This is a genomic window from Pseudomonas sp. ML2-2023-3 (assembly GCF_037055275.1).
Classification (GTDB): Bacteria; Pseudomonadota; Gammaproteobacteria; order Pseudomonadales; family Pseudomonadaceae; genus Aquipseudomonas.
Genome location: NZ_CP146343.1, coordinates 1,507,570 through 1,620,900, shown reverse-complemented (window position 1 = coordinate 1,620,900; position 113,331 = coordinate 1,507,570). Strand labels below are relative to the sequence as shown.

109 protein-coding genes, 4 tRNA genes, 1 other RNA gene and 1 riboswitch (2 of these 115 cut by a window edge) are annotated in these 113,331 nt (G+C 58.2%); of the genes, 47 read left to right on the top strand and 67 right to left on the bottom strand.

Features of this window, described 5'->3' with window-relative positions:
- The 8 genes from murF to rsmI all read right to left on the bottom strand — a co-directional run.
- Positions 1-316 carry the beginning of a UDP-N-acetylmuramoyl-tripeptide--D-alanyl-D-alanine ligase gene (gene murF, locus V6P94_RS07500; RefSeq protein WP_326398463.1) on the bottom strand. It extends 1,052 nt beyond the left edge of the window, so the window shows 316 of its 1,368 coding nt (coding positions 1-316); its start codon is at positions 314-316; its stop codon lies off the left edge, out of view.
- On the bottom strand, positions 309-1,772 hold the full coding sequence (locus tag V6P94_RS07495) for a UDP-N-acetylmuramoyl-L-alanyl-D-glutamate--2,6-diaminopimelate ligase (RefSeq protein ID WP_133078918.1): 1,464 nt from the start codon (positions 1,770-1,772) through the stop codon (positions 309-311). The genes murF and V6P94_RS07495 overlap by 8 nt, the downstream gene beginning before the upstream one ends.
- Positions 1,772-3,520: a penicillin-binding protein 2 gene (locus tag V6P94_RS07490; protein WP_133078917.1), complete on the bottom strand. Its 1,749-nt coding sequence runs from the start codon at positions 3,518-3,520 to the stop codon at positions 1,772-1,774. Before V6P94_RS07490 ends, V6P94_RS07495 begins: the two co-directional genes overlap by 1 nt.
- Entirely contained in the window at positions 3,517-3,810 is a 294-nt protein-coding gene (gene ftsL / locus V6P94_RS07485; protein WP_133078916.1) for a cell division protein FtsL, read from the bottom strand. Before ftsL ends, V6P94_RS07490 begins: the two co-directional genes overlap by 4 nt.
- Positions 3,807-4,754, bottom strand: coding sequence for a 16S rRNA (cytosine(1402)-N(4))-methyltransferase RsmH (rsmH, locus tag V6P94_RS07480; protein ID WP_019823810.1), 948 nt, complete (start codon positions 4,752-4,754; stop codon positions 3,807-3,809). Before rsmH ends, ftsL begins: the two co-directional genes overlap by 4 nt.
- Positions 4,751-5,206: a division/cell wall cluster transcriptional repressor MraZ gene (gene mraZ / locus V6P94_RS07475; protein WP_019408593.1), complete on the bottom strand. Its 456-nt coding sequence runs from the start codon at positions 5,204-5,206 to the stop codon at positions 4,751-4,753. The genes rsmH and mraZ overlap by 4 nt, the downstream gene beginning before the upstream one ends.
- A gap of 357 nt (positions 5,207-5,563) precedes the next feature.
- Positions 5,564-5,916, bottom strand: an RNA gene (gene rnpB / locus V6P94_RS07470) — RNase P RNA component class A.
- Positions 5,917-6,056: 140 nt separating this feature from the next.
- Entirely contained in the window at positions 6,057-6,938 is an 882-nt protein-coding gene (gene rsmI / locus V6P94_RS07465; protein ID WP_374105684.1) for a 16S rRNA (cytidine(1402)-2'-O)-methyltransferase, read from the bottom strand.
- 208 nt (positions 6,939-7,146) lie between these two features.
- On the opposite strand from rsmI, the gene V6P94_RS07460 reads away from it, so the two are divergent.
- The 4 genes from V6P94_RS07460 to V6P94_RS07445 all read left to right on the top strand — a co-directional run bounded on the left by V6P94_RS07460 (position 7,147) and on the right by V6P94_RS07445 (position 10,591).
- A complete protein-coding gene (locus tag V6P94_RS07460) occupies positions 7,147-8,919 on the top strand; it encodes a penicillin-binding protein activator (RefSeq protein ID WP_326398464.1) in 1,773 nt (590 codons plus the stop codon).
- On the top strand, positions 8,919-9,284 hold the full coding sequence (locus V6P94_RS07455; RefSeq protein ID WP_326398465.1) for a YraN family protein: 366 nt from the start codon (positions 8,919-8,921) through the stop codon (positions 9,282-9,284). Before V6P94_RS07460 ends, V6P94_RS07455 begins: the two co-directional genes overlap by 1 nt.
- Before the next feature lie 135 nt (positions 9,285-9,419).
- Positions 9,420-10,013, top strand: a complete 594-nt coding sequence (locus V6P94_RS07450; RefSeq protein WP_019408589.1) for a phosphoheptose isomerase — start codon at positions 9,420-9,422, stop codon at positions 10,011-10,013.
- Complete coding sequence (locus V6P94_RS07445) at positions 10,010-10,591, top strand: BON domain-containing protein (RefSeq protein WP_133078914.1); 582 nt, start codon at positions 10,010-10,012, stop codon at positions 10,589-10,591. Before V6P94_RS07450 ends, V6P94_RS07445 begins: the two co-directional genes overlap by 4 nt.
- Before the next feature lie 54 nt (positions 10,592-10,645).
- Here V6P94_RS07445 and V6P94_RS07440 read toward each other — a convergent pair whose 3' ends face one another.
- From V6P94_RS07440 to rplM, 7 genes are all read right to left on the bottom strand, one after another.
- The gene (locus V6P94_RS07440; RefSeq protein WP_133078913.1) at positions 10,646-11,059 is read right to left on the bottom strand and encodes a ClpXP protease specificity-enhancing factor; all 414 of its coding nucleotides are present in this window, start codon (positions 11,057-11,059) and stop codon (positions 10,646-10,648) included.
- 17 nt (positions 11,060-11,076) lie between these two features.
- A complete protein-coding gene (locus V6P94_RS07435; RefSeq protein ID WP_326398466.1) occupies positions 11,077-11,694 on the bottom strand; it encodes a glutathione S-transferase N-terminal domain-containing protein in 618 nt (205 codons plus the stop codon).
- A gap of 186 nt (positions 11,695-11,880) precedes the next feature.
- A complete protein-coding gene (locus tag V6P94_RS07430; RefSeq protein WP_019823826.1) occupies positions 11,881-12,660 on the bottom strand; it encodes a cytochrome c1 in 780 nt (259 codons plus the stop codon).
- A complete protein-coding gene (locus tag V6P94_RS07425; RefSeq protein WP_019823828.1) occupies positions 12,660-13,871 on the bottom strand; it encodes a cytochrome bc complex cytochrome b subunit in 1,212 nt (403 codons plus the stop codon). The genes V6P94_RS07430 and V6P94_RS07425 overlap by 1 nt, the downstream gene beginning before the upstream one ends.
- The gene (petA, locus tag V6P94_RS07420; RefSeq protein ID WP_019823829.1) at positions 13,871-14,464 is read right to left on the bottom strand and encodes a ubiquinol-cytochrome c reductase iron-sulfur subunit; all 594 of its coding nucleotides are present in this window, start codon (positions 14,462-14,464) and stop codon (positions 13,871-13,873) included. The genes V6P94_RS07425 and petA overlap by 1 nt, the downstream gene beginning before the upstream one ends.
- Positions 14,465-14,717: 253 nt before the next feature.
- The gene (rpsI, locus tag V6P94_RS07415) at positions 14,718-15,110 is read right to left on the bottom strand and encodes a 30S ribosomal protein S9 (protein WP_003216038.1); all 393 of its coding nucleotides are present in this window, start codon (positions 15,108-15,110) and stop codon (positions 14,718-14,720) included.
- Between the two features lie 14 nt (positions 15,111-15,124).
- Complete coding sequence (gene rplM, locus V6P94_RS07410) at positions 15,125-15,553, bottom strand: 50S ribosomal protein L13 (protein WP_007917032.1); 429 nt, start codon at positions 15,551-15,553, stop codon at positions 15,125-15,127.
- A gap of 246 nt (positions 15,554-15,799) precedes the next feature.
- Here rplM and V6P94_RS07405 point away from each other — a divergent pair, with 246 nt between their 5' ends.
- The 3 genes from V6P94_RS07405 (at position 15,800) to V6P94_RS07395 (ending at position 19,361) form a co-directional block, all read left to right on the top strand.
- On the top strand, positions 15,800-16,840 hold the full coding sequence (locus V6P94_RS07405; RefSeq protein WP_326398467.1) for an NADP(H)-dependent aldo-keto reductase: 1,041 nt from the start codon (positions 15,800-15,802) through the stop codon (positions 16,838-16,840).
- A 395-nt stretch (positions 16,841-17,235) separates the two neighbouring features.
- Entirely contained in the window at positions 17,236-18,231 is a 996-nt protein-coding gene (locus V6P94_RS07400) for an IS110 family transposase (protein ID WP_153400687.1), read from the top strand.
- A gap of 194 nt (positions 18,232-18,425) precedes the next feature.
- Complete coding sequence (locus V6P94_RS07395) at positions 18,426-19,361, top strand: GlxA family transcriptional regulator (RefSeq protein WP_219261008.1); 936 nt, start codon at positions 18,426-18,428, stop codon at positions 19,359-19,361.
- Between the two features lie 94 nt (positions 19,362-19,455).
- Here V6P94_RS07395 and zapE read toward each other — a convergent pair whose 3' ends face one another.
- From zapE to V6P94_RS07380, 3 genes are all read right to left on the bottom strand, one after another.
- Positions 19,456-20,550, bottom strand: coding sequence for a cell division protein ZapE (gene zapE, locus V6P94_RS07390; RefSeq protein WP_133078910.1), 1,095 nt, complete (start codon positions 20,548-20,550; stop codon positions 19,456-19,458).
- Between the two features lie 91 nt (positions 20,551-20,641).
- Positions 20,642-21,997 (bottom strand): tryptophan--tRNA ligase, encoded by a 1,356-nt coding sequence (locus V6P94_RS07385; protein ID WP_338649185.1) that lies wholly within the window; start codon positions 21,995-21,997, stop codon positions 20,642-20,644.
- Between the two features lie 24 nt (positions 21,998-22,021).
- Positions 22,022-22,657 carry an alpha/beta fold hydrolase gene (locus tag V6P94_RS07380; protein WP_326398469.1) on the bottom strand — a complete coding sequence of 212 codons (636 nt, stop codon included), beginning with the start codon at positions 22,655-22,657 and terminating at the stop codon, positions 22,022-22,024.
- Between the two features lie 139 nt (positions 22,658-22,796).
- Here V6P94_RS07380 and V6P94_RS07375 point away from each other — a divergent pair, with 139 nt between their 5' ends.
- A complete protein-coding gene (locus V6P94_RS07375) occupies positions 22,797-23,231 on the top strand; it encodes a ZapG family protein (protein WP_133078907.1) in 435 nt (144 codons plus the stop codon).
- Between the two features lie 102 nt (positions 23,232-23,333).
- Here the strand turns inward: V6P94_RS07375 and V6P94_RS07370 are convergent, their stop codons facing one another.
- From V6P94_RS07370 to V6P94_RS07330, 9 genes are all read right to left on the bottom strand, one after another.
- Complete coding sequence (locus V6P94_RS07370) at positions 23,334-24,056, bottom strand: OmpA family protein (RefSeq protein ID WP_133078906.1); 723 nt, start codon at positions 24,054-24,056, stop codon at positions 23,334-23,336.
- 171 nt (positions 24,057-24,227) lie between these two features.
- The gene (locus V6P94_RS07365; protein WP_133078905.1) at positions 24,228-25,136 is read right to left on the bottom strand and encodes a MurR/RpiR family transcriptional regulator; all 909 of its coding nucleotides are present in this window, start codon (positions 25,134-25,136) and stop codon (positions 24,228-24,230) included.
- A gap of 133 nt (positions 25,137-25,269) precedes the next feature.
- Positions 25,270-26,034, bottom strand: a complete 765-nt coding sequence (locus tag V6P94_RS07360) for an ATP-binding cassette domain-containing protein (RefSeq protein WP_326398470.1) — start codon at positions 26,032-26,034, stop codon at positions 25,270-25,272.
- 18 nt (positions 26,035-26,052) lie between these two features.
- Positions 26,053-27,165 (bottom strand): succinylglutamate desuccinylase/aspartoacylase family protein, encoded by a 1,113-nt coding sequence (locus tag V6P94_RS07355; protein ID WP_326398471.1) that lies wholly within the window; start codon positions 27,163-27,165, stop codon positions 26,053-26,055.
- A gap of 9 nt (positions 27,166-27,174) precedes the next feature.
- Complete coding sequence (locus V6P94_RS07350) at positions 27,175-27,873, bottom strand: ABC transporter permease (RefSeq protein WP_133078902.1); 699 nt, start codon at positions 27,871-27,873, stop codon at positions 27,175-27,177.
- A gap of 13 nt (positions 27,874-27,886) precedes the next feature.
- A complete protein-coding gene (locus tag V6P94_RS07345) occupies positions 27,887-28,576 on the bottom strand; it encodes an ABC transporter permease (RefSeq protein ID WP_133078901.1) in 690 nt (229 codons plus the stop codon).
- Positions 28,577-28,666: 90 nt separating this feature from the next.
- On the bottom strand, positions 28,667-29,446 hold the full coding sequence (locus V6P94_RS07340) for an ABC transporter substrate-binding protein (protein ID WP_133078900.1): 780 nt from the start codon (positions 29,444-29,446) through the stop codon (positions 28,667-28,669).
- A 244-nt stretch (positions 29,447-29,690) separates the two neighbouring features.
- Positions 29,691-31,448 carry a DUF1302 domain-containing protein gene (locus V6P94_RS07335; RefSeq protein WP_326398472.1) on the bottom strand — a complete coding sequence of 586 codons (1,758 nt, stop codon included), beginning with the start codon at positions 31,446-31,448 and terminating at the stop codon, positions 29,691-29,693.
- Between the two features lie 163 nt (positions 31,449-31,611).
- Positions 31,612-32,241 carry a LysE family translocator gene (locus V6P94_RS07330; protein ID WP_133078898.1) on the bottom strand — a complete coding sequence of 210 codons (630 nt, stop codon included), beginning with the start codon at positions 32,239-32,241 and terminating at the stop codon, positions 31,612-31,614.
- An 80-nt stretch (positions 32,242-32,321) separates the two neighbouring features.
- Between V6P94_RS07330 and V6P94_RS07325 the strand changes: the two genes are divergently transcribed.
- The 3 genes from V6P94_RS07325 to V6P94_RS07315 all read left to right on the top strand — a co-directional run bounded on the left by V6P94_RS07325 (position 32,322) and on the right by V6P94_RS07315 (position 35,162).
- Positions 32,322-33,287 carry a 2-hydroxyacid dehydrogenase gene (locus tag V6P94_RS07325; protein WP_326398474.1) on the top strand — a complete coding sequence of 322 codons (966 nt, stop codon included), beginning with the start codon at positions 32,322-32,324 and terminating at the stop codon, positions 33,285-33,287.
- Between the two features lie 30 nt (positions 33,288-33,317).
- Positions 33,318-34,316: a class I SAM-dependent methyltransferase gene (locus tag V6P94_RS07320; RefSeq protein WP_326398475.1), complete on the top strand. Its 999-nt coding sequence runs from the start codon at positions 33,318-33,320 to the stop codon at positions 34,314-34,316.
- A 50-nt stretch (positions 34,317-34,366) separates the two neighbouring features.
- Positions 34,367-34,486: riboswitch (yybP-ykoY riboswitch) on the top strand.
- 91 nt (positions 34,487-34,577) lie between these two features.
- A complete protein-coding gene (locus tag V6P94_RS07315) occupies positions 34,578-35,162 on the top strand; it encodes a TMEM165/GDT1 family protein (protein WP_133078943.1) in 585 nt (194 codons plus the stop codon).
- Between the two features lie 111 nt (positions 35,163-35,273).
- Here the strand turns inward: V6P94_RS07315 and V6P94_RS07310 are convergent, their stop codons facing one another.
- Genes V6P94_RS07310 through V6P94_RS07295 form a run of 4 tightly spaced genes read right to left on the bottom strand, consistent with a single transcriptional unit; the run spans position 35,274 to position 37,262 of the window.
- Complete coding sequence (locus V6P94_RS07310) at positions 35,274-36,095, bottom strand: M48 family metallopeptidase (protein WP_326398476.1); 822 nt, start codon at positions 36,093-36,095, stop codon at positions 35,274-35,276.
- A 34-nt stretch (positions 36,096-36,129) separates the two neighbouring features.
- Positions 36,130-36,756, bottom strand: coding sequence for an SOS response-associated peptidase (locus V6P94_RS07305; RefSeq protein WP_219260927.1), 627 nt, complete (start codon positions 36,754-36,756; stop codon positions 36,130-36,132).
- Positions 36,757-36,806: 50 nt separating this feature from the next.
- On the bottom strand, positions 36,807-37,067 hold the full coding sequence (locus tag V6P94_RS07300; protein WP_326398477.1) for a putative signal transducing protein: 261 nt from the start codon (positions 37,065-37,067) through the stop codon (positions 36,807-36,809).
- 12 nt (positions 37,068-37,079) lie between these two features.
- The gene (locus V6P94_RS07295; RefSeq protein WP_133078893.1) at positions 37,080-37,262 is read right to left on the bottom strand and encodes a CPXCG motif-containing cysteine-rich protein; all 183 of its coding nucleotides are present in this window, start codon (positions 37,260-37,262) and stop codon (positions 37,080-37,082) included.
- A gap of 104 nt (positions 37,263-37,366) precedes the next feature.
- Between V6P94_RS07295 and V6P94_RS07290 the strand changes: the two genes are divergently transcribed.
- Positions 37,367-38,533, top strand: a complete 1,167-nt coding sequence (locus V6P94_RS07290; protein WP_133078892.1) for a 1-acyl-sn-glycerol-3-phosphate acyltransferase — start codon at positions 37,367-37,369, stop codon at positions 38,531-38,533.
- Positions 38,534-38,729: 196 nt separating this feature from the next.
- Positions 38,730-38,936, top strand: coding sequence for a hypothetical protein (locus V6P94_RS07285; protein ID WP_019823869.1), 207 nt, complete (start codon positions 38,730-38,732; stop codon positions 38,934-38,936).
- Between the two features lie 59 nt (positions 38,937-38,995).
- Here V6P94_RS07285 and V6P94_RS07280 read toward each other — a convergent pair whose 3' ends face one another.
- Positions 38,996-39,580 (bottom strand): YajG family lipoprotein, encoded by a 585-nt coding sequence (locus V6P94_RS07280; protein WP_133078891.1) that lies wholly within the window; start codon positions 39,578-39,580, stop codon positions 38,996-38,998.
- 156 nt (positions 39,581-39,736) lie between these two features.
- Between V6P94_RS07280 and V6P94_RS07275 the strand changes: the two genes are divergently transcribed.
- Positions 39,737-39,970, top strand: a complete 234-nt coding sequence (locus V6P94_RS07275) for a hypothetical protein (protein ID WP_326398478.1) — start codon at positions 39,737-39,739, stop codon at positions 39,968-39,970.
- A 695-nt stretch (positions 39,971-40,665) separates the two neighbouring features.
- Positions 40,666-42,174, top strand: a complete 1,509-nt coding sequence (gene mqo / locus V6P94_RS07270; protein WP_133078889.1) for a malate dehydrogenase (quinone) — start codon at positions 40,666-40,668, stop codon at positions 42,172-42,174.
- A gap of 170 nt (positions 42,175-42,344) precedes the next feature.
- Here mqo and V6P94_RS07265 read toward each other — a convergent pair whose 3' ends face one another.
- The 5 genes from V6P94_RS07265 to V6P94_RS07245 all read right to left on the bottom strand — a co-directional run bounded on the left by V6P94_RS07265 (position 42,345) and on the right by V6P94_RS07245 (position 46,904).
- Positions 42,345-42,632, bottom strand: coding sequence for a PA4642 family protein (locus V6P94_RS07265; RefSeq protein ID WP_133078888.1), 288 nt, complete (start codon positions 42,630-42,632; stop codon positions 42,345-42,347).
- 50 nt (positions 42,633-42,682) lie between these two features.
- The gene (locus V6P94_RS07260) at positions 42,683-43,177 is read right to left on the bottom strand and encodes a hypothetical protein (RefSeq protein ID WP_133078887.1); all 495 of its coding nucleotides are present in this window, start codon (positions 43,175-43,177) and stop codon (positions 42,683-42,685) included.
- A gap of 55 nt (positions 43,178-43,232) precedes the next feature.
- Positions 43,233-44,948 (bottom strand): ABC transporter ATP-binding protein/permease, encoded by a 1,716-nt coding sequence (locus V6P94_RS07255; RefSeq protein WP_338649179.1) that lies wholly within the window; start codon positions 44,946-44,948, stop codon positions 43,233-43,235.
- 140 nt (positions 44,949-45,088) lie between these two features.
- Complete coding sequence (locus V6P94_RS07250; RefSeq protein WP_019823883.1) at positions 45,089-45,649, bottom strand: response regulator transcription factor; 561 nt, start codon at positions 45,647-45,649, stop codon at positions 45,089-45,091.
- Complete coding sequence (locus V6P94_RS07245; protein WP_133078885.1) at positions 45,642-46,904, bottom strand: ATP-binding protein; 1,263 nt, start codon at positions 46,902-46,904, stop codon at positions 45,642-45,644. Before V6P94_RS07245 ends, V6P94_RS07250 begins: the two co-directional genes overlap by 8 nt.
- Positions 46,905-47,232: 328 nt before the next feature.
- On the opposite strand from V6P94_RS07245, the gene V6P94_RS07240 reads away from it, so the two are divergent.
- From V6P94_RS07240 to V6P94_RS07200, 9 genes are all read left to right on the top strand, one after another.
- Positions 47,233-47,949 (top strand): SIMPL domain-containing protein, encoded by a 717-nt coding sequence (locus V6P94_RS07240; protein ID WP_219260932.1) that lies wholly within the window; start codon positions 47,233-47,235, stop codon positions 47,947-47,949.
- Between the two features lie 414 nt (positions 47,950-48,363).
- Positions 48,364-49,989 carry an ABC transporter substrate-binding protein gene (locus V6P94_RS07235; protein WP_338649178.1) on the top strand — a complete coding sequence of 542 codons (1,626 nt, stop codon included), beginning with the start codon at positions 48,364-48,366 and terminating at the stop codon, positions 49,987-49,989.
- A gap of 300 nt (positions 49,990-50,289) precedes the next feature.
- A complete protein-coding gene (locus V6P94_RS07230; protein ID WP_219260933.1) occupies positions 50,290-51,888 on the top strand; it encodes an ABC transporter substrate-binding protein in 1,599 nt (532 codons plus the stop codon).
- 312 nt (positions 51,889-52,200) lie between these two features.
- Entirely contained in the window at positions 52,201-53,565 is a 1,365-nt protein-coding gene (locus V6P94_RS07225) for an OprD family porin (RefSeq protein WP_338649177.1), read from the top strand.
- 87 nt (positions 53,566-53,652) lie between these two features.
- Complete coding sequence (locus V6P94_RS07220; protein WP_338649176.1) at positions 53,653-55,248, top strand: ABC transporter substrate-binding protein; 1,596 nt, start codon at positions 53,653-53,655, stop codon at positions 55,246-55,248.
- A gap of 75 nt (positions 55,249-55,323) precedes the next feature.
- A complete protein-coding gene (locus V6P94_RS07215; protein ID WP_133078879.1) occupies positions 55,324-56,334 on the top strand; it encodes an ABC transporter permease subunit in 1,011 nt (336 codons plus the stop codon).
- A 10-nt stretch (positions 56,335-56,344) separates the two neighbouring features.
- A complete protein-coding gene (locus V6P94_RS07210; RefSeq protein ID WP_133078878.1) occupies positions 56,345-57,256 on the top strand; it encodes an ABC transporter permease subunit in 912 nt (303 codons plus the stop codon).
- Positions 57,257-57,266: 10 nt separating this feature from the next.
- The gene (locus V6P94_RS07205) at positions 57,267-58,235 is read left to right on the top strand and encodes an ABC transporter ATP-binding protein (RefSeq protein ID WP_133078877.1); all 969 of its coding nucleotides are present in this window, start codon (positions 57,267-57,269) and stop codon (positions 58,233-58,235) included.
- On the top strand, positions 58,235-59,209 hold the full coding sequence (locus V6P94_RS07200; RefSeq protein WP_338649174.1) for a peptide ABC transporter ATP-binding protein: 975 nt from the start codon (positions 58,235-58,237) through the stop codon (positions 59,207-59,209). The genes V6P94_RS07205 and V6P94_RS07200 overlap by 1 nt, the downstream gene beginning before the upstream one ends.
- A 43-nt stretch (positions 59,210-59,252) precedes the next feature.
- Here V6P94_RS07200 and V6P94_RS07195 read toward each other — a convergent pair whose 3' ends face one another.
- Both V6P94_RS07195 and V6P94_RS07190 read right to left on the bottom strand, forming a co-directional pair.
- A complete protein-coding gene (locus V6P94_RS07195) occupies positions 59,253-59,540 on the bottom strand; it encodes a hypothetical protein (protein ID WP_133078875.1) in 288 nt (95 codons plus the stop codon).
- Positions 59,541-59,930: 390 nt separating this feature from the next.
- Positions 59,931-61,514: a peptide chain release factor 3 gene (locus V6P94_RS07190; RefSeq protein WP_019823908.1), complete on the bottom strand. Its 1,584-nt coding sequence runs from the start codon at positions 61,512-61,514 to the stop codon at positions 59,931-59,933.
- A gap of 338 nt (positions 61,515-61,852) precedes the next feature.
- Here V6P94_RS07190 and V6P94_RS07185 point away from each other — a divergent pair, with 338 nt between their 5' ends.
- The 5 genes from V6P94_RS07185 to V6P94_RS07165 all read left to right on the top strand — a co-directional run bounded on the left by V6P94_RS07185 (position 61,853) and on the right by V6P94_RS07165 (position 66,963).
- Entirely contained in the window at positions 61,853-62,569 is a 717-nt protein-coding gene (locus V6P94_RS07185; protein WP_338649171.1) for an ABC transporter permease, read from the top strand.
- A 25-nt stretch (positions 62,570-62,594) separates the two neighbouring features.
- Positions 62,595-63,488 (top strand): glycine betaine ABC transporter substrate-binding protein, encoded by an 894-nt coding sequence (locus V6P94_RS07180; RefSeq protein ID WP_338649170.1) that lies wholly within the window; start codon positions 62,595-62,597, stop codon positions 63,486-63,488.
- Positions 63,489-63,497: 9 nt separating this feature from the next.
- Positions 63,498-64,151 (top strand): ABC transporter permease, encoded by a 654-nt coding sequence (locus tag V6P94_RS07175; RefSeq protein ID WP_133079755.1) that lies wholly within the window; start codon positions 63,498-63,500, stop codon positions 64,149-64,151.
- Entirely contained in the window at positions 64,148-65,305 is a 1,158-nt protein-coding gene (locus V6P94_RS07170; protein ID WP_133079756.1) for a betaine/proline/choline family ABC transporter ATP-binding protein, read from the top strand. Before V6P94_RS07175 ends, V6P94_RS07170 begins: the two co-directional genes overlap by 4 nt.
- Before the next feature lie 494 nt (positions 65,306-65,799).
- Positions 65,800-66,963, top strand: coding sequence for a type III PLP-dependent enzyme (locus V6P94_RS07165; protein WP_133079757.1), 1,164 nt, complete (start codon positions 65,800-65,802; stop codon positions 66,961-66,963).
- A gap of 45 nt (positions 66,964-67,008) precedes the next feature.
- Here the strand turns inward: V6P94_RS07165 and V6P94_RS07160 are convergent, their stop codons facing one another.
- The 4 genes from V6P94_RS07160 to V6P94_RS07145 form a co-directional block, all read right to left on the bottom strand.
- A complete protein-coding gene (locus tag V6P94_RS07160; protein ID WP_338649169.1) occupies positions 67,009-68,022 on the bottom strand; it encodes an alpha-xenorhabdolysin family binary toxin subunit B in 1,014 nt (337 codons plus the stop codon).
- Between the two features lie 17 nt (positions 68,023-68,039).
- A complete protein-coding gene (locus V6P94_RS07155; protein WP_338649168.1) occupies positions 68,040-69,269 on the bottom strand; it encodes an alpha-xenorhabdolysin family binary toxin subunit A in 1,230 nt (409 codons plus the stop codon).
- 194 nt (positions 69,270-69,463) lie between these two features.
- Positions 69,464-70,225: a tetratricopeptide repeat protein gene (locus V6P94_RS07150; RefSeq protein ID WP_338649167.1), complete on the bottom strand. Its 762-nt coding sequence runs from the start codon at positions 70,223-70,225 to the stop codon at positions 69,464-69,466.
- 2 nt (positions 70,226-70,227) lie between these two features.
- A complete protein-coding gene (locus V6P94_RS07145) occupies positions 70,228-70,908 on the bottom strand; it encodes a Fe2+-dependent dioxygenase (RefSeq protein ID WP_133078554.1) in 681 nt (226 codons plus the stop codon).
- A 217-nt stretch (positions 70,909-71,125) separates the two neighbouring features.
- Here V6P94_RS07145 and V6P94_RS07140 point away from each other — a divergent pair, with 217 nt between their 5' ends.
- Together V6P94_RS07140 and V6P94_RS07135 are read left to right on the top strand one after the other, a co-directional pair.
- On the top strand, positions 71,126-73,435 hold the full coding sequence (locus tag V6P94_RS07140) for a TonB-dependent siderophore receptor (protein WP_338649166.1): 2,310 nt from the start codon (positions 71,126-71,128) through the stop codon (positions 73,433-73,435).
- Between the two features lie 192 nt (positions 73,436-73,627).
- Entirely contained in the window at positions 73,628-76,162 is a 2,535-nt protein-coding gene (locus V6P94_RS07135; protein ID WP_338649165.1) for a sulfite reductase flavoprotein subunit alpha, read from the top strand.
- 138 nt (positions 76,163-76,300) lie between these two features.
- On the opposite strand, the gene V6P94_RS07130 is transcribed toward V6P94_RS07135, so the two are convergent.
- From V6P94_RS07130 to ptsP, 3 genes are read right to left on the bottom strand one after another with little or no spacing between them, the layout of a single operon-like run.
- Positions 76,301-78,040 (bottom strand): PTS fructose-like transporter subunit IIB, encoded by a 1,740-nt coding sequence (locus V6P94_RS07130; RefSeq protein ID WP_326398505.1) that lies wholly within the window; start codon positions 78,038-78,040, stop codon positions 76,301-76,303.
- 11 nt (positions 78,041-78,051) lie between these two features.
- Positions 78,052-78,993, bottom strand: coding sequence for a 1-phosphofructokinase (gene pfkB / locus V6P94_RS07125; RefSeq protein WP_338649164.1), 942 nt, complete (start codon positions 78,991-78,993; stop codon positions 78,052-78,054).
- The gene (ptsP, locus tag V6P94_RS07120; RefSeq protein ID WP_338649163.1) at positions 78,993-81,854 is read right to left on the bottom strand and encodes a phosphoenolpyruvate--protein phosphotransferase; all 2,862 of its coding nucleotides are present in this window, start codon (positions 81,852-81,854) and stop codon (positions 78,993-78,995) included. Before ptsP ends, pfkB begins: the two co-directional genes overlap by 1 nt.
- A gap of 337 nt (positions 81,855-82,191) precedes the next feature.
- On the opposite strand from ptsP, the gene cra reads away from it, so the two are divergent.
- Both cra and V6P94_RS07110 read left to right on the top strand, forming a co-directional pair.
- The gene (cra, locus tag V6P94_RS07115; RefSeq protein ID WP_326398508.1) at positions 82,192-83,187 is read left to right on the top strand and encodes a catabolite repressor/activator; all 996 of its coding nucleotides are present in this window, start codon (positions 82,192-82,194) and stop codon (positions 83,185-83,187) included.
- A 2-nt stretch (positions 83,188-83,189) separates the two neighbouring features.
- Positions 83,190-83,972: a TatD family hydrolase gene (locus tag V6P94_RS07110; RefSeq protein WP_338649162.1), complete on the top strand. Its 783-nt coding sequence runs from the start codon at positions 83,190-83,192 to the stop codon at positions 83,970-83,972.
- Between the two features lie 124 nt (positions 83,973-84,096).
- Here the strand turns inward: V6P94_RS07110 and ampE are convergent, their stop codons facing one another.
- From ampE to V6P94_RS07095, 3 genes are all read right to left on the bottom strand, one after another.
- On the bottom strand, positions 84,097-84,933 hold the full coding sequence (ampE, locus tag V6P94_RS07105; RefSeq protein WP_338649161.1) for a regulatory signaling modulator protein AmpE: 837 nt from the start codon (positions 84,931-84,933) through the stop codon (positions 84,097-84,099).
- A complete protein-coding gene (ampD, locus tag V6P94_RS07100) occupies positions 84,930-85,493 on the bottom strand; it encodes a 1,6-anhydro-N-acetylmuramyl-L-alanine amidase AmpD (RefSeq protein ID WP_338649160.1) in 564 nt (187 codons plus the stop codon). The genes ampE and ampD overlap by 4 nt, the downstream gene beginning before the upstream one ends.
- 83 nt (positions 85,494-85,576) lie before the next feature.
- A complete protein-coding gene (locus V6P94_RS07095) occupies positions 85,577-87,016 on the bottom strand; it encodes a DUF1631 family protein (protein ID WP_405046738.1) in 1,440 nt (479 codons plus the stop codon).
- A 400-nt stretch (positions 87,017-87,416) separates the two neighbouring features.
- Between V6P94_RS07095 and nadC the strand changes: the two genes are divergently transcribed.
- Positions 87,417-88,265, top strand: coding sequence for a carboxylating nicotinate-nucleotide diphosphorylase (gene nadC, locus V6P94_RS07090; RefSeq protein ID WP_133078565.1), 849 nt, complete (start codon positions 87,417-87,419; stop codon positions 88,263-88,265).
- 33 nt (positions 88,266-88,298) lie between these two features.
- Here nadC and V6P94_RS07085 read toward each other — a convergent pair whose 3' ends face one another.
- The 3 genes from V6P94_RS07085 to V6P94_RS07075 form a co-directional block, all read right to left on the bottom strand.
- The gene (locus tag V6P94_RS07085) at positions 88,299-88,796 is read right to left on the bottom strand and encodes a methylated-DNA--[protein]-cysteine S-methyltransferase (protein WP_338649158.1); all 498 of its coding nucleotides are present in this window, start codon (positions 88,794-88,796) and stop codon (positions 88,299-88,301) included.
- A gap of 2 nt (positions 88,797-88,798) precedes the next feature.
- Entirely contained in the window at positions 88,799-90,289 is a 1,491-nt protein-coding gene (locus V6P94_RS07080) for an AlkA N-terminal domain-containing protein (protein WP_338649157.1), read from the bottom strand.
- 177 nt (positions 90,290-90,466) lie between these two features.
- Entirely contained in the window at positions 90,467-90,874 is a 408-nt protein-coding gene (locus V6P94_RS07075) for a prepilin-type N-terminal cleavage/methylation domain-containing protein (protein ID WP_133078568.1), read from the bottom strand.
- Between the two features lie 212 nt (positions 90,875-91,086).
- Here V6P94_RS07075 and V6P94_RS07070 point away from each other — a divergent pair, with 212 nt between their 5' ends.
- From V6P94_RS07070 to yacG, 4 genes are read left to right on the top strand one after another with little or no spacing between them, the layout of a single operon-like run.
- Entirely contained in the window at positions 91,087-92,304 is a 1,218-nt protein-coding gene (locus V6P94_RS07070) for a type II secretion system F family protein (RefSeq protein WP_338649155.1), read from the top strand.
- 2 nt (positions 92,305-92,306) lie between these two features.
- Complete coding sequence (locus tag V6P94_RS07065) at positions 92,307-93,167, top strand: A24 family peptidase (protein ID WP_338649153.1); 861 nt, start codon at positions 92,307-92,309, stop codon at positions 93,165-93,167.
- Positions 93,168-93,171: 4 nt separating this feature from the next.
- Entirely contained in the window at positions 93,172-93,792 is a 621-nt protein-coding gene (coaE, locus tag V6P94_RS07060) for a dephospho-CoA kinase (RefSeq protein ID WP_326398515.1), read from the top strand.
- The gene (gene yacG / locus V6P94_RS07055) at positions 93,789-93,992 is read left to right on the top strand and encodes a DNA gyrase inhibitor YacG (protein ID WP_016779444.1); all 204 of its coding nucleotides are present in this window, start codon (positions 93,789-93,791) and stop codon (positions 93,990-93,992) included. The genes coaE and yacG overlap by 4 nt, the downstream gene beginning before the upstream one ends.
- Positions 93,993-94,094: 102 nt before the next feature.
- On the opposite strand, the gene V6P94_RS07050 is transcribed toward yacG, so the two are convergent.
- Entirely contained in the window at positions 94,095-94,781 is a 687-nt protein-coding gene (locus V6P94_RS07050; protein WP_338649152.1) for an energy-coupling factor ABC transporter permease, read from the bottom strand.
- Between the two features lie 109 nt (positions 94,782-94,890).
- Between V6P94_RS07050 and V6P94_RS07045 the strand changes: the two genes are divergently transcribed.
- The 4 genes from V6P94_RS07045 (at position 94,891) to V6P94_RS07030 (ending at position 97,640) form a co-directional block, all read left to right on the top strand.
- Positions 94,891-95,520 (top strand): DUF1780 domain-containing protein, encoded by a 630-nt coding sequence (locus V6P94_RS07045; protein ID WP_133078573.1) that lies wholly within the window; start codon positions 94,891-94,893, stop codon positions 95,518-95,520.
- Complete coding sequence (locus tag V6P94_RS07040) at positions 95,517-96,044, top strand: MOSC domain-containing protein (RefSeq protein ID WP_338649151.1); 528 nt, start codon at positions 95,517-95,519, stop codon at positions 96,042-96,044. Before V6P94_RS07045 ends, V6P94_RS07040 begins: the two co-directional genes overlap by 4 nt.
- Before the next feature lie 54 nt (positions 96,045-96,098).
- Positions 96,099-96,272, top strand: a complete 174-nt coding sequence (locus tag V6P94_RS07035; protein WP_338649150.1) for a DUF3094 family protein — start codon at positions 96,099-96,101, stop codon at positions 96,270-96,272.
- A 66-nt stretch (positions 96,273-96,338) separates the two neighbouring features.
- A complete protein-coding gene (locus V6P94_RS07030) occupies positions 96,339-97,640 on the top strand; it encodes an NAD(P)/FAD-dependent oxidoreductase (protein WP_133078576.1) in 1,302 nt (433 codons plus the stop codon).
- Between the two features lie 111 nt (positions 97,641-97,751).
- Here the strand turns inward: V6P94_RS07030 and V6P94_RS07025 are convergent, their stop codons facing one another.
- Positions 97,752-99,149: a glutamate decarboxylase gene (locus V6P94_RS07025; protein ID WP_133078577.1), complete on the bottom strand. Its 1,398-nt coding sequence runs from the start codon at positions 99,147-99,149 to the stop codon at positions 97,752-97,754.
- A 171-nt stretch (positions 99,150-99,320) separates the two neighbouring features.
- On the opposite strand from V6P94_RS07025, the gene glsA reads away from it, so the two are divergent.
- Positions 99,321-100,265: a glutaminase A gene (gene glsA, locus V6P94_RS07020; RefSeq protein ID WP_133078578.1), complete on the top strand. Its 945-nt coding sequence runs from the start codon at positions 99,321-99,323 to the stop codon at positions 100,263-100,265.
- Between the two features lie 24 nt (positions 100,266-100,289).
- A complete protein-coding gene (locus V6P94_RS07015) occupies positions 100,290-101,864 on the top strand; it encodes an amino acid permease (RefSeq protein WP_133078579.1) in 1,575 nt (524 codons plus the stop codon).
- Between the two features lie 114 nt (positions 101,865-101,978).
- Here V6P94_RS07015 and V6P94_RS07010 read toward each other — a convergent pair.
- The 7 genes from V6P94_RS07010 to rluD form a co-directional block, all read right to left on the bottom strand.
- Positions 101,979-102,055 (bottom strand) — tRNA-Pro (locus tag V6P94_RS07010).
- A 93-nt stretch (positions 102,056-102,148) separates the two neighbouring features.
- Positions 102,149-102,224 (bottom strand) — tRNA-Lys (locus tag V6P94_RS07005).
- A 5-nt stretch (positions 102,225-102,229) separates the two neighbouring features.
- A tRNA-Pro gene (locus V6P94_RS07000) sits at positions 102,230-102,306 on the bottom strand.
- Positions 102,307-102,315: 9 nt separating this feature from the next.
- Positions 102,316-102,391 (bottom strand) — tRNA-Asn (locus V6P94_RS06995).
- A 307-nt stretch (positions 102,392-102,698) separates the two neighbouring features.
- The gene (clpB, locus tag V6P94_RS06990) at positions 102,699-105,266 is read right to left on the bottom strand and encodes an ATP-dependent chaperone ClpB (protein WP_133078580.1); all 2,568 of its coding nucleotides are present in this window, start codon (positions 105,264-105,266) and stop codon (positions 102,699-102,701) included.
- A gap of 124 nt (positions 105,267-105,390) precedes the next feature.
- Entirely contained in the window at positions 105,391-106,122 is a 732-nt protein-coding gene (gene pgeF, locus V6P94_RS06985) for a peptidoglycan editing factor PgeF (protein WP_338649148.1), read from the bottom strand.
- The gene (rluD, locus tag V6P94_RS06980; RefSeq protein WP_019823983.1) at positions 106,119-107,081 is read right to left on the bottom strand and encodes a 23S rRNA pseudouridine(1911/1915/1917) synthase RluD; all 963 of its coding nucleotides are present in this window, start codon (positions 107,079-107,081) and stop codon (positions 106,119-106,121) included. Before rluD ends, pgeF begins: the two co-directional genes overlap by 4 nt.
- A gap of 148 nt (positions 107,082-107,229) precedes the next feature.
- Between rluD and V6P94_RS06975 the strand changes: the two genes are divergently transcribed.
- Together V6P94_RS06975 and V6P94_RS06970 are read left to right on the top strand one after the other, a co-directional pair.
- Positions 107,230-108,243 carry an outer membrane protein assembly factor BamD gene (locus tag V6P94_RS06975; RefSeq protein WP_133078582.1) on the top strand — a complete coding sequence of 338 codons (1,014 nt, stop codon included), beginning with the start codon at positions 107,230-107,232 and terminating at the stop codon, positions 108,241-108,243.
- Positions 108,244-108,361: 118 nt separating this feature from the next.
- Complete coding sequence (locus V6P94_RS06970) at positions 108,362-108,592, top strand: PP0621 family protein (RefSeq protein ID WP_133078583.1); 231 nt, start codon at positions 108,362-108,364, stop codon at positions 108,590-108,592.
- A 156-nt stretch (positions 108,593-108,748) separates the two neighbouring features.
- Here V6P94_RS06970 and thiO read toward each other — a convergent pair whose 3' ends face one another.
- The 5 genes from thiO to pilV are packed head-to-tail and all read right to left on the bottom strand — an operon-like array spanning position 108,749 to position 111,801.
- A complete protein-coding gene (gene thiO / locus V6P94_RS06965) occupies positions 108,749-109,849 on the bottom strand; it encodes a glycine oxidase ThiO (protein WP_338649146.1) in 1,101 nt (366 codons plus the stop codon).
- Between the two features lie 33 nt (positions 109,850-109,882).
- Positions 109,883-110,284, bottom strand: a complete 402-nt coding sequence (locus V6P94_RS06960; RefSeq protein ID WP_338649145.1) for a type IV pilin protein — start codon at positions 110,282-110,284, stop codon at positions 109,883-109,885.
- Positions 110,285-110,294: 10 nt separating this feature from the next.
- Positions 110,295-110,813, bottom strand: coding sequence for a PilX N-terminal domain-containing pilus assembly protein (locus tag V6P94_RS06955; protein ID WP_338649144.1), 519 nt, complete (start codon positions 110,811-110,813; stop codon positions 110,295-110,297).
- The gene (locus V6P94_RS06950) at positions 110,810-111,532 is read right to left on the bottom strand and encodes a prepilin-type N-terminal cleavage/methylation domain-containing protein (protein ID WP_338649143.1); all 723 of its coding nucleotides are present in this window, start codon (positions 111,530-111,532) and stop codon (positions 110,810-110,812) included. The genes V6P94_RS06955 and V6P94_RS06950 overlap by 4 nt, the downstream gene beginning before the upstream one ends.
- Entirely contained in the window at positions 111,529-111,801 is a 273-nt protein-coding gene (gene pilV, locus V6P94_RS06945) for a type IV pilus modification protein PilV (RefSeq protein WP_405046737.1), read from the bottom strand. The genes V6P94_RS06950 and pilV overlap by 4 nt, the downstream gene beginning before the upstream one ends.
- Before the next feature lie 257 nt (positions 111,802-112,058).
- On the opposite strand from pilV, the gene V6P94_RS06940 reads away from it, so the two are divergent.
- Positions 112,059-112,661, top strand: a complete 603-nt coding sequence (locus V6P94_RS06940) for a GspH/FimT family protein (protein ID WP_338649429.1) — start codon at positions 112,059-112,061, stop codon at positions 112,659-112,661.
- Here the strand turns inward: V6P94_RS06940 and ispH are convergent.
- Positions 112,562-113,331, bottom strand: the 3' portion of a protein-coding gene (gene ispH, locus V6P94_RS06935) for a 4-hydroxy-3-methylbut-2-enyl diphosphate reductase (RefSeq protein ID WP_019824001.1). It continues 178 nt past the right edge of the window; only the last 770 of its 948 coding nucleotides appear in the window; its start codon lies beyond the right edge, outside the window; the stop codon is at positions 112,562-112,564. The two genes, V6P94_RS06940 and ispH, sit on opposite strands and share 100 nt — an antisense overlap.

Here is a 113,331-nt window from a genome sequence, read left to right as displayed (position 1 = left end):
CCGCAACCGGTTTGTCAAAGCCGGCACGATTGAGCGCGCCCAACTGACCCAGCGCTTCTCGCGTGTCTTTGACCACCAACTGAGGCAGTGCCGACTCAGGCACTTCGCGCTCGACCAGGGCGGCAACGGCGCCCTTGGCAGCCACTTCATTTAAATAATCGTGACCATCAAAGCGTGGACCGGTCAGGGCAATAAATAGCTGCCCCTTGGTAATTGCACGACTGTCGATGCTGACGCCATTGAAGCGGCAGTCCGCTTCAACCAGTCGCCCCTGCAGGGCAGCAGCCACTTCACTCAGCAACAGAGGCTTAAGCATGGGCAGCCTCCCAGGTATTCAGGGCTTTTTCGGCTTCTACCAGGTCAGAAAAATCATGGCGTTCGCCGTTGATTTCCTGATAGTCCTCATGGCCTTTACCGGCCAGCACGATCACGTCTTCGGCGCTGGCAGCGGCGATCAATTGAGCAATGGCATCACCGCGACCAGCGACAAAGGTGACGCTTTGTGGCGCGGTAAAACCAACACGAATGTCATCAAAGATCTGCGCGGGCGCTTCTGAGCGCGGGTTGTCGTCTGTGACCAACACACCGTCAGCCAGACGCTCAACCACTTGCGCCATCAATGGACGCTTGCCGCGATCGCGATCGCCGCCGCAGCCGAACAGGCACAGCAATTTGCCTTTGGCGTGTGGGCGCAGAGCCAGCAATACTTTTTCCAGAGCATCCGGGGTATGGGCGTAGTCGACCACCACCAGCGGTTTGGTACCGCCGCCCAGGCGCTGCATGCGCCCGACCGGACCTTCAAGTTTCGGCAGCACGGCCAGAATTTCATCCAGCGCGTAATCCAGACCCAGCAAGGCACCTACAGCGGCCAGTACGTTGCTCAGGTTGAAGCGCCCGAGCAAGGAACTGCGCAGAAGGTGCTCGCCTTGAGCCGTGACCACGGTGGCACGAACGCCGTCGTCATCGAAGGTCGCATCGCGGCAATACAGCGTGGCACTGCTGTCTTCAAGGCTATACGTGATCAGGCGCGAACCGTGCTTTTCAGCGGCCAGCTGGCGACCGAACTCATCATCCAGGTTCAGTACGCGGCAACGCAGGTCCGACCAGGCAAACAGCTTGGCCTTGGCAGCGGCATAAGCCTCCATCGTGCCGTGGTAATCCAGGTGATCACGGGACAGGTTGGTCAGCACGGCAACGTCGAACGCCAATGCGCTGACACGCCCCTGATCCAGGCCATGGGAGGAAACTTCCATCGCGACAGCCTTGGCACCGGCCTTTTTCAGGTCGGCCAACATGGCCTGTACGGCAATAGGGTCTGGCGTGGTGTGGCGACCGCTTTGCAGCGCGCCATAAAAGCCCGTGCCCAGCGTACCGACGATGCCGCAGTGCTGGCCCAGCAGGTCCAGTGCTTGCGCGACCAACTGGGTGACGCTGGTTTTACCGTTGGTGCCGGTCACGCCAACCAGATTGAGGTGACGGCTCGGCTCACCATAAAAGCGCCCGGCGATATCAGATAGCTGAGCCGCCAGACCTTTGACCGGAATCAGTGGAACCGAAGTGATTGGCAGTACATCTGCCCCCTCTACTTCATAGGCAACGGCAGCTGCGCCGCGCTTCAACGCGTCAGCGATATGTTCACGACCATCGAGCTTGCCGCCGGGTACCGCAAGGAACAGATCACCTGCGCGCACATTGCGACTGTCGAGAGTCAATTCACGAATCAGCAGATCGTGGCCGGCGTGAGGAAAAATCTTGTTCAGGCTCAGGGACATTAGCCGCGCCCTCCTTTGGCTGCTGCCGCAGCAGCGGCTGCTTGTTGCTCCGCTGCCGTCGGCAGGTTATCCGGGGTCACGTTCATCAGACGCAGCGTGCCGGACATGACTTTGCTGAATACCGGAGCGGAAACCAGACCACCGAAGTAGCCCGCCTTGCTCGGTTCATCAATCACTACAACGATCGCGTAACGCGGGTCGCTCATGGGGCCGAAGCCGGCGAACAGGGAACGATAAGAGTTCACTGCGTAGCCTTTGACGCCGCCGGAAGATGTTTTACGCGCTGTACCCGACTTGCCGCCAACGTGATACGCCGGCACCTTGGCACGCCATACACCGCGAGGGTTTTCGATCACTTCCTGGAGCATGCCCTGCACCGTTTTGGCGACTTGTTCGGGCATGACTTGAGTCGCATCTACAGGCTTGTCCTTGTCAGTCTTGAGCAGGGTCAGCGGGGCAAGCTTGCCGTTGTTGGCCAGTGCCGAAAACGCGTGAACAAGCTGGATAGCGGTGACGGACACGCCGTAGCCGTAAGACAGGGTCGCGGTTTCAGCCTTGCGCCACTCGCGGTAGTTGGGCAGGTTGCCGACACGCTCACCCGGGAAACCCAGGCCGGTGTCTTGCCCCAGGCCCATCTTGGCCATCTGGCGGAAGATCGCTTCACCACCGATATCGAAGGCAACCTTGCTCATGCCCACGTTACTGGAGTTGATCAGGATGCCGGTCAGGTCGAGGACCGGACCTTCGGAACGGGATACGTCACGAATGGTGTACTTGCCCAACTGCAGGGTGCCCGGATAAACCTCTACCTTGTCGGTAGGCTTCCAGCGCCCGGTTTCCAGCGCAGCACTCATGGAGATCGGCTTGACCGTCGAGCCCGGTTCGAACACGTCGATCATGGCGCGGTTACGCATCATCGCCGGTTGCAGGTTGCGACGGTTGTTGGGGTTGTAGGTGGGCTGGTTGACCATGGCCAGAATCTCGCCGGTCTTCACATCCATGATCACCAGGCTGCCAGCCTTGGCACCGTTCTCGACCAGCGCATTGCGTAGTTCGCGGTTGGCCAGATACTGCAGGCGCAGGTCAATCGACAACGCCAAGGTCTTACCTGCCTTGGCGTTTTTAGTCACTTGCACGTCTTTGATCAGACGCCCGCGCCTGTCCTTGATCACTTGCCGCTTGCCCGGAACCCCGGCCAGCCACTCGTCATAGGCCAGTTCGACGCCTTCACGACCTTTATCGTCGATATCGGTAAAGCCGACCATGTGCGCCGTCACTTCACCGGCAGGGTAAAAGCGGCGGAACTCTTCAATGCCATAAACACCCGGCACCTTGAGGTCGAGCACAACCTGGCCCTGCTCTGGGGTCAGGCCCCGAACCAGATAGATAAATTCTTTATTGGCTTGCTGCTCCAGGCGGGCCGTCAGCACTTTGGGGTCTTGCCCAAGCGCGTGCGCCAAGGCTGGCCAACGGTCTTTGGCAACCTGCATTTCCTTGGCGTTGGCCCACAGGGTCGTCACCGGCGTACTCACGGCCAGCGGCTCACCATTGCGGTCGGTAATCAGGCCACGGTGTGCAGGAATCGGGATATGCCGCAGGCTGCGTGCATCGCCCTGCCCCTTGAGGAAGTCATGGTCGATCACTTGCAGGTACACGATCTGGCACGCGATCGCGCCTACCAGCAGTGCCAGCAATGCCAGCACCACACGAAAACGCCACGGGTAGAGCGCGCCTTCGAGTTTGATCATGGCGCCACCATTCGAACTTCTGCTGCGCCTGGAATGCGCATTTTCAGTTGTTCGCTGGCCAATGACTCGATACGGCTATGGGCGGTCCAGGTGCTTTGTTCGAGAATCAAACGCCCCCATTCTGCCTGCGCCTTGTCCCGCACACTCAGCTCCCCGTACAGGGTGTTGAGCAACTGACGGTTCCAGTGGGCACTGTAAGAAACGCCCACAGCCGAAACCAGCACGCCAAGAAATAGCAGCAACATGAAAAAACTTCCGCCGGGAAGTGGTTTGGCGAAGAGCTTGTTCAACGAAGCTTCTCCGCGACGCGCATTACAGCGCTGCGCGAACGTGGATTAGCTTTGAGTTCGGCATCGGACGCGGTCTGGGCCTTGCCGTGAATTTTGATTTTCGGAACAAAAGCGACGTGCTGAACGGGCAAGCCGCGCGGCAGGTTGTCAGGCTCGCCCTTGACCAGTTTGCGCATGAACAATTTGACGATACGGTCTTCCAGGGAGTGAAAGCTGATCACCACCAGACGGCCGCCGATTGCCAGGGACTCCAATGCAGCCTCAAGGCCAGCCTCAAGGTCACCCAGTTCGTTGTTCACGTGAATACGCAAACCCTGGAAGGTACGGGTTGCAGGGTGCTTGCCCTTTTCCCAGGCCGGATTGGCCACTTTCAAGACTTCAGCCAGATCACCGGTGCGCTCAAACGGCTTGATGTCTCGACGCTCTACCACCGCGCGAGCCATACGACCGGAAAAGCGCTCTTCGCCATATTCCTTGAATACGCGGGCAATTTCTTCCTGGGATGCCGTGTTGACGAACTCGGCAGCGCTGATGCCGCGGTCCGGGTCCATACGCATGTCCAGCGGGCCGTCATTCATGAAGCTGAAACCGCGCTCCGGATCATCAAGCTGAGGCGAAGACACGCCCAGGTCGAGCAGTACACCGTCGACCTTGCCGGCCAGACCACGATCGGCAATTTCGGATCCCATTTCAGCAAAACTACGCTGCACAATAACAAAGCGGCCGTCTTCGGCCGCTAGCGCTTGCCCTGTGGCAATCGCCTGTGGATCTTTATCGAACCCGAGCAATTGCCCCTCGGGGCCCAGCTTCTGGAGTATCAGGCGGCTATGTCCGCCGCGACCGAAGGTGCCATCCAGATAGCATCCATCAGGACGTACGGCGAGAGCCTCTACGGCTTCGTCAAGCAGTACGGTGATGTGGTTGAAGCCGCTATCTATAGTCACAGGATTAAATCACGCAGTTCGTCAGGCATCGCGCCCGGTTGTTGAATGGCTGCAAGGTCAGCGGCAGAAACAGCTTCCCAAGCATCCTCGTCCCACAGTTGAAACTTGTTTAGCTGGCCTACCAACATCGCGCGCTTATCCAACTTGGCATATTCACGCAAACGTGGCGGCACCAGAAAACGACCACTGCCATCGAGCTCAAGATCGACGGCGTTACCAATCAACAGACGTTGCAAACGGCGGTTTTCTTCACGCAACGAAGGCAGCGCCCGAAGCTTGGTTTCAATCAATTCCCACTCATCCAGCGGGTACACACATAAGCAGGGATCTACCGCATCAATGGTCACGATCAGCTGCCCGGAACTTCGCGAAATCAGCTCGTCACGGTACCGGCTCGGCATTGCGAGACGGCCCTTTGCATCGAGACTGATTGCGTTGGCTCCGCGAAACACTGATCGCATCTCCAAATATTAGCGTTTTACGTCTAGAAAACCCACTTTATGCCACTTTCCACCACTTATGCACACTATAGGAATGCGCCCACCACACCGTCAAGGAGCGGCCCACAGGAAAAGCCTTACATAACTGAGATTTAGGAGGGTAAATAGACGTAGAACAGTAAGCGGAGAGGTATTTTGACTAGCGACGCGCTGCAAATTCAAAGCCCTGGACTTCAAACTTAAAGTAGTTTGTTAAGAGCAAGAACTTTTCTGCATTACGTCGGAAAATTGTCTTACGAAAAATAGCGGGGGATAAACCGATTGCGAGTGTAGCAATCTGCTTGCAGGGCAAGCAGAAGAGAAAAAAAGGTGGAGAGTCGATCTGTAAGCCGGGTTCTGTCGTGAACAGTCATTCGTCTACGATGGCCATCACTGGACATCTTTAGCAACCTACCCGGTCCCAGCGCGGGCCACGCCTTGGGACCCTATTTGGTCTTGCTCCAAGTGGGGTTTACCTAGCCACGAACTGTTGCCAGTCGTGCGGTGCGCTCTTACCGCACCTTTTCACCCTTACCGGCGCCGAAGCGCTTAGGCGGTTATTTTCTGTGGCACTTTCCGTAGGCTCACGCCTCCCAGGCATTACCTGGCACTTCGCCCTATGGAGCCCGGACTTTCCTCCCCCCCTAATTCTCATAGAGGGCAGCGACTGTCCAATCGACTCTCCGGCGCGAAGATTAACTGTACAGAGCGTATAGAACAAGCGTTAAACGCCGCAAGGCAGGTTGAATTGCCTGAGTTGCGGCCTTTAGTCACGGGGCAATACATACAAAGACATCAAAACGCCATCATTCGATATCAATTGTTACTCCGCCTTCTGCTTTTCAAGTGCAACTTGGTACAAGACGTTTTTGCGTTCACCGGTTATTTCAGCGGCAAGTGCAGCCGCACGCTTGAGTGGCATTTCTTTAAGCAGCAAGTCGAGAATACGCATCGCCTCGCTACTGACCACTTCATCTGTTTCTGGCGCAGTCCAGCCGGCAACCAGAACTACGCACTCGCCGCGCTGCTGATTAGTGTCGCCTTCAACAAATGCACGCAACTCGGACAGGGGCAAACCCTTGAGTGTTTCGAACGTTTTAGTCAACTCGCGCGCCAGCAATGCCGGGCGCTCTGGCCCGAATACCAGCTCAAGATCTTGCAGGCACTCAAGAATGCGGTGCGGCGCTTCGTAAAAGATCAGCGTGCGAGGTTCTTCCTTCAGCAACTCCAGACGCGAACGACGTCCAACAGCCTTGGCAGGCAGGAACCCTTCGAAAATAAAGCGATCAGAAGGCAGCCCTGCCGCAGACAGGGCCGCGATCAAGGCGCAGGCACCCGGTACAGGCACAACCTTGACCCCCGCCGCTCGCGCCTGACGCACCAGGTGATAGCCCGGGTCGGAGATCAGCGGCGTACCCGCATCAGAAATCAGTGCAACATCTTCACCGGCCAGCAAACGCTGGATAAAGCGGCTGCCCTCATCACGTTCGTTGTGCTCGTGACAGGCGCCCAGCGGCGTTGAAATACCAAAATGCTGCAGCAGGCGCAGGGAGTGGCGCGTGTCTTCGGCCGCAATCAGTGACACGTCACGCAATACCTTGAGCGCACGCGCACTGATGTCGTCCAGGTTACCGATGGGCGTGGCCACCACATAAAGTGAGCCAAGAACGGAATTCAAATCACCTGGAGCAGTCAAAACGCACACCTCATAAGAGTTAAAGGCGCCATTGTAGCGCGTAGAGCCCTCTTGAACGCACCCACCCTGCAGGCCGCAGAACGCCATGCAGGCAAACTTTCACCTGCACAACGTACAGATCACATCTAAATTCAGGCTTTATTGCCTCTAACATCGCGCCCCGGCCAGTGCTTGGGTACACTTCCCCACTCATTTGATCGAGTATCAGGAACACTACATGATCGCTTGCCTGCGGCTGTTCACTGCCCTCTGCCTCGCTGCCCTGTTGGCGGCTTGCGCCAGCTCGCCCTCGTCCAGCCTTGGCGAACTTCCACGGACCCCGGACGCCAGTCTCGAGCAGTTGCTCCAGCAGGCATCCGAAACCACCAATCCGGAAAAGGCCGCCCTGTTGCGCCTTTCGGCAGCCGACCTCGCCCAGCGCCAGCAGAATACTGCGCGTGCAGCACAAATTTTGGCTCTGGTGCCAATGGATCAACTCAAGCCTGCCCAGCAAGTGTTTGCCAGCACGCTGGCAGCCGAGCTGGCGATGAGCCGCAATGACCACAAGTCCGCGCTGGCCGCCTTGAACCACCCAAGCCTGTCGATCCTGGGCCAGCTGCCAGCCGACCTGCAGGTGCGCACGCATACCGTCCATGCCCTTGCCCTCGAAGCTGACGGCCAAACGCTAGCGGCCGCACGCGAACGTACAGCAATGAGCCCGAACCTGACCGGCGACGCTGCCAATAGCAACAATGAAGCTATTTGGGCACTAGTGGCCGCCTTGCCGGTCGATCAGTTGCACGCGCAAAACAACGACGTGCTGGGCGGCTGGATGTCCCTGGCCCTGGCCGTCAAGAGCGCGGGCACCCTGCAGGATCAGCAGAACGCCATTGATCAGTGGCGCGCGCAGAACCCAGCTCACCCTGCCGCCATCCAGTTGCCAGCACCCCTGATCAAGCTCAAGGAACTGGCCAGCCAACCCCTGACCAAAATTGCCTTGCTACTGCCGCAGGACGGCCAGTTGGCCTCCGTGAGCAAAGCACTGCGCGACGGCTTTATGGCTGCGCACTATCAGGCCCAGCAAGCAGGGCAAAACCCGCCAAGCATTCAGTTCTACAACAGCTCGCGCCTGACGTCCCTGGACGAGTTCTATCGCCAGGCACAAGCCGACGGCGTGCAACTGGTCGTTGGACCACTGGAAAAAAACCTGGTCAAACAACTCAGTGCTCGCCCGCAATTACCGATCACGACGCTGGCCCTGAACTATAACGAGGGCGCTCAAGGCCCGGCGCAACTGTTCCAGTTTGGTCTGGCAGCGGAAGATGAAGCCCGCGAAGTGGCACGACGCGCACGCGCCGACGGCCTGACCCGTGCTGGCGCCATGGTGCCAGTCGGCGAATGGGGCGACCGGGTGCTCAAGGCATTCCGCCAGGAGTGGGAAGCACACGGCGGCACCATTGTCGGCACGGAACACATCGACAAGCCCGTAGCACTGGCCCAGCAAGTCGCAGACCTGGTGCAATTGCGCAAAGGCGGCGGTTCTGCACAACCGACGCGCCGCCAGGACATGGAGTTCATCTTCCTGGCCGCGACCCCTCAGCAGGCACAGCAGATCAAACCGACCCTGAACTACCAGTACGCCGGCGACCTCCCGGTTTACGCGACCTCCCATGTATTCAGCGCCAGTGGCGACCAGAACCAGTACAACGACATGAACGGCATCCGTTTTTGTGAAACACCCTGGTTGCTCGATACAACCAACCCGCTGCGCCAACAAGTCACCGCACAATGGCCACAAGCGGGTGGCAGCCTGGGGCGCCTGTACGCGATGGGCATCGACGCCTATCGCCTGGCACCGAGCCTGGGTCAGTTGAAAGCACTGCCCGACACCCGGATTGACGGCTTGTCCGGCAGCCTGAGCATGAGCCCGGCACAGCGTGTCGAGCGTCAGCTGCCGTGGGCCGAGTTCGTCAATGGCCAGCCTCAACGCCTGCCTGCTACCCCAAACTGATGCCCGAGCGCTCAAGCCAAGACATTGGCAAGGATGCCGAGCGCATGGCGCTACGGCATCTTGAGCAACAGGGTTTGCGCCTGCTGGCGCAAAACTGGTCATGCAAGCGCGGCGAGCTGGATCTGGTCATGCTTGACGGCGATACAGTAGTATTCGTCGAAGTTCGTTACCGACAACACGCGCAATGGGGTGGCGCACTGGCCAGCATTGACGCACGCAAGCGTCAAAAGCTGATACTTGCCGCCCAGCATTGTTTGCAGCGCCAGGCACGCTGGGCCGATCACCCGTGCCGGTTTGACGTGGTGACAATGGACAGCGCAACACCCCAATTGAACTGGCTACGGAATGCCTTTGACAGCCAATAACGCTGCCAGACCGATTCCAGCACCCTTTTTTAAACGATTTTGCTTTGCTTTGCTGGCTGCACATTCTTGTGCCGGGAAGTCACTCAGGAACACCTGGATCACGCCCGACCAGCCGCCCTACTTAAGGTCACATAGATGGACATGCAATCCCGTATTCGCCAGCTTTTCCAAGCCAGCATCGACACCAAGCAGCAGGCGATGGAAGTGCTTGCCCCTCACATCGAGCAAGCCAGCCAGGTCATGGTCAATGCCCTGCTCAATGAGGGCAAAATGCTTTCGTGCGGCAATGGCGGGTCGGCAGGTGACGCCCAGCACTTTTCGTCCGAACTGCTCAACCGCTTCGAGCGAGAGCGCCCGAGCCTACCGGCCATTGCACTGACCACCGACTCGTCGACGATCACCTCGATCGCCAACGATTACAGCTTCAACGAGATTTTCTCCAAGCAGATCCGCGCACTCGGCCAACCTGGCGATGTGCTGCTGGCCATTTCCACCAGCGGCAACTCGGCCAATATCATCCAGGCCATTCAAGCCGCCCATGATCGCGAGATGATCGTCGTCGCAATGACTGGCCGTGATGGCGGCGGCATGGCCTCACTGCTGCTGCCCGAGGACGTGGAAATTCGCGTACCTTCCAATGTCACAGCACGAATTCAAGAAGTCCACCTGCTGGCGATCCACTGCTTGTGCGATCTGATCGACAGCCAACTGTTCGGGAGTGAAGAATGACTTTTAATCGCCTTGGCCTGATAGCCCTGACCCTGTGTCTTGGTCTGACTGCCGGTTGCAGTTCGGTACTGACCGCCACCCGCGACAAGCCCATTGAGGATGATCGCGGCACCCGCACCTTTGGCAGCAAAATCGATGACTCCCTGATTGAAACCAAAGTCGCCGTGAACGTGGCCAAGGCCAACCCGGACCTGGATACCGGCTCGCATATCGTTGTCACCAGCTACAACGGCATCGTGCTGCTGGCCGGCCAGACCCCGCGCGCAGACCTCAAGGCCCAGGCCGAACAAGCTGCCGCCGCCGTTCAACGCGTGAAGAAGGTCAACAACGAACTGCAAGTCATGGCACCGTCATCGATCCTTGCGCGCAACAACGACGCCTGGCTGACCACCAAGATCAAGACCCAGATGCTGACCGACAACGCGATTCCTGGCTCACGGATCAAAATCGTCACGGAAAACGGCATCGTCTACATGCTCGGCCTCGTGACCAAGCAGGAAGCCGCCCGCGCCACCAGCCTGGTGCAAGGGGTTTCCGGGGTGCAGAAAATCGTCAAACTGTTCGAGTACATCGACTGACAGCTCCCAACTGCCAGACACAAAAAAGGCGACCTTCTCAGGTCGCCTTTTTTATCACTTCACCACTTTCAGGCTTGGCCGGCCCGTAGGACGCGGCGGCTCGGTGCCTGGCGGCGGCCCATCGTCATCCGGCTCAACCTCGTCATCAGCCTCAAGAGACTCTTCCAGGTCGAACACCATGCCCTGGCCGTTCTCGCGGGCGTAAACGCCCAGGATTGCTGCAATAGGCACGTACAACGTGTGAGGTACACCACCAAAACGCCCTTCAAAGCTTACTGCTTCGTTGTCCATGTGCAATTGACGCACGGCGGTTGGCGAAACATTCAGGACAATCTGCCCGTCACTGGCAAAACCCGCAGGCACTTGCACCTTCGGGTAGTCAGAGTTAACCAGCATGTGCGGAGTGCAGTCGTTATCAACGATCCACTCATAGAGCGCACGCACCAGATAAGGTCGACTTGAATTCATCGAGGGCTCCTAAAGCCTTAGCGCATGTCGCGTTCGACACCAGACAAACTCGCCTGGAAAGCCTCACGCGCAAATTGGCGCTCCATATAGTCGAGCAGCGGCTTGGCTGGCCGCGGCAATTCAATACCCAAAACAGGCAAGCGCCAGAGTATCGGCAATAGGCAGCAGTCGACCAGACTTTGCTCATCACTGAGGAAAAAAGGTTTGTCGGCAAACAATGCAGAAACACCCGTCAAGCTCTCGCGCAATTCCTTGCGGGCCTGTACACGCGCAGGCTCCTTGGTCCGTGAATCAAGGATCAAATCAACCAACGCACACCAGTCACGCTGAATACGATGAATCAGCAGACGGCTATTGGCCCGCGCCACCGGATAAACCGGCAACAGCGGCGGATGCGGGTAACGCTCATCCAGATATTCCATCACCACAGTCGACTCCCACACCGCCAGATCACGATCGACCAGGGTTGGCAGGCTGCCGTAAGGGTTCACTTCGATCAGCTTCGGCGGCTGACGGCCCGCCTCCACACTGATGATCTCGGCGCTGACACCTTTCTCTGCGAGCACAATGCGTACTCGATGGGAATAGTGGTCGGCGGGGTCGGAGTAACAGGCCAACCGATTGGTCACGCCCATGGCGGTCCTCCTCGCTTGTTGAAATTATCGGGAGCGGAAAAACGAACGCGCCCAAGGAACGCCTCTGATAACCGCAGAACCTGGGCAAGCCGGGTCGTTGGACCCCGCTTGCCACCCGTCCTGCACTGTTACCTTTTCAGAGACACCCTCGGGCGCGCACGATTAACAGCATTGCGTGTAACTATATCAGTGCACATCCTTCCAGTATTCGCGCTTGAGCAGATAAGCGAATACAAAGAGGAAGGCCAGGTAGATCAGCACGTAAGTACCGATGCGCTGATGCTCCAGCTTCACCGGGTTGGCCGAGTAGGCCAGGAAGGTCACAAGGTTCTTGATCTTCTCATCGAACTGCTCTTCAGTCAGTGCGCCGGTTTTTGGCAGCACTGTCAGTTGGTCGCACGCTTCATGCGTCAAAGGCGTGCCGGTGAGCGGATCATACTGCTTCTTGCCGTCTTCGACGATCTGTACTTGCTTGCAACCCACAACCTGACGGCCTTGCAGCGGCGCCAGAACGTTAGGCATACCCACGTTCGGGAAGACCTTGTTGTTCACACCCCAAGGGCGAGACGGGTCTTCGTAGAAGGCGCGCAGGTAGCTGTACAGCCAGTCAGTACCACGGACACGGGCTACCAGCGTCAGGTCTGGCGGTGCAGCACCGAACCAGGCCTTGGCATCAGCAGGCTGCATGCCGATGTTCATGTGGTCGCCAATCTTGGCACCGGTGAACACCAGATTGTCGAGCATGACGTCATGGGGAATCCCCAGGTCGTCCGCCACGCGCTCGTAACGCTGGAACTTGGCACTGTGACAGCCCATGCAGTAGTTGGCGAACGTGCGCGCGCCATCCTGCATGGCAGCCTTGTCAGAAACATCGATGTCGACCTTGTCGAGCTGCACACCTTGTTCAGCCGCAAAGGAGAACACAGGCATAACTGCGAGCATCAATACAGCAAATAGCTTTTTCATCAGCCAGTCACCCTTTCCGGAACCGGTTTGGTCTTCTCAAGCCTGGTGTAGAACGGCATCAGAATGAAGTAGGCGAAGTACAGGAACGTACACACCTGCGACAGCAGCGTGCGGCCCGGGGTCGGAGCCAATACACCCAGCACACCCAGAATCACGAAGGAGATGCAGAACACCCACAGCCACACCTTGCTCATCCAGCCCTTGTAGCGCATGGATTTAACAGGGCTGCGGTCAAGCCACGGCAACACGAACAGCATTGCAATCGCGGCACCCATGGCAATCACGCCAAGCAGCTTGTCCGGAATTGCACGCAAGATCGCGTAGAACGGTGTGAAGTACCAGACAGGGGCAATGTGCTCCGGCGTTTTAAAGGCGTTAGCCTGTTCAAAGTTCGGTTTTTCCAGGAAGTAACCACCCATTTCCGGGAAGAAGAACACAATCGAGCAGAAGATGAACAGGAACACCACGACGCCGACGATATCTTTCACGGTGTAGTACGGATGGAAGGGAATGCCGTCCAGCGGTATGCCGTTTTCGTCTTTGTGCTTCTTGATGTCCACACCGTCCGGGTTGTTGGACCCGACTTCGTGCAACGCCAGAATGTGCAGCACCACCAGACCCAGAATCACGATCGGCAAGGCCACTACGTGCAAGGCGAAGAAGCGGTTCAGGGTAATCCCGGAGATCAGGTAGTCACCACGAATCCACTGGGTCAGGTCGTTACCGATAACCGGAATCGCACCAAACAGCGAAATGATCACCTGGGCGCCCCAATAGGACATTTGACCCCAAGGCAACAAATAACCCATGAAGGCTTCTGCCATCAGGGCCAGGTAAATCATCATGCCGAACAGCCACACCAGCTCACGGGGCTTCTGATACGAGCCGTAGAGCAAGCCGCGGAACATGTGCAGATAGACGACAACAAAGAACGCCGATGCACCTGTTGAGTGCAAATAACGCAAGATGGAGCCGTATTCGACGTCACGCATGATGTATTCGACAGAAGCAAAGGCTTCTTCTGCCGACGGCGTGTAACTCATGGTCAGCCACACGCCGGTCACGATCTGGTTAACCAGAACGAGCAATGCGAGGGAGCCAAAGAAATAGAAGAAGTTGAAGTTCTTCGGGGCGTAATACTTGCTGAGGTGGTCTTCCCACATCTTGGTGGCAGGGAAGCGGGCATCTACCCAATCCATGAACTTGCTCATTACGCGTTCTCCCCATCGAGGCCAACGACAACAATGTTGTCCGACTCATAATAGTAGGGCGGTACTGGCAGGTTCAGCGGGGCTGGCTGCGACTTGTAAACGCGGCCGGCCAGATCATAGTGCGAACCATGACAAGGGCAGAAATATCCACCTACCCAATCCTTGCCAAGATCAACAGGCGCGACCTCAGGACGGAACGTAGGCGAGCAACCCAAGTGGGTGCAAATACCGATCAACAACAGAATTTCTGGTTTGATCGACCGCAACTCCGGATTCACATAAGCAGGCTGATCAGATTGCTTGGAATCAGGGTCAGCAAGCTGCCCTTCAATCTTCTTCAGATTTGCCAGGATTTCCTCGGTGCGACGTACGATGAATACTGGCTGACCACGCCATTCAGCAATCATTTGCTGACCTGGCTCGACCTTTGCAATATTCACTTTCACCGGTGCGCCAGCGGCTTTCGCCTTGGCACTGGGAAACCACGACCCCACGAACGGGACCGCCGCCCCCACCGCTCCTGCAGCACCCACCACGGATGTGGCTGCTACGAGGAAGCGACGCCGGCCGACATTTACGCCGTCATTGCTCATTCAGTCCTCTCCCATCAGCTTTGTGGCCTGTTAAATCAGGCATCTACTAAATTTGCATCTGAACTTATAAAAATTTTGCAGAATGGTAATGAAAAGCCCCTACTCTGACAAGGTAATTACCGCTCTCGGGCGGCTACAAGCCTTGTAGTATAGGCGTTTGCTGGATGTGGCAAGTTGTCACACCAATAATTCATCACCCATAAAAAAAGCCCAGCTCCGAAGGAGACTGGGCTTTTTTGAACGAAGCTGCGAATTAACGCTTCGAGTACTGCGGACGCTTACGCGCTTTACGCAGACCGACTTTCTTACGTTCAACTTCACGAGCATCGCGAGTTACGAAGCCAGCTTTGCGCAGAGCGCCACGCAGGGTTTCGTCGTACTGCATCAGTGCGCGAGTGATACCGTGGCGGATTGCGCCAGCTTGACCACTTACACCACCACCGATCACGGTGACGTAGATGTCGAATTTCTCGACAGTCTCAGTCAGTTCCAACGGCTGACGAACTACCATGCGGGCAGTTTCGCGACCGAAGAAATTCTCCAGAGTGCGGTTGTTGATCGAGATGTTACCGGTACCTGGACGCAGGAAAACGCGTGCAGTTGCGGTTTTACGACGGCCAGTGCCGTAGTTTTGAGTCGCCGACATAATGAACTATTCCGTTAAAACTTCAGTTCTTGGGGCTGCTGAGCAGTATGAGGGTGAGCAGCGCCCGCATAGACTTTCAGCTTACGGTACATGTCGCGACCCAGTGGGTTTTTAGGCAGCATGCCTTTAACCGCGGTCTCGATCACGCGCTCAGGAGCTTTGGCGATCAGCTTTTCGAAGTTGATCGACTTAATCCCGCCCGGGAAACCGGAGTGAGAGTAGTACATTTTGTCAGTGGTTTTAGCACCAGTGACACGGATCTGCTCAGCATTGATAACAACGATGTAGTCACCGGTGTCAACGTGCGGAGTGTATTCCGGCTTGTGCTTGCCACGCAGACGGCTCGCGATCTCGGTGGCCAGACGACCCAGGGTCTGACCAGCAGCGTCGACGACAAACCAGTCGCGCTTTACTGTTTCTGGTTTAGCAGTAAAAGTTTTCATTCTTTATAGCCTCAGGGGCCGCCCTGTAAATTAGACGGCAGATCTTACTGAATAGTGCGTACTTTGACAAGTCAAAGGCAGCCGGATACAGACGCTATCGGGGGCTCGGGTCAGCGCGTCCGTTCAACGGCAAGATTCTTCGGCAGGCGGCGCATCACTTCCACTGCAGAAAGAGGTCGGCAATTATCCAGATTGCGCAAAAAATTACAACCTGCTTTTATGTTTGTTTACCCGAAGGAGCACCCGATGGACTACCGCAAGCTAGGCCGAACCGATCTGAAAGTAAGCGAAATCGCCCTCGGAACCATGACCTGGGGCGAGCAGAACACCCAGGCTGAAGCCTTCGAGCAAATCGAATACGCAAAAAATGCCGGCATCAATTTCATCGACACCGCCGAGATGTATCCGGTGCCGCCAAAGGCCGAAACCTACGCCAGCACCGAGCGCTACATCGGCAACTGGTTCAAGGAACGCGGGGATCGCGCCGACTGGGTGCTGGCGAGCAAGATCGCCGGTCCCGGCAACGGTATCGACTACATCCGCGACGGCAACCTCAAACACAACCGCACCCACATCGTGCAAGCCTTGGACGCCAGCCTCAAACGCCTGCAAACAGACTGGATCGACCTCTACCAGTTGCACTGGCCCGAGCGCAGCACTAACTTTTTCGGCCAGCTTGGCTACAAGCACAACGCCGACGAGGATTTCACGCCACTGGAGGACACCCTCCAGGCGCTGGACGAGCAGGTCAAGGCCGGCAAGATCCGCCACATAGGCCTGTCCAACGAAACGCCGTGGGCCACCATGAAGTTCCTGCAACTGGCCGAGAGCCGTGGCTGGCCACGTGCGGTATCGATCCAGAACCCCTACAACCTGCTCAACCGCAGCTTTGAAGTGGGCCTGGCGGAAATTGCCATTCGCGAACAGTGCGGCCTGCTTGCCTACTCGCCCCTGGCGTTCGGCATGCTGTCGGGCAAGTACAGTGGCGGCGCCCAACCGCCAAAAGGTCGCCTGAGCCTCTACAGCCGCTTCTCGCGCTATTCAAACCCGCAAGCGGTGGCTGCCAGTGAGCGCTACGTGGCTCTGGCCCGCGAACACGGCCTGGATCCGGCACAAATGGCACTGGCCTATGTCACCCAACAACCGTTCGTTACCAGCAACATCATTGGGGCGACGACGCTGGAGCAGTTGCGAAGCAATATCGCCAGCCACGACCTGAAATTGTCGGATGACGTGCTGGCGGGCATCGAAGCGATTCACAAGGACCAGCCAAACCCGGCGCCTTGATCCTGCTGTAAACCGTTTTCGTAGCAGTTGCCGAAGGCGACGTCCGATTGCGAAGCAATCGTAAACCTGAGAGCGCCGACTAACTGTCAGTGCGCAACCTCCGACCTTACGACGGCTACGCTGCCGGACGCAGCCTGCGGCAGCTGCTTGTATGTTTTCCCGGTGCCCAAGAAAATGCCGGGGCGTGTACAAAAAGCGTTTCGGGGAGGCCGATAGCTGCTTAAGGCAGGATTTGCTCCTGACCTTGTCTGTAGAGAGGCCCCCCGCCTCATTGCCTACCACGAAGAGTAACCAGAAGCCGACAAGTCGGACTTCGTATTACAAGGTTGTGATGGCATGAAGTGCGAGGTCGGGGAACCGGAAGCATTCTACTTTTTTTCGTTGAGGTGGAACACATGGCTCTCGTCGTTGGTGTAGATATTGGCTCTCGAACTGCGCCTATGGCGTGGCGTAAAGATGGAAACGTCGTTGGAAACTGGACCATCGAACAGAGCGCCAAAGGCCACTCATTGGCGGTGAAAAAGTTGCTCAGCCTGAAGCCGGAGCTGATCGTCATGGAGGCCACCGGCGTCTATTACTTGGACTTGGCCGTCAAGCTGACCAACGCCGGCTTACCCGTGGCGGTGATCAACCCGAAAAGTGCACATAACTTTGCCAAGATCATGCTGGCTAACAGCAAAACCGACAAAATCGATGCTCAATTGCTGGCCGAGTATGCCGAGCGTATGACGCCGCGGGTATGGACTGCGCCAACCGCGCAAATGCTGGAACTGCGTGCCTTGGGACGACATTTGAACCGCCTGACCGGCCGCCGCACGCAGGCCAAAAATGAGTTGCACGCACTCAAGGCAACCGAAAGTACGTCGTCGATGCTGATCGAGGACGAAGAGGATGCCATCGACGCCTTGGACAAGCGCATTGAGCGCTTCCGCAAGGCCGCACTTGAACTGATTCTCGAAAGCCCGAACCTGAGCAGAAGCTACAAATGCATGATTGCAGGGCCTGGCATCGGAGAGGCTTCGGCTATTGCGATGCTGGCCGAGTTGGTGACCTTGCCGTCGACGTTGAAATCGAACCAGGTGAGCCGCTATGCAGGATTGGACGTGCGTCTGACGCAGTCAGGAACGAGTTTGAACAAGCCTGGCCGGATGAGTAAGGCCGGGAATGCCTACTTGCGCGCGGCGACGTTCATGCCCGCATTGAGCGCGCTGCGTTGTGACCCCATTGTTAAGGCGTTCTATGAAGGACTGGTCGGCCGAGGTAAGAAGAAGATGCAGGCAATTGGGGCAATCATGCGCAAATATCTGACAGGTATTTGGGCATGCATCCGCAGCGGTGAGCCTTTTGATACGGCCAAGCTTTTCGATGAAAAACACCTATCGAAAGCTTGACCTGCAACAGAGTATCTACAGGGGCGGCGTAACCTCCCCCTAGACACACAGGAAAAAAAATAAGACGATCCAGCCGTAAGTTGACCAATTTCACCTATAAGAATAATCAAAATATGTCTATGTCTAATCAACTCTCAACGCCCTTGCGGCGCGTCAGCATCCTGGCCATCGATCGGGTATTCGCCTCGACCCTGATGCATGCCAAGGACTTTTTTCATCTCGCCAGCCTGCGTCATGGCAAGCAATTGGGCCGCGGTCTTACCCCCACCTTCGAGACGCGGCTGGTGAGCCCCGACGGCAAACCCGCAGTCAGCTTCAGCAATGTAGTGCTCCCCGTCGATGGCGGCCTGGAGGACTCCGACATCATCATCCTCCCGGCTTTCGGGGAAGACTTCGACACAATCTGCCAGCGTTACCCGCAAGTCCTGCCGTGGCTGCGCGAGCAGCATGCTCGCGGCGCAGTCCTGTGCGCGGAAGCCACCGGGGTATTCTGGCTCGCAGAAGCCGGGCTGCTGGATGGCAAGGAAGCAACCACGTACTGGCGTTTTTTCGACACGTTTGCCCAGCGCTATCCTGAGGTTCACCTCAATCAGGACAAGCACCTCACTGACGCAGACAATCTCTACTGCGCCGGCGGGCCGACCTCTGCCTGCGACCTCTACATCTACATGATCGAACGTTTCTGCGGCGCCAACATTGCCCAGGCCGTGGCCCGCGACATTCTTTACGAGGTGCAGCGCAACTACACCCCCGGGCGCATTGGCTTTGGCGGCCAGAAGCTGCACCAGGACGTGATCATTCTGCAAATCCAGCAATGGCTCGAAGACCACTTTGCCGACAAGTTTCGCTTTGAAGACGTCGCTCGCGATCATGGCATGAGCATCCGCAACTTCATGCGCCGCTTTCAGCTAGCCACGGGTGACAAACCCCTGCACTACCTGCAACGCCTGCGCATAGAAACGGCCAAGGGACTGCTTTCGGCCTCGCGCAAAAGCATCAAGACCATCAGCTACGACGTGGGCTATGACGACGCGAGTTTCTTTGCCCGACTGTTTCGCCAGCACACTGAGTTGTCACCGAACCAATATCGGCAGCAGTTCTTGCAGGCGGGCGTAAAACAGGTGGCTTGAATTCCAGGTGACGGGCTTGATAGCCCGATGCTGAAGACGCCTTCCGGGTTCTGAAGAGCAAAAAAAAGGCCTGCAATGCAGGCCTTTTTTTCGACTAGGGTTTGTGCGCCCTGGTCAGGTATTCGTGAGACTGCATTTCCAGCAGACGGCTGAGGGTGCGCTGGAACTCGAAGTTCAGGCGCCCGCCGGTGTACAAGTCCTTGAGTTCGACTTCAGCCGAGATGATCAGCTTGACGTTGCGGTCATAGAACTCGTCGACCATGTTGATAAAGCGTCGGGCGATGTCGTCGGTTTTAACGTCCATCTGCTCCACACCGCTGATGATCACAGCGTTGAAGATTTTACCCAGCTCGATGTAGTCATTCTGGCTACGCGGGCCGTCGCACAATTCGCGAAAATCGAACCAGGCCACGTCATCGCAAGTGCGAAGGGCGCGAATGGTACGGTTTTCGATGATCAGGTCATCGCCTTCAATCGCCCGGGTAGAGTTGTGCGTCAGCGCCTTGAAGCTCTCGCGCAAACTTTTCTCTGAAGCCTCGTCCAGCGGGAAGTGGAACAGTTCGGCCTGCTCCAGATGACGCAGACGGTAGTCGACGCCGCTGTCGACGTTGACGATCTCGGTGTTTTGCTTGATCAGTGCAATGGCAGGCAAAAAGCGCGCGCGCTGCAAGCCGTCCTTGTACAAACCGTCCGGCACGATGTTCGACGTCGCAACCAGGGTAACGCCGTTTTTGAACAGCTCTTCCATCAAGGTGCCCAGAATCATTGCATCGGTAATGTCCGACACAAAGAATTCGTCAAAGCAGATCACCCGTGCTTCATCCGAGAAGCGCTTGGCAATGATGGTCAACGGGTTCTTTTCGCCATTGAGGGTACGCATCTCTTCGTGCACGCGCTTCATGAAGCGGTGGAAGTGAGTACGCATCTTCTGCTTGAACGGCAACGCGTCGAAGAACGTGTCGACCAGATACGTCTTGCCCCGGCCTACGCCACCCCAGAAGTAGATGCCCTTGACCGGCGTCAGCTCTTTTTTGCCGAACAGCTTGCCGAACAGGCCCGGCTTGCTTTGGGAAGCCGCCACCAGGTCGTCGTACAGGCGCTGCAGATGGCGCACGGCATTTTCCTGTGCGGCATCGTGAAAGAAGTCCGGGCGTTTCAGATCAACTTGATATCGTTCTAGAGGCGTCATAATTCGTTAGCAAGGCAACAAAAACGGGCCGACACTGTAGCGACGGCCCTTGGGAATGGCAATCAAACCTGAGACGAAACGTCGCACTTTCTCAGTCTTGCGCGGGCAGCAGTGCCACTCGCAGTGCTTCGATTGCCCCATCACGTGACGAACTGTCGGCAAACGCCGGGCTGTCGGCCACACAGGCGTCGTCCAGCCAGACGCTGAAGCTCAGCTCATCAGTGCGCACATCCAGCGGCTCACCGGATTGCAACTGCTTGGTCACCTGACCTGCGGCTTTACCATCGGCAAAACTGCGTGACAGCAACAATTGCTCGCCATCTGCGGCCAGCAAGCGGAAACGGAAACTGCCGTCTTCGTCGCGAAAGCTGACAAAGCGCGGGCCCTTGATGGCTTTCTTTTTGCTGGCGGTGGCGGTCTGAGCCACGCTGACAAATGAACGCAGACCCACCGCCTCACGCAGTTGCTCAAGGAATGGACTCGCGGTTTTACGGGCTTTTTGCGCGCCAGCCAGAAGAATGTCTTCCATATCGGCAGGTCGCGACATCAAGTCATGATAACGCTCGCGCGACTCACCCAGTTCGGCGTCCAGCTGCTTGAACAGGCGCTCTTTCGCCTCGCCCCATCCCAGGCCCTGCAACAGCTCGCTGCGCAACTCTGCCGCCTGCTCAGGCGTGGAGAATGCCTGGTACAGGGTGAACAGGTGCGAGTTGTCCGGATCTTTCGCCTCGCCCGGCGCACGGGAGTCGGTAACGATGCGCGAAATAGCGCTTTTCATGTCTTTGGCGCTGCTGAACAACGGAATGGTGTTGTCGTAGCTTTTGGACATCTTGCGACCATCAAGGCCCGGCAAGGTGGCCACGCTTTCTTCGATCAGCGCTTCAGGCATGGCGAAAAACTCTTTGCCATTGCCGAACAGATGGTTAAAGCGCTGGCCAATGTCACGGGCCATTTCAACGTGCTGGATCTGATCACGACCGACCGGCACCTTGTTGGCGTTGAACATCAGGATGTCCGCCGCCATCAACACCGGATAGCTGTACAGCCCCATGGTGATGCCCGCATCCGGGTCTTCGCCATTTTCCAGGTTCTTGTCGACCGAAGCCTTGTAGGCATGGGCACGGTTGAGCAGGCCTTTGGCAGCGACGCAGGTCAGCAGCCAGGTCAGTTCCGGGATTTCCGGGATATCTGACTGGCGATAGAACGTCACACGTTCAACATCAAGACCGGCGGCCAGCCAGGTCGCAGCGATTTCCTGACGCGAGCGCTGAATGCGCAGCGGGTCATCACATTTGATCAGGGCGTGATAGTCGGCCAGAAAGTAGAACGAGTCGGCATTGAGGTCGCGGCTGGCCACGATCGCAGGGCGAATGGCCCCGGCGTAGTTGCCCAGGTGCGGCGTACCGGTGGTGGTGATACCGGTGAGGATACGAGTACGAGAGGTCATGGGTAATCGCTTATCAGGCTGCAATCAATTCGAAAGGCGTGGCGCTACCAACTCTTTGAGCTCGGGCAGCTTGCCGTGAAAAAAGTGTCCGCATTCTGCCACTTTCAGCAGCTCATGGGGGCGCGACAGGTGGTTTGACCAGTTATAGACCAACTGCGGATCAATCACTTCGTCAGCTTCAGGCTGGATAACCGTCAAGGGGCACCCTTGCGGCAAGGGGTAGTCGTCACGCAAACGCGAGACCGCTGTAGCGATCATGAACAGATGCGACAGCTTTTCGCCCTCGGCCTCAAGTTGCCCGCCCAGGCTGGCCGCGACAAAGCCGCCAAACGAAAAACCGATCAGGGTGATGGGCAATTCAGGGTGTTTGGCGCGCAACCAATGAGCCGCAGCCAGTGCGTCGTCGATTTCGCCAGTGCCCATATCGTGACTGCCAGCGCTCGCGCCGACACCACGGTAATTAAATCGCAAGGTAATCAGGCCAGCATCACGGGCAGTGCGTTGCAGGGTCGAAACCACTTTATTCATCATTGTTCCGCCCTGCACCGGATTAGGGTGGCACAGCAGCGCAAGGCCCCGTGGCTCAGCAGAATCAAGGTACAAGGCTTCCAGTTGGCCGACCGGGCCATCAATTACTACGGGGGTTTCGCGGGTAAGCAAGAAGGAACTCCGTGACCTCAAATTGGGTCGACTCGTCTAGCTGATAGATTCTGTCTGACATATTTGCGAGTGCATCGCGGTATACAGCGCAGGTCCGAGCCGTTAACGTAAAGCAAAGCCGTTTATAGAGGAAGGACTCGTGGAACACTCGCTCTTGATTTGGTTGTTGCCGACTCTAGCCCTGGTTGCCGGTGTCGCCATTGGTTTTCTGGTTGCCCGTCTGTTGCCAAATGCCGTGCCTAACCGCACGCAGCGTCAGCTGGACGACATCCAGGAACGTTTTGACAGTTACCAAAGCGAAGTGGTTACCCACTTCAACACCACCGCCAATCTGGTGAAAAAGCTCACCCAGAGCTATCAGGAAGTGCAAGAACACCTCGCCGAGGGCGCCAACCGTCTGGCCCTGGACGAGCAAACTCGCCAACGCCTGCTGGCTGCCTTGCACTCCGATGTGCCACAACCGCATCGCGAGCGCATCACCCCGCCGCACAGCACCGAGCCGCCATTGGATTACGCCCCAAAAAGCCCCAACGGCCCGGGCATGCTCGATGAGCATTACGGTCTGAAAAAGTAAACAGTGCGCTCAATAAAAAGCCCCGCGATCTGCAAGGATCACGGGGCTTTTTTTGTACGGCTTGCGACTAACCCGTAGCAGCTGCTACGAAGTGCCTTGCCTTTACGGGTACTGCTGCACCTGGCCTGGCTGCTGGTATTGCATGCCCGGGATCGGCGCCAGGGTGACTTGAACACGGCGGTTTTGCGCACGGCCGTCAGCCGTTGCGTTGCTGGCAATCGGGTCGGCAGGGCCTGCGCCACGTACCGACAGGTACTGGCCGCTGACACCCTGGGACGTCAGGTAGCTCGCCACGCTTTGCGCACGCTGCTGCGAAAGCTGCATGTTGTAGTTGTAGTTACCGGTGCTGTCGGTATAGCCCACGATCTGAATCTGGTTCTGGTTGTTGAACTGCTTCAACGAGTTCGCCAGGTTGTTCAGCGGCTGATAGAAACTTGGGGCGATGTTGGCGGAGTTGGTGGCGAAGGTAATGTTGCCCGGCATCACCAGTGTGATGTTGTCACCCTGACGCTGAACTTCTACGCCCGTATTGGCCATGCTTGCACGCAGTGCCGCTTCTTGCTTGTCAGCGTAATAGCCATAACCCGCAGCACCCAGACCCGCCACGGCGGCGCCGATCAGCGCACCCTTGCCACGGTTGTTGTGGTCGATGGCAGCACCGGCCACAGCACCGGCCAAGGCCCCCAGGCCGCCGTAGGTGGCCGTTTTGCTCAAGCCCGTCCCCGAAGAGGCCTGGCCCTGATTGTCATACGGGTTAGGCGTAGCGCAGCCGGCCAGCAAGGCAACAGCGCTTGCTGCAACAATCAAACGACGCGAGATGAACATGGTGACGCTCCTGATCAAACTTTCTGAGGGGGCAAAGGCCATTGGCGTTAGACCTTTATAAGCCTTGGAACACGACCAACGGTAAAAATTCCTTTGGCCGCAAACATTCGCACTCAACGAACAATAGCCGCCCCAACGCCACCTCACAAATCCATGTACCCGCACTTGCAGTTACTTTTTCGACGCTTTGCTGCTCACCGGAATATGCAGGTAAGACATCACGCTTTCGGTCAGTTCGGTTGCCAGTTTGACGGCTTCTTTATTACGCGCCATCACCCCTGCAACCAGCCCTTCGATCAAAGCGAGCACCGCAATGCTGGAGCTGGTCATCACCGGATGATCGGCAGGCGCAAACAGTACGTGCTCGGCAATACTGGCCAACGGCGAGGCCGGTGAGTCGGTGATCGCCAGCACACAGGCGCCCCGCTCCCTGGCAAAGCGTGAAAGCTGCAGGGTGTCGATGGAGTAGCGCGGCAGGGAAATAGCCAGCATGACGTCCTGATCGGTGATCGCAGCCAGGCGATACGCGGCGTTTTCATTACCGCCCTCCATGCTGATGGCCGTCGCATCGGCACAGAACGGCATCAGGGTCGAAGCTGCCAGGCCCGCGAAGTAGACGCTATTGCCAAATCCCAGGATGTAGATCTTGCGCGCCTTGATCAGGCTCGTGACAAAGGCTTCAAACGTATCCGGATGATTGTTGGTCGCCGCGGTGGCGAGGTTGCTGCTGGCGCTCTGGATTTGCTCATGCAGGCCAAATGCGCCGTCAGGACGATGGGCCAGCTCGTTGCGAAGCTTGTCTACCGGCGACACCACTTGCTGCAACGTCGCTACCAGCTCGGCCTTCATGCCGGTGTACCCCCCCAGGTTCATGGCCTTGGCCAACCGGTTGACCGCGGCCGGGGATGTGGCCGTTTCCTGGGCCATTTCCTCAATCGTCAGCGTTGCGGCCCGCAGCGGGTGACGCAGGATAAAGTCCGCGACCTTGCGCAATGAAGGCTGCAAGTGGGGCGCGACCTCTGCCAGCTTGCGCATGACCGGAGCCGCATAAATAGTGGTGTTTTTGGATGGGCTTGGCATGTCCGGCTCAACATTTCCTGTGGATAAAAGAAGGGGCTGTGCCCAATCAATGGTGCGAGCGGGCTTGCGTGGGCCGACCGAGTGTATCCCAAGCCCACCCCGGGTGCGCAGCCCGCAAGCCGGGGCCTGAAACCTATTTCAGACTGCCCGAAAGAAACTGCTGCAGCCGCAGGGACTGAGGGTCAAGCAGCACTTTTCGCGGGTCGCCACGCTCCTCAACAACACCCTGGTGCAAGAACACCAGTTGGTTCGAAACTTCGCGGGCAAACCCCATTTCATGGGTGACAACCACCATGGTGCGCCCCTCCAGTGCCAGGTCCTGCATGACCTTGAGCACGTCGCCCACCAACTCGGGGTCGAGCGCGGAAGTCGGCTCATCAAACAGCATCACTTCCGGCTCCATTGCCAGCGCCCGGGCAATGGCCACACGCTGTTGTTCGCCGCCGGACATGTGCGCCGGCCAGGCGCTCATGCGGTGCGCCACCCCGACTTTGTTCAAGTAGTGCTCGGCCTTTTCCCGCGCCTCACGCTTGCCCATGCCCAGCACATGCACCGGAGCCTCCATCACATTTTCAAGGGCCGTCATGTGCGACCACAGGTTGAAATGCTGAAACACCATCGACAGCCTTGAACGCAAACGCTGCAACTGCTTGGGATCGGCAGCCTTCAGCCCTGCGCTCTTGCTGGCCACCAGTTTCAGCGCTTCGCCATTGAGCACGATGCTGCCCGAGTCGGGTTGTTCCAGCAGGTTGATGCAGCGCAAAAAAGTACTCTTGCCCGAGCCGCTGGAGCCGATGATGCTGATCACATCCCCCGCCTTTGCCTCCAGAGACACGCCCTTGAGCACTTCATGGGAACCGTAGCTTTTGTGCAAATCGCGCACTTCAAGTTTGTACATGATGTCCACTCTCCAGGATCAGTCGCTCAGCAGGCGGCCTTGGCGAATTAGGGTGCTGCCAGCAACTTTGGCCAGCCACAACCCGGGCTGGGCAAAGCGCAGGCGCTCGCGGGCATAGAGGATGCCGTCAGTGTCGGCACGCACCACGCTATGACGGTCAGTGATCGGGTCGATCACTTCAAACAGTGGATCGCCCACCGTGACCCGAGCCCCCAGTGGCTGAATAAAACTCACCACCCCGGGATGGGGTGCATAGGCGTACTGCGCGCCTGCAAACGGCGTCGCCTCGCAACAGTCGGTCGGTGCCGTCGACCAATCGCCATTGATCAAACCCTGATCGGCGAGATACCCCAAAATTGCCTCGGCGCTCTGTGCACACGGCTCGGCCTCGGTATCCGCCATGCCGCGCAACTCAATGGTTGCAGCCACACACGCCAACGGAATATCCGCCTCGGGAAAGCGCCCGGCGAGCTGCAGCCAGGGGATCGCACACGCCTCATCAAACGCGCTGCCGCCTGCATCCTCCGCCAGCAATGCGGCACCGGCCTGCAGCCGGGCAGCCAGTGACTGCAGGCGCGGCCAGTTTTGCGGCATGGCGTACAGCAGCATGATCGACTCGAAGTCACAGTGCAGGTCCAGCACCACATCAGCGTCACAGGCATGGCGCATCAGCAGGCAACGCAAGGCATCCAGCTCAGAAGCCGGAGCCGGCAACTCATCCAGAACAGCGAGCATGGCGCTGCGCACCCGCGCGATATTGGTGTCAGCATCCGCACCTAACTGCCCCTCCAGCCTGTCTGCCACGGCGTCGGCCAGGGCCGGAAAGTCACGATTGAAATTCTTGCCGCTGGAAAACTCGAAACGCCCCTGATGGGTGGCCTGGAACATCTGGCCAATACCGATGGGATTGGCCATGGGCACCAATTCGACCACCCCATTCAGACGGCCCTGCTCTTCAAGCTCGAGCAGACGGCGCTTGAGCTCAACGGCAACCCGCATCCCCGGCAACTCGTCGGCATGCAAAGAGGCCTGGATATAAGCCTTGCGCTGCCCCTGACCAAAACGAAACAGGGACAAATGGCGTTCTGTGCCCGAAGCAGTCCACGGCAAAAGGTACTTGATGTGTTCCATGAATATTCCTTAGTGCTTGCGCGGTGCCAGATACGCCAACCAGCGGCGCTCGGCGAGCTTGAACAGACGAACCAGAATGAAGGTCAGGACCAGATAAAAAATGGCCGCGGTCACAAAGGCCTCAAACGGCAGGTAGTAGCGCGCACTGACCGTACGCGCGGCACCAGTGATGTCGACCAGGGTGACAATCGACGCCAGGCTGGTGGTCTGCAGCATCATCAGCACTTCGTTGCTGTACTGCGGCAACACGCGGCGCAGGGCCGACGGCAGGAGAATCCTGCGAAACAGGGTCGCCCGTGACATGCCCATGGCTTTACCGGCCTCGATCTCGCCGTGGGGGGTGGATTTCAAGCTGCCCGCCAACAGTTCAGCGCTGTAGGCACTGGTATTGATTGCAAAGGCCAGACACGCGCAAAAGGTGGCACTGGAAAGGTAGGGCCACAGCACGCTTTGGCGTACCGCCTCAAACTGCGCCAGACCGAAATAGATCAAAAACAACTGCACCAGCATCGGCGTGCCACGGATAACGTAGGTGTAAACCCAGGCCGGAAAGTTGATCAGGGGCGAGCGCGAAACCCGCATCAAGGCCAGCGGAATGGCCAGCATCAGCCCGAAGAACAGTGAAATCAGCAGAACTTTGAGAGTCACCAGGGCGCCACTGAAATACAGCGGCAGGCTTTCCCAGATCAGGTTGTAGTCGAGCATCATGAGGGGCTCCCAATCACAGTTCGGCGGCTTTTATGCCGACCGAAAAGTGTCTTTCCAGATAACGCAGCACCAGCAAGGACACGCTGGTCAGCATCAGATACAACACCGCCACGGCGAGGAAAAACGTAAACGGTTCGTGGGTCGCATCCGCTGCGTTCTTGGCTTTGAACATCATGTCCTGCAAGCCGATAACCGAAATCAACGCCGTGGACTTGGTCAGCACCAGCCAGTTGTTGGTGAACCCCGGCAGGGCGAAGCGGATCATCTGCGGCACCAGAATTCGCCAGAACACCTGTGAACGGCTCATGCCATACGCCTGTCCCGCCTCGGCCTGACCTGCGGGGATGGCCATGAAGGCACCCCGAAAGGTTTCCGACAGATAGGCGCCGAAAATGAAGCCCATCGTGCAGACACCGGCGATAAAGGGATTGATATCGATGTAGCCGGTGTAGCCCAGCGCCAGCGCGATGCGGTTGATCAGGTCCTGGCCGCCATAAAAGATCAGCAGGATCAGTACCAGATCAGGGATACCCCGAATCACCGTGGTATAGCCCTCCCCCAGCCGCGCCAGCCATTTGACCGGAGACAAGCGAAAGGCCGCACCCACCAGACCCAGGGCAATCGCCAGGGCCATGGACGTCAGGGCAAGGTTCACGGTCAGCCAGGCACCATCGAGAATGCTCGATCCGTAGCCGTGGAGCATGATGAAATTCCTCAGGCGAGCGCCAAAAAAAGCGCGAGACCAACCCCTGCCGCCCCCTGAAAGGAGGCGACTTGAGGGTTGCGGGGTTACTTAGCGTTGGCCGTAGATGTCGTACGTAAAGTACTTGGCCATGACCTGGTCGTATTTACCGTTGGCGCGTATCGCATCAATGGCTGCGCTCAGGCGTGCAGCGTTGGCGGTGTCGCCTTTGCGCACCGCAATACCGGCACCACGCCCGAAGTATTTCGGGTCGTTGATATCAGGACCAACCAGGGCGTAATCCTTGCCAGCCGGGGTTTTGATAAAACTCTCGTCGGTGTAGACGATGTCCGCCAGGGTGGCGTCCAGACGGCCCGAGGCCAGGTCGAGGAAGGCTTCATTCTGGGTGGAGTAGCGCACGACCACGACGCCCGCCGGCTCCAGCTGTTCGGTTGCAAAGCGGTCATACGTCGAAGAACGCTGCACGCCGAGACGCTTGCCCTTGAGGTCGACCTTGGGGTCGGTGAGCACATTGCCCGCCTTCATCGCGAACTTGCCGGGGGTGTGGTAGTACTTTTTGCTGAAATCCACCGACTTGAGGCGGTCTTCGGTAATCGACATCGAAGACAGCACCGCATCAACCTTGCGCACTTTAAGTGAAGGGATCATGCCGTCGAACTCCTGGACGACCCAGGTGCACTTGGCCTTCATTTCTTCACACAGCGCATTGCCGATGTCGTAGTCAAAACCACTGACTTCACCCTCAGGGGTTCTGAAGGAGAATGGCGGATAGGCCGCCTCGATGCCGATGCGCAGCGGCGCTTCATCGGCGTGAGCCATAAGGCTCGCAGCGCAAAGTGCCAATACACCTAGAAGTTCTGTCTTTTTCAAATTATTGACTCCTGAAGGGGCGCCATCCGGGCTGGCTCGGTGGTTAAAACCCATGAGGGTGTGCGCCTATAAGTGACACGTATTATTTCAGAAATCAATATCGTGAAAATAAATATATCACTCGCAGACAACATCTCTCCTTGTGGGAGCGGGCTGCTCGCGATGGCATTACGCAGTCATGCAGGCAGACCGCGTCGTCTGAATCACGAGCAAGCCCGCTCACACACAAAAGAGAGAGGGGGTGTCAGAACTTTACGCCCAGCGTCAACGCTACAAAATCCCGGTCACTGAGGGTGTTGTAGCGCCCGCCAAAGAAATTGGTGTACGACAGGCTGCTGGTGTAAGTGCTTTGGTATTCGCCGTCCAGACCGAAGGTGATGGCTTTGCGACCCTCTTCGAAGTTGGCATTGGGGCCAGGGGAATAGCCGCTGATGTCATGGGACCAGCCCAGATTGGGCTTGAGGTTCACACCGGGCAGGACGCTGTTGTATTCCCACACCGCCCGGCCACGGTAGCCCCAGGAAGTGGCAGTGGTGAAGCCGTCGTTGCCGCCTGAACCGAACACCGGGTCCCGGCCATAACGCAGGTCTGAGGGGCTATCCAGTCCGCCCACATACGTCACACCCACTTCACCGGTCACGGTCAGGCGATTGGCCCCCATGGCGTTGTCGAAAACATGGCTGAGCGAGGTCTGGAACCGGGTAATTTCCTTGCGCCGATAACCCTGCACATCCGCGCCGGGAGTCACGGTCAATGGCGATGCGTCTGCAAGCCCGGGCAGCAGCGTGACATTGGCATACAGCAGGTCATTGCTGTTGAGTTGCACCGGCGCATTGGGGCGATAGCTCAACTCGCCTTTCCAGCGCGTGCCTGTGGATAACGTCGTGGCGAAGCTCAAACCATACAGACGGATATCTTCGGGGTATTCGACGTAGTAGCTGGAGTGACCGGCGACGATCATCGGCGCCAGCGCCCCTGCACCTGATGCCGCGTTGTAGGCCGACTGCGGCGCAGCGCCCGCGCTGAGGATCGGGTCGCGGCTGTGGTAATTCATGAAGTAGGCACCAAACTCGGTGTCCAGCGGCTCAAACACATAGTGCATGGCCACGCCAAACTGGCCGCTGTTGCGCGCATTGCGATCGGCTCCGCGACGCACCAGCACGCCCTCGCCGTTCACGTCGACACCCGCGCCGGTGAGGGCCGCGAGGTCCGCCACATCGAGCGCCGAGCGCTTGCTCATCACGCGATAGTTACCGCTGCAACCGTCAGCCATCACGTCGGACCGGGAGAAAAACGTCCCGCAGTTATCCGCTTCCGATTGCTCCCAATCCAGTTGATAAAAAGCGTCGGCCGACAGGTTGTCGGTCAGGTTTTGCGAGATATAGAACAGGTTGACCGGCACCAGGCCGTCTTTGTATTCAGTACCTGGACGCCGATAGGCAGACGCGTCAGTGGGGTTGATCCCATTGATCCCGCCACCGATAAATTCGCTTTCGCCCCAACTGACCACCTGCTTGCCCAGACGCACCGCGCCAGGCTGATCGGCAATTGCGTAGTTGTGATACACGAAGGCATCCAGCAGTTGTGTACCGGCAGATTGGGCACTGGCTTTTCGTCCGCGGTCACTGATGGCTTTGAAGGGGCGACTGTCGTCTTGCAGTTCGAAGTCATACCAATACTTGCCGCGCACGTACAGGCCACTGTCACCGTACTTCAGCTCCAGCGCGTGCATGCCGGTAAAAATCTTTGAGAAGGTTTCGCCGCGCTTGAAGTTGAGGCGGCCATCATCCGAGATTTCGGATTGCCCCTTGCCGCCATTGTTGGCGCCAATCAAGTTACGGTCGGCCTTGGCGGTGGACCAACTGGCCCCGATGGACAACTCGGAATCGATCTGGCCCTCGACCGGGCCGATATTGAAGCTTACGCCCCAGGCGGACGTCGACGCGAGGCTGACTGCCAGCGCCAGCTTGGCGCGGCGCCAGGACCGGTTGACTGAGGACATCGATACTTCTCCGTGGGCACACTGCAATAAGCCCGCAAGGATGAAGCAAATCCAGATTTTGACAAGAACACTCACACCCCCGTAGTCGCTGCCGCAGGCTGCGAGCTTTTAATCGCTATCAGATCAAAAGCTCGCAGCCTCCGGCAGCGACTACGCATAGCGATCAGTGCATCTCGGTAAACGCCAGCTTCACGCCCAGCGCCACCAGCACCGCGCCCATGGTGCGATCAAACCAATGGCCCATGCGGGCAAAGCCGGTGCGTACGCGCTGATGGCTGAACAGCATGGCGACCATGCAAAACCACAGCCCGGTGGCAACCGCGAGGTACACGCCATAGCCCGCCTGGATCGACAGCGGCGTATGCGGGTTGATCACCACGGTGAACAACGACAGGAAAAACAGTGTCGCCTTGGGGTTCAGGCCATTGGTCACAAAACCCGAAGTGAACGCACCGCGAGCCGTACGCTCGCCCACCGGCAAGGCGGCGGCCAGTGCTGCCGGATCGGCCGGCTTGGCCCTCAGCGCCTTGAAGCCGATGTACAGCAGGTAAGCCGCTGCCAGCCACTTCAGGGCGTTAAACAGCACAATGGATTGCGACACAATGATCCCGATGCCCAATAGCGAATAACCGACATGGACGAAAATCGCCGTGCCAACACCAAAGGCGGTAAAGATGCCGGCGCGGCGACCGTGGGTCACGCTCTCGCGAACCACCACGGCAAAATCCGGCCCGGGGCTGGCCACAGCCAACAGGTGAATCAGGGCAACGGTCAAAAATTCTGTCCAGTACATGCACGGCTCCATTACAAATTGTTTCTTCTGTTAGGCTCGCCACATTACGCCTTCATTTCACAGCACAAAAGGTACAGTTGATGACTAACACTCAGCGCGCCGTATTCCTTGATTACACCTCACTGGATCTGGGCGACCTCGACCTTGACCCGCTGCGTCGAAGCTTCGGCGATCTGCAGGTGTGGTCGGACACCACCTCCGGGAATGTGATCGAGCGTCTGCAAGGCGCTAGTGTAGCCATCAGCAACAAAGTCCAGCTCAACGCCCACACCCTCGCCGCGTGCCCGGAGCTGAAGCTGATTCTGGTAGCCGCCACCGGCACCAACAACGTCGACCTTGAAGCAGCCCGCGCACAGGGGATTACCGTCGCCAACTGCCAGGGATACGGCACGCCCTCGGTGGCACAGCACACCCTGGGCATGCTGCTGGCACTGGCGACACGCCTGGTCGACTACAACAAGGCCGTGGCCGACGGCCAGTGGCAGCAAGCCAAACAGTTCTGCCTGCTGGACTTCCCGATTGTGGAGCTGGAAGGCAAGACCCTGGGCCTGTTCGGCCATGGCGAGCTGGGCAGTGCGGTGGCCAGGCTGGCCGAAGCCTTCGGCATGCGCGTATTGATCGGCCAGATCCCGGGCCGCCCGGCCCATGCCGACCGCCTGCCGCTGGACGAACTGCTGCCCCAGGTCGACGCCCTGACCTTCCACTGCCCGCTCACTGAACACACGCGCAACTTTATCGGTGCCCGCGAGCTGGCACTGCTCAAGCCCGGAGCCTTTGTGGTCAACACCGCACGCGGCGGCATCATCGACGAACAGGCACTGGCCGACGCCCTGCGCAGCGGCCATCTGGGTGGTGCGGCGACCGACGTGCTGAGCGTCGAACCTCCCCGCGACGGCAACGTGCTGCTGTCAGCCGACATCCCGCGCCTGATCATTACCCCGCACAGCGCGTGGGGCAGCCGCGAGGCGCGCCAGCGCATCGTCGGCCAACTGGCACAAAACGCCGAAGCGTTCTTCAACGGTACAGCGCTGCGGGTCGTCAGTTGATAGACTGCGCCCCTTTTTGAGGAGCAGATTATGGATCCGCGCAGTGAAGTACTGCTTCGTCAGCCTGAATACTTTCAAGGTTCGGTGCTGTTGGTCGGCTTGCCGGCAGACGAACTAATCGGCGAATTGCCCGATGCCCACGGCTGGTGCTGGCATGCCGGTGACCAGGCCGTGCTCGACGCCCGTTTTGAAGGCCGTGTGCAGTTTGGTGTCGAAATCCCTGAACGGGCATTCGACACCGCCGTGGTCTTTCTGCCCAAGTCCAAGGAACTGAGCGACTACGTGCTCAAGGCCGTGGCCGCTCGCTTGCCCAATGCCGATGTGTTTCTGGTTGGCGAAAAAAAGGGCGGCATTGAAGGCGCCTCCAAACAACTGATCCCGTTCGGCAAGCCGCGCAAACTCGACAGCGCACGGCACTGCCAGCTGTGGCAAGTGACGGTGGACAACGCTCCGCCAGTGCCCGTGCTGCAAGAGCTGGCGCAACATTACGAACTGCCCCTGGCCGAAGGCCCGCTGAAAGTCGTCAGCCTGCCGGGCGTGTTCAGCCACGGGCGCCTGGATCGCGGCAGCGCCTTGCTGCTTGAGCATCTGGACAAACTGCCCAGCGGCCACGTGCTGGACTTCGGCTGCGGCGCGGGCGTGCTCGGCGCTGCAGTCAAGCGGCGTTACCCGCACAACACCGTCACCTTGCTCGACGTGGATGCCTTCGCCACTGCCAGCAGCCGCCTGACCCTTGCGGCCAACGGCCTGGAAGGCGACGTGATTACAGGTAACGGTATCGACGCAGCGCCCATGGGCTTGAACTCGATCCTGAGCAACCCGCCGTTCCATGTCGGGGTGCACACCGATTACCACGCCACCGAAAACCTGCTGCAAAAAGCAGTCAAACATCTGAAAACAGGTGGCGAACTTCGGATTGTGGCCAACAGCTTCCTGCGATATCAACCGCTGATCGAAGAGCATTTCGGTGCCTGTGCGGTCAAGGCTGAAGGTCAGGGTTTCCGGATTTACAGCGCCAAGCGCCGTTAAACACATTGTGAAATAAGGGCTTGCCGGATCGGATTTGCCTAGGCAGAATCCGCTCCGTCCTAGGGGAGTAGTCTCCCACGAGCGCCACGCTCGTCCGGCATACGTCAACATACTTGGTCAACAGACCATGGCGTATGCGACCCAGGTGTCCGCACAGACGGACCGGGGTTTGACAAGACCTATGACACGAACACCTTACCCGGGGCGGGAAGGCTGTACGTGTCATAGCCGTGTCGACCCGCCCCTGGAAGCCACCTGATGATGCTCGATTCCTTACTCGTTCCTACCGCAATTGTTGCCTTGGCCGAAATCGGCGACAAGACGCAGCTGCTCGCCCTCATTCTTGCCGCTCGCTTTCGCAAACCCTGGCCGATTATCGCCGGCATCGTGGTCGCGACCCTGGCCAACCATGCCGCGGCCGGTGCCGTAGGCGCCTGGTTCAGCACCTTCTTCAGTGACGCCATGCTGCACTGGATCCTCGCGGCAAGCTTTACCGCTACTGCGTTGTGGACCCTGGTGCCCGACAAGATGGACGACGACGAAGCCAGCACCGCGCGCAAGTACGGGCCTTTCGTTACCACCCTGATTACATTTTTCATTGCCGAAATTGGCGACAAGACGCAAGTGGCGACCGTGATGCTCGCGGCCCAATACCCGGACTTGTGGCTGGTCATTATCGGCACCACCCTGGGCATGCTGATTGCCAACGTGCCGGTGGTTCTGGCGGGTAACTTTGCCGCTGACAAACTGCCGCTGACCCTGATCCGCCGCCTGGCAGCCACCGCGTTTGTCGTACTGGCCATCGTGGCGGTGTACAAGGCGATGCAGATCAGCGGCTGGGTTTAATGACTTGTAGTCGCTGCCGCAGGCGGCGATGGGGTGCGAAGCGACCCTGAAGGTCCTTCGGCCCTTATCGCAGCCTGCGGCAGCGACTACAGGAGTGCGCAACGCCCGAAGTTACTGGGTTTTCGGGGCTTGCTGATAAAGCGGCATCACCTTCGGAATCGCCCCTTGCAGCGCTGCAATCCGGCTGCTGGAGGCCGGGTGAGTGCTCATGAACTCAGGCGGTGCATCCTGTGATTGCTGAGCCATTTTCTGCCACAGGGTGATCGCCGCATTCGGGTTGTAACCCGCACGCGCTGCCAGCTCCAGGCCGATCAGGTCTGCTTCGTTTTCATTGCTGCGACTGTTTGGCAGGGTCAGGCTGTAGTTCACCACCGTGTCGGCCAGCCCCAGGCTGTCCTGCCCCAACCCCAGCAATGCGCCAGCACCTTGCTTGGCTATCTCGATGCCATAAGCCTTGGACATGGATTCACGCCCGTGCTCACGCAAGGCGTGGGCAATTTCATGGCCCATGATCGCGGCGATTTCATCATCACTGAGTTTGAGCTGATCGATGATCCCGCTGTAAAAGATGATCTTGCCGCCAGGGCCACAGTTGGCATTGAGCTCGTCACTCTTGATCAGATTGACTTCCCAGTTCCATTGCGCGGAATCCGGACGAAAGGCCGGGGCCTGGGCAATCAGTCGGTTGGCGATTGCCTGCAAACGCTTGGCGTTGGCGCTGGTCTTGTCCAGGGCGCCCTTGGTGCTCGCCTCGCTGACTGTCTGCTGATAAGACTGCGCGTACATCTGGTCAACCTGCTGGCTCGACAGCATGCTGAACATGTACTGCTTGCGTTCGACACCGACCGCACCGCCATTGGTGGTATTCACCGCCTGGCAACCGCCGAGCAATAACCCGGCCCCCATCGCGCACACTACCGCTAACTTACCCATCGAAGATCTCCATAAAGAGGGTGCGCATCGTATCTCAACCCGGCGTCAGGCACTCGGGCGCATTGAGCTTTGGATCATTGACCAGATTGGCCAATGGTCGTTCGCGCAGCGGCGTCTGCGGGCTGGCCAGCAGCGCCTGCAGCACATGAAGAGGGGTTTGAGGGTCAAGCCAGGCCTGCTGGCCCGCCTCATCCAGAATCAATGGACGGCGCTGGCTGGCCGCGGCCTGGGTAATCACCGCCGTACTCAGCCACACATGCCCCTCTACCGGGTAAGCCTCCCAGATACCGGCAAAAAACAGCGAAGCACCCTCTCCCGGAGTCAGCCAGTAAGGACGTTTGCGAGTGGTGCCGCGCCATTCGTAAAAACCGTTGGCCGGGATCAGGCAGCGCCGCTGGCGCAAGGCGTCGCGAAACATCGGCTGCTCGGCCACGGTTTCAGCCCGGGCATGGGCAGGAGTTCGCGACAGGTCGGTCAGCCAGGCCGGGGTCAGCCCCCAGCGGGCCCGTGCCAGTTCGCGCTGGCCAGGCTCTGCACCTGCACGCAGGATCAATACCGAATCATTGGGCGAAATATTCCACTGGGCCTGCTGATCAGCCGGAAAACCGGGCAAGGCTGCAAACGCAGGGTTCCAACGAAACAGGGCAAAACGTCCACACATGGGGCAGCACAACTCTTCATCTATAGATCAGTGAAATAACGTCGCCAGCTTCAGCAGTCCAGCACATCGGGGAAACTCTCGGGCTCATCGCCCGCCACCGGTGACGCGGTATTGTACGCATCGATCAACTCCCGCGCGTATTGCGCGCGATCATTGGCAACCGCCAAACCGAGCAGGCCGAACACGGGCAGCTCGCCGGTGGCACCGATCAGGTCGCGTCCCTCAAGCCGCGCCTCCACCCCTTCACTGGCAAGCATGCCCAGCAACAGCTCGGCTTCCATCAGGTTTTCGGGCTCGTAGATGCGCTGCATGATCGTCACTCGCTACTCATTCTCGGTGTGCACATCGAGCATCCACTCATGGCCATCGGTCTGAAGATGGAAAAGGATCGGCCGACAGCACACCGGGCAATCTTCAATGTAGCTCTGATCGCCACCGGAAAGGTCGAGCACAGCTTCTGCCTGCTCGCCACAATAGGGGCATTCATAGTGCTCAGTTTCAAGCATCGCGGTCTCCTGAGTGACTTGTGCGTATAATCGCCTGTCTATTAGCAGGGCTATTTTTGTGCCCTGCCCTGCGTACCAACCCTAGCCGTTTCCAACAAGAGAGCATGATGGGCGAATTCGATACCATCCGACCTTACGACGACGCCGAAGTCCCAGCAGTGCTGGCCCGGCTGCTCAGCGACAAGGCGTTTCTAGATATCCTGACCCACTTTCGCTTCCCGCGCCTGGCAGGCGCTTTCGGCTGGCTGTTAAAACCACTTATAGCTCATCGCCTGCGCAAAGAGTTCGCCAGCGTGACTTCGGTCGCCACTTTGCAGGACAAGGTCGAGGTTTACGTCGACCGCACCATCGAACATGCCACTGACGGCGTGACCTATACCGGCGTCGAGCAGTTGAAGGCTGGCAGCGCCTATCTGTTTTTGGCCAACCACCGCGATATCGTGATGGACCCGGCGTTCGTCAACTACGCGGTTTACCACGCGGGCCTGCCAACGCCGCGGATCGCCATTGGTGACAACCTGCTGCAAAAGCCTTTTGTCAGCGATTTGATGCGCCTGAACAAGAGCTTCATCGTTCACCGCTCGATCACCGGACGCCGTGAAAAGCTGGCGGCTTATCAGCTGTTGTCGGCCTACATCAACCACTCGATCCGCAACGACTGCCAGTCGATCTGGATCGCCCAGGCTGAAGGCCGGGCCAAGGACGGTGATGACCGTACCGACTCGGCGATCCTGAAGATGTTCCACATGAGCCGTAAAAACGAGCCGTTTGCCGAGGTCATTCAGTCACTGAACCTGACCCCGGTATCGATCAGCTACGAATACGACCCCTGTGATCAGGCCAAGGCTCGCGAGCTGTATATCCGCGCCACCACGGGCACTTACAGCAAGGCCCCGGGCGAAGACGACACCAGTATCGCCAACGGCATTACGGGCTACAAAGGACGCGTACACGTGAACTTTGCCGCCCCCATTACCGAGTTGTTCGAGGACAGCAAACTGCTAGCCGCAGAAATGGATCGCCATATCCTCAGCGGTTACCGCCTGTTCCCGGCGCACTACCTGGCGTATGCGCAGTGGGCTGATGCCGAGCCCGAGTTGCAAGTGCCGACGGCTGCCGAGGTCTTCGGTGCCGAAGAGCTGGCCAAGGCCCAGCAGGAGTGGCAGCGCCGCCTGGAGGCCTGCCCGGCCGAGCATCGCCCGTACCTGGTGCTGCAATATGCGATGCCGGTGCGCAATCAGTATCGGATCAAGGCGGGGCTGGCGTTATAAAAAACTCTGTAGTCGCTGACGAGGCACGAGGCTGCGATAAGGCCCGCAGGGCCTTCAGATTGCCAGGACTGCTGCGCAACCCATCGCAGCCTCGTCCCTCGTCAGCGACTACAAAGGGCCGTTAAATTCTGCTGTCACCGTATCGTCATGAAGAGAGGCCACTCTGTGGCCCCTCGACACCGACACGGAGCTTGTCATGCTGCACGCAGAAAACCAGGACCGCCTTTACCTGATCGCCCCCAGCGACGAACAGCAGGCACTGATCGAGGGCTTGGCCTTTAATGTTCAGGATCGCCACTGGCTGGTCTATTGCGCCCTGAGCGGCCATACCCATGCCGATTTGCCTGAACTGGACCTGCTCACCGGCGTCAGCCGCCTTGAGCTGTATGCCGAAGCCGCCTGAAGTCTTCAAACACAAAAAAGCCCGAACTCACCGAGTTCGGGCTTTTTGGATTACAGCGCTTACTCGCCGAGCAAACGACCGATGGTCGGGTCCTTGAACACGCGGGTCAGTGCGTCACTGAGCACATCGCTCACCAGCTTGGTGTTGGTTTCCTGATTCGGCGCCATACCGAAGCGCTGATCAAGGGACGCGCCATAACGACCGCTGTAAGAACGGCCACCGTTCTTCACGTCAGAGCGGAAGGTCGCGCCAATGGTCGCTTCGGTCACGTACATGGTGTCCTTGGGCGACTGATACTTCAGTTCGGCCAGGGTCACGGTCAATGTCGGGGCATTCATTGCGTTGGATGTCGGCGTGTAGCCCAGCAAACGCACGGCGGCTTCAGCCTGGGCTTGCAGCTTGGGAATCACGTCGGCACTGCTGACGCTGATCGCGCTGGTCTCAGGGTACATGCCACCACGGGTGCCCAGGGTTGGCGAAGGACGACCGTCCACTACACGTACCACTACCGGCTGGCCACGACCCACTGGCGCAAGCTGGGTGGTCAGTTTGGGTTGCGGGCTGAGTTGTTGCGGGCTGTGGGCGCAGCCGACCAGAGTCAAACTGGTCACAGTAATCAAACCGAACAACAGGCGTTGCAACATGCTCATCTCTCCAGGACTGGGTAACACAGGCCGTCAGTATAGGGTGCTGTGCGCCTGCTAACTAGCCGCTTGCTGTCACCACCCTGTCATCGCCATTACATCGTGATGTCACGTCAACAGGGCATTGTCTGAATGACTGACTCAACAGGAGCTGCCATGAACATGTTCTTATCGTTGCTCGGCCTCAATCGCCCTCACCGCTGCTTCGCCCGCCTCGACCCGACGGGTCGCTGCCAGGCTTTCAAGCAATGCAATCAACCGCCGGTCGGCGACAGCTGGGTCGAAATCGAAGAAATCCGCCTCAACTGGTTGCACCAGGTACTACCCGCTACCGCCCGTATTGCCTCGCCCGCACCACGTTCGGCAGTGCAACCCCTGCTGGGACTTTGACCAACGCACCAATAAAAGTCATTTAACAGGATCAATTGCCCGCGTTTCTTCGCTACAATCTCCCCCCGATTATAAGGACGTCTCCTGATCGGGCCTCGCAGCATCGCTAATGCGCTTGTATTAGCTCCCCCGCACCGCCCACAGAGAGCCGCCCACACAGATCATGTGAAGCTGGCGCGCTTGAATTTCTTTGCGTAATCCCCACTTTTTACATGGTCTGCCAGAGCTGCCATAACGCTCGGCCACCGGGTTCGGTGCCAGGCTTGCGGCAGCCCTTTTTTGAGGTTCACGTCTTCAAGAGAGCGTGAAAAAAAACGGGTTTCACAACTTCACAAGAGTGTGGCGAGCAAATGAAAAGTTTTGCGTCTGAACATGCACCATTAGCGTCTGATATTGCCCCACCAAGCAGGACCGAAGTCGGCTCCACAGCACAAGACTGAAGCCTGTCCGCTTACGGATTTGGTTGCACAAACGGACGCTCTAGACCTTAAGTCGAATTGCCTCCCGAGTACTGAAATGCGTTCATATGAACCTCGAAGGCCCGGTCGGAGCGTGCGCTCAAGTTGCAAGAAATTGCGAAGAATCGGACATGGCGATCCTGGCCATGAGTGACCCGGGGCCAATCAGAACCACGCCCCCGGAACACCTGGCAGCTATGCCGTCAATTTGGTGCCGTAGATTTTGGAGACGCGTTAATGGCGCATAACGAAGCAGTCGACGTAGTACTGGTTGGAGCGGGCATCATGAGTGCCACCCTCGCCGTACTGCTCAAAGAGCTCGACCCCGGCCTCAAGCTGGAAGTTGTTGAGCAGATGGACTCAGGTGCTGCGGAAAGTTCCAACCCGTGGAACAACGCAGGCACCGGTCACGCTGGCCTTTGTGAGCTGAACTACACGCCGCAAGCGGCTGATGGTTCGATCGACATCAAAAAAGCTGTGCATATCAATGCCCAGTTCGAAGTGTCGAAGCAGTTCTGGGCCTATCTGGCACAGAAAGGGACTTTCGGTTCGTGCAAATCCTTCATCAGCCCGGTGCCTCACCTGAGCTACGTTGAAGGCGAAAAAGGCGTGTCCTTCCTGAAAAAACGCTTTGAAGTGCTGAGCAAGCACCATGCGTTTGCAGACATGGAATACACCGAAGACAAAGCCAAAATGACCGAGTGGATGCCCCTGATGATGCCGGGCCGCCCTGCGGACCAGCACATCTCGGCCACCCGTGTACTGCACGGCACTGACGTGAACTTCGGCGCCCTGACCAAGCAACTGCTCAAGCATTTGGCCAGCGCGGCAGACACCCAGATCAAGTACAGCAAGAAGGTCACTGGCCTCAAGCGCAATGGCAGCGGCTGGACGGTGAGCATCAAGGACACCAACAGCGGCAACACCCGCCACGTTGATGCCAAGTTCGTGTTCCTGGGCGCTGGTGGCGCGGCCTTGCCGCTGCTGCAAGCTTCGGGCATTGAAGAAAGCAAAGGCTATGGCGGCTTCCCGGTCAGTGGCCAGTGGTTGCGTTGCGACAACCCGGAAGTGGTCAAACTGCACCAGGCCAAGGTTTACAGCCAGGCCGCAGTGGGTTCGCCGCCGATGTCGGTCCCCCATCTGGACACCCGTGTGGTGGATGGCAAGAAGTCGCTGCTGTTCGGACCTTATGCCGGTTTCACCACCAAGTTCCTCAAGCACGGTTCGTTCCTTGACCTGCCGATGTCGATCCGTCTGGGCAATATCGGGCCAATGCTGGCCGTTGCTCGCGACAACATGGACCTGACCAAGTACCTGGTCAGCGAAGTGCGCCAATCGATGGAGCAACGCCTGGACTCCCTGCGTCGTTTCTATCCACAGGCCAAAGCCGAAGACTGGCGTCTTGAGATTGCCGGGCAACGGGTTCAGATCATCAAGAAAGACCCGAAAAAAGGCGGCGTGTTGCAGTTCGGTACCGAACTGGTTGCGGCCAAGGACGGCTCGCTGGCCGCTCTGCTGGGTGCCTCACCGGGCGCTTCGGTAACCGTTTCGATCATGCTGGACCTGATCGAGCGTTGCTTCGCGCAAAAAGCCACTGGCGAGTGGGCGACCAAGCTCAAGGAAATCTTCCCGGCACGGGAAAACGTCCTTGAAACCGACGCCGAGCTGTACCGCGAAATCAGCACCCGCAACTCCGAGTTGCTGGAACTGGTTGAGCCACAGAGCGCCAACACCAGCATCGCGTAACGCAACACCGGCGTAGTGATACGTCAAAAAAAGCCCCTCGTCCTGTTACAGGCCGAGGGGCTTTTTTGTTGTTCTGTGTGGGAGCGGGCTTGCTCGCGATGGGATCGACACGGTCCAGGTTAAAGACCGAGTCGCCAGGATCGCGAGCAAGCCCGCTCCCACAGAGTTGATCAGCCGCGGGCCTGGTTGATCAGTTCAATGTATTCGTCGGCGTTGCGCTGATCCTTGATGATGTCCACGAACGTCTGGCCGTGCTCGTCTTTGCCATCCAGGTCAAAACCGGCTTCCTTGAAGAATGTCAGGAAACGCCCAAAGTCATCGATACGCAGGCCACGATAGGCTTTGATCAGTTTGTGCAGCGAAGGCGAAGTAGCATCCACAGGCTCAAAATCCAGGAACAACTTGATCTGCTCGTCGCCGATCTCATCACCAATCAACTGCTTCTTGTCTTTACGCATGTCCGGCTCCAGCCTGCTGATACTTCACGGGCCCGCAGTTTACCCAAGGCTCAACGTGCGCGCACGCTACCGGTGTGCAAGTCGGCCCAAATGTGGCCATTGGCATAGGTCAGAAACTGTACATAGAGCGTGTCGTTGCGCAGCAAATCAATCACGACGCGGTATTGGGACAGCGGATAAGAAAGGCTCAGGGTTCGCGTTTTGCTGTCAAACGCGGGCTTTTTCAGGCTTTTGCTTTCGCCATCAAACGAAATCAGTACCTGACGCACCGTCGCGCCCTGGCTCATGGGCTTGCCTTTGAGGCGCACCAATAAAGGCGAGGTCACCGGGATCGGCTGCTGATTGGATTGACGCTGGCTCCCCACCACCACCGAATAGGAGGTGACCAGCATCAATTGCTGTTGCTCCGGTACTTCGCTGCGTAACTGCAAGTCATCGGCAGGCAGAAACTGCCCGTGCAACAGCGGTGTTGCAACCGGTGCCGCCGCCAGAGGCAGGCTGGCCAGCAGCAGGCTCAATGCTGCGCTGCGAAATAGAAGGCTCATGTCAGGTTCCAGAAAGCGGGAAGCCGCACTCTAGCATGATGCCCGCCCGCCTCACTTACTGCGCCATCAACTGCCCCTCGACAATGCGCACATGACGCGGATGAAACCGCGCAAGACTGCTGCGATGGCCCACGCTGAGAATGCTCAAGCCCGGCAACTGGTCAATCAGGGCCTGGTACAACATGGCCTCATCTTCCTCGTCCATTGCCGAGGTCGATTCATCCATATAAAGCCACTGTGGTCGAAACAGCAGCACACGGGCAAAGGCCAGCCGTTGTTGTTCACCACCCGACAACACACGTTGCCAGTGATCGACCTCATCAAGCCTGGGAATCAGTTGCTCCAGACGGCAGGTACGCAGGACCTGTTCATAACGTTCGGGGGCGTAGGCATCGCCGGTCTGTGGATAACTCAATGCGTCACGCAAAGTGCCTATGGGCAAGTACGGTTTTTGCGGCAAAAAAAGCGACCGTTCACGGGGCAAACGAATGCCCCCGCCCCCTTGCGGCCAAAGCTCGCCCATGGCGCGCAGCAACGTACTTTTGCCGCTGCCGGAACGACCGCTGAGCATCAGTCGCTCGCCCGGCTGCACCTGCAAATTGGCGTTGTGCAGCAGCGGGCGACCATCGGCCAGTTCCAGGCTCAGGTCATTGATCTTCAAGTCCTCGCCCACGTGTTGCACATCGATCGCTGGCAGACGCTGTTCGTTTTCGGTCATGGCCTGACGAAAGCTCAGCAGACGATCACAGGTGGCGCGCCACGACGCCAGGGTGACGTAGGCATCGATAAACCAGCTGAAGTTCTCTTGAACATTGCTGAATGCCGAGTTGATTTGCATCAGCCCACCCAACTCGATCTTGCCCGCAAAGTAACGCGGGGCCGCGACGACAAACGGAAAGATGATGGCGATTTGCGAGTAGCCCGCCGTGAAGAACGTCAGGCGTTTTTGCACCTTCATTTGCGTCCAGAAATTCTTCCAGACCTTATTGAAGCGCGCGCTCAACCGCTCGTGCTCATTGGGCTCGCCGTTGTACAGCGCAATGCTCTCGGCATTTTCGCGCACCCGCACCATCGAAAAGCGCAGGTCTGCTTCGAAGCGTTGCTGCTGGTTGCTCAAGCCAATCAGGCGTCGGCCAATCAAGTGGGCCAGCCAACTGCCGACCGCGGCGTACAACAGCGCACACCAGAACATGTAGCCGGGAATGGTGATGCCAAAGACTTCAATGCTGCCCGATACGCCCCACAGGATGATCGAGAACGACACCAGGCTGACCAGGTTTCTAATCAAGCCCAGGCCCAGGGTCAGGGTATTGTCGGTGAACGAATTGAGGTCTTCACTGATGCGCTGGTCAGGGTTGTCGGTGTAACCGCCCTGCTCCAGCTGGTAATAGTTTTTATGGGCCAGCCAGCGCGCGAAATGCTGCTCGGTCAGCCAGCGTCGCCAGCGAATGGTCAGCATCTGGGTCAGGTAAAGCCGGTACACCGCGCCCACAATGCCTGCCGCCGCAATGATCCCGAAGTAGCCGATCAGGCTCCAGAATGCCGTGGCGTCCTTGTTTTCCAGGGCGTTGTAGAAGTCCTTGTACCAATGGTTGATCCACACGGAGATGCCCACGCTCACCAGCGACAAGGCAATCACTGCGATCAACAGCAACCACGCCCGGAGGCGTTCTTCACTGCGCCAGTAGGGCGTTATGAGCCCCCAGACCCGAGGTATGAAATCCCCACGCACAGCATCATTCACTACAGAAGGCTCAGCGTTCTGATTCATGGTTCAGGCTCGTTGGGAGTAAAGAGCAACCTGTAAGCCGGTCAGGACGACCGGCCCACGACGCAAGGACGCGTCTTGATACAGGTTAGAAGCTGTTGGCGCTTACGTGCAAGGCGCACTGCAAACGCTACAGCTCCCGTTCAGCGTCGCACCGGACGCTTCTGCAATTTACGCTGCAAGGTACGGCGATGCATGCCCAAGGCACGGGCTGTGGCCGAGATATTGCCTTCATGCTCACCCAGCACGCGCTGGATGTGTTCCCACTGCAGGCGGTCAACCGACATCGGGTTGTCCGGCACCAGCGTTTCGAGGTCGGCATGCTGGGACAGCAAGGCGGCGAGCACGTCATCGGCATCGGCAGGTTTGCACAGGTAGTTGCAGGCGCCGCGCTTGATCGCCTCGACGGCGGTGGCGATGCTGGAATAACCGGTGAGGATCACAACCCGCATCTCCGGGTCGAGTTCCAGCAGCTTGGGCAGCAGGACCAGGCCCGAATCGCCGTCCATTTTCAGATCCAGCGCCGCATAATCGGGCAGATCCTGTTGAGCCAGGATCAGCCCTTCTTCGGCAGAACCCGCCGTGCTGACGCGAAAACCGCGACGGCTCATGGCGCGAGCCATGACACGGGTAAAGGTGGCGTCGTCATCTACCAACAACAAATGCGGCAGTTCTTCGCCTTCGACCTGAATTTCTTCACTCATTTTCATTTCCTCGGGCGACACGTGGCAGGCGCAGCTCAGTGAGCGTTCCGCCATCCTCATGACTGTAGAGTTTTACCGAGCCGCCAGCGCGGGTCACGCTGGCTTTACTCAAGAATAGGCCCAGACCGAAGCCTTTGCCCTTGGTGGTAAAAAAGGGTTTGCCGATTTGCTCGGCGATGGCCAACGGTACACCCGGACCGTGGTCACGAATACTGATCGTCAGGTCCACTGCATCCCAGTCGACAGTCACTTCCAGCCCTTCAGGGCAGGCATCGGCTGCATTGTTGAGCAGATTGAGCAGCGCCTGAGTCAAATCCGGAGCCGGCGCCAGGCGCGGAACCGGTGCATGGCCCAGACACTGGAAGCGGTAAGTGGCTTCAGGGCGCATCAAGTGCCAGCGGTTCAAGGCCTCATCCAGCCACTGGGTGACATCCTGGACCTCAATCGCCAGGCGACGATTGGCCTCGGCGGCACGCACCAATTGCTGCAGGGTTTCCTTGCACAGCTTGACCTGATCCTGAAGCACGCTCAGATCATCCTGCAACTCAGGGTCCTGGTGATCGCGGCGCATCTCTTTAAGCAGCACACTCATGGTCGACAACGGCGTACCCAGCTCATGAGCCGCCCCGGCAGCCTGGGTTGCCACCGCCAGCAACTGCTGGTCACGCAGGCCTTCCTCACGACGCAAGGCGCGCAGTTCTTCCTGACGGCGCAGCTCTTCGCCCATCTTGGCCGCGAAGAAGGTAATCACTGCCGCAGACAGCGCAAAACTCAGCCACATCCCGTAAATCTGCAGTTTTTCGCGGAAAAACGGCACGGTGTCTATGGGGTAGAACTGCATCAACAACAGCGTGTAGAGCGCCAGCGCAATGCCGGTCAATACCAGCGAATAGCGCCAGGGCAGCGTGACCGCAGCGATGGTCAGCGGTACCAGATAGTACGAAACAAAAGGGTTGGCCGAGCCACCGGAGAAGTACAGTAAGGCGCTGTGGATAAACAGGTCGCAGGCCAGTTGCAGCGCGTACTCAAGCTCTGTCACCGGCCAGGTTGTGCGCAACCGGATCGCGGTAAAAGCACACAACAGCATGGAAAATCCAAGGGTGATGCTCAACTGAAACCAGGGCAGCGGCAGCAAATTGAACAGATAGGCAAAGCCCACTGAACCCGCTTGCGCGGCCAGCACCAACATGCGGATAAACGTAAGACGCCACAGGTTCTGGCGAGTGGCGGACAGTAACTGAACGGGGGCGAGCATGAGCTCTCCTGATGAGCGCTCCAGGCGGATCGCCGAGAGTATAACCAAGCGGGCAGCCCCACAGGCAAAAGTGCGGCAAAGAGCCACAGTGTTTTTTGTGAAAAAGCGGCTAATGGCCTGCATCTGGGCAAACTGTGTGGGAGCGGGCTTGCTCGCGATGACTTGGACGCGGTCTGGCTGACCGACACTGGTGCCTGCTTCGCGAGCAAGCCCGCTCCCACAGTGGACAAAGAAGTAGCCGCCAAATGTATCGAAAATGTAATCGGGCGAACTGATGGCCACTGATTAGAGTCATATAGCCATTATTGTCCTCATTCAAGGAGCTTCCATGTCCAACTTTCAACGCACCGCGGCCCTTTTGACCCTGAGCATCGGTGCACTGGCCAGCCTGCCAGCCCTGGCCGACGACATTCATTACAACCAGATTTCCCTGCGTGCCGAGGCCAGCCAGGAAGTAGCCCGCGACTTGATGATCGTGACGCTCTACACCGAGGCGCAAAATACCGATGCCGCCAAGCTGGCCGCAGAAATCACCACCTCGATGAACAAGGCCATCGGCCAGGCCAAGTCCGTCAAGGAAGTCACCCTGCGCCAGGGCAACCGCAACAGCTACCCGATTTACGACAACAAAACCCAGAAGATCACCGGCTGGCGCGAGCGCGCCGAATTGCGACTGGAAAGCACCGATTTCGCCGCCCTGTCCAAACTTACCGGGGATCTGATGCAAACCCTGAAAATGGGCAGCATGCAATTCACCGTCGCCAGTGCCACCCGTAAAACCAGCGAAGACGCGCTGCTCAAGGATGCCGTCAACGCATTCAAGGCCCGCGCTCAACTGGCCACCGACGCACTGGGCGGCAAGGGCTACAAAATCGTTAACCTGAACCTCAACACCAATGGCTACCCGCAGCCTTACATGCGCAGCGAAATGATGATGAAAGCCGCCGCGCCGGCAATGGACTCTGCACCGACGCCGGAAGTCGAGGCCGGCACCAGCGAAGTCAGCATGAGCGCCGATGGCGTGATTGAAGTTCAGATGCAGTAAGCCTTTACGTCCTACAAACCCCTGAAGCCTTGAAGCTTCAGGGGTTTTTTTTGCCCTCAGGAAAATACCTACAGACCGTCCTAGTATTAAAAAGCAAAAGCCTACAGACGCTGTCAGCACCGACTTACATCTTTCCAACGCGAGAGTCTAGATAAGTAACAACGCCGTACCAAAACAGTGCGTGCAGGTCCTTTAACTTTCCAAAACACGTAAGCAAATGAGTCAAAAATCCCGACGCAAACGATCAAATGCGTCATAACTTATAGATAAGCGACATTCTTGTACGATCGTTCCACATTTTCAGTCTTCAGCCGCTTACACATATTGCAATGGGTATGGGCTGTGCATAAGTATCGCCGGGTCGACTCATAAGGTCGCCCTCAAACCAAAAATGACAAAAATCATGAGGCCACCATGTTCAAACACGCGGTCATTCCGTTTTTAGTAGGCGCGAGCCTGCTGGCAAGCGCACCTTTCGCCCACGCAGCGACCAACCTGGTGTTCTGTTCTGAAGGCAGCCCGGCGGGTTTTGACGCGGGCCAGTACACCACCGGTACTGACTTCGATGCGTCGGCCGAAACCATGTTCAACCGCCTGAGCCAGTTTGAACGTGGCGGCACCAAGGTTGAGCCCGGCCTGGCAACCAGCTGGGATGTCTCGCCCGACAACCTGACATGGACCTTCCATCTGCGTGATGGCGTCAAGTTCCACACCACGCCGTACTTCAAGCCAACCCGCGACTTCAATGCCGACGACGTGCTCTTCACCTTCAACCGCATGCTCGACATCAACCAGCCGTTCCGTAAGGCCTACCCCACCGAATTCCCTTATTTCACCGACATGGGCATGGATAAAAACATCGCCAAGGTGGAAAAGATCGATGACAAGACCGTTCGCTTCACTCTGAATACGGTCGATGCCGCGTTTATCCAGAACCTGGCCATGAGCTTCGCTTCCATCCAGTCCGCCGAGTACGCCGACAAGCTGCTCAAGGAAGGCAAGCCTGCCGATATCAACCAGAAGCCGATCGGCACCGGACCGTTTGTATTCAAGAGCTACCAGAAAGACTCGAACATCCGTTACACCGGCAACAAGGACTACTGGAAGCCTGAAGACGTCAAGATCGACAACCTGATCTTCGCCATCACCACCGACCCGTCGGTGCGCATCCAGAAGCTCAAGAAGAACGAGTGCCAGGTCACCCTCTTCCCGCGCCCGGCTGACCTCAAGGCCCTTGGCGAAGATCCGAACCTGAAGATGCCCCACCAGGCAGGCTTCAACCTGGGTTACATCGCCTACAACGTGATGGACAAGATCAAGGGCAGCAACGAACCCAACCCGATGGCCCAGCTCAAGGTCCGTCAGGCAATGGACATGTCGGTCAACAAGCAGCAAATCATCGACTCTGTGTATCAGGGCGCAGGCCAGCTGGCCGTTGGCGCCATGCCGCCGACCCAATGGTCCTATGACACCAGCATCAAGGACGCACCGTTCGACCCGGTAAAAGCCAAGGAACTGCTCAAGGAAGCAGGGATCAAGGAGGGCACCGAAGTCACCCTGTGGGCCATGCCGGTTCAACGCCCGTACAACCCCAATGCCAAGCTGATGGCTGAAATGCTCCAGTCGGACTGGAGCAAGATCGGCCTCAAGGCCAAGATCATGAGCTACGAATGGGGCGAGTACATCAAGCGTTCCAAAGGCGGTGAGAACGGCGCGATGCTGATTGGCTGGAGCGGCGACAACGGCGACCCGGACAACTGGCTCGGCACCCTGTTTGGCTGCGACTCACTGGAAGGCAACAACTTCTCCAAGTGGTGTGACCCCGAGTTCGACAAGCTGGTGAAGGCCGCCAAGGCCACCACCGATGTTGCTGAGCGCACAAAACTGTATCAACAGGCGCAGCAACGACTCAAAAGCCAGGTTCCGATGACACCCATCGCACACTCGACGGTGTATCAACCCATGCGCAAGAACGTAGAGGACTTCAAGATCAGCCCGTTTGGCCTGAACTCCTTCTACGGGGTCAGCGTCGGCAAATAAAAGGACCGGTGAATGCGGCTACACGGCCGCATTCACTTATCTACCAGGACGGTGGAAATCACCTACAGCCTAAAGCCACTTCTGACTACATCAGAGGCTATAGGACGCTAAGACAATTCCTACAAGGTTGTCAGGCCTGACGCATTTACTGCGGGGGTATCGACGTCATAACGTCGACACACCGCCAGTCTATTGCGCCGGGTGAAGCACCGTAGCTGATGAAATCGACGCCCTGAACCGCACGCCTTTATCCAGGGCCGCGCTCAGGACTCAAAAACAAGAAAAAGGATAGGGAACGCCATGGGCAACCCTCTGGTTTTATCTGTATTACTCAGTGCTGGCGTACTTGCCGGCAGCCCGATCGCAAGCGCCGCCAACAGCCTGGTGTTTTGTTCCGAAGGCAGCCCGGCCGGCTTTGATACCGCGCAGTACACCACGGCTACCGATAACGACGCGGCCGAACCCATCTACAACCGCCTCGCCGAATTCGAAAAAGGCGGCACCGCCGCAGGCCCGGCCCTGGCAAAAAGCTGGGATGTGTCTGAAGACGGTCTGACCTGGACGTTCCACCTGCGCGACGATGTGAAGTTCCACACCACCAAGTGGTTCACCCCGACCCGCAACTTCAACGCCGATGACGTGCTCTTCACCTTCAACCGCATGCTCAACCCCGACCACCCGTTCCGTAAGGCCTACCCGACCGAATTCCCGTATTTCACCGGGATGAGCCTGGACAAGAACATCGCCAGCGTCGAAAAAACCGACCCGCAGACCGTGGTCATGAAACTCAACTCGGTCGACGCCGCCTTTATTCAAAACCTGGCCATGAGCTTCGCCGCCATCCTGTCGGCCGAGTACGCCGACCAGTTGCTCAAGACCGGCAAGCCCAGCGATATCAACCAGAAACCCGTCGGCACCGGTCCGTACGTGTTCCAGCGCTATCAAAAAGACTCCAACATCCGTTACGCCGCCAACAAGGACTACTGGAACCCAAGCCAGGTCAAGCTCGACAACCTGATCTTCTCGATCAGCGTCGACGCCTCGGCGCGCATGCAAAAGCTGCGTAAAAACGAGTGCCAGGTCTCACTGAACCCGCGTCCTGCCGACGTTGCCGGCCTCAAGGCCGACCCGAAATTGCAGGTCATCGAAAAGCCCGGTTTCAACCTTGGCTACATTGCCTACAACGTCCAGCACAAACCGTTCGATCAGCTAGAGGTGCGTCAGGCACTGGACATGGCCGTCAACAAGGACGAGATCCTCAAGGCCGTCTACCAGGGCGCTGGCCAGAAAGCGGTCAACGCCATGCCGCCAACGCAGTGGTCCTACGATGAGACCATCACCGACGCCCCCTACAATCCCGAAAAAGCCAAAGAACTGCTCAAGGCAGCCGGGGTCAAGGACGGCACTGAAATCACCCTGTGGGCCATGCCCGTACAGCGCCCTTACAACCCGAACGCCAAGCTCATGGCCGAAATGCTCCAGTCGGACTGGGCCAAAATCGGGCTCAAGGTCAAGATCGTCAGCTATGAGTGGGGCGAGTACATCAAGCGCACCAAGAACGGCGAGCATGACATCAGCCTGATTGGCTGGACGGGCGACAACGGTGACCCGGACAACTGGCTCGGCACGCTGTACAGCTGCGACGCGATCGGCGGCAACAACTACTCCATGTGGTGCAACAAGGAGTACGACACGCTGGTCAAGAACGCCAAGGTCATCACCGATCGCGACCAGCGTACGGTGCTCTACAAACAGGCCCAGCAGTTGCTCAAGCAACAGGTGCCGATCACTCCCATTGCGCACTCCACGGTCAACCAGCCGCTGAGTGTCAAGGTCGAAGGTTTCCAGGTCAGTCCCTTTGGGCGTAACGCGTTCTCAGGCGTCAGCCTCAAGGACTAACTCCCCCGACAGCAGTAACGCTGCTCAAAGGTGGGATCGGGATTGCTCGCGATGGTCTTCAGAGCGCCGCATTTACTCAGTAAATACGCGTCATCGTAACGACCATCGCGAGCAAGCCCGCTCCCACAGAGGCAGAAGTCGCTTCAGCGAACAACAGTGCGGTATCAGCAGGCCACTTTTCAGGTGGTCCGCTGAAACTTCGCCTATCGGGTAGCAGGCAAACGTTTGCAACGCTTTAAAACGTTTCACAACAGCCGAGTCAGAACAAATAAAGACCGGCAATAAAAAAGAAACCAAAGAGGAGCCTCAACCATGAAACTTACCAGCAGCGCGTTGTTAGCCTTGTCCATCAGCAGCCTCACCGCGATGGTCAATGCCGATGAATTCATGCCCACCGAATTGAAAGCCACCAGTGCTCAAAGCGAGACCAAGGGCTTTCTCGAAGATCAGACTCTGGGCGGCACCACCCGCAACTGGTACGCCAATGAGCTCAAGCGTCGCGATGATCGCTTCAGCTACAACAACCACGGCACCCGTGAATCCACCCCGCGCCGGATCAACTGGGTACAGGGCACGATCCTCAACTACACCTCGGGTTTCACAGAAGGCACCGTCGGTTTCAGCACCCAAGTGGCGGCTTACAACGCGGTAGCACTGGACCGCGACGCCAAGGACATTGCCGGGCCAAACAACCGGACCCTGACCCACAGCGATGGCGATGCCGTTGGCCAGTGGAGCAAGTTGGGCCTGGCCAATCTCAGCGCCCGCATCTCCAACACCACGCTGACCGTAGGCCGACAGAACTTCAGCAGCCCGACCATCGATGTGATCGGCAACCGTGCACTGCCCTCAAGCTTTCAAGGGGTGGGTTTGCACAGCGAAGAGTTCAACAACCTGTCCTTCGATGCCGGTTCCTTTGACCGCGTGTCCCCGCGTACCGAAGCCAGCCTGAGCAAGTTTCGCAGCGAATACGGCGCAACCGGGGCGGAGACTGACCGCGCCAGCGTTGCCGGCCTCAACTACCAGCCGCTCAAAAACCTGAAGACCACGCTGTACGCCACCCACGTTGAAGACTTCTGGAACCAGTACTACTTCGGTGCAGTACACGACATGGGCGACAACGCCACCCTGGGCCTGAACACCAACTTCAACTACTACAAGACCCTCGACACCGGCAGCAAGGCCCTGGGCAATATCAACAACGACACCTTCAGCCTGGCCTTCGGCCTGAGCCACCTGGCTCACACCCTGACACTGTCGTATCAGCAAGTCAGCGGCGACGAGTACTTCGACTACCTGCACGAAACCAACGGCATTTACCTGGCCAACTCCCTGCTCTCGGACTTCAACGGCCCGAACGAGAAGTCCCTGCAACTGGCCTACAGCATCAACATGGCGCAGTACGGGATTCCGGGCCTGAAGTTCAACGCCTACCACGCTCGCGGTTGGGACATTGACGGCACCAAGTACACGGGCACCGCCTACGACGTGAAGAACATGGACGGCGAAACCCATTACGAGTACAGCGTTGGCACGTCCTATGCAATCCAGAGTGGCCCACTCAAAGCCACTGCGATTCGCGCCACGTACACCACGCACCGCGCCAGCAAAAATCAGTCTGACGGCAACATCAACGAGTTCCGCGTGGTCACCACCATTCCGTTCAACATTCTGTAAACACACCTTTTACACATCACGACTACGGCTGATTCCATGAATCAGCCGTAGTCGTTACGCAGGTACAACCCATTGGAGATGATTGCCATGAAAAGACTCCCGCTACGCACCGCCATCGCTGTGGCACTGCTGAGTACAGCAGTCAGTGTTTCGGCCAAAAATCTGGTGGTCTGCACCGAAGCCAGCCCTGAAGGGTTCGACATCGTCCAATTCACCACCGCCGTTTCCGCCGATGCGTCGGCTGAAACCATCCTCAACCGCCTGGCCGACTTTGCACCCGGCACCACGGATGTGGAACCTGCCCTGGCCGAACGCTGGGACATCAGCCCGGACGGGCTTGAATACACGTTTCACCTGCGCCCCGGCGTCAAGTTTCACACCACCGACTATTTCAAACCGACCCGAACCCTCAACGCCGACGACGTGGTCTGGAGTTTCCAGCGCCAGCTGGACCCGAACCACCCGTGGCACAAACTCTCGTTGGTCGGTTACCCCTACTTTGAAAGCATGGGCTTCAAGGACCTGCTCAAAAGCGTCGAGAAAATTGACGACCTGACGGTAAAAGTTACCCTCAACCACCCTGAAGCACCGTTCCTGCGCGACGTGGCAATGCCCTTTATGTCCATCTATTCCGCTGAGTACGCCGACCAGTTGCTCAAGTCCGGCAAAACCGCCGACCTGAACACCAAGCCCATCGGCACCGGCCCGTTTATTTTCGTGCGCTACAACAAAGATGCCCAGGTACGCTTCAAGGCCAATCCGGAGTACTTTCGCGGCAAGCCACCGAGTGATGCCCTGATCTTCGCCATCACCACCGACAACAACGTGCGCCTGCAAAAACTCAAGGCCAACGAATGCCAGATCGCGTTGTACCCCAAGCCCGATGACGTCAAAAACATCCGCAAAGACCCTAACCTCAAGGTCGATGAACTGGCAGCCCTGATGACCAGCTACATCGCCATGAACTCCAGCCACAAGTACCTGAACGATGTGCGCGTGCGCAAAGCCATCGACATGGCCTTCGACAAGCAAACGTACCTCAACACCGTGCACGGCGAAGGCAATGCACTGATTGCGATCAACCCGTACCCGCCCACCATGCTGGGCTACAACACCACTATTCAAAGCCCGCCCCGGGACCTGGACAAGGCTCGCGCACTGCTCAAGGAAGCGGGCGTGCCCGAGGGCACGGTGCTGACCCTGTTCACCCGTAACGGCGGCGGACCGACCAATCCCAACCCGATGCTGGGCGCGCAGTTGTTACAGTCCGACCTGGCAAAGATCGGTCTGAAACTGGATATCCGGGTCATGGAGTGGGGCGAAATGCTCAAGCGCGCCAAAAATGGCGAACATGATCTGGTCTCGACCGGCTGGGGCGGCGACAACGGCGACCCGGACAATTTCCTGACCCCGTTGCTCAGCTGCGAGGCCGCCAAAAACGGCGAGAACTACTCACGCTGGTGCAACGAGGATTTCGAAGCCCTGATCACCAAGGCCCGCAGCATCACTGAACCCTCGCAACGCGCAGAACTCTATCAACAGGCACAGGTGATTTTTAATCAGGATCAACCCTGGATAAACGTAACCCATCCTATGCTGTTTACTGCGATGCGCAAAAATGTCGAGGGCTATACCCTGAGCCCCCTGACCAACAACAACTTCGCCACCACCCAGGTGAAGTAGAACAATAAAAAACCCGCCAGGATCTACCTGAACCCTGGCGGACCTGCCTAACCGGCTGATAAGGAACACCACACGATGTTTAGTTTTATTGCCCGCCGAATAGGGTTGTTGATACCCACCTTCTTCGGCATCACCCTGCTGACCTTTGCCCTCATTCGCATGATCCCGGGTGATCCGGTCGAAGTCATGATGGGTGAGCGTCGGGTAGACCCTGAAATGCACGCCCAGGCCATGGAGCGTCTGGGTCTGAACAAACCACTGCATGAGCAGTACATCGACTACGTCACCAAGCTCGCCCATGGTGATCTTGGCGAGTCATTGCGCACCCGCGAAAGCGTGTGGACCGAGTTTTCCGCGCTGTTCCCCGCCACCCTGGAACTGGCCACCGCCGCGTTGTTGTTCGCGGGTGTCCTTGGGTTGCTGGCCGGGGTTATCGCGGCACTCAAGCGAGGGTCATTGTTTGACCACGGGGTGATGGGGATCTCCCTGGCGGGTTACTCGATGCCGATCTTCTGGTGGGGCCTGATCCTGATCATGTTCTTCTCCGTAGGCCTGGGCTGGACCCCGGTGTCCGGGCGTATCGATCTTTTGTACGACATCGAGCCAAAAACCGGTTTCATGCTGATCGACACCCTGCTCAGCGACCAGCCCGAAGCCTTCTGGGACGCGCTGCACCACTTGATTCTGCCGGCCATTGTGCTGGGCACCATCCCGCTGGCCGTGATCGCGCGGATGACCCGTTCATCGATGCTCGAAGTGCTGCGCGAAGACTACATCCGCACCGCCCGCGCCAAAGGCCTGTCCCCGGCTCGCGTGGTGTTCGTGCACGGCCTGCGCAACGCCCTGATCCCGGTATTGACCGTGGTGGGCCTGCAAGTCGGCACCCTGCTGGCCGGTGCCGTACTGACCGAAACCATCTTCTCGTGGCCCGGTATCGGTAAATGGCTGATCGAAGCCATCGGTGCCCGGGACTATCCCGTGGTGCAAAACGGCATCCTGCTAATCGCCTGCCTGGTGATTCTGGTCAACTTCGTAGTCGACATCCTCTACGGCTTTGCCAACCCACGCATCCGTCACCAGCGCTGAGATCCTGACCATGAGCACTACTCCAAGCACCACCGAACTGGATCAAAGCCTGCTTTATCCATCGCCCTACAAAGAATTCTGGCATGCCTTCTCCAGAAACAAGGGCGCCGTTGCGGGCCTGATCTTCATGATCATCATCGTGTTCTGCGCGATCTTTGCCCCGTGGGTTGCCCCCCACAATCCGAGCGAGCAATACCGTGACTTCCTGCTGACCCCGCCGGTCTGGCTTGAAGGCGGCCAGTGGCAGTTCCTGCTCGGTACCGACGAGCTGGGCCGTGACTTGCTGTCACGCCTGATCGAAGGTTCGCGCCTGTCGCTGCTGATCGGTTTGTCGTCCGTGGTCATCTCCCTGATTCCGGGCGTGATCCTGGGCCTGTTTGCCGGGTTTTTCCCGCGCCTGCTCGGCCCGGGCATCATGCGTCTGATGGACATCATGCTGGCCCTGCCGTCCCTGCTGCTGGCGGTGGCGATTGTTGCCATCCTCGGCCCTGGCCTGATCAACACCGTCATCGCCATTGCTGTGGTTTCGTTGCCGTCCTATGTGCGACTGACCCGTGCCGCCGTCATGGGCGAACTGAACCGCGACTACGTGACCGCTGCCCGCCTGGCGGGCGCCAGCTTGCCGCGCCTGATGTTCATCACCGTGCTGCCCAACTGCATGGCACCACTGATCGTTCAGGCCACCTTGAGCTTTTCCTCGGCGATTCTCGACGCCGCTGCACTGGGCTTCCTGGGCCTTGGCGTACAACCGCCAACCCCTGAGTGGGGCACCATGCTGGCTTCGGCCCGTGACTACATCGAACGTGCCTGGTGGGTCGTGAGCCTGCCCGGCCTGACCATTTTGCTCAGCGTGCTGGCAATCAACCTGATGGGCGACGGCCTGCGCGATGCGCTGGACCCGAAACTCAAGAACGCCGCCTGAGGAGATTCCAATGTCACTGTTAGAAATCAAGAATCTCAACGTCCGCTTTGGCGACGCGACGGCCGTGCCGGTCGTCGATGGCCTGAGTCTGTCTGTGGATAAAGGCGAAGTCCTGGCCATTGTTGGCGAATCGGGGTCCGGTAAATCGGTCACCATGATGGCGCTGATGGGCCTGATCGAGCATCCCGGTATCGTGACCGCCGATGCGCTGAACTTCGACGGCAAGAACATGCTGACCCTCAGCGCCCGTCAACGCCGCCAGATCGTCGGCAAAGACATGGCGATGGTCTTCCAGGACCCGATGACCGCGCTGAACCCCAGCTACACCGTGGGTTTCCAGATTGAGGAAGTGCTGCGTCTGCACCTGAAGATGTCGAAAAAAGAAGCACGCAAACGGGCCATCGAACTGCTGGAAAAAGTCGAAATCCCTGGCGCCGCCAGCCGCATGGACGCCTATCCGCACCAATTGTCAGGAGGCATGAGCCAACGCGTGGCCATTGCCATGGCGATTGCCGGCGAACCCAAACTGCTGATCGCTGACGAACCGACCACTGCACTGGATGTGACCATCCAGGCCCAGATCATGGACCTGCTGCTCAACCTGCAGCGCGAACAAAACATGGGACTGGTACTGATCACTCACGACCTGGCCGTGGTCGCCGAAACGGCCCAGCGCGTATGCGTCATGTACGCCGGCCAAGCGGTAGAGGTCGGCAACGTGCCAGGGCTGTTTGACGTGCCGGCGCACCCCTACAGCGAAGCCCTGCTGGCCGCGATCCCTGAACACAGCATGGGCGCCGCCCGCCTGGCCACCTTGCCCGGCATCGTGCCGGGGCGTTACGACCGCCCGAAAGGCTGCCTGTTGTCGCCACGCTGCCCCTACGTACAAGAACAATGCCGTCAACAACGTCCTGAGCTGGAGCAAAAGGCTCACAGTCAGGTGCGCTGCTTCTTCCCCTTGAATCAGGAGGTGGCGTAATGACTGTTGTTCTGACCGCCCGTGACCTAACCCGTCACTACGAAGTATCCCGTGGCCTGTTCAAAGGCCATGCGCTGGTGCGCGCACTCAACGGCGTATCGTTTGAGCTTGAAGCGGGAAAAACCCTGGCCGTGGTGGGCGAATCAGGTTGTGGCAAGTCCACCCTGGCCCGCGCCCTGACCCTGATCGAAGAGCCATCCTCCGGCTCATTGAAAATTGCCGGCCAAGAAGTCACGGGGGCCAACAAGGCCGAGCGCAAGCAACTGCGCAAAGACGTGCAGATGGTGTTCCAGAGCCCTTACGCCTCGCTCAACCCGCGGCAGAAAGTGGGTGATCAACTGGCTGAGCCGCTGCTGATCAACACCACACTGAGCGCCAGCGAACGCCGCGAAAAAGTCCAGGCCATGATGAAACAGGTGGGTCTGCGACCTGAGCATTACCATCGCTACCCGCACATGTTCTCGGGCGGCCAGCGCCAGCGAATTGCCCTGGCACGGGCCATGATGCTGCAACCCAAAGTGCTGGTGGCGGACGAACCGACTTCCGCGCTGGACGTATCGATTCAGGCGCAGGTACTCAACCTGTTCATGGATCTGCAGCAGGAATTCAACACCGCCTACGTGTTTATTTCCCACAACTTGGCGGTGGTGCGGCATGTGGCCGACACGGTATTGGTGATGTACCTGGGCCGCCCGGTAGAAATGGGCCCCAAGGAAGAGATCTATACCCGACCGCTGCACCCCTACACCCAGGCGTTGCTGTCGGCGACACCCACCATCCACCCGGACCCGCTCAAGCCTAAAATCAAGATCGTGGGCGAGTTGCCCAACCCGCTGAACCCGCCATCAGGCTGCGCCTTCCACAAGCGCTGCCCGTATGCCACTGACGTGTGCAGAACTGACGAACCCATCTTGCGTCTGCTCGACAACCGCCAGGTTGCCTGCCATCACGCGGAGCAGTTTCTAACTGACTGACGCTTATGTGGGAGCGGGCTTGCTCGCTCCCACCGTTCAGAAACTACGTCTGGCTATCGCCTTCGTCGCCCTCTTCACCGTCATCGCCGTTATCACCGCTGCCACCGCCATCCGCGCCGCCGTCACCATCCGTCTGGTCGTCATCCCCCGAACTGCCGCCCTGCCCCTGATCACCCGGCTCCGAGTCCGATTTGTAGATGGCATGAACCGTCGGTCCCGGCACGCCAGTCGCCGAATACCCGGCTGGATGACTGGCCCAAGCTGCAGAAGCACTCATCGACAACAACACCAGCACTTTGAGCAACAACACAATGCGTTGAAAAAGCTTCATGGCGATTTCCATCCTGTTGTGGGAAAAACACCCTTTAAACCTAGTTCGCCCCCTTCAGCTTTTCCAGAAACACACAGGCTGCGATATACCCATTCGGAGTTACGCAGCCGCGTTTATCGATACTTTGTGGCGGGGCTTCTCCCCCTTGTAGCCGTTGACGAGCAGCGCGAGGCTACGTCCGGCTGCGTAGCAGTCGTAAAACCAATCAGCAGTGATGTATCAGGTGCACCGTACTTACCGGATTTATGACAATTGCATCGTCGGACGTAGCCTCGCACTGCTCGTCAACTGCTACAGACACTTTTCTGGCCGTGTATTCACTACCTGACGCAGGCCAAAAAAAAGCGAAGCCCAACGGCTTCGCTTTTTTTCAACCAGACGCCTGAGCCCTTAGTGGTGCTCACGGGTCGCACGGAACTTCACATCCGGCCAGCGCTCTTCCATCAACGCCAGGTTTACGCGCGTCGGCGCCAGGTAGGTCAGGTGACCACCGCCATCAATGGCCAGGTTTTCCACAGCCTTGATCTTGAACTCTTCGAGCTTTTTCTTATCGCTGCAATCGATCCAGCGTGCCGACCAAACGGTGATCGGCTCGTAGGAGCATTCCACTTTGTATTCGCCTTTCAAGCGGCTCGCGACCACATCGAACTGCAACACACCCACAGCGCCCAGGATGATGTCGTTGCTGCGCTCCGGGAAGAACACCTGAGTGGCGCCCTCTTCGGCCAGTTGCTGCAGACCCTGACGCAGTTGCTTGGACTTGAGCGGATCGCGCAGACGAACGCGACGGAACAATTCCGGGGCGAAGTGCGGGATACCGGTAAAGCTCAGGCTCTCGCCTTCGGTGAAGGTGTCGCCGATCTGGATCGTGCCGTGGTTGTGCAAACCGATGATGTCGCCCGCAAACGCCTCTTCGAGCTGTTCACGCTCCGAAGAGAAGAAAGTCAGCGCGTCGCCGATTCGTACGTCCTTGCCGGTACGCACGTGACGCATTTTCATGCCCTTTTCGTACTTGCCCGAGCAAATGCGCATAAAGGCGATACGGTCACGGTGTTTTGGGTCCATGTTTGCCTGGATCTTGAACACGAAGCCGGTGAATTTCTCTTCAACAGGCTCAACGGTGCGCTCGTTGGCAACACGGGCCAATGGCTTGGGCGCCCAGTTCACAACGGCATCAAGCACGTGGTCGACACCAAAATTGCCCAATGCCGTACCGAAGAACACCGGGGTCAACTGGCCATCGAGGAACTCCTGCTGGTTGAATTCATGGCAGGCGCCCTGAACCAGTTCCAGTTGATCGACGAAGCGCTGGTACTCGTCACCCAGGTGGGCGCGGGCTTCATCGGAATCGAGTTTTTCGATGATTTTGGTTTCGGTGCGCTCATGACCGTGACCGGCGGTGTAGACGATGATGTAGTCGTCTGCCAGGTGGTAAACACCCTTGAAGTCACGGTAGCAACCAATCGGCCAGGTGATCGGCGCCGCCTTGATTTTCAGGACCGCCTCGATCTCGTCCAGCAACTCGATCGGGTCGCGGATATCGCGGTCGAGTTTGTTGATAAAGCTGACGATGGGCGTGTCACGCAGACGACAGACGTCCATCAGGGCGATGGTCCGTGGCTCTACGCCCTTACCGCCATCGAGCACCATCAGGGCCGAGTCGACCGCGGTCAGGGTGCGATAGGTGTCTTCGGAGAAGTCTTCGTGGCCCGGGGTGTCGAGCAGGTTGATCATGTGGTCGCGATACGGGAACTGCATGACCGACGTGGTAATCGAAATACCCCGTTGCTTCTCCATTTCCATCCAGTCGGAGGTGGCATGGCGGTCGGACTTTCGCGATTTCACCGTACCGGCGACAGCAATCGCCTTACCCATCAGCAAGAGCTTTTCGGTGATGGTGGTCTTACCCGCATCGGGGTGGGAAATAATAGCGAAAGTGCGGCGTTTCGCGACTTCGGCGGCCTGGTTGGTCATGGGAAATCGCCTGACGATTGATTCAAAAAAGGGCGCGGATTATAGCCTAAAACCGGGCACTACAGCCACCGTTGGTACCCTTGCCCGTCGGACAAGGGTGGCAATGTGCCGTAAATAATGTGAACCTTTTAAACAGTGGAGGCGTCCACTCTCCTGATACGACAAACCGTCAGGGGCTGAAATATCAGCAAGTTAGCCTGACGAGGCTGCGCTAATGACAGGTGATGAGGGCGCTTTTCGCACTCCCCTGTTGCTCTTCGCGAACATGATTGTCGGCAGCCAGAAATGGTAATGCCACGAGACGATGTGTTCGCCGACTGAAAAAAAGGAGTCCGTCTGTGGCAAATCGCTATGGAAAAGGGCTTATTGGAGGTGCGGTTGTGATCGCGCTCCTGGCCCTGTTGGTCCACTGGATCGGCATCAGCACTATCGAACACTATCAAGATGATTTGTTGTTCTACCTGCAAGCCCACCTGTACCTGGTACTCGCTTCAATGCTCGCCGCCCTCCTTGTAGGGATACCCGCCGGCATTTTCCTCAGCCGACCGAACATGGCCGGACGTGCGGAACGCTTCATGCAAGTCTTCAACATCGGCAACACCGTCCCTCCGCTGGCCGTACTGGCCATTGCCCTGGGTTTTCTGGGGATCGGTAGCGGTCCTGCCATCTTCGCCCTGTTTCTGGCCTCGTTGCTGCCCATCGTGCGCAACACCTATGAAGGCTTGAAAAACGTACAGGGTTCGCTCAAGGAAGCCGCCGTCGGCATCGGCATGACCCCACGCCAGGTGCTGTGGCGAGTCGAATTGCCCAACGCCGTGCCCATCATCATGGGCGGTGTACGGGTCGCACTGGCGATCAACGTCGGTACGGCACCCCTGGCGTTCCTGATCGGCGCCAATAGCCTGGGCAGCCTGATTTTCCCCGGCATCGCCCTCAACAATCAGCCGCAACTGATCCTCGGCGCAGCCTGTACCGCGCTGCTGGCATTGCTGCTCGATGGCCTGGTGATACTCATCAGCCGCCGATGGTTGGAACGCGGTCTGCGACCTGTTTAAGGTCCGGCTGAGCAAAGGAATACCCATGAAAAAAATAAGCTTCTTACTAGGCTGCATCCTGCTGTGCGCAGGAATTGTCCAGGCCGCAGAAAAACCCCTGATTCGTATCGGGGCGCGAGTGTTTACCGAGCAAACCCTGCTCGCTGAAATCACGTCCCAATACCTCAACAGCAAAGGTTACAACGCCAAGGTGACTGGCGGGCTTGGCAGCAGCCTGGCGCGCTCGGCCCAAGAGTCGGGGCAACTGGACATGGTGTGGGAATACACCGGCGTATCGCTGGTGGCTTACAACCACATCACCGACAAACTCGACAGCCAGCAATCCTACGACCGGGTTAAAGAGGTCGATGCAAAAAAAGGACTGATCTGGCTGCACCCGTCCAAGTTCAGCAACACCTACGCGCTGGCCCTGCCACAGAAAGTGGCCGAGGCGTTTCCGGACATCAACAGCATCAGTGACCTGAACAAGGCACTGCGTGACCCGGAAAACAAAAACGCACTGGTGGCACTGGACACCGAGTTCGCCAACCGCTCCGATGGTTTGCTGGGCATGGTCAAGCTCTACGACATGGACCTGACCCGCCGCAATATTCGTCAGATGGACGCAGGCCTGGTCTACACCGCACTGAAAAACGGCCAGGTATTTGCCGGGCTGGTGTACACCACGGACGGCCGCTTGAGTGCCTTCAACCTCAAGTTGCTGGACGACGACCTGCATTACTTCCCGGACTACACCGCCGCGCCGGTCGTGAGCAAAGCCTATCTCGATGCCCACCCGGACCTGGAAGCGCTGCTCAAACCCCTGGCCGATCTGTTTGACGACGAAACCATGCGCCAGCTCAACGCGCGGGTCGACGTGAACCACGAAAGCCCCTCCACGGTGGCCGCAGATTTCCTGCGCCAGCATCCACTCAACTAAGGAAAAGACATGGAATTTTTGAACGCCTTTTCCCATATGGACTGGTCGCTAGTCTTACAACTGACCCTTCAGCACATCAGCCTGGTCGGCATCGCCGTGATTCTGGCGATTCTGATCGGCGTGCCGCTGGGTGTGTTGATGACACGCTTCCCGACACTGGCCGGCCCTCTGCAAGCCAGCGCCACCGTGCTGCTGACCATTCCGTCCATTGCCCTGTTCGGCCTGCTGCTGCCGTTCTACTCCAAGTTCGGCCAGGGCCTGGGCCCGATGCCGGCCATCACGGCGGTGTTTCTTTATTCACTGCTGCCCATCATGCGCAACACCTTCCTGGCCCTCACCGGCGTGGAACCGGGCATTCGCGAAGCCGCCCGCGGCATCGGCATGACCTTTGGCCAGCGCCTGCGCATGGTTGAACTGCCCATCGCGGTACCCGTGATTCTCGCCGGCGTACGCACCGCCGTGGTGATGAACATCGGCGTCATGACCATCGCCGCCACCATCGGTGCTGGCGGTCTGGGTGTACTTATTCTTGCTGCAATCAGCCGTAGCGACATGTCGATGCTGATCGTCGGCGCCGTGCTGGTCAGTGTTCTGGCCATCATCGCCGACCTGCTTCTGCAATGGCTGCAACGCTCGCTGACTCCAAAAGGACTGCTCAAATGATCGAACTTCAAAACCTCAGCAAAACATTCCAAAGCAACGGCAAAGACGTAAAAGCCGTGGACTCGGTAAGCCTGACCGTCAACGAAGGCGAGATCTGTGTGTTCCTCGGGCCTTCGGGTTGCGGTAAAAGCACCACGCTGAAAATGATCAACCGCCTGATCAAGCCCACTTCCGGCAAGATCCTGATCAACGGCGAAGACACCACCGACCTCGACCCGGTGACCCTGCGTCGCAATATCGGTTATGTGATCCAGCAGATCGGCCTGTTCCCCAACATGACCATCGAAGAAAACATCACCGTCGTGCCGCGCCTGCTGGGCTGGGACAAGCAAAAGTGCCATGACCGTGCCCGCGAACTGATGAGCATGATCAAGCTTGAACCCAAGCAGTACCTCAACCGTTATCCGCGCGAACTGTCGGGTGGCCAGCAACAGCGGATCGGGGTGATTCGCGCCCTGGCCGCTGACGCACCGCTGCTATTGATGGATGAACCGTTTGGCGCGGTCGACCCGATCAACCGCGAGATGATCCAGAACGAATTCTTCGAGATGCAACGGGCGCTGAACAAGACCGTGATCATGGTCAGCCACGACATCGACGAAGCGATCAAGCTGGGTGACAAGATTGCGATCTTCCGTGGTGGCAAGTTGTTGCAGATGGATCATCCCGACACCCTGCTCGCGCACCCGGCCGACGACTTTGTCAGCAACTTCGTGGGCCAGGACAGCACGCTCAAGCGCCTGCTGCTGGTCAAGGCCGAAGACGCGGCGGACAACGCGCCGTCGGTGAGCCCGGAAACCCCGGTGGCCGAAGCGCTGGAACTGATGGACGAACTCGACCGTCGCTATGTCGTCGTGACATGTGCCGACAACAAGGCACTGGGCTATGTGCGCCGTCGCGACCTGCACCGCCAGAGCGGTACGTGCGGCCAGTACCTGCGCGAATTCACCGCCACTGCCGCGTCCGAGGAACACTTGCGCATCCTGCTGTCGCGCATGTATGAGTTCAACCGTTCGTGGTTGCCGGTCATGGACACCGAGCGTGTGTTCCAGGGTGAAGTGACGCAAGAGTCGATTGCCGCCTACCTGAGCTCGGGCCGCTCACGTGGGGCCAAGACCAGCATTGTCTCGCCGGCAGATATTGCGTTGGCGTAACTGCTCTCGGCGCTGGCCTGCATCCCGATGCAGGCGACTCGATCGTTTTGCTTGACCGCGTTGAGGCCATCGCGGGCAAGCCACGCTCCCACAAGGACGAAAGCCCCTGTGGGAGCGGGCTTGCTCGCGACACTGGCGACTCGGTCACTCTGTTTACCCGCCCTTGCGGCCCCCGTAAAAGCGCTGCGCGCGAACTCCTCAGTGTCACAAAGGTCGGTTACTTAAATAGCTGTCCGCGCGCCCACGACGAACGCGTACAAAAACGCGACATTTTTTGTTGATCTCAACGCACTCACCCCCTAAAGTTCGCGCCGAACATCCATGCTGGAAACGATCCATCCGGCTCAAGTACTGACGACGAGACAGCAAGGTCCATTTACCTTTTTTGCTTTCGGCGGACATGCCTTGGGAAGTAGGCGAACCAAAGTGGGGATACGGAGGATGTTCAGTTGCGCCCATTTATTTATGACGTTTGCCACTAGGAGTCCCTCAGCATGTCGATCAAGGTCGAAGACTATTACGCGCGCGATACCTTCAACAAAATGAAGGCCTTCGCTGACACCCAGGAAACCCCGTTCGTGGTGATCGACACCGCCATGATCAGCAAGGCTTACGATGACCTGCGTGCAGGCTTCGAATTTGCCAAGGTGTACTACGCAGTCAAAGCCAACCCAGCCGTCGAAATCATCGACCTGCTGCGCGACAAGGGTTCGAGCTTCGACATCGCTTCGATCTACGAGTTGGACAAAGTGATGGACCGAGGTGTTAGCCCGGATCGCATCAGCTACGGCAACACCATCAAGAAATCCAAAGACATTCGCTACTTCTACGACAAAGGCGTGCGCCTGTTCTCCACCGACTCCGAAGCTGACCTGCGCAACATCGCCAAGGCGGCTCCAGGTTCGAAGATCTACGTTCGTATTCTGACTGAAGGCTCGACCACGGCTGACTGGCCTTTGTCGCGCAAATTCGGCTGCCAGACCGATATGGCCATGGACTTGCTGATCCTGGCCCGTGACCTGGGCCTGGTGCCGTACGGCATTTCGTTCCACGTGGGCTCACAGCAACGGGACATCAGCGTCTGGGATGCGGCCATCGCCAAGGTCAAAGTGATCTTCGAGCGCCTGAAAGAAGAAGACGGCATCGTTCTCAAGCTGATCAACATGGGCGGCGGCTTCCCGGCCAACTACATCACCCGTACCAACAGCCTGGAAACCTACGCCGAAGAGATCATTCGCTTCCTGAAGGAAGACTTCGGTGACGACCTGCCGGAAATCATTCTGGAGCCGGGCCGTTCGCTGATTGCCAACGCCGGTATCCTGGTCAGTGAAGTGGTACTGGTAGCCCGTAAATCCCGCACCGCCGTGGAGCGCTGGGTTTACACCGACGTGGGCAAATTCTCTGGCCTGATCGAAACCATGGACGAAGCCATCAAGTTCCCGATCTGGACTGAAAAGAAAGGCGAAATGGAAGAAGTCGTGATTGCCGGCCCAACGTGCGACAGCGCCGACATCATGTACGAAAACTACAAGTACGGCCTGCCGCTGAACCTGGCGATCGGTGATCGTCTGTACTGGCTATCGACCGGTGCCTACACCACCAGCTACAGCGCGGTTGAGTTCAATGGCTTCCCGCCGCTGAAGTCTTTCTACCTGTAAAAACAACCCCCCCGGCCAAGTGGCTGGGGGGGCTGTCATTACCGTCTAGCGACTGATCCGCCGCAAGAAACGCTGAAACCCTGCCAGCTCTGCCGATGCCTGCTGCATCGCGTTAGCGTTGACCTCTGTGGTCGAATGAGCACGGCTGATAAACACCCCAAGCCCCCTGACAACCAACCTCATGTTGTCAACCCAGTACGCCCGAGCCTCAACCAGTTCGGCGTGACGCCTGATTTTCTCTGCACGCTCTTTCAATACCCGAGCATCTGTCACGTTTTGGTTTTGCAGCACTCTCACGTCAGATAACGTGTCGGTTATTTTGTTGCGTGCCTGAGTCAAGGCAAACAAGCGATAGCCACCGTCAAAAAAGCCAAGGTACTGCGTCAGGCGCTCAAGAGCCGCCACGACCACATCCGCCTCTGCTTTTCCAACCAGTGCCGACGTTAAAAGCGTCTGGATGTGCTCGGCGGTCGGCAGTAAATCCCTTATGTGATCCAGCCAGGTTCGGGATTGAAGAATAGTGACGGCAGCGTCTATAACCTGTTTATCTGCCCTCAACTTGTCTTTTTGTACTTGCAGCATGACCGCCTGCTGTTCCAACTCATCAAGCCGGGCTGCATCATACGCCAGCAAGGGATCAGAATAATGTTCCAGGTTGAGCCCTTCACCTTCATCGACCCATAATGCTATTTGATGTTTGGCGGCCCCAACAGCACTTACAATGCGACCGACCCGCAGGGCACAGGTATCATTGAGCGCACTTAATGCAGAGGCTTGCACTTCAACGGCCAACGCGGTATGAGCATGAATGGCCCCCCACTGTTCCAGCAGCCCTTCGAAACCCGCGCTGTCCACCACCACTTCCAGATGGCGTACTTGATCGACAATAGTGCGCGCACTATTGCTCAGGTTTTTGGCGGCCAGGTTCAAACGTTCTTGTAAAGATGGAATAAAATCGTATTCACGATTCACCGCCACCGCATTGAACTTTCTCAGTCCGGCAAACACACCCGGCATATCAGGATTTTCAAACACCATGAGTCCACTGTCCCTATTCATGAATTAAGTCCCTTTACTCAATGACGCCCATCAATAATTTCATTAAACGCGTTGGATATCTGCACGCTGTAGTCTTTAACACGCGTCCAGGGATTCAACAGTTGTGAAAAATCCAGCTTGAACCGGTGTAGCCGGGCAAGGTCATCCACTCCCTCCAACTGATAGGCTGCTTCATCGAGGTATTTGGCAATGTAGCCCCAGACTTGCGCCAATTGCTTGGCTCCCTGTTCGGCGCCGAGCATACGGCTGCGCAAATCTGTAAAGCGCTGCTGAGTGGCATCCAGCACAATGGCCAGCCTTTCCTGCTCATGACTGCCTTGTCTTGCGACTTCGCGCTCGGCAATCAGCTTGTTTTTTCGGGCCCGCGTCGCTTCGGCTTTCGCACCAAATATCCCGCCCGTGATGGCCAGGCCTACAGGCCCCAGAAAAATCCCTGAATGGCCATACAACACTTGGGTTTTATAGTCCTTGATCAACTGATCTATTTCACTGTCCAGCTCTTTAATACGCTCGACCAGCACTTCGCGCTCCCTGGAGTGCCCTCTCTTGGCATACGCATCTAGCTTGCCGTTGACTTCGTGAATCAACTCGTCAGACAACACCCGCTCAAACTCGGCTGCCAAGGCACCCACCGCCGTGGCTTTATTAATATAAGCGTCGGTGTCTTTTTTAATCAGCAGTACGTATTCCCTGATAATACGGACGGCCTTGAGTTCTGTTGAGTTCAGAACAATCGCCTTCAACTCGGCTTCTTCTGACTCGGTCAACTCATCAAGGGTCCCCGTAAGAAAGCGCTCGAATTCGATCTTATTGATCAGTTCAATAATGCCATTGGCCGTTGTAATAAAACTGTCCGAAAACCTGTTAAGTTGCCGACTAAGCTCTTTTGTATCACGCTCCAGCGCCGACCATGTGCCGGCGTGTTGCACAACACGCTGATGAAACGACTGGATACTTGCAGGCTCCAGCCCCGGCACGTTCTCTGTATTCGCCCCGAACCATGCCACGATCTTATTGTAATCGACCGGTAATGTTCGCGACTCACGCACATAAGCACGGACACTGTGTATATCACTGCGCCGAATAATAAACCCCAGCTCATCTTTTGAAACCGCGGCGTTCTTTTCACCCGCCAACACCTTAATATACTGCGAGGGCAAGTAGATGGCCGCTTCCAAGGACGTCATTTCCTCAAGCGGCCTGGCATCTTCAACACTCTCAACGAGGGCGTAATTATCACCTTGCATATTAAATCCCTTTAAATAATTATCCTGCCAAAACAGGATCAATCTTCAAAGGGCATCAATCAATTACACTATTACCCGGCAACTCGTAAGACAACGATAAAAACAAAAAAGAATACGTACCCTAACAATCCGTGGCCCATTCAGATCTTCTAAAACACCGCGTACGAGCATTACCCGCCGCGGCGTAATGACTGTCAGTCGCCGCTTTCCTGCAGCGTATGGATGCGCGCTTGCCAAAGGTCGCTCATTGCCCTGACACGTGGCTCCCTGGCCTCCTGCAGGGCCAGGTAACTCACGCGCAAGAAGTTCAGGTTGCCTTGCGCCAATGCACGCTCAAACCAGATCAAGGCCTCATCAACATGACCGGACTCGGCGAGTACCGAGGCATGGCTGAACTGGCCACGAAAATCACCGCCAAGGGCTGAGCGCTCGTACCAGAAGCACGCCGCCTTTTTATCTGCCGGGCAATACACGCCCTCTTCGAGATAACGCCCCAGCAGATTCATCGACTTGGCATGGCCAGCCTGTGCTGCCACTCCATACAAGGTGAACGCTGCACCCTGGTCTTGCGCCACACCGCGACCGGTAGCCAGCAAGTTGGCGTAGTTGTAGAGCGCCCAATCCAGCCCGGCCTCTGCTGCCTGACGATATTCCAGGCTGGCCAGCGTGCAATCCACAGGCCCGCCCCAGCCATGCTCCCAGCAACGTCCGAGCATGTTGCGGGCCATGAGGTGGCCGCCATTGGCCGCGATTTGAAACCAGCGCTTGGCCAGCACCGGGTCGCGCTCAATGCCCTGGCCGTCGAGCAGAATCTGACCCAGCAAGGCCTGACCGTCCACAATGCCCTCCTTGGCCGCCATCAAGATGGCCTGGGCAGCTTTCGCCGGGTTTTCAGCCAGCATGGTGCGCAATTGGTCACCATCGAGCACTTCTTCACGGCGCAGTTGAAAGTTCATGGCTAGACCTCGGCCCAGCGGCGCAACAGGTTGTGATAGGTGCCTGTGAGCTGGATGAGGGAGGGATGATCGGGTACGTCGCGGGTCAGTTGCTGGATCGCGCCATCCATTTCAAACAGCAAGGTGCGCTGGCTGTCTTCACGCACCAGGCTTTGGGTCCAGAAAAACGATGCAAAGCGCGCTCCCCGAGTAACCGCATTGACCTTGTGCAAGCTGGTGCCGGGGTACAGCACCATATCGCCAGCAGGCAGTTTGACTTGCTGCACACCGTAGGTGTCCTGAATCACCAGTTCACCGCCGTCATAGTCTTCGGGATCGCTAAAAAACAAGGTGGCCGACAGATCCGTGCGTACCCGCTCGGGGCTGCCTCTGGGCTGACGCACAGCATTGTCGATATGAAAGTCGAAGCTGCCGCCCCCGGTGTAGCAGTTCACCAAGGGCGGAAAGACTTTGTGCGGTAACGCTGCCGACATGAACAGCGGATTTTTCCAGAGCCGGTCCATCATCGCTGCACCAATTTCCTTGGCTAACGGATGGTCTTCGGGCAGTTGCAGATTGTGCTTGGCCTTGGCGGATTGAAAGCCGGCAGTGATTTTGCCGTCAGCCCATTCAGTCTGCTGCAGCGCCTCACGGATGCGCTGCACCTCTTCACGGGAGAACAAGCCGGGGATATGCAGCAACATTACGCAGCACCTGATAGCAAAGGGATGGCAATGGTATTGATTCTTATTGAATGTGTAAAACCCTGTTGCGCCCCTGTAGACGAACGAGTGTGAAAAAACCGTAAAGGCAATTTGTAAAGATTGTAAATTTAGCGCTAATAGTAATGCCTCTCAATTGATAGTCAGAATTGTTTGCCATATATTTCGCGGCTCAAATTCTGGGGGAAGGGATCTTAAAATGTCGCGCCAACAATTAAAAATACCCGTCAGCTCACCACGCTTGCTGGCTTCGGCCATCGGTGTTGCTATCACTGCGAGCTCTGCAGCCCATATGGCTCAGGCCGCTGAAAGCACTGAGAGCAAGGCACAGGGCAACAGTATTTCCCTTGGCGCGACTACCGTTACTGGCGAACAGACCGAGCAGTCTTATCAAGTCGAGAAAGCCAGCTCGTCCAAGTACACCGCGCCGCTGATCGACACCCCCCGCTCGATCACCATCATTCCGCAGCAACTGATCAAAGACACCGCAGCCACCTCGCTGCAGGACGCATTGCGCACCGTGCCGGGCATTACTTTCGGCGCAGGCGAAGGCGGCAACCCACAGGGCGACCGTCCATTTATCCGCGGGTTTGACGCTCAGGGCGACACCTATCTGGATGGCGTGCGTGACACGGGTGCGCAAAGCCGCGAGATCTTCGCCGTAGAAAACATTGAAGTTGCCAAAGGCCCGAATTCGGCCTTCGGTGGTCGCGGCGCAGCGGGCGGCACCATCAACATGGTGAGTAAAAAAGCCCACCTGGGTAACTCCATTGATGGCGGCTGGACCTGGGGTTCGGATCAGACCCAACGCTACACAATGGATGGCAACTATCAGTTCAGCGACACCGTTGCAGGCCGTCTTAACCTGATGAGCCATGAAAGCAACGTGGCCGGTCGCGACAAGGTCAATTACGACCGCTGGGGTATTGCGCCTTCCCTGGCCTTTGGTCTGGGCACCGATACCCGCTTCAACGTCGACTACTACCACATGGAAAGTAACGACCTGCCGGATTCGGGCATTCCTTACGGTTATTCCGTTGGCAATACCCACACGGCTGCCAGCCCGGATAAACCGAACAACGGCGGCGACAGCAGCAACTTCTACGGCCTGACTGACCGCGACTTCCGCAAAACCCGCGCTGATATCACGACTTTTGCGTTTGAGCATGATTTCAGTGACGACCTGCACATCAAGAACACCCTGCGCCACGGCAACTCCATGCAGGACTACATCCTGACCCAGCCGGATGACAGTAAAGGCAACGTCAACAATGGCAGCGTGTGGCGTCGTGCAAATACTCGCGTCAGCAACACCGCGACCACGACCAACCAGACCGACCTGTTTGGTGATGTGTACATCGCAGGGTTCAAAAACAGCTACTCCACCGGTATCGAACTCAGCCGCGAAACCAGCAGCAAGTCGTCCTATAACGTTAACACCGATACCACCCCGGGCAGCGCTGGCTCCAGTACCAACTGCACACCTGGCATGATCGGCGCACCAAGCGGCTGGAACTGTACCTCCCTGGGCAACCCGAACCCGGATGATCCGTGGAGCGGCTCGATCTCACGCAACTACGCGGGTACCGATACCGCCAGTACCACTCGCGCCATTTATGTCATGGACACTCTGGAGCTGACTCCGGAATGGTTGCTGAACATGGGCCTGCGTTACGACCATTTCGACACCAAGTACAAGACGTACACCGGTGCTGGCGCAACGACTGCCAAAGGCTCCGACACCAGCGACTTCTTCTCTGGCCAGTTGGGTCTGGTGTGGAAAGTACGGCCTAACGGCAGCATCTATGTGTCCTACGCTACCTCGGCGACACCTCCGGGTTCGATGCTGGGTGACGGTAACGAAACCAATACGCTGCCTGGTACTACAGATCGCACCGGCAGACTGCTGGCCAGCGACATGGAGCCGGAAGAAACCACCAACTACGAAATCGGTACCAAGTGGGATGTACTCAACGACCGCCTGTCCCTGGCAGCTGCGATCTTCCGTACCGAAAAAGAAAACACCCGCGTACAAACAGATGCCACCACCTACGAAAACGCCGGTAAAACCCGCGTCGACGGGATTGAGCTTTCTGCTACCGGTAAAATCACTGACAAATGGCAAGTCTTCGCAGGTTACAGCTACCTGGACGGCAAGCAGCAGGATGGCGGCCCTCTGAACAAGGCCACCGATGGCAACAAATTGCCTAACACGCCACGAAACAGCGCAAGCCTGTGGACTACCTATGCAATTACGCCAAAGCTGACTGTCGGTGGCGGTGCGTTCTACGTGGATGACGTCTTCGGCAACGTTGCTAACTCGACGTATGTGCCGTCCTACACCCGCTACGACGCAATGGCCAGCTACAAGCTGACCAAAAATATCGACCTGCAACTGAACGTGCAAAACCTGACAGACAAGACCTACTACGACAAAGCATTCTCGACTCACTTCGCCAATCAGGCGGCGGGCCGTACAGCCTTGTTGACCACCAGCTTGCACTTCTAATTCGAAGTTGAGCTGTACAGAGCCCCGCCCATCCAATGGTCGGGGCTTTTGTGTAGCCGCTGACGAGGCACGAGGCTGCGATGCGGGCCGCAGGACCACCGATGGGGGCTGCTGCGCAGCCCATCGCAGCCTCGTGCCTCGTCAGCGGCTACAAGTCTTGAAACATTCAATTGAGCAAGCAAGGCGGTCGTCGTGTTTAAGAAAACACTTTTTCAGCTGCACTGGTTTTTCGGGATCACCGCAGGGCTGGTTCTGGCCTTGATGGGGATAACCGGCGCCACGGTGTCGTTCCAGGACGAGTTGCTGAACTTGCTCAACCCTTCGGTACTCAAGGTCGAAAAACTCGACAGCGGCGTGCTGCCACCCGCCGAGCTGGTGCGCAGGGTCGAGGCCACTGAAGGCAAGCAGGTTTCAATGCTGTGGGTGGGCGTGGACAGCGGCACTGCTGCGCGAATCTTCTTTACCCCGCCACCGGGCGAGCGGCGTGGCCAGATGCGCTATGTCGACCCCTATACCGGCACCTATCAGGGTGAGGCCAACGGCCAGGGCTTTTTCGACCTGATGCTGCAACTGCACCGTTTTCTGGCCATGGGCCAAACCGGTCGCCAGATCACCGGCGCCTGTACCCTGATGCTGATTTTCTTCTGCCTGTCGGGGCTGTACTTGCGTTGGCCGCGCAAAGCGCTGAACTGGCGTGCCTGGTTGACGCTGGACTGGGCGAAAAAAGGTCGCAGCTTTAACTGGGACCTGCACGCGGTCGCAGGCACCTGGTGCATGATCTTTTACCTGCTGGCGGCCCTGACCGGTTTGTCATGGTCTTACGAGTGGTACAACAAGGGCCTGCAAAAGCTGTTTTCCGACACCCCCAACAGCCAGCAACGCAAAGGCGGCCGCGGCCAACCAGGGCCTGCGGGGCCGGCTCCGGTGGCCGACTACGACGCCATCTGGGCCAGTATTCAGAAAGCCGCGGGACCGGACCTGAGCACCTACAACGTGCGCATGCCGCCAGTGGCAGGACAACCCGCCACGGTGTTCTACCTGCTCAACAGCTCGCCCCACGAGCGTGCGTTCAACCAGATCACGCTCGACCCCGCCACCGGCGCGGTGAAGAAACACGATCGCTTTGAAGCCAAAAGCTACAAGGCACAATTGCTCAGCAGCATTTACGCCCTCCATGTGGGCAGCTACTGGGGCCTGACCGGTCGAATTCTGGTGACCATCGCCAGCCTGACCATGCCGCTGTTCTTTATTACCGGCTGGTTGTTGTACCTGGACCGTCGCCGTAAAAAGCGTCAGATCAAACAGGCACGCCAGGGGTTTGCCGCGGTCAGCAACGATGCGCCGTCATGGCTGATCGGCTTTGCCAGCCAAAGCGGCTTTGCCGAGCAATTGGCCTGGCAGACTGCCGGACAACTGCAGGCGGCCGGTCTGCCAGTGCGGGTTCAGCCCTTGGGGGCGCTCAACGAAGACGACTTGCAACAGGCGAGCAACGCTCTGTTTGTGGTCAGCACCTTTGGCGATGGGGAAGCGCCCGACAGCGCCCGTGGTTTTGAACGCAAAATCCTCGGCCAGCCTCTGGGGCTGAACACGCTCAAGTATTCCGTGCTCGCGCTGGGCGACCGCCAATACCCGCACTTTTGTGGTTTTGCCACCCGGGTCCAGCAATGGCTGAGCGAGCGTGGGGCCCAAGCGTTGTTTAGCCCGGTGCAGGTCGACAGCGGTGATGCCGAGGCGCTTCATCAGTGGCAGCAACAGCTCAGCCAGCTCACCGGCGGCGCGCCGAGCGCCAACTGGCAGGCACCGAGCTACAACAACTGGAGCCTTGATCACCGCGAACTGCTCAACCCCGGCAGCAGCGGTTCGGGGGTTTATCTGCTGGCGCTCACCCCACCCGATGGGAACGCCTCCTGGCAGGCCGGTGATTTGGTTGAAGTCATGCCAAGGCAGTCCACGTGGGCCGTCGAGCACTTCCTTGACGGCCTGGGTCTTTCGGCCAACTCCCCGGTGCAACTCGACGGCCTGCAAGAAACCCTGGCCCAGGCACTGGGCGGCCGCCAACTGCCGGACAATCGCGCTCACCTGGTGGGCATGCACGCCCAGGCGCTGGTCGACGCATTAGTCCCGCTGAACATGCGCGAATACTCCATTGCCTCGATCCCCGAGGATGGGTCATTGCAATTGATCGTGCGTCAGGAGCGGCATGCCGATGGCAGTCTGGGGATTGGTTCGGGCTGGCTGACGGAACATGCCGCCATCGGCTCGGCGATCAGCCTGCGTGTGCGGCGCAACAGCGGTTTTCATCTGCCCGCCGAACCCGTGCCGCTGATTCTGCTCGGTAATGGCACCGGTCTGGCAGGGCTGCGCAGCTTGCTCAAGGCACGGATCGCCCAAGGACAGCAGCGCAATTGGTTGTTCTTTGGCGAGCGTAACGCCGAGCACGACTTTTATTGCCGCGATGAACTGCAAGGCTGGCTGGCCAGCGGTGATCTGGCACGCCTGGATCTGGCATTCTCGCGGGATCAGGCACAGAAGGTCTACGTGCAGGATCGCTTGCGTGAGTCGGGTGATGAAGTGCGTCAATGGCTGGCAGACGGTGCCGCTATTTATATCTGCGGCAGTTTGCAGGGGATGGCCGCGGGTGTGGACCAGGCACTGATCGACATGCTGGGGGCTGAAGCGGTGGAGTTGCTGATCGAGCAGGGGCGCTATCGCCGCGATGTGTACTAGAGGTTTTCTCTCGGGTTACTAGCCCGACTCCTGTGGGAGCGGGCTTGCTCGCGAAAGGCTCAATGCGGTGAATCAGATCAACTGCATCAAGTGCATCGCGAGCAAGCCCGCTCCCACAAGGTATTGGCTACCGGGCAACTACGCCTTGGCTGTCTCCAGCGCCATTTCCACCGGCTCCGGCCGCTTGATCACCGCATACACCACCGCAGTCAACAGGCTGCCCGCCACAATCGCCAGCAAGTACAGCAGCGCATGGTTGATCGCATTCGGGATCAGCAGCACGAACAAGCCGCCGTGCGGTGCCATCAGCTTGCAGCCGAAGTACATCGACAATGCGCCCGTCAACGCGCCACCCAGGATGCTCGCCGGAATAACCCGCAGCGGGTCTTTGGCAGCAAACGGGATCGCACCTTCAGAAATAAAGCACAGCCCCAGCACCAGCGCCGCTTTGCCCGCCTCACGCTCGGTTTGAGCGAACTTGCGCCGCGCCAGGAAGGTCGCAATGCCCAGCCCGATCGGCGGCACCATGCCCGCCGCCATCGTGGCCGCCATCGGTGCATAACTCTGGGAAGCCAGCAGCCCGACCGAAAACGCATACGCCGCCTTGTTGATAGGCCCGCCAAGGTCGACACACATCATCCCGCCCAGCAACACACCCAACAGAATGGCGTTGGTGGTGCCCATGCTGTCGAGGAAGTGGGTGAGGCCCTCGAGCATCCCGGCAACCGGCTTGCCCACCACGTAGATCATCACCAGGCCGGTAAACAGGCTGGCGAACAACGGGATGATCAGAATCGGCTTCAAGGCTTCCAGGCTTTGCGGCAATTGCAGATAGCGATTGATCGCCTTGGCGCAATAGCCCGCGATAAACCCGGCAATGATCCCGCCGATAAACCCGGCACCCAGCGTGCTCGCCAACAGACCGCCAATCATCCCCGGCGCCAGGCCCGGACGGTCGGCAATCGAGTAGGCGATGTAACCCGCCAGCAGCGGCACCATCAGTTTGAACGCAGCGTCACCACCGATTTGCATCAGGGCTGCCGCCAGCGTGCCGGGCTCTTTATAGGCAGAGATGCCAAACACGAAGGACAACGCGATCAGCAGACCGCCCGCCACCACCATCGGCAGCATGAACGACACGCCGGTCAGCAAATGTTTGTAGACCCCGGTTTTTTCTTGCTTGGCCGGTGCTGAGCCGCCCGTCGCGGCGCTCTCTTGCTGGCCTTCGGCCAATGCCTTGTTCAGGGTGGCTTCGGCTTGTTTGAGGGCAATGCCGGTGCCGCAGCGGTAAATCTTTTTGCCGGCAAAGCGCTCGGCAGGCACTTCGATATCTGCCGCCAACAGCACCACATCGGCGTCCCGGATGGCCTCGGCGCTCAACGGATTGCGCGCACCGACCGAGCCCTGGGTTTCTACCTGCAGTTCGTAGCCCAATCGCTTGGCCGCCTGCTGCAAGGCTTCGGCCGCCATGAACGTGTGGGCAACGCCGGTCGGGCATGCCGTGACGGCGACGATTTTAGGTGCGCGCTTCTCGCTCTCGACCGGGGCCGAGGATGGCGCAGGCGACGTGTAGATTTGCGCCTCTTTGATCCCGCGCAGCAACACGGCCTCTACATCCTGCAGGGCCTGGGCCGGGGTGCTCTGAAATACCCGTTTGCCAATAAAACGCTGCATGTCCAGCGGTGTACTGCTGACCAGCAAAACCCACTCGGCTTCGTCGAGGGTGGCCGCCGACAATTGGCGTTCCGGGTGCTTGGGATCATGCACTTCAACGCTGGTGCTCCAGCCCTGGCGCTGCGCGGCGGCATCGAGCAATCGGGCGCATAGCACGCTGGTCACCATGCCGTTGGGGCAGCCCGTCACAATGGCTAATTTCATGTGTATCCCTCTTATTCTTTTGTCAGGGGGCGAACGCGAACGCCGCTTTCGAGCGTCGCCAGGTGCGCCGCATCGCTGATACCAAAACCGATTTGAGTGACTGCCATCGCCGCAATGGCCGTGGCGGTTCGCAAGGTCTGTTCGGGGCTGTGCCCGCTGAGCAAACCGTGGACCATGCCCGCGAGCAACGAGTCGCCTGCCCCCACCGTGCTGGCTACGCTGACCTTGGGCGGCAATGCCTGCAAGGCCCCGGCGCGGCTGAACCAGTTCACACCGTCAGCACCGTGGGAAATAACCACGTGTTCAATACCCAGCGCCTGCAAACGAGTGGCCGCTTCGATCTGGGCCTCAAGGCTGCTGATATCGCTGCCCAAGGCATCACTGAGTTCTTCGGTATTGGGCTTGATCAACCAGGGCCCCGCTGCCAAGCCTTCTTTCAAGGCCTGGCCACTGGTGTCCAGAATCACGTTCAAACCAAGCGCCTTCAAGCGCAGCACCAGATCATGCAGCCACTGCGGGCTCACGCCCTGGGGCAAACTACCGGCCACCACCACTGCATCATGGCCGGGTGCAATTCGATCGAGTATGTCGAGCAAAGCTTGCTGCGCCTGCGGGCTGACCTGCGGCCCAAGCCCGTTCAGGTCGGTCACGCGGCCATCGTCTTCGGCGAGTTTGATATTGCTGCGGGTTTCACCGGGCACGCGGACAAACCCGTCGACAAAGCCACGGCGCTTGAACAACGCATCGAATGCTTGCGCATTGTCTTCGCCCAAAAAGCCGCTCACCGTCAGTGTGTGGCCCAGATCCGCCAGCACTTGCGCGACGTTGATGCCCTTGCCCGCGGCATGGGTCAGCATCATCGGGCTGCGATTGACCTCGCCCGGCGCCAGATGCCCCAGGCGCACGGTCAAGTCCAGTGCCGGGTTGAGGGTGATGGTCAGAATGCTGGCCATTAGAGCGCCTCCACCAATGCACGAACTTCATCCGGACTGCCAACGCTCAAGGCCTGGGCGGCCAGGGTTTTGAGGCGATCCATGCTCAACTCCCGCACCCGCGCCTTGACTTCAGGGATGCTGCGCGCCGAAACGCTCAGCTCATCCACGCCCAGACCAACCAGTACGGGCACCGCCAGCGGATCAGCGGCCAGTTCGCCGCACACGCCAACCCATTTGCCGTGGGCATGGGCGGCACGGACGGTGATGTCGATCAGTTGCAGCACCGCCGGATGCAGGCCGTCTGCCTGAGCCGACAGGGTCGGGTGACCACGGTCGATGGCCAGGGTGTACTGGGTCAGGTCGTTAGTGCCGACGCTGAAAAAATCCACTTCCTTGGCCAGCACAGGTGCCAGCAAGGCGGCGGACGGCACTTCGATCATGATCCCCAGTTGCAAATCGGCCACCGGAATTTCCAGCCGCAGACGCTCGGTCATGTCGCGAGCAGCCCGCCATTCGGCCACGCTGCCCACCATCGGAAACATGATGCGCAGCGGGCGGTTGTCTGCCGAGCGCAGCAAAGCGCGCAACTGGCTTTCCATGACGTGCGGACGTTGCAGGGTAAGACGAATACCGCGAACACCCAGAAACGGGTTTTCTTCTTTCTCGATCGGCCAGTACGGCAGCGGCTTGTCGCCACCCACGTCCAAAGTACGAACCACCAGGGGCCGTCCGTCCAGGCCATCCAGTACGCGGCGGTACTCAGCTTCCTGAGTGGCCTCGTCCGGCGCCTGGGAGTGGGCCATGAAAATCAGCTCGGTGCGCAACAGGCCAATGCCCTCGGCGCCCTGCTCCACGGCACTGGCGACGCCTTTGCTTTCGCCGATATTGGCAAACACTTCAACCGGGCGGCCATCCTGGGTCACGGCCAGTTCGTGGCGCTGAGCAAAAGCGGCCAGCAAGCGCTGTTCGCGGCTGTCGCGTTCCTGGGTGGCACGCTGCAAGGCGTCGGCATCCGGTGAAACGTGCAGGCGACCGCGCTGGCCATCGATTAACAGCTGAGTGCCCGGCGCCAGTAACAACACGGCTTCGCCTGCCCCCACCAGCGCCGGAATACCCAGTGCACGAGCGACAATGGCGCTGTGCGCAGTCGCGCCACCGCGGGCGGTCAAAATACCCGCTACCCGTGCCGGATCAAGACGCGCCACGTCCGACGGGCCCACTTCATCCATCACCAGCACATAGGGCTGGTCAGGTTCGGCCGGGGTTTGCACGCCACACAACTGAGCCAGGACGCGGCGACCGATATCCCGCAGATCGGCCGCCCGCTCAGCCAGCAGTGCATCCTGCAAGGACTCTTGCTGGTGTGCAGCGGCTTCGATCACGGACATCCAGGCCGCTTCGGCACTTTCGCCCTGCTTGAGGCGCGAATCGACTTCGTCAGTCAGTTCCGGGTCGTCGAGCATTTCTTGGTGAGTGATGAAAATTTCGCTAATGGCCTTGGACTGACTGCGCGAAATCAGGCCTTCAATGTCCTGACGCACTTCGTTCAAGGCTTTTTTCAGGCGCTCGCGCTCAACCGCTGACGACTCGCCACGCAGCGGGTAGTCGAAGGTTTGCAACACTTGGATATGGGCCGGGCCAATGGCAATGCCGGGCGAGGCGGCGATGGCCTGCACCACGCTACCGGCAACCGGAGCGGTGATCAGCGTGGCAATTTCGGCCACGCTCGGGGCTGCTTCGACCAGGATCGGCAGCGGCTCGACTTCTTCGCCCAGACCGCCTTCGACAGCCGCCAACAGCGCGGGCAATGCGTCATTGGCAATGCTCGGCTCGGCAACAAATTCCAGCACCTGGCCGCGACGGGCACCGAGGCTGAGCAACTTGCTCAGGCTCTTGGCTGAAACTGCCGAGTCCTGCCCGTCAACGATCCTGACGCGGATTTCACCTTCAAAGCTTTTCGCCAGTTGCGCGAGAACCTTGGCCGGGCGCGCATGCAAACCGTGGGCGTTGGCCAAGGTAATACGGGCGCTCGGCCAGTCAGCCGGCGACTCTGCGCCCAGCACTTCGAGCACCGCACGACGGCTGGTGGCCCGGCCCAATTCGTGACCGCGACCGGCAATCAGCAACGCGCACAGGCGCTCCAGCAATGCCTGATGGGCTTCGCCCAGGCTTGCCAGGCAAAACAGACCGCTCAGCGGCTGGCCCAGGTAGCGCATCGGTTTGTCCGGCGTTACAAACGCCAGCCCCGGACGCTTGACCGTCTGCTCGCTGTGCAGCCACCACAGGCCATCGCCCAGGGGTAGCGCATCAACTTGTTGCAGTACGGCGGCAAAGCCATTGCTCACGCAATCGGCCTGGCGCAACAGGCGTGCGCCGCGCCATACCAGCTCTTCGAAGTCATCCGCGGACACACCCAGGCCAATCATCTGGGCATCCAGCGCCAGTTCCTGGGGAGCGCCCTGGAGCAATTTGAGCAAGGCTTCGGCAGAGCTCGCGCGACGCAGGGCTTCGCCCAGATCGGTCTCGCCCAGGGCCCGGGTCAACAGTTGCAGCAAGCGCAGGTGCTCGTCGGACTTGGCCGCAATGCCAATCGCCAGGTACACCATTTGCCCATCGCCCCAATCCACACCCTCGGGGAACTGCAATAAACGCACCCCCGTGGTGAACACCAGGTCGCGGGTTTCAGGCGTGCCATGGGGGATGGCGATACCCTGGCCCAAAAAGGTCGAACCTTGAGACTCACGCGCTTGCAAGCCGCTCAGATAACCTTCAGCCACCAAGCCATCGGCAACCAGTTTATCGGCGAGTAATTGCAACGCCGCAGACTTGTCCACAGCCGTCTGGCCCATGGAAATCTGCTCTATGGTGAGCTCGAGCATGCGTTCTCCTTTCCGGCGCTCTATGGCACCCGGTATTGTTTTGAATTAAGTCAGCTTAGGTCGCTGATCACGGGCTGTGTCTGCGGATGTGTGGCAAGCACATCGCTACCGGGATAAGCACCTTTAAATACGTCTGCTGAAACGTTTAATCAAGAATACCCGGCACGTTACTGCATAATTGCTCGCGCTTGAAGTCCAACTTGTCGTATTGATGAGTGCTCGCCGCGGATGTTGCAAAAAAGGCAGGACGCAAAGGGCAGACGATGGTCGGCTGCCTTTATCGGTTAGGATTGGCCAAAATGTCGACATGTACTACAAAAAATAAGGAATTTTCGGCGTGAAGCTCAGTGATATCGCTCAATTGGCAGGTGTTTCCGTAACCACGGCCAGCTATGTCATCAATGGAAAAGCCGAGCAGCAGCGCATCAGCAGCAGCACGGTCGAGCGCGTACGCGCTGTGGTCGAGGAACACGGCTTTACCCCCAACCCGCAAGCGGCCGGACTGCGTAGCCGGCACACGCGCACCTTGGGGTTTATCCTCCCGGACCTTGAAAACCCGAGTTATGCCCGCCTGGCCAAGCAACTCGAACAAGGCGCCCGTGCCCGGGGCTATCAGTTGCTGATCGCCAGCTCCGACGATGCCCCGGAAAGTGAGCGCCAGTTGCTCAAGCTGTTTCGTGCCCGCCGTTGCGACGCCCTGTTCGTGGCCAGTTGCTTGCCCGAAGAAGATGACAGCTACCGCCAGTTGCAAGACCTGGGCATGCCGATCATTGCCATTGACCGGACGATGGAGCCGGAGCGTTTTTGTTCGGTTATCAGTGATGACTGCGAAGCCAGCCTGCAATTGACCCGCAGCCTGTTGCAGCCATTGCCCCGGCAGATTGTATTGATCGGCGCCCGTCCTGAACTGAGCGTCAGTCAGGCCCGTGAGGCCGGGTTCAAGCAGGCTGTCGAAGGGTTTGAAGGCGAAGTCCTGATTGAACACGGCGCGGCCTTCAGCCGCGAATGTGGACGCCGGATCATCGATGAATTGCTGGCGCGTCAGGGGCACTTCCCGGATGCGCTGATCACGACCTCATACGTGCTGTTGCAGGGGATGTTCGACGCATTGCTGGAGCACCCGACCCAGCGCCCGCCCTTGCGCCTGGCCACCTTTGGCGACACACAGTTGCTGGACTTCCTGCCGCTGCCCGTCAATGCCATGGGCCAGCAACACAAACTGATCGCCGAAACAGCCCTGAACCTGGCGCTGGCAGCCATTGAAGAGCAGAACTACGTGCCCGGTATTCATGCGATCGCACGTAATTTCAAACAGCGCATCCATCAGGCCTGAGCATGCAGTTGATCGATACCCACACCCACCTCGACTTCCCGGACTTTGACGCTGACCGCCCGCAGTTACTGGCGCGCAGTCGAGCGTTGGGTGTTGAAAAAATGGTGGTGCTGGGGGTCTATCAGAGCAATTGGCAGCGATTGTGGGATCTGGTGCAAACCGACAGCCAGCTGTATGCCGCCTTTGGCTTGCACCCGGTGTACCTCAACGATCATCGTCCTGAGCAGGTGATTGAGCTCGAACAATGGCTGAGCCGCCTGGCAGGGCATCCGCAGTTATGTGCGGTGGGGGAAATTGGCCTGGACTACTTTCTTCCCGAACTCGACCGTGACGGCCAGCAAACGCTGTTTGAAGCGCAGCTGCAATTGGCCGCCGACTTTCAACTGCCCGCCCTGCTCCACGTCAGGCGCAGCCATGCTCAGGTGATTGCGACACTGAAGCGCTTGCGGCTAAAGCGCGGCGGGATTGTTCATGCATTTGCAGGCAGTCGCGAAGAAGCCCGCGAATATATCAAGCTGGAATTCAAACTGGGTCTGGGTGGAGCGGCCACCTGGCCGCAGGCCTTGCGCCTGCGAAAAGTGATCGCCGATTTGCCGCTGGACGCCCTGGTGCTGGAAACCGACGCCCCCGACATGGCGCCTGCCATGCACCCCAACCAGCGCAACAGCCCGGAGTACCTGCCCGATATTTGCCAGGCACTGGCCGAGGTGATGGGCATCAGCCCGGAGCGTTTAGCAGAGGCCACTACGGCTAATGCCTGTGAAGTCTTTGGCTGGAAGCACTGAGCGCAAGCCTGTGTACTTTCTTGTGGGAGCGGGCTTGCTCGCGATTCAGACAACTCGGTGGGTCAGGGATACCCCGTCGATGCCATCGCGAGCAAGCCCGCTCCCACTGCGATGAAATGCGGCTCTACAGCAGCAACGCCCACACCGCAAAACACGCATACCAAAGCACCGCCGCGCGCAGCAACAAGGCCCAGAGGGTGTCGAGGCTGCCCACACCTTCAGGTCCGGCCTGTGGCGCGGGGATTTCGGCAGCGGCACAGCCAGCCTTGTTGATCAGTTGCGCGGCGCTGATGTCCCAACTCAGCAGCTCATGCAGCATCACTCGACTGACCGCGGCGAAGTTGCCTACCAGCGCAAAACTCGCGGCCAGCAGCCGCACCGGCAACCAGTCAAAGGCATGCCGCAACTGCCCGGCACGTTCGACCAGTGCCGGATTCTGGCTGTGCTCTGCCGCCAGGGCCAGCAAGCGATAGCTCAAGACCACCACAGGCCCCTGCAGGAAATACCAGAAAATCACCGCAAAAAAGCTCTGGTAGGCCTGCCACAACAAATGCCCCTGCACCTTCTCCAGCAATTGCTCGCCGCTGTCGGCACTGACGCCCAGATCACGCTCGGCAACATGGGCAGCCGCCTGCAAGTCGCCACGCCGCCAGGCGTCGCGAAACGGCCCGAGCCCGCCCAGCAGATCGCCGCGCCCCAGGCTGTAAATCACCACCAGCAGGTGGATCGGCAGCGCCAACAGGCCATAAGCCACAGGGTGCAGCACCACCAGGAGCAGGCCCAATACGGCTGCAGGCAATGCAATCAGGATGAACAACACCCACCAGGGTTTATTGCCAAGGCTGGGGCTGGCTTCAAGCTTGTGCAACTCGCGCAGCCAGCCACCGTCACATTGCAGGCGCTGACGCAAACCCGAGAACTTCTCGACCAGAATCGCCAGCAGTAACACCACAAAACTCATTGTTTCTCTCCTGTGTGCTGCAACGCGCTGCGAAAGCGCATCCAATCAAAAGCCGGCCCCGGATCCGTCTTGCGCCCCGGTGCAACGTCGCTATGACCACATATCCTGCGGGGGGTGATATCGGGAAAAGCCGCCTGCAATTGCCGGCTCAAGGCTGTCAACGCCTGATACTGCGCCTCCGTGAAGGGCAGCTCATCGGTGCCCTCAAGTTCAATGCCCAGGGAAAAGTCATTGCAGGTCTCTCGCCCTTCAAAGCTCGAAACCCCCGCATGCCATGCTCGATCAAGGCAGGAGACAAACTGGGTCACAGTGCCATCTCGCTCGATCAGGAAATGCGCACTCACTTTCAAGTCCGCAATGCCTTCAAAGTAAGGATGCTCTGTGACGTCCAGTCGATTCTGGAAGAATTCCTGAACCTTGCCGGTGGCGAACTGCCCGGGGGGCAAGCTGATGTTGTGGATAACCAGCAGGGAGATTTCGTCACTAGGGCGCGCATTGAAGTTGGGGGACGGACAATGGCGCACACCTTGAAACCAGCCGCTCGCGGGGTCCAATTGCATACAGGCTCCTTCAACAGGCAAAACGAAAGGCCCAGTATGCCGCGATGAGCGCGCCGATGGGGAGCAATCTGCGTACTACCCGTCTACTCCGGGCTGGACTGACGCAGACTGTCTATTACCGACTCCAGCGCCCGGTCAATCAATAAGCGGTCGTCGAGCGGAAAAACAGTCCCGTTGCGCAGCTGGACGATCAGATCGGTGCGGTTTCTTTCCAGCACCTTGGCCCCGATGCGATTGACAAAAATATGCGTGCCGCCGGGCTCCAGGATCGTAATCAGCTTGCAACGCAGGGAGGTGTTGTCGTCATCCTGGAGTTCAATCCAGGTGCCGATACGCAACTGGCTGACCAGCAACAGCCCAAGGTGGCCCTGCTCATCAAGAACGGGCAAGGGCACTGTCTGCGGCTCGGGTTCAAACGTGGGGCAACTGCGAGCCTGCGCCGCATCACGGGTGCGCTGCTCAAGCAACTCACTGCGGCTGTATTCGCCGCGGGTAAACATCAAAAAGTCATGCAGCAACGATTCAAGCAGCGCCGGGTTATTGCCCGCATACCGCACCAGTTGCAGAACCACGTGCTCGATTTTGCGATACAGCAGATCGTTGCAGTCATCGGCACTCTCGCCACAGCCAATGGCGGCGCCAGCGATCACATTGAGCAAGCGACGGGCCGGGTGGCTGTCACAACTGAAAAAGTTCTGATCGCTCTGGGCGATCTGCAGCACCGGTTCGCGCAACAGTCCCAGCAGCTTTCTCAACGCAGGTGACAGGTTCCGGTCATCGCGGATGTAATCGAATAACAGCCCTACCAGGTAGCTCGCATTTTCACCGGTATCGGGTAATTCCTGCGCAAGGGCACCGGCTTTCACTGCGCAGCACGAGGTCTTTTCCGATAGATCGGGTAACACACCCGTGGCGATCAACAACTGGTTTGCATCGGCGTACAGATGCTCGGTCCTGCTGAGCAGGTACTTCTCGAACAGGCGCAGCATGATGAGCTTGACCTTGATGTCCACGCCCTGATCCCGCTCGGCCTGCAAAAAGTACTCGCACAGCCGGGCCGGGCCCAGGGGGTTGTTCTGCTCATCCAGGGGGATGCAACTCAGGGTATTGAGACGAGTGCTCAACTGGCACAGGGCCAACTGGTTGCGGTTCAGTACCCGCGTCACCATTGCACTGGTCACTTGAGCCCGCTCAAGGTCATTGGCCATCAGTGAGAACGCAGCCTGGGCCGGGGCGCCAGCCTGTAGCGTGGGCTCGCTGACATCGGGCTGGGTCAGACTGACAAAGGCATCAAACAGGTGCTCAAGAAAGCCGCGCTCAATGTGTTTGCGCTTGAGCCGCACATCGCGCATGGCTTCAAAAAACAGGCTCTGCTCGGTATCGCTTTGAGCCTTGTCGGCCATTTCAAACAAGGTTTCATCGGCATTGTCGAACAGCGCCTGCAATTCGATCCTGAGCTGCTGAGCGGCTTTGTCATGAACCTGCAGCAGGATCACAGGCAGGCGGGCAAGTGGCGAATGCATCGCCAACTCAGTGGCGGTCCTGTGCACAGGCCCCACTTTCCCGTCATTTTGCATCCTGGCCTCCCTGAAGGGTCTCTTCGCTTGCCAGTGAACGCTCGTGGTCAGAGCCATTTTTAACGCTCACAAACAGAAGCCGGCAGTGGCGTATGCACTGGCCGGTGTATCGAAATTAAGGCAATGGCTGTACGTCAAACCTATGGCGCCAATCCAAAGGCGGATTATCTTGCAAAAGAAGGCGCTTGTACCAGTGGACTCTTCATTTGAATGACCAAGGGTGAGTATTAATGTTCAAAGTGCCGAAAGAAGCACATTGCAGGCATTTGCTTGTGACTCTGCGCACACCTTGGGTTCGCCAGCGGCATGGCCCTATAATCGGCGCACTTTGTTTGTGGAGCTCGTTATGCCGAATTTACGCCTGGCCGACCTCACTGCCGAAATCGAAGCCAACGTGCGTCGTGCGTTAGCCGAAGACATTGGCAGCGGCGATATCACTGCACGGCTGATCCCGGCCGAACGCTTGGCCAAAGCCACGATTATCACCCGTGAAACAGCGGTCATCAGCGGTACCGCCTGGGTCGACACTGTCTTTCGCCAGCTTGACCCCCGAGTTGCCGTGCATTGGCAAGTCGCCGATGGCGAGCGTGTGAGCCCCAACCAAGTGCTGTTCCACCTTGAAGGCCCTGCCCGCTCACTGCTCAGTGGTGAACGCAGTGCACTGAACTTTCTGCAATTGCTGTCGGGCGTGGCTACCCACGCGCAATACCTGGCCGATCAAGTGGCCGACACCCAGGTCAAGTTGCTGGACACACGAAAAACCCTGCCGGGCCTGCGTCTGGCGCAAAAATACGCAGTGACCTGCGGCGGTTGCCACAATCACCGTATCGGTCTGTACGACGCTTTTTTGATCAAGGAAAACCATATCGCTGCTTGCGGCGGCATTGCCCAGGCCATCAGCGCTGCGCACAAAATCGCACCGGGCAAGCCGGTAGAGATAGAAGTCGAAAGCCTGGAGGAACTCAAGGAGGCTCTGGCAGCAGGCGCTGACATCATCATGCTCGACGAATTGAGCATGGACGATATGCGTGAAGCGGTGCGTCTGAACGCGGGTAAAGCCAAACTGGAAGCCAGCGGCGGCATCAACGAGACAACCTTGCGCCCGATTGCCGAAACTGGCGTGGACTACATCTCGATTGGTGCCATGACCAAGGATGTCAAAGCAGTGGATTTGTCGATGCGCTTGAGCCTCTGAACAGCCCTGCTTCCACAGGTTGTTGCTGGTTGATCAAGACAGCGCAAAGCCCTGGCACTTCAGCTCATGCGCCAGTAGCCATTGCTTGGCCGCCAGCCCACCGGCGAAACCGGTCAGTGTTCCGTTGCTGCCAATCACGCGATGGCACGGGATGATGATCGGAATCGGATTACGCCCATTCGCGGCCCCCACCGCCCGAGACGCCTTGGGCCGATCGATTTGCTGCGATAGCTGCCCGTAACTGGTGGTCACCGCGTAGGGAATAGTGGTCAGCGCTTGCCATACCGACTGCTGGAACTCAGTGCCCAGGGGCTTGAGCAGCAAGTCGAATGTCAGGCGCTCACCCGCAAAGTACTCTTCCAATTGACGTAGGACTTCAGCGAGTTTGCCGGGCGAATGCACCCAACCGTCCAACGGCGTATGCGGCCGGCGCTCCAGTTCGAAACGCACTTCTCGCAGCCCTTCATCATCGGCGACCAAAAACAGCGGGCCAATGGGTGATGGCATTTGTTCGTAGTACACAGTTTTCATGTTCATACCTTTCGTGCAGACGCCGAGTCGGTGGCTGCGCGCCATAAATACATCACTGAATAGGCCCGCCATGGGCGCCAGCTTTCGGCCAGTGCCTGCAACGCCCTGGTACTTAACGCACTGCCGCCGGGGTTGGCTTCGCGGCGCAGAATCAAGTCTGCAGCGGGAAACGCATCGGGGTGTTTGAGCACGCGCATGGCGATGTAGTGGGCGGTCCATTCACCAATGCCGGGCAGTTGCACCCAGCGGCTGATAAAGCGCTCTAACGATTGCTCCACCGCAAAATCGACGCGGCCATCGATAAGCGCACCCGCAATCCCCTTGATCGTATTGATACGTGCCTGGGTAATGCCCAGTTGCCCAAGGTCGGCATCTACCAATTGCTGCGGTCCCGGAAACAGACGATCCAGGCCAGAACCGGCACCCGCTTCAATGGCAATTCCGTAGCGCTGCACGATACGACTGGCAAGGGTTCGCGCAGCGGCCACACTGACTTGCTGCCCCAGCACGGCCCGTACGGCCACTTCAAATCCGTCCCAGCCACCGGGCAATCGCAGGCCCGGATACCGTTCGATAACCGGCGCCAGCAGCGGGCTGAGGCTTAACGTGCGGGCGATGGCGAGAGGGTCGGCATCCAGGTCGAACATCCGTCGAATCCGGGTGACCACGCCCAGCATCTGGCTTGGCGCCACGTTGTGCAGTTCCAGTTGCAGCGCATGCTGCTCCCCCGGCCATGGGCTGATCCGCAGCCAGCCTGGCGCATCCGCCGTGCCAAAAACCCGCTGGTAACTGCGCCCGTCGACTCGCTCAATACCGGGCAAGGCCCGACTCTGTAAAAAACCCAGCAGGGCTGTGAAGTCATAAGGCGGGCGATAACCCAGTCGCAGTACCAGGGCCTTGTCCGCACGAGCCTTTGGGCTGCGCCTGAAGGCCCTGGGCTCGGCATGATTGGCCTCGGCAAAGGCCGCATTGAAACGGCGCAGACTGCCAAAGCCGGAAGCCATGGCCACTTCGGTGATCGACAGGTCGGTTTCGGTCAACAATTGCTTGGCAAATAACAGGCGCTGAGTGGAATGCACCGCCATCGGTGGCGCCCCCAAGTGCTGAACAAACAAGCGACGTAATTGCCTGCTCCCCATGTTCATGCGTTCCGCCAGCGCCTCCAGCGAATGATCCGCCAGATAACCTTCATTAATGAGCTTGAGCGCTCGCGCCACCAGATGCTCCCCCTGCAACCAAAGCTGATTGCCCGGCGCCAGCTCCGGCCGACAGCGCAGGCAAGGGCGAAAGCCCTGAGCTTGAGCCGCTGCGGCGCTGGGGTAATACACCACATTTTGCGCTTTGGGGGCTCGTGCCGGGCACACGGGGCGGCAGTAGATCCGGGTACTGAGCACCGCCGTAAAAAACACCCCGTCAAAACGCGCATCGCGGCTCAAGCGAGCGATTTCGCAGGCGGCGATACTGGGCGTGGACAGGCAGTTATCTGAGTTCATAAGCCGCACAATAGCACCGCAACTTTACCGGTTCTCGCCATTTTCGGACGTCAATGTGGGCCGTTGGTCAAACCGGTCTTGGTCCGCGATTGCACAGCACAATGCCCGCCAAACTGACCGGGCTACACCTGCGGTGCCCGTTAAATGGGCACCGCAGGAAAGCTCACACAACGCGTTTTACTGACAGGCACCGCTGGCCAGGCAGGTGCCGTTTTGTGTCCAGGTCAGAGTTGCGCCCGAACCGCTCAACGTCGGGACCAGCACGCTGACCCAACCACCGGCGGCCTGAGTGCCGGCCATGGTAATCACGCCATCTATCACCGTCATGCCCGCCGCCAGGTTGTCAGTGGCTTCGGCCGGGGCAGGAATCCCGTTGGTGCCTGCATCGCAAACCGCCAGGTCATTGCTCTGACTGAAGCACAGGGCAACGGCTGTCTTGTAGGTGTTGCCGATTGCGTTCACCTCGGCAAAACGGGTCTTCATGACGTGGTCGTTGTAAGCCGGAAATGCAAACGAAGCGATCAGGCCAATAATCGCAACAACGATCATCAGTTCGATCAGGGTGAAGCCTTTTTGTTGTTTCACGCGGAGTCTCCGAAGAAGTGGCGCCAATCAGCGCCGTAGCAATGCTGTGCAGCCAGAAAAGTGCGCACAGGCTATCAAGGTTAGTGGGCCGATGCTCCACAACTGCATCACTGACACCTTTGGACACGCTCAAGGGGTCGGGCCCAGGCTCAGCGCATCTAGTCTTTGGACTCACAACACAGCAGGACGCTCAGCGTTCCAGGGATGGATGCATGGCAACACAGGCCATAAAGAACAAGCGCTACCAATGGGAGGGCTCTGACCTGAAGGGGTCTGTGATCAGCGGTCAAATCACGGCCGACAGCCACGCCATGATCCGGGCCCGTCTCAGTCGCCAAGGTATTACCGTTAGTAAAATCCGGCGCCATGCAAACAGGGAGTCTCCTTCAGGAAAATCCATTACAACACTGGATATCACTCTGTTCACGCGCCAACTGGCCACCCTGATCAGCGCTGGCATCCCGCTGCTTCAGGCACTGGACGTGATTGCCAAGGGGTTTGAACAACGGGCAATGCGCCAGCAGGTCATCGAGCTTAAGCAGGACATCGGCGCAGGGACCAGCCTGACGGCTGCGCTGCGCAAAAAGCCGGCCTGTTTTGACCCTCTGTTCTGCAGCCTGGTTGAAGCAGGCGAGCAAGCCGGGGCCCTGGACGTGCTACTGCGTCGCGTCGCCACCCACAAGGAAAAAACAGAAGCGCTGAAAAAGAAACTCAAGAAAGCCATGACCTATCCTGTCGCGGTACTGCTGGTGGCGTTGGCGGTGTGCAGCATTTTGTTGATTGAAGTGGTCCCGCAATTTCAGGGGGTGTTCCACTCATTCGACGCACAACTTCCCGTGTTCACCTTGTGGGTGATCGCCCTCTCGCAAACGCTGCAAGTCTACGGTCTGTGGTTGCTGGGCATTCTAGGCGTTACCCTTGCGGGCTTGCGGCATCGCTACAAAAACTCTATTGCATTGCGCCAGCGCGTTGATGTATGGCTGTTAAAACTGCCCGTCATGGGCAACTTGCTGCATTTGACGGCAATGGCCCGGTTTTCCCGCACGCTGTCGACCACCCTGACTGCCGGTGTGCCACTGCTTGAAGCGCTGAATTCGGTTGCCAGCGCCACTGGCAACAGCCAGTACAAAGAGGCCGTACTGCGCCTCAGGCAACAGGTGGCGACAGGCAGCCAGATCCATGTGGCCATGAGCGCAGCCGGAGTCTTTCCGGGCATGGCTGTGCAGATGACCGCCATTGGCGAAGAATCCGGCACACTGGACAACATGCTTGACCACGTAGCCGCCTATTATGAAGGCGAAGTCGACACCCTGGTCGATAACCTGACAACGTTGATGGAGCCGGTAATCATGGTGGTACTTGGAGTCATGGTTGGCGGGCTGGTCATCGCCATGTACCTGCCTATTTTCAACCTGGGTCGAGTGATCTGAGCATGATGGATTTTTTGACCACTGAACCCGACGCGTTCATCGCCTGCACCCTGATCCTGGGGTTGCTGGTGGGCAGTTTTATCAATGTGCTGGTGTGGCGTTTGCCAAAGATGCTTGCACAGGACTGGCAGTCCCAGGCCCGCGAACTGCTGGATCTGCCAGCGCCCGCCGAGGGCCCTGTGTATAACTTGATGTTGCCCCGCTCCCATTGCCCCGCATGCCAGCATTCACTGCGGGCCTGGGAGAACATTCCGCTGCTGAGCTACCTGGTGTTGCGGGGTAAGTGCTCGAGCTGCAAAACGGCTATCAGCCTGCGCTATCCATTGACTGAGCTGTGTTGCGCGATCCTGTCGGCGTTTGTTGCCTGGCATTACGGTTTTGACGTGCAAGCGGGTTGCATGCTCCTGCTAACGTGGGGGCTGCTCGCCATTTGCCTGATTGATCTCGACCATCAGATCGTACCCGACTCTCTGGTGCTTCCCCTGCTCTGGCTGGGGTTGTTGCTCAACAGTTTTTCCACGTTCACGACTCTGGAGCAGGCCGTATGGGGCGCGGCATTGGGCTACGCAAGCCTGTGGTCGGTGTTCTGGGTATTCAAGCTGATCACAGGCAAGGAAGGCATGGGCTATGGCGACTTCAAGTTGCTGGCCATGCTTGGCGCCTGGGGCGGGTTTACGGTTCTGCCCTTGACCATCCTGTTGTCCTCGCTACTGGGGGCGCTGGTGGGGTTGAGTCTTTTGGCCCTGCGCCGGGCCAATACCTCGACCCCCATCCCCTTTGCGCCGTATCTGGCAATTGCTGGCTGGATTGCATTGCTCTGGGGTGGTCAAATAACCGGCTTCTATTGGCAGATTTCGGTTTGACACGATGACTCCACCTTCCAAACCCTGGATTCTCGGGCTGACCGGCGGTATCGGTAGCGGCAAAAGTGCCGCCGCCGAACATTTTGCCGCGCTGGGCGTACACGTGGTGGACGCCGATCATGCTGCACGCTGGGTTGTCGAGCCGGGGCGCCCGGCGCTGGCCACAATCGCAGAGCATTTTGGCGATGAGGTGCTGCAAGCCGATGGGCAGCTCAATCGAGGCGCGCTACGCAACCTCATCTTTTCCGACCCTGAGCAACGCCGCTGGCTTGAGGCGCTGCTACACCCACTGATTCGTGAAGAGATCGCGAACAACCTGGCCCAGGCACAATCGCCCTACGCCATTTTGGTCTCGCCGCTGCTCATCGAGTCAGGGCAATACACCACAACCCAGCGCGTGCTGGTGATCGATGCGCCCCAAGCCGTGCAGATACAACGCACGTTATTGCGCGACAACACCACCGAGCAGCAGGTGCAGGCCATTCTCAAGGCTCAGGCCAGTCGCGAAGATCGCCTTCGCCACGCTGACGATGTGCTGGTCAATGACAACGATCTGAAGGCGTTGCAGACTGAGGTCGAACGCCTGCATAACTTTTATCTAACTTTGCGTGGAGGCCAACCATGACCAAACCTATGACCATAGACTGCCCGACGTGTGGCACAGCCGTGCAATGGGATACCACCAACGCTTTCCGCCCCTTTTGCTCGGACCGCTGCAAGCTGATTGACCTGGGTGCCTGGGCATCCGAAGAACACAAGATTCCGGTGAGCCCGGATGCTGAAGATGATCTGTTCTCAGAGGACCTGAGCGAACGCCTGCACTAAAAACGTGGGAGCGGGCTTGCTCGCGATTCAGGCAACTCGGCCTGTCAGGTAAACCTCAGCGATACCATCGCGGGCAAAACCGGCTCCCACAGGGCAAGGCAATTATTCGGGGCCATCATCCTTGCCCGGCGCCGCCAGGTAGCGGGTACGGTTGAAGGTCTCAAGCCATTCAGGGCAGAACACCACCAGTGCCGTGACCAGCATCCCGTTGATAAACGCCTCGGGAAAGATGATCAGCCACAGATAGCCGACAAAGTCCTCCAGCCAGAACGGCATGACGAACAACCCGTCCATCCACAACACCCCCAGCACCGCCCCTACGCACAGCAACGCCGCCAATGCTGCGGCAAAAAAACCCGAGCAGAAGATATAGACGAAGGGATTACGCGGCTGCGCCCGCTCGACAATGCGCGCACAACCTTCGGTCACGGCGATTGGCAACAGAATCAGCAACACGCCATTGACGCCCATGGCGGCCAGATCCTGACGCCCCAACAACACCAGCCCGGCTTGCGCCAGAAGCGCACCGACCACCGCCAGCGGCCAGTCGAGCAGCAACGTGACCACCGTCAAGCCAATAAAGTGATACGACACCCCGACTTCGAAGTCGCGCCGTACCAGCCACAGCAAAAAAAGCCCGAATACCGTGCCAAACAACAGGTGCTGGCGACGCGTGTCGCTAAACAGCTCAACCCAGGGCGCGCGCCAGATGGCCCACAGTACAACGGGAACATAGATCAGCCAGCCGATCACCATCGTTGGCGTGGATAACACCTGGGTACTTATCATCTGCCTTGCCCTGCCTGTTCAAAACACACCGCTCAACCCTCCCTGTTGAATGCGCCTGAGTCTACACCCGGACTTTCAGTAACACCTGTTTCAAGGCTAAGCTGCGTTCATGGACGACTCAGACTATCTACGCTTGCTCACCATCCAGGCCGAGCAAGCCAATGCCTTTTTATCCAATGCCCGCAAATGGGAGCGTGAGCGTTGGGTTTGCCAGCGCCTGCTGCAAGGGTTGAACATTCCCTATCACAACGAAGACTTCATCCAGGCGAGCCAGGAGCCCCCGGACGTGCTGTTTGGTGATGCGCGCTTTGAAGTGTTCTTTGTGCTCGATGAAGGCCGGCGCCTGAACGATGAATGGCGCGAAGAGCTCCAGCGTCGCCGCAGCGCTTACTCCCTGAGCCAGCTGGTACGTCGCGAAGCGCGACCCAAGCGGATTCCGGCGAGCAAGCTGTTGCAGCGCCTGGGCCCTACCCTGCACAAAAAAGCCAACAACTACCAAGAGCGCGATATCGACCTGGGCCAGCTGGACATCATTGCGTTTTCCAGCCTCAAGCGCGAAGTCCTGGACCTCAACAGCCACTTCCCGCCTCCGACTGAATATTTGCGCCAGGGCTGGCGGTCGCTGTCACTGGTAGGGCCGACCTTTGCCCGCGTACTGTTTGCACAACCGGATGCGCCGGACTTTCTACGCAACAACCTGGGGCGCAGCATTATTTTCGATGTCGGTATCAGCCTGTGAGCCCTCTGCAGGAGCTGATTGCTGACGTCCCGCAAACCGGTCGAGTGCGCTGGATCGGGGTGCGTCCCGAGTCACGCGCCGACATGCTTGAGCTGGACGCCGTAGAAGCCCGTCGCGAAGCCGGACTGACTGGCGATCATGCCCGGCCCGGCGCCCGTAATGCCCGACAAGTGACGCTGATTCAGTGGGAGCACATCGCCGTCATCAACTCCCTGCTGGGGCGATCCGGGGAGCATCCGGTCCTGGCCCAGGATTTACGACGCAATCTGGTGATCAGCGGAATCAACCTGTTCAGCCTCAAAGGCCGACGTTTCAAGATTGGCCAGGCCATTTTTGAAACCACTGGCTGGTGCCAGCCGTGTGCGCGACTGGAGCAGCGCCTGGGTCGGGGCACGTTCCAGGCAGTACGTGGCCACGGAGGAATCACGGCCCGGGTGATTGAAAGCGGGATCATTCGTCTGGAGGACGAACTGCGGGTCGAGCCATTGGGACCTGACGGCTATGCTTCTTTTCATCCCGGTTGATCAATGCTGTAGCTTTTACACTTCCTGCAACGTCTATTTGACGAGGCCAAAAAAATGCCCAGCCGCCTGAACCCAGATGATCTGAAGCATGTCGAAGAGTACCTGCAACTGCCACAACATCAGGTTGAGCGCCGGCCTTTCAGGCCCTGGCTGCTCCTTGCAATCGTGGTGATAGTGGTGATCGGCATGGGCCTTTTGAGCCGCCTCCTGAGTTACCTGGCGCTATGAGCTGCGTTGCGCTCGCCCGGGTAGGTTCAGGCACAGAATTCTTTTCAAGCCTTGTGAGTGATACCCATGACCCATCGTATTGTTATCGTCGGCGGCGGCGCCGGCGGCCTGGAGTTGGCGACCCGCCTGGGCAAGACTCTGGGCAAGCGCGGCAAGGCCAGCGTCACGCTGGTCGATGCCAACCTGACCCACATCTGGAAACCGCTGTTGCATGAAGTCGCTGCCGGTTCACTGAACTCATCTGAAGACGAACTCAACTACGTCGCTCAAGCCAAATGGAATCACTTCCAATTTCAGCTGGGCCGTATGAGCGGGCTGGATCGTGAGCTGAAAAAGATCTCATTGTCGGCAACCCTCGACGAAAACGGTCAGGAGCTGGTGCCTGCTCGCGACCTGAGTTACGACACGCTGGTGATTGCAGTTGGCAGCACTACCAATGATTTCGGCACCAAGGGTGCGGCCGAACATTGTCTGTTCCTGGACACCCGCAAGCAGGCCGAGCGCTTTCATCAGCAATTGCTCAATCACTACCTGCGCGCTCACGCCGGGCAAGGTGATGTACTCGAGCAGATCAGCGTCGCCATTGTCGGCGCGGGCGCGACCGGGGTTGAACTGGCTGCCGAATTGCACAATGCCGCACACGAACTGGCGGCTTATGGCCTGGATCGCATCAAGCCTGAAAACATGCATATCACCCTGATCGAAGCCGGCCCACGGGTATTGCCCGCACTGCCGGATCGTATTGGCGGGCCTGTGCATAAAACCCTGGAAAAACTCGGCGTGACCGTCCTGACCAACTCTGCGGTGAGCGAAGTCACCGCCGAAAGCCTGATTACCAAGGACGGCCAGGTGATTCCTGCAAGCCTCAAGGTATGGGCTGCCGGGATTCGTGCACCGGGCTTTTTGCAGGAAATCGCAGGCCTGGAAACCAACCGCATCAATCAACTGGTGGTGCGCCCTACCCTGCAAACCACCCGCGATGACAATATTTTTGCCTTTGGTGATTGCGCGGCCTGCCCGCAGCCGGGCACCGACAAAATGGTTCCGCCTCGCGCCCAGGCGGCTCACCAGCAAGCCTCGCTGCTGGCCAAGTCGCTGAAACTGCGGATTGAAGGCACCTCGCAACTGCCGGATTACAAGTACCGCGATTATGGCTCGTTGATTTCACTGTCGAGTTTTTCGGCTGTGGGTAACTTGATGGGCAGCCTGATGGGTACTGTCATGCTGGAAGGCTGGTTGGCGCGGATGTTTTATATCTCGCTGTATCGCATGCACCAAATGGCGCTTTACGGCACCTTCCGGACCTTGATGCTGATGCTGGGCAGCAGGATCGGACGCGGCACCGAGCCGCGCCTGAAATTGCACTGACAAACACTCTAAACCCTGTGGGAGCCGGGCTTGCCCGCGATGGCGCCGGTACTTTAGACGCCTGAATCGCGAGCAAGCCCGCTCCCACACAGGTTGATGGTGTGGCTTTAATCAGCGCCCTGCGTGGTTTCCTGCCTCGGCTTCACGGCCTTTAAAGCCGTGGGGCTGATGCTCTTCGAAGAATTTAATATCCCGTACAAAGTCGGCCAGCAACAGTTTGGCCATGTCGATCGACATCCCCTGCTTCACCAGAATCCGCTGCACAACCACGTTTTCTACATTGGCAGGCAAGCTGTACGCGGGCACCAGCCAGCCACGTATGCGCAGGCGATCCGCCAGGTCATACAGGGAGTAGGTGGTTTTCGCCCCCGGCTTCAAACGCCAGGTCAGCGCCGGAATCCCCAGTTGCGGATCACCGTTGAAGAGCATCTCGAACGGCCCGATCTTGACCAGCTCTCGCGCCAGAAACTGCGCCGTTTCGTAGCACGCCGAATGAATACGCTCATACCCCTCACGCCCCAGGCGCAAGAAGTTGTAGTACTGGGCAATGATCTGCCCGGCTGGACGCGAAAAGTTCAGGGCGAAAGTCGGCATGTCGCCGCCCAGGTAGTTCACGTGGAAGATCAGGCCTTCAGGCAACTCCTTGGCATCGCGCCAAACCACCCAGCCCGCGCCTATCGGTGCCAGGCCGAACTTGTGGCCGGAGGTGCTGATGGATTTGACCCGCGGCACACGGAAGTCCCACAGAATATCCGGCGCGCAGAACGGCGCCAGCATGGCGCCACTTGCACCATCGACGTGAAGATCGACACTCAGGCCGGTGCTTTTTTCCAGATCGTCCAGGGCATCGGACAGCGGTTTTACGGTTTCATACAGACCGGTAAACGTTTGCCCGAAGGTCGGCACCACCACGATGGTGTTTTCATCGACCCGCTCCAGCATGTCCTCTGGCGTCATGAACCAATGCCCTTCCGACATCGGCACTTCACGAATTTCTATGTCCCAGTAACGGGCAAATTTGTGCCAACAGACTTGCACCGGACCGCACACCATATTCGGCGTGGACGCAGGCTTGCCAGCCGCTTTGCGCACCGCACGCCAGCGCCACAACGCAGCCAGGCCACTGAGCATGCAGGCCTCACTGGAACCCACGGTGGAAGTACCGAGGGTGGTGGCCGCCGCCGGGGAATGCCATAGGTCCGCCAGCATATGGATGCAACGATTTTCCAGCTCCGCCGATTGCGGGTACTCGTCCTTGTCGATCATGTTCTTGTCGATCGACAGATCCATCAGCTTGTGGACTTCATCCTCTTCCCATGTCTGGCAGAAGGTGGCGAGGTTCTGGCGGGCGTTGCCATCCAGGTACAGCTCATCGTGGACTAACTGATAAACCTCTCGTGGCGACTGCTCCGCCTCCGGGAAGCCCTTGGTCGCAGCGGCGTGAGCCAGTTCTGAAGAACCAAAAACGGGATCGGTGCCCGAGTTGTGCTTGATGCGGTGCAGCGCCATGAGAACTCTCCTTGAGTAATGAACGTTAACCGGGCCAGTCATATTCACTCTGACTCAGCCTTCGCCAAGGCAGCATAGACAAGCATTTTGAGTCTGCTGTCCGATTTCCGACCACCGTGAGTTTTCCGATCTATAGTTTCGTTTCTTGAAAGTTCTCACGGAGCGAGCACGATGAAGCAAAGACCCACGACCGCAGACAGCACGGTAAAACAGGCGCTGGAGCAGGCATTGCAACGGTATTCAGGTAATCAGCACGGCAAGAATGCCAGCTACATTCCTTACTTGGCCTCAGTGCCCTCCCACCTGTTCGGCATCAGCATCATGTTCTGTGATGGCACCCATGCCGAGGTAGGCGACACGGATTACGCCTTCGCCATCGAGTCGATTTCCAAGGTATTTACCCTCGCCCATGTGCTCGATCAGGTCGGGCCTCAGGCCTTGCGCAGCAAGATCGGCTGCGACCCGACCGGCGAGCCATTCAACTCGGTGGTTGCCCTGGAACTGCATAAGGGCCGACCGCTCAACCCCTTTGTGAACGCAGGCGCGATGGCCACAGTCAGCCTGATTGAGGCCGATTCTGCGCAAACTCGCTGGGCTCAGATACAGGCGACCTACAACGCTTTTGCCGGACGCGAACTGACAGTAAACGACGAGGTTTACCAATCCGAAGCCAGCAGCAACCAGCACAATCGCGGCATTGCCTGGCTGCTGCAAAGCTACGGGTATATGTACGCCGACCCCATGCAAGTGTGCGACGTATACACCCGCCAATGCTCGGTAGCGATTACCTGTCATGACCTGGTGACCATGGGCGCGAGCCTGGCCAACGGCGGCGTCAACCCGATAACTGGCAAACAGGTAGTGGCAGCCAAACACGTGGCACCCATCCTCTCCGAGATGACCTTGAATGGTCTGTATGACACCACTGGCGACTGGTATTACAAGGTCGGTCTACCGGGTAAAAGCGGGGTCGGTGGCGGGATTCTCGCGGTGGTTCCTGGCGTATGCGCCATCGCAGCCTTTGCTCCGCCACTGGATGTGGCAGGCAATAGCGTTCGCGGCCAGCTGGCCGCCGAATACCTCAGCCGCACGCTCAACCTGAGCTTGCTGCACTAATCACGCAAAATGAGGAAGGCGTTCATGACTACCGCCAGCAAAACCAAAACTTACATGTCATGGCTCACCATCTGCTTCATGATGGTTGCCGCGGTTGCCAGTATCCGTTCACTGCCCAGCATGGCCGTGTATGGCCTGGGCTCGGTTTTTCTCTACATCATTCCGGCACTGCTGTTTTTCATCCCCGTATCGCTGGTTGCTTCTGAGCTGGGAACCGGCTGGAACGGCGGGATTTATGGCTGGGTCAGACAAGCCTACGGCGATCGGCCAGGCTTTTTCATCATGTGGTTCATGTGGGTCCAAGTGGTTGTCTGGTACCCGATCGTGCTTGGATTTGGCGCCAGTACCATGGCGTATCTGATCAACCCGGAACTGGCCAAAAGCGGGGTATTCACGGCCTCCGTCATTATTGTCCTGTATTGGTTATCGACATTTGTCGCCCTCAATGGCCTGACGACACTGTCGAAACTGACGTCATGGTTCATGTTGTTGGGCACCGCATTGCCTGCAGCATTGCTGGTTCTGCTCGGCGTAGCCTGGCTGGTACTGGGGCATAAATCCGCAACGCCGCTCACCTGGGATGCGTTGATTCCGGCCATTTTCGATACACATTCCACGGTCAGAACCGGCTCACACAATCTGCACCCGGATTTATGGCGAGAATTTACCGGCGCCATCACTGGCCTGGTTCTGATTGTGAGTAACTTCCTGGCGTTTGCGGGTATCGAAATGAACGCCATTCACGCCCGCGAGTTGCGTAACCCGCAAAAAGAAATGCCTCGGGCGATTCTTTTGGCCTTCTTTATGATCTTGCTGGTGTTTATCCCACCGACCGTGGCGATTTCACTGGTGGTTCCTGCTGACTCGACCAGCCTCACGGCAGGTGTTATCCAGGCTTATGCCGCCTTCTTTGCGGGCTTCAACATGCCGTGGGCAACACCGATCATGGCTATCTTGCTGATTATCGGAGCACTGGGCGGGGTCCTGGCCTGGACTGCCGGACCGTCCACCGGCCTGCTGTTCGTGGGCAAGGCCGGGATGCTTCCACCCGTGATGCAGAAAGTGAACAGCAAGGGCGTGCAGAAAAACATCCTGTACCTGCAGGCCGTTATCGTCACGCTGCTCTCGACTATCTATATCTTTCTCGACAACGTATCGGATGCGTTCTGGATGATCAGTGCGATGGCGGCGCTGATGTACCTGATCATTTACGTATTTATGTTTATGGCGGCCATGAAACTGCGCAAGACACAGCCCAACGTAAAACGTGGCTATGTGCTCAAGGGGCTGCATGGCTGGTGTTTCCTGGGGCTGTTCTCGACCTGCGTGGCGCTGATTTTCGGCTTTATTCCGCCCAATAATTTCAGCAGCATGCCGTTTTTCGAGTATGCGGGGATTCTGTTGCTCGGACTGGTCGTGGCCGGGGTGCCGCCGTTTATCTTCTATGCGTTGCGCAAACCGTCATGGCAGATGGTGCCCAAGGCCGAATCTGATCAATATTCTGCAGCCTTGCAGGATCTTCAGGACGCGGACAATAAGGCTGCTACCGCAAGCGCAAGTGCAAGCACGCCTCCTGCATCCGCAGCACCTGCAACCTGAGGAAGGTTTTCTACAGGCATAAAAAAAGCGTCCCGAAGGACGCTTTTTTTATGGTCGCTGATGCGATTGGCATCAGTACCTTATTTTCTACACCCATTACTGCTGGGCAGAAAATGGTCGGGGTAAGGGGATTCGAACTCCTGACATCCTGCTCCCAAAGCAGGCGCGCTACCGGACTGCGCTATACCCCGGTAAAAAAAAGGCACCTTCTAGAGTCGCCTTCTGCGATCAGTGCTTTTGGCCTCTGATCTTAAGATCTAGCCCCAGTGAACTGGAGCCAAAAATGGTGGGTCGTGTGGGATTCGAACCTACGACCAATTGGTTAAAAGCCAACTGCTCTACCAACTGAGCTAACGACCCAAAAATGGTCGGGGTAAGGGGATTCGAACTCCTGACATCCTGCTCCCAAAGCAGGCGCGCTACCGGACTGCGCTATACCCCGGCTTGAAAATGGCTCCACGACCTGGACTCGAACCAGGGACCCAATGATTAACAGTCATTTGCTCTACCAACTGAGCTATCGCGGAACTACATATTTCAATCTACAACGTTGTTGCCGTACTGCTTTGCAACACTCTTCGAGTTCTTCGCATCTCTGCGTTGGCGTCTCTGAGGTCGGCTATTCTACAAGCTTTAAAACCCTTGTCAACCCTTATTTTTCGTTAGAAGACAATTACTTAGCTCTTCTAGCGGGCTTCCTGGTTTGGGCCAAGTTGCCGTTGCGGGTGACTTACTGCGGGGCGCATCTTACAAGCGTTTTCCTTACAGATCAACACCCTAAGTAAAAAAAGGCCTCGCAATGCGAGGCCTCCCTTAAAGTACTGCTTTCAAGCCTTATACGAAGACGATTTCGTCGTCCTTCACGCTGGCTGTCACAGTAGTGCCCGGCAAGAACTGACCCGAAAGAATCAGCTGTGCCAGAGGGTTCTCGATCCAGCGCTGGATTGCACGTTTCAGAGGGCGTGCGCCATACACAGGGTCGTAACCTACCGCAATCAGCTTATCCAGAGCCTCCTGATTCAACTCAAGGCTCAGGTCGCGCTCGGCCAGACGACCACGCAGACGACCCAACTGGATATCAGCGATGCCGGCAATCTGATCACGAGCCAGAGGCTCGAAGATCACCACTTCGTCGATCCGGTTTACAAACTCAGGACGGAAGTGGGTACTTACCGCATCCATCACCGCAGCACGTTGTGCTTCGCGATCGCCTACCAGTTCCTGGATCTGTGCAGAGCCCAGGTTGGAAGTCATCACGATCACCGTATTGCGGAAGTCTACGGTGCGACCATGACTGTCAGTCAGACGACCGTCTTCAAGCACTTGCAGCAACACGTTGAACACGTCCGGATGAGCCTTCTCGACTTCGTCCAGCAGGATCACCGAGTAAGGCTTGCGCCGTACGGCTTCGGTCAAGTAACCGCCTTCTTCGTAACCCACATAGCCTGGTGGTGCACCAATCAGTCGAGCCACGGAATGTTTCTCCATGAACTCCGACATGTCGATCCGCACCATTGCCTCTTCTGTATCAAAGAGGAACTCGGCCAGCGCCTTGCACAACTCGGTTTTACCCACACCGGTCGGGCCAAGGAACATGAACGAGCCGCTTGGGCGGTTCGGGTCACTCAAGCCTGCACGGGAACGGCGTACCGCGTTGGACACCGCCACAACGGCCTCGTCCTGACCAATCACACGTTCATGCAGCAAGCTTTCCATCTTCATCAGCTTGTCGCGTTCGCCTTCGAGCATCTTGGAGACAGGGATACCCGTCCACTTCGAGACCACTTCAGCGATTTCCTCTTCGGTCACTTTGCTGCGCAGCAACTGGTTTTCAGTTTTGCTGCTGTGCTCGTCGACCATCTGCAGACTGCGCTCCAGATCGGGAATGATCCCGTACTGCAACTCAGCCATGCGGTTGAGGTTGCCGCTGCGCCGTGCCACTTCAAGCTCCTGGCGCGCTTGCTCGATTTTCTGCTGGATCTGGGCAGAGCCCTGCACTTCGGCTTTTTCCGAGGTCCAGATTTCTTCCAGGTCCGAATACTCGCGCTCGTGACGCTCGATTTCTTCCTGCAATTTCTCGAGGCGTTTTTTGGCCGCCTCGTCTTCTTCTTTCTTCAGCGCCTGAGCTTCAACCTTGAGCTGAATCAAGCGACGCTCCAGACGGTCCAGTACCTCAGGCTTGGAGTCGATCTCCATGCGGATACGGCTGGCCGCCTCATCCATCAGGTCAATGGCCTTGTCAGGCAACTGACGATCCGTGATGTAGCGATGGCTGAGCTTGACCGCGGCAATGATTGCGCCGTCGGTAATCGCCACTTTGTGGTGAACCTCATAACGCTCTTTCAGGCCACGCAGGATCGCAATGGTGTCTTCTTCGCTCGGTTCGTCCACCAGTACTTTCTGGAAGCGACGCTCAAGCGCTGCGTCCTTCTCGATGTATTGACGGTACTCGTTGAGCGTGGTGGCACCTACACAGTGCAACTCACCACGGGCCAACGCAGGCTTGAGCATGTTGCCCGCGTCCATTGCACCCTCGCCCTTGCCGGCACCGACCATCACGTGCAGCTCGTCAATAAACAGAATGACCTGGCCTTCCTGTTTGGACAGCTCGTTCAGCACCGCTTTGAGGCGCTCCTCGAACTCACCGCGGAACTTGGCACCGGCAATCAGCGCACCGATATCCAGGGACAGCAGGCGTTTGCCTTTGAGGCCATCAGGCACTTCGCCGTTAATGATGCGTTGTGCCAGCCCTTCGGCAATCGCGGTTTTACCTACACCAGGCTCACCGATCAGTACCGGGTTATTTTTGGTACGGCGCTGCAGGACCTGAATGGTGCGACGAATTTCATCGTCACGGCCGATGACCGGGTCGAGCTTGCCGTCTTCAGCACGCTTGGTCAGGTCGACGGTGTACTTGTCCAGTGCCTGACGCGACTCTTCAACGTTCGGGTCATTGACCGCTTCGCCGCCACGCAGGTTGTTGATGGCGTTTTCCAGGGCCTTCTTGGTCACGCCCTGACCCAGCAACAATTTGCCCAGCTTGCTGTTGTCGTCCATCGCAGCCAGCAACACCATTTCACTGGTGATGTACTGATCGCCTTTTTGTTGCGCCAGACGGTCAGCCTGATTCAACAGACGCGCCAGATCCTGCGACATATTCACGTCGCCAGTAGGGTTCTGGATTTTTGGCAGCTGATCGAGCTCTTTAGTCAGCTCTTTGCGCAGGCTGTTTACATCAAAACCGACTTGCATCAGCAATGGCTTGATCGAGCCGCCCTGCTGTTCCAGCAATGCCTGCATCAAGTGCGCAGGCTCTATGGCCGGATGATCAAGGCCAACGGCCAAGGATTGAGCATCGGACAAGGCCAACTGCAACTTGCTAGTTAATCTATCTATACGCATTCGTCACCTTCCTTATGAGCAGGCCGGAGGGATGGAAACTCCTGAATGAAGAAACCTGCCAGATACCATAGTAGATGCGGGCGATTACGGGAGTTTCAAGCCGTAGAGAAATGACGCAGGTCAGCTAGACGGTCTTTTCGATCCAGACTAGTGAGGCGAAGCGGCCAGTTTTGGGACTGCGCCGATAGGAGAAAAAACGCGGGTCGGTCACGGTACAAAAACCGCCACCGTATACAGCAGAGATGCCGAAGCGAGCCAAACGCAAACGGGCCAGCTCGTAGATGTCGGCCATGTAGCGACCGTCATTGACGCTGGGTACAAAGGCGGCCTCGGCATGGAGCATGTCTTTCACAAAGACTTCCCGCACCTCTGCACCCACCTCGAATGCCTTGGGGCCAATGGCCGGCCCGAGCCACACAAGAATGTCCTGCGGCTCAACATTGAGGCTTTGTGCCGCTGCTTCAAGCACGCCTGCCGCCAACCCGCGCCAACCGGCATGGGCGGCCGCAACGCGAGTACCGGCACGATCGCAAAACAGCGCAGGCAGGCAGTCCGCCGTCATCGCCGTACAGGCAATACCGGGCGTTGCCGTCCAGCTCGCGTCGGCCTCGACAATCAGATCGGGGTTTGCAGGTGCGACCACAACCCCGTGAACCTGGCTAAGCCAAGCGGGCTGTACGTCAAAAATATGGGTAAGGCGCTGGCGGTTATGCGCAACGGCGACAGGGTCGTCGCCAACATGATCGCCCAGGTTGAAGCTGTCGAACGGCGCCAGACTGGCGCCGCCCGCGCGGGTAGTCACACAGGCCCTGATGCCCGCCGGCGCTGGCCAGTCAGGAATCAGGAAGGTGTTCACCCGACGAATGCCTCACGGTCTTGCTTGAGCAACGTCAACAACCAGACAAAGTCGTCCGGCAGTGGCGATTCCCAACTCATGCGCTTACCGGTCGTCGGATGATCCAGCTCCAGGAAACGGGCATGGAGCGCCTGACGCGGGAAGGTTTTGAGCGATTCAACCATCGTCACACTGGCCGACGGCGGAATGCGGAAACGACCGCCGTAGGCAGGATCTCCGACCAACGGGAAGTTGATGTGGGACATATGCACCCGAATCTGGTGCGTACGCCCGGTTTCCAGCTTGACCCGTACATGGGTGTGGGAACGGAAACGCTCAAGCACACGGTAATGACTGACCGCCTGCTTGCCACCTTCCATTACCGCCATGCGCTGGCGCTGCTGGCCGTGACGGCCGATGGGCGCATCGATCTTGCCCCCGGCAGTAACGACACCAATAACAATGCACTCATAGATCCGGCTGACACTGCGGCTCTGCAACTGAGTAACCAACTGCGTCTGCGCCTGAATGGTCTTGGCGACCACCATCAGACCCGTGGTGTCCTTGTCCAGGCGATGCACGATCCCCGCACGCGGCACATTGATAATGTCCGGTACGTGATGCAGCAAGGCATTGAGCAAAGTACCACTGGCATGCCCTGCAGCCGGGTGCACCACCAGGCCCGCAGGCTTGTTGATGACCAGGATGTCATCGTCTTCGTAGACGATATCCAGGGGGATGTCTTCAGCGATCCACTCACCCTGTGCTTCCTGCTCTGCAGTCAGCTCCAGGATGCAACCGCCGTGAACAATGTCACGGGGGCGTATGACGGCTCCGTCCACAGTAAGGCGGCCGTCTTTGATCCAGGCGGAAAGGCGCGAGCGCGAGTGCTCAGCGAATAATTGTGCGGCGACTTGATCGAGGCGTTGGCCACCCAGTTCGGACGGCACCTCTTCGCGAAGTTGAATTTTCTCGGACATGCTCATCAGGACCGCGCCAAGCCTTTGGTTTCGGCTGCGCGCTTGTGGTTAAATACGGCGTCTTTTGCCCCGAGGCTTTTCACGGGGCGCTCATCATAACAGGACGGACCCGCCCAAGACAGCGGCCGTCATAGGGACGCAAGCCGCCATGCAAGTGAGACACCTGCTGCTGATCGCCATCCTCGCACTGACTGCCGCTTGCTCGTCGACTAAAGAAGTAGTTGACGAAAACCTCAGCGAAGTCGAGCTGTACCAGCAGGCACAGGCCGACCTGGACAACCACAGCTATACCAGTGCTACCGCCAAACTCAAGGCCCTGGAGTCACGCTACCCGTTCGGGCGCTACGCCGATCAGGCCCAGCTTGAACTGATTTATGCCTACTACAAGAACTCTGAGCCCGAAGCCGCCAAGTCTGCTGCCGAACGCTTTATCCGCCTGCATCCACAGCACCCCAACGTTGATTATGCCTATTACCTTAAAGGCCTGACCTCGTTTGACCAGGATGTGGGCCTGCTGGCGCGCTTCCTGCCGCTGGACATGACCAAACGCGATCCTGGCGCTGCGCGCGACTCCTACAATGAGTTCGCACAGCTAACCAGCCGCTTCCCTAACAGCCGTTACGCACCTGATGCCAAGCAGCGCATGATTTACCTGCGCAACCTTCTGGCAGCGTATGAAATCCACGTAGCTGATTACTACCTGACTCGTCAGGCTTATGTAGCTTCAGCCAACCGTGGTCGCTACGTGGTCGAAAACTTCCAGGAAACCCCTTCGGTCGGTGACGGCCTGGCGGTGATGGTCGAGTCCTACCAGCGCATGCACCTTGACCAACTGGCCAGCACCAGCCTTGAAGTGCTCAAAGCCAACTACCCTGATCACCCAAGCCTGGTTGACGGTCAGTTTGTGCCGCAGACTTCCGAGTCGGACAGCCGCTCCTGGCTGAGCAAGGCAACCCTGGGCCTGATCGAGTCCAGCACACCGCTGCCACCGGGTGAAACCCGTGCAAACATGGACATCCAGAAGCAATATCAGGACGCCAAGGATGCAATTCCGGCCGAACTGAAGCCTAAAGATGCCGATGGTGAAGTAATACCAGAGCCTGAAGCGGAAGGTAAAAGCCGCTCGTGGTTCAGCTACATGACCCTTGGCCTGTTCGACTGATTGTTCGGTGCCAAAAAAAAGAGCCCTTCGGGGCTCTTTTTTTATGTTCGATTTGGCGCTGTGCGCCTGCCAAGTCCTTGGCTAAACTGAGGCCTCTTTTCTCGAATAGCGAATAACCATGCTTCGTTTACTGATCTGGGCTGCTCTGATTGCTGCAGGTGTGTGGCTCTGGCGCAAATACAAAGCCAATCTGGCCGAGACTAAAAAGCCGGTCGATCCAGGCGTCCTGCCTATGGTGCGGTGCGCCCACTGTGGCGTGCATCTGCCACGGGATCGCGCACTGAGCCAGCAGCAGGAATGGTATTGCACCCAGAACCACCTGGAGCAAGGGCCAAAAACACGCGGTTGATTTTCAAGAAGCCGCCCTGCACCTGTGCCAGCAACTAGCTGGCTCTTGTAGGAGCTGGCTTGCCTGCGATGCTGATTGCCCGGATTGTCATGTGTATCGCGCTGACGCCATCGCGAGCACGCCCCCTCCCACAAATATGATTGCAGGCAGGGATGTTTAAATCCGCCCCTCTGGCGCATAGGGTGCCGGATCGATGATCGGCTCACGCCCCAGCAACAAATCTGCAAATAACTGGCAGGAAGCCGGAGCCAGAACCAACCCGTTGCGATAATGCCCGCAGTTGAGCCACAACCCGTCAAAACCCGAAACACGCCCAATATAGGGAATGCCTTCCGGCGAACCCGGGCGCAAGCCCGCCCAATGCCCTACTACTTCGGCATCAGCCAGTGCAGGAATAAGCTCGACCGCCGAGGCTTTCAAGCTATCAAGAGCAGTCTGCGTAGGCGTTTTATCAAACCCCTCATGCTCCAGCGTACTACCGATCAATATATGGCCGTCGCGACGCGGAATGGCATAGCGCCCTTTTGCCAACACCATGCACGACAAAAAGTCGGGCGCGCACTTGTACAGGATCATCTGGCCCTTGACCGGCTCTACAGGCAGTTCAAGCCCCAGCCCGCTCAACAATTCACCGCTCCATGCACCCGCCGACAACACCAGCTCATCACCGCGAATCTCACCCTGAGCCGTGTTCACACCCGCAACTTTATCGCCTTCGCGGATAAACCCCAGCACTTCGCATTGCTCATGGATCGTGACATTGGGCATTGCCTGCAACGCAGCCTTGAGCGACTTCACCAGCCGCGGGTTACGCACATTGGCCACATCTGACATGTAAATTGCGCGAGAAAAACCGCCACCAAGCACCGGTACAGCGTCGTCAACCGCCGACATATCCACAGCTGAAAGTGGCCGCCCCTCACGCTGGGCCCATTCCAGCGCCTGGGCTTGATCCTCAAGATCCAGCCAATACAGGCCGGTGGTATGCACTTCGGGATCGATACCCGTCGAGGCAAACAGACGCTTGGCCAGTTGCGGGTAAAAATCTTGTGACCAGTGAGCCAGCGCCGTGACGGCACCGTTGTAGCGCCACGGATAAAGCGGCGAAACAATACCCCCGCCCGCCCATGATGATTCCTGCCCTACATCGCCACGCTCCAGCACAATGACCTGCTCTACATCGGCGGCCAGATTAAACGCAGTCAGCAGGCCGATCACTCCGCCCCCGACAATCACCACCCGTTGCTGCCTAGCCATTTAGAGATCCAGCCCGTCATTCATAATTAATCGTTAACGCCCCCAGCACTGCTGCAAGTTCACCTCAGGGGCTGCCTGGGCAATCCCTGCAAGACCGGTGTGGGCCAGCGTAAAGTGCCCACATTGATCGCCTGCCATTGCCGAGCCTTTTTTTGGCGTCGCCGTCAGCAAGAAAGAGTGATCTGTGAGTTCGGACGTAATGTCGTAGTACTGATTACCTGAACTGAGTTCATGCCCGCCGCTGTATACCGCGTTTTTTGTATAAATACGTTCAAGACGCTGGGCCTGCTCCGACAGCAGGACGATGATTTGGGAGCGATACGCTCGCTTCACATAGTCGCTGTACAACGGATAAGCGAACCCTCCAAGGATACCGATGATCACCACTACGATCATCAATTCGATCAGGGTAAAACCTGCTCCATGTCCATGCATTGCGAATTCCCTATTGCAGCTGTCGCCACATGACCCTGCGAAAACGATGGGGCGCCGCCTCTTCTGCGCCTTGATAACGCGCATAAATACTTTCCAGTACAGTGCGCGACTGCCCGCGCAAACCAATTCCGGTCACTCGGTACAAATGGGTGGCGGTAGCGGCTGGAAGGTGGGCTGGTGCAACGCTCTGCCCGAGGTACTGAACACCATACAACCCGTCAGCAACGCTTACCCAGCGCACCCCTGACACCGGATCGGCGGCAGGCAAAGCCTGAGTCCGCGCCTCGATTGGCGGGCTGCACGTTACTGGCGAAGCACATCCCGACACGGCACTCCATTCACTATCAAGCCAGGATTCACCGCTACGTAGTGCCGCCTCCGCAGCCTGGAATGAGTGATTGACGTGCTGGACGCCTGCAGCCATTTTTTCCTGCCGTGCCGCACTGGCCATAGAGGCCATACCGATTACGCCAAGCAACAACATGAATACCAGACTGGCCAAAAGCGCCATGCCGCGCTGGGCGCTCAAGGGAAACCGCCCCAAGCCAGCCGATTACGCAAAGCGACAACCAGTTGATAGGCCTGATCCCTGACTCGTCCACCCGGGTCACGCAATGTCAGCCCGATACGCACACTGCGGATGCTGGAAGTTTTACTCGGACGATCTTCATAGCGCGGCACCGACTGCGCGCCCTTCGAACCGGCCACGCCAAAACTCACGTTAAACGCAGCAACATTGTCGAGCAGCACGGCTTTATTGGGCCCAACCTTCAACTGCCCATTGTCAAAGCGGTAAAACAGCTCACGTACAGGGAATCCAGTTTCGCCAGGAGCTAAAGATAATCGAGCACCGGGGTAGGCTTTAGCAGTGGTTGTGCAGTCAGACACCACCGTCCAGTCCGGCCGGGCCGCCTGCAGCCCTATGTCTGCGCTGATCATGGAAAGCGACGCATCCTGCCAGGTGACAGGCGTTTGAAACTGCGAGGGAGCATCAACAATGCGATCAGTCGAAAGGCAACCGAACATGCCTGCCATACGGATTTCCTGGGCCAGCTTGCTCAGTACATAACGGGCATCTTCTTGCATCTGCGCCGATGAGCGCTGAGTCAGGTAAGTTTCACGAGCACTCAAGAACACCTGCGTCAGCCCCAACACCACCATCAAGCCCAGCGCCAGCGCCACCATCAAGCCCAGCGCCAGCGCCACCATCAGTTCGATCAGGCCAAAACCCGAGCGTGTACTGCTCACGATGCTGCGGCGGTCGTATCGCCAACAATCAGGTTGATTTGATCCAGCCGCGAAACCGGGTAATCAGCGCCTGATTCAGCGCGGATCTGGTCCAGCCTGCTGTAAGCAATAAAACTTTCCTGGGTACTCACTAACGCACTGGCAGTGTGCTTCAGGGCATTGAGTTGCATACCGGCGCTGCCAAGCAGGCTGATAAATAGAACCAGCAATGCGATCAGCACTTCGATCAAAGTCATTCCGGCTTGGCGTTTCTTATGTAACCGAGGCATCTGTGCCTTCCGTGTCGTTGAGGTCGACGACACGCCCTGTGCCGCCCAGACAAAAGCCTAGCCTCACTCTCGGGCCTTACAGGTAAGACGCAATCTGGAAAGGCAGACAGATTTTGTCGCCTGAATTCGTAAGCCATAGCCCATACAAAAACCGCAAACATGATGAAACCATTGCCGGGCATCAGCTGATACCGGATCAGCTATACCGAGAAAGCACACTACAACCACTCAAGGAGGGCGCTGTGTATCAACGCGGTATGAGCCTGATCTCGTTACTGCTGTCGCTGATGATCGTGGCGATCACCGCCCGATTTGCCAGCCCGGCCTATAGCGCGCTCACAGAGGGCCAGCGTCGCCAGGTCACTGCCGAACAGCTAGCCAGCAGCCTGCGCAACGCTCGCACTGAAGCATTGCTACGCCATCAATATGTGGTGGTTCATGCAGTGAATGAGGACTGGAGCCAAGGCTGGAGGACCATTCTGGACGTGAGTGGCCAGGGACATCTCGACAGGAGCAACCCGGTCCTGGTCGAGACACAAGGCAGTGGACGCATACCGATTGCGGGCAATACGCCGGTCAAACACTATGTGCGATTTAGTCCGCTGGGGGAGCCACTGCTGAGCAAAGGCGCTTTTCAGGCGGGAACGCTGCATGTTTGTCAGGCAAGAACTGCACAGAGCCACTATCAGGTGGTGCTGGCAAAAAGCGGGCGCATCAGCCTGCGCAGCGATCAGGCTGCACAGGCGTTGTGTGCGGTGAATCAGGTAATGGCGCGAACCCGCAGTTCTTTGGGCATTGAGAACGTGACATTCTCTTCGCGGCCAGCCAACTCATCGGCACCGGTAGCGCCCCAGGCGTGAAGCTGCTGGATCACGCCACGCACCAGCACTTCAGGTGCAGAAGCACCAGCGGTAATACCAATGCTTTGCACGCCGTCGAACCAGCTTTTTTGCAGATCTTCGGCACCGTCGATCAGGTAGGCCGGGGTCTGCATGCGTTCAGCCAGTTCGCGCAAGCGGTTGGAGTTGGAGCTGTTCGGGCTGCCCACTACCAATACGACATCACACTCATCGGCCAGTTGCTTGACCGCATCCTGACGGTTTTGCGTGGCGTAGCAGATATCATCCTTGCGCGGCCCGCCAATGGCCGGGAAGCGCGCACGAAGGGCATCGATCACACGACTGGTGTCGTCCATCGACAAGGTGGTCTGGGTCACAAACGCCAACTTTTCCGGGTTCCTGACCTGCAGATTGGCGACGTCTTTTTCGTCTTCGACCAGATAGATCGCGCCGCCATTAATGGCATCGTACTGACCCATGGTGCCTTCGACTTCCGGGTGACCGGCGTGGCCGATCAGGATGCATTCGCGACCGTCACGGCTATAGCGCGCGACCTCGATGTGCACCTTGGTGACCAGCGGGCAAGTTGCATCGAATACTTTCAGACCACGACCCGCAGCCTCTGCTCGCACGGCCTGGGAAACCCCGTGGGCACTGAAGATCACGATGACGTTGTCCGGCACCTGGTCCA

Excerpts from the sequence above, each read along its gene's own strand:
- V6P94_RS07495 (WP_133078918.1), bottom strand. The coding sequence starts at position 1,772 with ATGTCCCTGAGCCTGAACAAGATTTTTCCTCACGCCGGCCACGATCTG.
- V6P94_RS07490 (WP_133078917.1), bottom strand. The coding sequence starts at position 3,520 with ATGATCAAACTCGAAGGCGCGCTCTACCCGTGGCGTTTTCGTGTGGTG.
- V6P94_RS07460 (WP_326398464.1), top strand. The coding sequence starts at position 7,147 with ATGATCGCTTGCCTGCGGCTGTTCACTGCCCTCTGCCTCGCTGCCCTG.
- V6P94_RS07455 (WP_326398465.1), top strand. The coding sequence starts at position 8,919 with ATGCCCGAGCGCTCAAGCCAAGACATTGGCAAGGATGCCGAGCGCATG.
- V6P94_RS07450 (WP_019408589.1), top strand. The coding sequence starts at position 9,420 with ATGGACATGCAATCCCGTATTCGCCAGCTTTTCCAAGCCAGCATCGAC.
- V6P94_RS07445 (WP_133078914.1), top strand. The coding sequence starts at position 10,010 with ATGACTTTTAATCGCCTTGGCCTGATAGCCCTGACCCTGTGTCTTGGT.
- V6P94_RS07440 (WP_133078913.1), bottom strand. The coding sequence starts at position 11,059 with ATGAATTCAAGTCGACCTTATCTGGTGCGTGCGCTCTATGAGTGGATC.
- V6P94_RS07435 (WP_326398466.1), bottom strand. The coding sequence starts at position 11,694 with ATGGGCGTGACCAATCGGTTGGCCTGTTACTCCGACCCCGCCGACCAC.
- V6P94_RS07430 (WP_019823826.1), bottom strand. The coding sequence starts at position 12,660 with ATGAAAAAGCTATTTGCTGTATTGATGCTCGCAGTTATGCCTGTGTTC.
- V6P94_RS07425 (WP_019823828.1), bottom strand. The coding sequence starts at position 13,871 with ATGAGCAAGTTCATGGATTGGGTAGATGCCCGCTTCCCTGCCACCAAG.
- petA (WP_019823829.1), bottom strand. The coding sequence starts at position 14,464 with ATGAGCAATGACGGCGTAAATGTCGGCCGGCGTCGCTTCCTCGTAGCA.
- rpsI (WP_003216038.1), bottom strand. The coding sequence starts at position 15,110 with ATGTCGGCGACTCAAAACTACGGCACTGGCCGTCGTAAAACCGCAACT.
- rplM (WP_007917032.1), bottom strand. The coding sequence starts at position 15,553 with ATGAAAACTTTTACTGCTAAACCAGAAACAGTAAAGCGCGACTGGTTT.
- V6P94_RS07405 (WP_326398467.1), top strand. The coding sequence starts at position 15,800 with ATGGACTACCGCAAGCTAGGCCGAACCGATCTGAAAGTAAGCGAAATC.
- V6P94_RS07400 (WP_153400687.1), top strand. The coding sequence starts at position 17,236 with ATGGCTCTCGTCGTTGGTGTAGATATTGGCTCTCGAACTGCGCCTATG.
- V6P94_RS07395 (WP_219261008.1), top strand. The coding sequence starts at position 18,426 with ATGCATGCCAAGGACTTTTTTCATCTCGCCAGCCTGCGTCATGGCAAG.
- zapE (WP_133078910.1), bottom strand. The coding sequence starts at position 20,550 with ATGACGCCTCTAGAACGATATCAAGTTGATCTGAAACGCCCGGACTTC.
- V6P94_RS07385 (WP_338649185.1), bottom strand. The coding sequence starts at position 21,997 with ATGACCTCTCGTACTCGTATCCTCACCGGTATCACCACCACCGGTACG.
- V6P94_RS07370 (WP_133078906.1), bottom strand. The coding sequence starts at position 24,056 with ATGTTCATCTCGCGTCGTTTGATTGTTGCAGCAAGCGCTGTTGCCTTG.
- V6P94_RS07365 (WP_133078905.1), bottom strand. The coding sequence starts at position 25,136 with ATGCCAAGCCCATCCAAAAACACCACTATTTATGCGGCTCCGGTCATG.
- V6P94_RS07360 (WP_326398470.1), bottom strand. The coding sequence starts at position 26,034 with ATGTACAAACTTGAAGTGCGCGATTTGCACAAAAGCTACGGTTCCCAT.
- V6P94_RS07355 (WP_326398471.1), bottom strand. The coding sequence starts at position 27,165 with ATGGAACACATCAAGTACCTTTTGCCGTGGACTGCTTCGGGCACAGAA.
- V6P94_RS07350 (WP_133078902.1), bottom strand. The coding sequence starts at position 27,873 with ATGATGCTCGACTACAACCTGATCTGGGAAAGCCTGCCGCTGTATTTC.
- V6P94_RS07345 (WP_133078901.1), bottom strand. The coding sequence starts at position 28,576 with ATGCTCCACGGCTACGGATCGAGCATTCTCGATGGTGCCTGGCTGACC.
- V6P94_RS07335 (WP_326398472.1), bottom strand. The coding sequence starts at position 31,448 with ATGTCCTCAGTCAACCGGTCCTGGCGCCGCGCCAAGCTGGCGCTGGCA.
- V6P94_RS07330 (WP_133078898.1), bottom strand. The coding sequence starts at position 32,241 with ATGTACTGGACAGAATTTTTGACCGTTGCCCTGATTCACCTGTTGGCT.
- V6P94_RS07325 (WP_326398474.1), top strand. The coding sequence starts at position 32,322 with ATGACTAACACTCAGCGCGCCGTATTCCTTGATTACACCTCACTGGAT.
- V6P94_RS07320 (WP_326398475.1), top strand. The coding sequence starts at position 33,318 with ATGGATCCGCGCAGTGAAGTACTGCTTCGTCAGCCTGAATACTTTCAA.
- V6P94_RS07315 (WP_133078943.1), top strand. The coding sequence starts at position 34,578 with ATGCTCGATTCCTTACTCGTTCCTACCGCAATTGTTGCCTTGGCCGAA.
- V6P94_RS07310 (WP_326398476.1), bottom strand. The coding sequence starts at position 36,095 with ATGGGTAAGTTAGCGGTAGTGTGCGCGATGGGGGCCGGGTTATTGCTC.
- V6P94_RS07305 (WP_219260927.1), bottom strand. The coding sequence starts at position 36,756 with ATGTGTGGACGTTTTGCCCTGTTTCGTTGGAACCCTGCGTTTGCAGCC.
- V6P94_RS07300 (WP_326398477.1), bottom strand. The coding sequence starts at position 37,067 with ATGCAGCGCATCTACGAGCCCGAAAACCTGATGGAAGCCGAGCTGTTG.
- V6P94_RS07295 (WP_133078893.1), bottom strand. The coding sequence starts at position 37,262 with ATGCTTGAAACTGAGCACTATGAATGCCCCTATTGTGGCGAGCAGGCA.
- V6P94_RS07290 (WP_133078892.1), top strand. The coding sequence starts at position 37,367 with ATGATGGGCGAATTCGATACCATCCGACCTTACGACGACGCCGAAGTC.
- V6P94_RS07285 (WP_019823869.1), top strand. The coding sequence starts at position 38,730 with ATGCTGCACGCAGAAAACCAGGACCGCCTTTACCTGATCGCCCCCAGC.
- V6P94_RS07280 (WP_133078891.1), bottom strand. The coding sequence starts at position 39,580 with ATGTTGCAACGCCTGTTGTTCGGTTTGATTACTGTGACCAGTTTGACT.
- V6P94_RS07275 (WP_326398478.1), top strand. The coding sequence starts at position 39,737 with ATGAACATGTTCTTATCGTTGCTCGGCCTCAATCGCCCTCACCGCTGC.
- mqo (WP_133078889.1), top strand. The coding sequence starts at position 40,666 with ATGGCGCATAACGAAGCAGTCGACGTAGTACTGGTTGGAGCGGGCATC.
- V6P94_RS07265 (WP_133078888.1), bottom strand. The coding sequence starts at position 42,632 with ATGCGTAAAGACAAGAAGCAGTTGATTGGTGATGAGATCGGCGACGAG.
- V6P94_RS07260 (WP_133078887.1), bottom strand. The coding sequence starts at position 43,177 with ATGAGCCTTCTATTTCGCAGCGCAGCATTGAGCCTGCTGCTGGCCAGC.
- V6P94_RS07255 (WP_338649179.1), bottom strand. The coding sequence starts at position 44,948 with ATGAATCAGAACGCTGAGCCTTCTGTAGTGAATGATGCTGTGCGTGGG.
- V6P94_RS07250 (WP_019823883.1), bottom strand. The coding sequence starts at position 45,649 with ATGAGTGAAGAAATTCAGGTCGAAGGCGAAGAACTGCCGCATTTGTTG.
- V6P94_RS07245 (WP_133078885.1), bottom strand. The coding sequence starts at position 46,904 with ATGCTCGCCCCCGTTCAGTTACTGTCCGCCACTCGCCAGAACCTGTGG.
- V6P94_RS07240 (WP_219260932.1), top strand. The coding sequence starts at position 47,233 with ATGTCCAACTTTCAACGCACCGCGGCCCTTTTGACCCTGAGCATCGGT.
- V6P94_RS07235 (WP_338649178.1), top strand. The coding sequence starts at position 48,364 with ATGTTCAAACACGCGGTCATTCCGTTTTTAGTAGGCGCGAGCCTGCTG.
- V6P94_RS07230 (WP_219260933.1), top strand. The coding sequence starts at position 50,290 with ATGGGCAACCCTCTGGTTTTATCTGTATTACTCAGTGCTGGCGTACTT.
- V6P94_RS07225 (WP_338649177.1), top strand. The coding sequence starts at position 52,201 with ATGAAACTTACCAGCAGCGCGTTGTTAGCCTTGTCCATCAGCAGCCTC.
- V6P94_RS07220 (WP_338649176.1), top strand. The coding sequence starts at position 53,653 with ATGAAAAGACTCCCGCTACGCACCGCCATCGCTGTGGCACTGCTGAGT.
- V6P94_RS07215 (WP_133078879.1), top strand. The coding sequence starts at position 55,324 with ATGTTTAGTTTTATTGCCCGCCGAATAGGGTTGTTGATACCCACCTTC.
- V6P94_RS07210 (WP_133078878.1), top strand. The coding sequence starts at position 56,345 with ATGAGCACTACTCCAAGCACCACCGAACTGGATCAAAGCCTGCTTTAT.
- V6P94_RS07205 (WP_133078877.1), top strand. The coding sequence starts at position 57,267 with ATGTCACTGTTAGAAATCAAGAATCTCAACGTCCGCTTTGGCGACGCG.
- V6P94_RS07200 (WP_338649174.1), top strand. The coding sequence starts at position 58,235 with ATGACTGTTGTTCTGACCGCCCGTGACCTAACCCGTCACTACGAAGTA.
- V6P94_RS07195 (WP_133078875.1), bottom strand. The coding sequence starts at position 59,540 with ATGAAGCTTTTTCAACGCATTGTGTTGTTGCTCAAAGTGCTGGTGTTG.
- V6P94_RS07190 (WP_019823908.1), bottom strand. The coding sequence starts at position 61,514 with ATGACCAACCAGGCCGCCGAAGTCGCGAAACGCCGCACTTTCGCTATT.
- V6P94_RS07180 (WP_338649170.1), top strand. The coding sequence starts at position 62,595 with ATGAAAAAAATAAGCTTCTTACTAGGCTGCATCCTGCTGTGCGCAGGA.
- V6P94_RS07175 (WP_133079755.1), top strand. The coding sequence starts at position 63,498 with ATGGAATTTTTGAACGCCTTTTCCCATATGGACTGGTCGCTAGTCTTA.
- V6P94_RS07170 (WP_133079756.1), top strand. The coding sequence starts at position 64,148 with ATGATCGAACTTCAAAACCTCAGCAAAACATTCCAAAGCAACGGCAAA.
- V6P94_RS07165 (WP_133079757.1), top strand. The coding sequence starts at position 65,800 with ATGTCGATCAAGGTCGAAGACTATTACGCGCGCGATACCTTCAACAAA.
- V6P94_RS07160 (WP_338649169.1), bottom strand. The coding sequence starts at position 68,022 with ATGAATAGGGACAGTGGACTCATGGTGTTTGAAAATCCTGATATGCCG.
- V6P94_RS07155 (WP_338649168.1), bottom strand. The coding sequence starts at position 69,269 with ATGCAAGGTGATAATTACGCCCTCGTTGAGAGTGTTGAAGATGCCAGG.
- V6P94_RS07150 (WP_338649167.1), bottom strand. The coding sequence starts at position 70,225 with ATGAACTTTCAACTGCGCCGTGAAGAAGTGCTCGATGGTGACCAATTG.
- V6P94_RS07145 (WP_133078554.1), bottom strand. The coding sequence starts at position 70,908 with ATGTTGCTGCATATCCCCGGCTTGTTCTCCCGTGAAGAGGTGCAGCGC.
- V6P94_RS07140 (WP_338649166.1), top strand. The coding sequence starts at position 71,126 with ATGTCGCGCCAACAATTAAAAATACCCGTCAGCTCACCACGCTTGCTG.
- V6P94_RS07130 (WP_326398505.1), bottom strand. The coding sequence starts at position 78,040 with ATGAAATTAGCCATTGTGACGGGCTGCCCCAACGGCATGGTGACCAGC.
- pfkB (WP_338649164.1), bottom strand. The coding sequence starts at position 78,993 with ATGGCCAGCATTCTGACCATCACCCTCAACCCGGCACTGGACTTGACC.
- ptsP (WP_338649163.1), bottom strand. The coding sequence starts at position 81,854 with ATGCTCGAGCTCACCATAGAGCAGATTTCCATGGGCCAGACGGCTGTG.
- V6P94_RS07110 (WP_338649162.1), top strand. The coding sequence starts at position 83,190 with ATGCAGTTGATCGATACCCACACCCACCTCGACTTCCCGGACTTTGAC.
- ampE (WP_338649161.1), bottom strand. The coding sequence starts at position 84,933 with ATGAGTTTTGTGGTGTTACTGCTGGCGATTCTGGTCGAGAAGTTCTCG.
- ampD (WP_338649160.1), bottom strand. The coding sequence starts at position 85,493 with ATGCAATTGGACCCCGCGAGCGGCTGGTTTCAAGGTGTGCGCCATTGT.
- V6P94_RS07095 (WP_405046738.1), bottom strand. The coding sequence starts at position 87,016 with ATGCATTCGCCACTTGCCCGCCTGCCTGTGATCCTGCTGCAGGTTCAT.
- nadC (WP_133078565.1), top strand. The coding sequence starts at position 87,417 with ATGCCGAATTTACGCCTGGCCGACCTCACTGCCGAAATCGAAGCCAAC.
- V6P94_RS07085 (WP_338649158.1), bottom strand. The coding sequence starts at position 88,796 with ATGAAAACTGTGTACTACGAACAAATGCCATCACCCATTGGCCCGCTG.
- V6P94_RS07080 (WP_338649157.1), bottom strand. The coding sequence starts at position 90,289 with ATGAACTCAGATAACTGCCTGTCCACGCCCAGTATCGCCGCCTGCGAA.
- V6P94_RS07070 (WP_338649155.1), top strand. The coding sequence starts at position 91,087 with ATGGCAACACAGGCCATAAAGAACAAGCGCTACCAATGGGAGGGCTCT.
- V6P94_RS07065 (WP_338649153.1), top strand. The coding sequence starts at position 92,307 with ATGATGGATTTTTTGACCACTGAACCCGACGCGTTCATCGCCTGCACC.
- coaE (WP_326398515.1), top strand. The coding sequence starts at position 93,172 with ATGACTCCACCTTCCAAACCCTGGATTCTCGGGCTGACCGGCGGTATC.
- yacG (WP_016779444.1), top strand. The coding sequence starts at position 93,789 with ATGACCAAACCTATGACCATAGACTGCCCGACGTGTGGCACAGCCGTG.
- V6P94_RS07050 (WP_338649152.1), bottom strand. The coding sequence starts at position 94,781 with ATGATAAGTACCCAGGTGTTATCCACGCCAACGATGGTGATCGGCTGG.
- V6P94_RS07045 (WP_133078573.1), top strand. The coding sequence starts at position 94,891 with ATGGACGACTCAGACTATCTACGCTTGCTCACCATCCAGGCCGAGCAA.
- V6P94_RS07035 (WP_338649150.1), top strand. The coding sequence starts at position 96,099 with ATGCCCAGCCGCCTGAACCCAGATGATCTGAAGCATGTCGAAGAGTAC.
- V6P94_RS07030 (WP_133078576.1), top strand. The coding sequence starts at position 96,339 with ATGACCCATCGTATTGTTATCGTCGGCGGCGGCGCCGGCGGCCTGGAG.
- V6P94_RS07025 (WP_133078577.1), bottom strand. The coding sequence starts at position 99,149 with ATGGCGCTGCACCGCATCAAGCACAACTCGGGCACCGATCCCGTTTTT.
- glsA (WP_133078578.1), top strand. The coding sequence starts at position 99,321 with ATGAAGCAAAGACCCACGACCGCAGACAGCACGGTAAAACAGGCGCTG.
- V6P94_RS07015 (WP_133078579.1), top strand. The coding sequence starts at position 100,290 with ATGACTACCGCCAGCAAAACCAAAACTTACATGTCATGGCTCACCATC.
- clpB (WP_133078580.1), bottom strand. The coding sequence starts at position 105,266 with ATGCGTATAGATAGATTAACTAGCAAGTTGCAGTTGGCCTTGTCCGAT.
- rluD (WP_019823983.1), bottom strand. The coding sequence starts at position 107,081 with ATGTCCGAGAAAATTCAACTTCGCGAAGAGGTGCCGTCCGAACTGGGT.
- V6P94_RS06975 (WP_133078582.1), top strand. The coding sequence starts at position 107,230 with ATGCAAGTGAGACACCTGCTGCTGATCGCCATCCTCGCACTGACTGCC.
- V6P94_RS06970 (WP_133078583.1), top strand. The coding sequence starts at position 108,362 with ATGCTTCGTTTACTGATCTGGGCTGCTCTGATTGCTGCAGGTGTGTGG.
- thiO (WP_338649146.1), bottom strand. The coding sequence starts at position 109,849 with ATGGCTAGGCAGCAACGGGTGGTGATTGTCGGGGGCGGAGTGATCGGC.
- V6P94_RS06960 (WP_338649145.1), bottom strand. The coding sequence starts at position 110,284 with ATGCATGGACATGGAGCAGGTTTTACCCTGATCGAATTGATGATCGTA.
- pilV (WP_405046737.1), bottom strand. The coding sequence starts at position 111,801 with ATGCCTCGGTTACATAAGAAACGCCAAGCCGGAATGACTTTGATCGAA.
- V6P94_RS06940 (WP_338649429.1), top strand. The coding sequence starts at position 112,059 with ATGAGCCTGATCTCGTTACTGCTGTCGCTGATGATCGTGGCGATCACC.